Raw genomic sequence first — 115,343 nt, 5'->3', positions numbered from 1 at the left:
ATTTGAATTATAAATTTTAAAACCCCTACAGAATGAAAGCAAAAAATTACTTAATCGCAGTTGCGATTTTCGGAGGAATGTTGTTGACAGCTTATGCAGCTAACACAATTAATCAAGATGAACAACAAACTGCAAAAATTCAAAGAAGTGCAATCAGAGTTCCAACGCACGGATAAACAAAGTTTGATAATAGGAAGTATAGTCGCAACGTTAATTGCAGCTAGCCCCTATTTATTTTACCTATACGAAAGTGTCCCAAATACACCAACTTGGGATACTTTTTTGTTCAGATATGATAGTAGATATTACGGAAGTATGCTTACTGTCGCTTGGACCATAATGGGAAAAGCAATGCCCCTATTTTTACTGTTTATTTGGTTTTTTACTTGTCGCCATTGGTGGTACCACACATTGTTAGTGCCAATTTCGATGTATATTTATCAAATATTCACAACAATAAATGATGATTTAAATTATGTGGATTCAAACCAACTCGTGTATTTGATTCCGATTATGGTTATAATCATTCCCTCCATTTACCTAATAAGAGCACAAATATTTAATAAGGTAAATAACGCAAACAAGTCCCTACAAGATTTAGAGGACGAATTTAAAGTGTCGCCAACAAGTTTTTGGCATAAAGTAAAAGAATATTTCTAATAAGAACTAACTACTCTGTAAACAGTATTTCTTTTATTGAAGCTTTATGAAAGATTTCCTAGTGTTATCAGGAAATAGTATTTAAAAATACATGAAGATCATATAAAAAAGAATCCGCAAAGCCAAATTGGTTTTGCGGATTCTTTTTTTATGAAAGCTTTTAACGTGCTCAAAAATAAATCTCAACATAGGTGAAAGAAGTTGTCTAAATATTTAGGAGGAGCTTTAAAATTGAGTTTATAGTAATAAGTTTTAAGCCAGCTTAAAGAAGTAATACAAAATAGCAATCATCGAATGAAATTTTAGCCTAATTAATTTAGTCTATCACGTTCAATAGACTCTATATCTTTCTTATTTGTTTGTAACCTGAAATTACCAAACTTATAATTAAAACCAAGCGTAAACATTCTGTTTTCAATTCTAGAATTTAATAATATATCCTGATTTAAATACTTTGTGGTTTGTGTGAAATTTTGAGTGTTAAAAATATCTGTAACGCCCATAGTTAAAGACGCTCTATTATTCCAAAACGTTTTACGAAAACTTATATCTAGTCCCGTTCTATTACTAACTTCACTAGGTCCATTCACTAATGGCGAAATATAAGTTAACACTACATCTGCGGTTAATGTTTTATCCTTTAAAAAAGAAAAATAATTTACCATTTGCAAATACACAGACCATTTATCGGTAGTATATAATTGGCTATTGCTTTCTAAAGCAGTAAATCTATTTTCATAATAAAACAATGACGAATATGCATAAACATCCCAGTTAGACATCACGGGGGTAAATGTTGTGAAATCCAATCCATAAGATATACTTCTATCTATATTGGTATCAATATTTTTTAACAATTTAGAATCATTATCTTGAAACGTAATTTGTATTGAAGGATCATTCTCGTTTCTATAATAAAGCTCGAAAGTATATTTTGAATTTAAAGTATAACCTAAAGTAAAACTATCGTCAATTTGCGGTTTTAAATTTGGATCTCCAGTATTATATGAGTTATCACTTAAAAAGAATTTAAAAGGGTTTAACTGGCTATATCTTGGTCTATATATACTTTTATTATAAGTGAAATAAATTTCATTATTTTCGTTTAAAACATTCATAATATGAAACGTCGGGAAGAACTTAATATAATCAGATTTATTAGTTTGATTTTCAGATAGCGAATTCCCTTCAATAGTTGTGTATTCTGTTCTTAATCCTGTTTTTAAACTCCAATTATCCCAATCTTTACTATAACTACCGTAAAGAGCTAGATTAGCTTCATCATATAGAAAAGTGTCAGAATTTGTAAAATCTTGTTCCCTAGTGCCGTTTTCAATCAAAAATCGATCTATAACACTCTCCGAGTTTATAAATGAAGCCTTCCCTCCTGCTTCTAAAAAAGCCGAGTCGCCAATAGGTAACTCATAATCTACCTGCCCAGTGTAAAGCCTAATATCTTGGCTAGATAGCGATTCAAACGCATTGTTTCTAATTAAAGATTTATCAGGAAATAGATATTCTGTATTTACAACTTGGTCACTATCGAAATTAAAATTGGTGTGATGTACGCTAAATGATAATTGTTCTCCATCTTGATTTAATTTATGAACATAATCTAATGTAAATGCGGCATTAGTCGTTTTATCTACAGCAGTATTCATAGTATTAAATGTAGAATCTAATACACCTGTTGCACCATATACTTCCGTTAAAGAATTAATATCAGTCTCAGTTCCCGATTTAGGCAAAAACATTAAATTAGCCGAAAAACTTAAGATGTTATTTTCATTAATAGTATAATCTATGTTACTGTTTATATTTTGGTTTGATGATTTTCGAGTTCTATTATAATCCGTTTCCCAACTAGAAGTAGTTGCATCATTATCGATAAAATTTATAAACTCATCCGTATGTCTAAAATCTCTTCTCGGACTAATATTATAATTAACATAAGCATCTATTTTTTCTCCTTTAAAAAAATGACTTGTTCCAACCGAATATTTTGGAAATTCAAATCCTTGTTTAAAATTACCAAAAACACTTCCGTTATATCCTGAAACCAAATTTTTACTTGTAATAAAATTAAGTACAGCTCCTCCTTCGGCCTCATATTTAGCTGGTGGCGAACTTATTACTTCAATAGATTTAATATTATTAGCAGGCATACTCTCCAAAAGCTGTATAACCTCTGTGGTAGACAAATGCACCTTTCGGTCGTTAATGTAAATAGTTGGGCTTGCATGTTTTACAGAAATACCATCATTATTTACCATAACTCCAGGTGTATGCTTCAAAACATCAAGCATGTTATTATTAGATAATGTAGAATTTTCAACATTAAAAACTAAACGATCCACTAAACGCTTTACTGTTGGCTTTTTGGCAACAATAAGCACACCATCTAGTTCTTGTTCTTCATCTTGTAAAACAACATCGTTAAGAGAAATATTTTTATCAACCTGAACTTCAATAGTTTGGGTTTTATATCCTAAAAAACTAATATTCAAGGTGTACTTTTTACTTTCTAAATTATCTATTTCAAAATCTCCAGTTTCATTAGAAATAGTACCTTTATAATCTGAAATGTTTGTTCCGATAGAAACAACTATGTTAGCAAAAGCAATAGGATTATTTTTTGTATCAACAACTTTTCCCTTTATTTTCAAGCCTTGAGACAGGCCTACGATTGAAAATAAATATATAAATAAAGTAACAATTTTTCGCATCATATATGTAAACTTAATGCAAACTTAAAATAAAAAAACGAATATAATTTGCGGTATGTCCTTACCTCGATTAATTAAAATTCCTACATTTCCACGAAGGTTTATATTTCTTCGTTTTAATTCTATATTTAGATGAATTGAATTACAAATTTTATTTGTAATTTGTTTTTTTTTAATAAAAATATGAATAAAATACTTTCACCTTTTACGAAGCAACAACTTCTACCTCAAGAGGAAACTCTGGAAATATTCAAGAAAAAAGGAGATTTATTTATAGGTATACCAAAAGAGACCGCATACAAAGAAAAACGCGTGTGTTTAACACCAGATGCTGTTTACGCTTTAGTTTGTAACGGTCATCGTGTTTTACTAGAATCTGGTGCCGGAGAAGGCGCCAATTTTAGCGATAAAGATTATAGTGAAGCTGGGGCTGAAATAACAAAAGACACCGAAAAGGTTTTTGCCTGCCCAATGATTTTAAAAGTGGAACCACCAAGTTTAGAACAAATTAAGCTTATAAATCCGCAAACCATAATAATTTCTGCCTTACAGTTAAAAACACAACATAAAAAGTATTTTGAAACTTTAGCAGCTAAACGCATTACAGCATTGGCTTTTGAGTTTATTAGAGATTCTGATAATGCCTATCCTGCGGTAAAATCGTTAAGTGAAATTGCAGGAACAGCTTCTGTACTTATCGCTGCAGAACTATTATCTGACGCCAATACTGGCAACGGACTCATGTTTGGTAATATTAGTGGTGTACCACCCTTAGAAGTTGTTATTTTAGGAGCTGGAACTGTTGGTGAATTTGCAAGTAGAAGCGCCATTGGTTTAGGAGCTAACGTAAAGGTATTTGATAATTCATTAACAAAATTGCGTCGTATTCAAACGCATTTGGGGCGTCCGCTGTATACATCAACTATTCAACCAAAAAACTTAACTAAAGCCTTAAAAAGATGCGATGTGGTTATTGGTGCCGTTCGTGGCACTAATAGAGCTCCTATTGTTGTTACAGAAAACATGGTCCAGCACATGAAAAAAGGTGCTATTATTATTGATGTAAGTATTGATATGGGCGGTTGTTTTGAAACCAGTGAAGTTACATCACACAAACACCCCACTTTTGTAAAACATAACGTTGTTCACTATTGCGTTCCTAATATTCCTGCAAGATATTCTAGAACCGCATCGGTTTCTATTAGTAACATTTTTACGCCATATTTACTAAAAATTGCAGAAGATGGTGGTTTAGAAAATTCGCTGCGTTTTGATCGCGGTTTAAAAAATGGGTTGTATTTTTACCACGGGATTTTAACGAGTAAATCTGTGGGGGAATGGTTTGGATTAGAATACAGCGATATTAATTTGCTTATATTTTAGCCTACTTTCCTTAAATTATTATCAAATTATTTTAAATGAAACTTATTCAGCGTATTGGCTATTATCTTGGCGGATTTTCTATTGGCTTAATTATTTTAGCGTTCTTTTTAAACGGAAAAAAAACATCATGTAGCTATGGCCCAGATGCTCGAGTTTTAAAGAATATCAACTCCAAAACCATTGTATTCAACTCTTTAGTTTTTAGTTATATTGATGATAATGTTATTGATTCTACCGAAATTAGACGTATTCTAAAGAAAGGAGACATCAATTTTTCTGATAGTGACCCTAGAACCAAACCTTGTGGTGTTTATATGGTAGAAGGTGAATTCAACGAAAAAGATGTTATTCTAACCGTTGAAAACTGCGATAGTATTGCAACTATTACCGATTTAAAAATAGAACAGCCTTAATGATAAAACGAACTTTCGATGTTGTTTTTTCTTTGTTTGGCTTAATATTTCTATTGCCTCTTCTACTTCTTTTGGCAATTATTATAAAAATAGATTCAAGAGGACCAGTTTTTTTTGTTCAAGGTCGTGTTGGTAAAAACGATTGTGATTTTAATATTTTCAAGTTTAGAACCATGAAGATACAATCGCAACAAAAAGGCTTGTTAACTTTAGGTAACCATGATTCTCGCGTTACTAAAGTTGGTTATTTTTTAAGGCGTTATAAAATAGACGAATTTCCTCAACTTATTAATATTCTAAAAGGCGACATGAGTTTTGTTGGCCCTAGACCTGAACTTAGATATTATGTTAATTTTTATTCTGAAGATGATATGAAAATTTTTCAGGTACGTCCAGGAATTACCGGTTTAGCCTCTTTAAAATATAGAAATGAAGTAGAGTTATTAAAGGCAGCCGATAATCCTGAAGAATTATTTATAAAAACGATAATTCCTGATAAGCTCAAATTCAATAAAGAATATATCAAAAACCGTAACTTCTTTTTGGATTTAAAATTAATTGGACTCACTATTATAAAAGTAATAGCGAAGTAATTCCTTTTTCAACAAGTTTTGTTCTTCGAAATTATTATCACTAATTTGCATAACAGCAGATAAAATTTAATGGATACAGCAACTCAAAATCAGATTGATCACTTACTAAAAACATCAGGTTTATTTCCTGAAATAGAAAAGCCTTCTAGAACTATTTTAGAGTTTGATTTTAAAAATGAAACTATTCTAATTACTGGTGCTGCTGGTTCTATAGGAAGCGAACTTGCTAGACAAATAAGCCAATATCAATTTAAAAAACTTATTTTAATTGATATTGCTGAATCTCCATTACACGATTTAATTAACGAACCAGAATTTGAAAACAGAACAAACGTTAATTTCTTAATTTTAAATATTACTCAAAAAGAAAGCTTAGAACATCTTTTTTTAACTCTTAAGCCTACTGTTATTTTTCATGCGGCAGCTTATAAACATGTACCGTTAATGGAATTGAATCCTTTTGAATCTATAAAGGTGAACATTTTAGCAACTCAAATACTTGCCGATTTATCTGTTATTAATGGCGTTAAAAAATTCATATACATATCTACAGATAAAGCTGTAAACCCAGTAAGTATAATGGGAATTTCTAAGCGTATTGCTGAAGATTATCTACTTTCATTATCAACTTCTAAATCTACCATATTTATTACCACGCGATTCGGGAATATATTTGGTTCAAACGGATCTGTAGTACCGCTATTTAAAAAACGTATTGAAATAGGAGAGTCTGTTATTATAACGCATAAGGCTATTTCTAGATATTTTATTAATAAAGAAAAAGCTTGTGAACTCATATTGAAAATATCTCAAAATAAGTATCAAGAAAATACTTTGTTAACTTTTAATATGGGTAATTCTATAAAAATTATAGACTTAGTAGAACGTCTTACTTTATTTTGCAATAAAAAACAAGTAGACTTAAAATTCACGACATTACGACCAGGAGAAAAACTTCATGAAGATTTAGTTTCTGAAAATGAAATACTAATGCCTTCAGAACATAAAGATATTTTAATAGTGCAAAAGAAAACACAAAACACATTTCCTGTTAACTACTTAAAGCGTATTTCAGAAATTAAAGCCTTTACCCCTAATAAAGAAGTAAAAGCCATTTTAAATAGTTACTTTAAAAATTAAATCGATTTTCTTCGCTTTTTCTCTTTAGACAATAGCGCTAGTTCACGCCCTGTTTGTCCAGCGACAGAAGTATTTTCCTCTGCACGACGAATTAAATAAGGCATCACATCTTTCACAGGACCAAATGGCATGTATTTAGCTACATTATAACCTTCATTTGCAAGGTTAAAACTAATATGATCACTCATACCATATAACTGGCCGAACCAAACACGAGCATCATTATTGGCAATGCCTTTCTTCCTCATTAAATCCATTAATAAGTAAGAACTGTCTTCATTATGTGTACCAGCAAAAACAGACATGTCGTCTAGGTTTTCTAACATATAATTAAGTGCTGTATTAAAATTTTGATCTGTCGCAGCTTTACTTACGCATATTGGAGACAAATAGCCTTTATCTTCTGCTCTATCATTTTCTTTTTCCATGTAAGCACCGCGAACCAATTTAAAACCTAAATAATAATTTCCAACTTTAGCTTTTGCGTGTTCAGCTTCTAAAAACAACATACGATCATGGCGATACATTTGTAATGTATTGTAAACAATAGGTTTTTCTGTATTGTATTTCGCCATTAATGCTCTTACTAAATCATCGGCGGCATCTTGAATCCAACTTTCTTCTGCATCAATTAACACAGCAACATCATAAGCTTTGGCCTTGGCACAAACACTATCAAACCTTGCTACAACTCTGTCCCACTCTTCTTGCTCCTTTTCTGTTAGAGTATCCCCATTTGATAATTTTTCATATAAATAAAAACGTCCAAATGCAGATGGTTTAAATACAGCAATAGGAATAGCATCAAGGTTTTTAGCGAATTCTATAATTTTTAATAACTTATCCTTAGCGCCATCAAATTCCGTTTCACTTTCTTTTCCTTCAACAGAATAATCTAAAACAGAGCTCACTCCTTTTTCATACATATTATTAATAGAGACAAGGCAGTCATCTTCACTAACCCCACCACAAAAATGATCGAAAACCGTAGAACGAATTAATCCTTCAATAGGCAAATGCGCTTTTAAAGCAAAATTGGTCGCTACAGTTCCAATACGAACCAAAGGTTCTATAGAAATCATCTTAAACAAGAAGTAAGCTCTTTCTAATTCGGAGTCACTTTTCAAGGAAAAAGCGATTTCGGTGTTATTAAATATCAAATTCGTATTCATTTGCCGTTTTTTTTGCAAATATAATTATTGCTAAGTTATCATTTTATATAAAATCTCCTTAATTTCACATTCTTAAAAAGTTTAAATATTTTATGGATTCTATTAGCACAAAAAACTGTACAATACATTTTAATAACACTTGTTATTCTTCACTAAACAAACATCTTAAAGATAATAATTTTTCTAAAATTTTCATACTTGTTGATGAGAATACACATCAATTTTGTTTACCTCTTTTTTTAGAAAAAATGGAAACAACTGCTGTAATTGAAATTATGGAGATAGAATCTGGCGAGATAAACAAAACTATTGACACGTGTGTTGGTGTGTGGAATACCTTATCAGAATTAGACGCCGACCGCAAAAGTTTACTTATAAATATAGGTGGTGGAGTTATTACAGACTTAGGAGGTTTTGTGGCTTGTACCTTTAAACGCGGTATCGCTTACATAAATGTGCCAACAACATTACTTTCTATGGTAGATGCTTCTGTTGGAGGTAAAACCGGTGTAGATTTAGGACATTTAAAAAACCAAGTAGGAGTTATTAGCAATCCTGATTTGGTTTTAATAGATACTAATTATTTAAACACATTGGAAGTAAACCAAATGCGTTCCGGATTAGCAGAAATGTTAAAACATGGTTTAATTACTGGAGATAGTTACTGGAGTAAGTTCGAAGATTTATCTAAACTATCTTTAGATGATTTAGATGGGTTAATTTATGAATCGGTAATTATTAAGAAAAATGTTGTTGAAGAAGATCCTTTTGAAAACGGTTTAAGAAAAACACTAAACTTTGGGCACACACTTGGACATGCTATAGAATCTTATTTTTTAAGTAATCCGAATAAAACAACGTTGCTTCATGGAGAAGCTGTAGTTGTTGGAATGATATTAGCATGCTATATCTCTACAGAACTTACAAATTTCCCTAAAGAGAAAACCTTAAAAATTAAAGAACTCTTCTTAAGTTACTATGGCAAAATCACTATTGAAAAAAGTGAACTTCCAGCCATAATTGAATTACTTAAATACGATAAGAAAAACCATCACGGTAATATTAACTTTGTTTTACTAGAAGATGTTGGCGTTACTAAAATAGACTGCTTAGTTGATGATAGTATAATACTAGATGCTTTTGAATTTTATGCTAATTAATCATTTATAACCAAAGCTTATATCATAAAAAAACGCGTTAAAGTAAATACTTTAACGCGTTTTTTATTTAAATCAATGGATTAATTGATTAGATATTTAAGCTTTTTTTCTGCTAAACCATCCTTTCTTCTCTGGCGCACCGTAGTAACCATATCTTGCTCCGTAACCGAAGTTAGACTGGTCTACATCATTTACTACAAGCATCATACCGTTCAATTTGTTATCAGCATGAATCTCCTTAGTAAAGTTTAAGATCTCTTTTTCAGTATAGCCTGCTCTAGTTACATAGAATGTATGTCCAGCATATTTACTAATTAACAACGTATCGGTTACAAGCATTGATGGAGCTGTATCTACCATAACGTAATCATAATCGGCAGCAACAGTATCAAACAACTCTTCAAGACGATCGCTCATTAATAATTCTGCAGGATTTGGAGGGATAGCACCTGAATACATAACATCTATTTCAATATTATTTATACTGTGACTACTAATTACATCTTTAACTTCAATCGATTTATCCACAATAAACTCAGTAAGACCTTGCCCTTTTAATTCTGAATTATTTTCAATATTTTTTATTTTGGTAAACACTTGTGGATTCCTAATATCCGCACCAATCAATAGCACCTTCTTATTCGTATTAGCCAATGTTAGTGCCATATTCATACTAAAAAAAGACTTACCTTCTCCATTAATAGTTGAAGTTACGAAAATTACATTTTTGTAATTTTTTACTTCTCGACCTCTAATAATGAAATCGAAATTTGTTCTTATAATTCTAAAGGATTCAGACAATACAGAACGATCATTACGTTCTACTAAGTCTTTATCGCTTTTTGACAATCTTGGAACTTCACCTAATATTGAGATGTTTTTAATTTCTCTCTGAAGATCTTCTCTGTTATGAATTTTTGTATCCAATAAATCTTTAGTATAAATCACTCCAAACGGAATTAAAAAGCCTAGAAAAAAAGCACCTATATACAGTATTTTTCCATCCATATTTACATCTCCAAAAGAATAAGCATCATCAATAATCTTTAAATTAGGAGTTGTTGCTGTTAATGTAATAGCTGCCTCTTCGCGCTTCTCTAATAAAAACAAATAAATTTGTTCTTTAATCCCTTGCTTTCTTTCGATTGAGCGTAATTTGCTTTCTTGCCCAGGAACTGCATAGATTTTTGAACTTAAGCGTGTCGATTGATTTTGAAGACTATTGATTTGAATACCTAAAGACTGTTTTGAGTTCTTTATACTACTACTTAAATTTTGTTTGATACCTCTTAATGTTTCATTTAACTCTAAAACAATAGGGTTTCGCTCTCCCGCACTTTTTAATTTATTATCTCGCTCTCTTAATAATTCATTATACTTAGACGACAATGTGCTTATAGAAGCGTCTCCTAATCCTAAATTAGACGGAATCGGAGAAAAAGAACTATTATCACCTAAAGACTCTGTCATATAATTAAGTTTTCGGAGTTCTGTTTTAGCTCCATCTATTTGTTGTTCATTCTGAGTACCAGAAGCCAAGAGCTGTCCTGCCTCAGAAGCTACATCAGTAATTTTGTTAACAGTTTTATATCTTACAATATTATTATCGACATTAACCAAATCATATGTTATAGAATCAATCCTTTTTTCGATAAACTTTACCGTATTTTCTGAGCGAATATTTTTCTTTTCTAGTGTGATTACATTATAAGTTTCTATTACTGTGTTTATAACATCCTTTGCTTTTTGCAGTACATTATCCTCATAATATATCGATAAAACCTTAGAGGATTTAGCTATTGGAGATACAAAAACAGTACTATTTAACAAGGTAGCGATCTCCATTACAGGACTAATCTGAACTCTAATTGTAGTAGTATATACTCCTTGATAGTCTTCTCTAGGTATTAAAACCATACTACCATATTCTGTTGATATATTCTTACCAAAGGTCATTTTTTGAGGAATATCCTCCTCTAACACCCTGAAGTTAAATTCTGTATCCGAGATAATATCTATATAAAAACTATAAGAGATATTATCAGCGATAGAGTCTGATAATATAAAATTCACATTAAAAGGATTTGTTTTATACAGCTCGTATTCGTTAACTCTACCTGAGGCAAAATATTGCGTATTAAGTTTTAACTTTTTCACAATATCCTTCATAAAGGTCCTAGAAGTCATAACCTCTATTTCGTCTTCAATAGCAGCCTCTTCATTTTCCGAAAAAAGCGATAACTCTTTTAAGGCATTAGCTCCTCCCGTGCCGTCATTATCACTTAAAAGCATAATTTTAGCAGTTGCCCCATATTTAGGTATGGTAATCTTAATTTGAAAATAAGCTAATACACAAAAAAATATTATACTTAATAAAAACCATATCCATTTTTTAGTATATAGACCTATAGTTTTTTTAAAGTTAAATCGATCTGAACTTATTTTTTCCAAATCATTTTTTTTTTCAATTGAAGTCATAAAATTAAGGCTAATTTCGAGTTACAAAAATAAGAGCTGTTGTTAGCACAAAGGATGTGATACTAATGATAGTACCAATTCTACTATCACCAGACGCACCACTAACAGCAGAATTATTAGGTTCAACATAAATATAATCATTTTGTGTTAAATAAAACACGGGGGAATTAAACACTTCTTTACTCGTTAAATCGACTCTTGTATAGGTTTTAGAACCATTAAAATCTCTAATAACTAAAATATTATCACGTCTACCTTTTATACTTAAATCTCCTGCCAATCCAAGCGCCTCCAATATTGATATGCGCTCTCCAGATACAGGGTATACTCCAGGATTATTAACAGCTCCCGCAACAGTAACTCTAAAATTTGTAAAAGTTATTATAACTACTGGATCTTTAAGAAGTTGACCTTCTTCAAACTTTTTCTTAAACAACTCTTTTGCTTCTTCAATAGTTAACCCAACTAATTTAACTTTTCCAAGTACTGGATAATCAATATTACCTTCTGTATCTATCAAGTAAGTTATAAACTGCCCTGAACTACCAGATTCCATTAGAATATTGTAAGGTTTAGTTACTGTAAGATCAAAAGTTGATACATAGATACTCAAAATATCACCATACTTAAGCTTGGCCTTGAACGTATCTGTATCGACAATAGTTTCAAAATTCTTAGCATTCTGAAAATAAATAACATCCTTTTTTGTTTGACATGAGGATAAGCAAAATAGAGCGAATAAAATTAATACAAAATAGAACTTATTTTTAAAAAAATATATAGACATGGGTATAATAAAATATTTAGGGGAAACTAATGTAATTTAACTAACTATTTGCAAGGTTTTTATCGGTTGTAGAAGTTACTAAACCTTTGTTTTTCTTGTATGTTTGAACTCGTTTATCAAATCTTTCGTAATCTGAATTATTAGATTTATACTCAGGGATTAAACGTTTCATCTTAAGAACGATGTTGTTATTCTGGAAACGATTTGTAATACACAACTCTTCTATAGAAGTTTTAATTTTTTCGTAGTCCAACTCGCGAGTTTTACTAATTAAAATCTTCTTGTGATACGTAGATAAGGTATTTTCACCGTTAGCCAATAATTCTTCATATAACTTCTCACCTGGTCTTAAACCTGTGATTTTGATATCAATATCTTCTGGGTATCTTAAACCAGATAATTTAATCATGTTCTTAGCTAAATCAAATATTTTAACAGATTCTCCCATATCAAAGATGAAGATTTCTCCACCTTTACCCATAGTTCCAGCTTCTAAAACCAATTGAGAAGCTTCAGGAATAGTCATAAAATATCTTGTAATTTCACTATCAGTAACTGTTAATGGTCCACCTTTATCGATTTGTTTCTTAAATAAAGGAATAACAGAACCGTTAGATCCTAATACATTTCCAAATCGTGTTGTGATAAATTTCGTTTTGCTTTCTTTTTGAAGACAAGTGATGTACATTTCTGCCATACGCTTTGTAGCTCCCATTACACTTGTTGGGTTTACTGCTTTATCAGTCGATACAAAAACAAATTTCTTAACGCTATATCTAGAAGCTGTGTCAGCTAATAATTTTGTACCGTTCACATTAATTTTTATTGCCTCGTATGGCGTTTTCTCCATCAATGGCACGTGTTTATAAGCTGCAGCATGGAAAACCATAGTAGGTTTGTATTCCTGAAAAATACTGTCAATTCTTAATCCATCACGAATATCTGCTACAATAGCTGTATAGCTTCTTTTTCCTGCACGTTTTAAATCTTGCTCAACATCATATAAAGGAGATTCAGCTTGATCAACTAAAATCAAATGCTTCACATTAAACTCAGCTAACTGTCTAACCAACTCGCTACCAATAGAACCAGCAGCACCAGTAACTAAAACAGTTTCACCAGTAAACTCATTCTCTAAATTCGGGTTGTTTATTTCAATTGGTGCACGCCCCAATAAATCTTCAATTTGTACTTGTTTAATTTGAGTTGAACTCAATTCACCATTAATCCAATTCTCAATAGGTGGTACTTTTGTTATTTTAACATCAACATCAGATAAATTATCTACTAAAGCAATTAATCTCGCTGGTCCTATACCTACAGAAGCCACAACAATTTCATCGATGTTATTTGCCGCGGCAAACTCAGATGTAATACGATTAAACGCCATAATAGGCACACCGTCAATATTTTTTCCTTTTTTCTTTACATTATCATCAATAAAACCAACAACAATATAGCTAAATGCCGTATTATTCAATAAAGCATTATAAGTGATAATTCCTTGATCCCCAGCGCCATAAATTAAAATACGTTTCGTAGATAATAATTTACATTTTAAATGCTTAAAAGCCATTTTAAAAACTAAACGACTTGCACTTAAAAACAAGAAACTAATAATGGCGTGTAAAACAATAATCGTTTTAGGTACAGTAAAATTAGAAATCAATTGTAACCTATTATTAAACAATACACAAACGGCTATTATGAAAGCAATTAGTCCTACGGATTTAAACAAATTAATTACATCTGTAAAACCGGTATGACGTATCACACTTTTAAAAGAGCCTACTATCAAGAAGCTTATTAATGCTACTGAAAAAATAAATGGTAACTGTAAAGTAAATTGCTCTACATTAAAATCTAATGAAAAATTAAATCGAATAAAATAGGCCATACAAAACGTTGTCATCACTATCGCTAAATCGATAGCCAAAACAAGCCATTTTGAGGCGTATTTCTGAGAGTATAAGGCAAAGTAATTTTTAATCATAAGTTTGGGGTATTATTGATTATTTCTAAAATTCTATTTAAGTCGTCGTTAGTTAAATTCGAACCACTTGGCAAGCACAATCCTTTTTCAAAGAGATCCTCTGAAGTTCCGTCAGAAAAATGCAAACAATCTTTAAAAATAGGTTGTGTGTGCATAGGTTTCCATAATGGTCTCGATTCAATATCGTCTTCTAACAACGTTAATCTTATTTTTTCGCGAGTTTCAAACGAGTCTGTTTTTATACATGTTATCCATCTATTAGAATAACTTCCAGCAGGTTCGTCTACCAATTCGATGGTATTAAAACCAGATAAATGTTTTTTATAAAATTCATAATTAGCACGTCTGGCAGAAACTCTATCATTCAAAACTTCCATTTGTCCGCGTCCTATTCCAGCTAAAACATTACTCATTCTGTAATTATAACCTACATGAGAGTGTTGGTAGTGTGGCGCATCATCTCTAGCTTGTGTCGATAAAAACACGGCTTTATCTTTTAATACTTTCGTTTTAGTAATTAAAGCACCACCACCAGAAGTTGTAATAATTTTATTTCCGTTAAAAGATAAAATACCAAAATCAGAAAGCGTTCCACATGCTTTATCATGATAAGTACTTCCTAAGGCCTCTGCACTATCTTCAACAACGGCAATATTATATTTTTCGGCAATCGCATTAATTTCATTCGCTTTATATGGCATACCATATAAATGAACTACTACAATTGCTTTCGGTTTTTTATTTTTTTCTATCCTGTCTTTAATAGCTATTTCAAGTAATTCCGGAGACATGTTCCATGTATCTTTTTCACTATCAATAAAAACAGGAGTTGCTCCTAAGTACATAATAGGGTTTGCAGATGCCGAAAAAGTAAAACTTTGACATAATACTTCATCGCCTTTCGATACGCCTATTAATTCTAAAGCTAAGTGAATCGATGCGGTTCCAGAACTTAGAACCGCAACCTCATTTTGAGCACCTAAATATGATTTGATATCATCTTCAAAACCATTAACATTTGGTCCTAAAGGTGCTATCCAATTTGTTTCAAAAGCATCGTTTACGAACTTCTGCTCATTACCACCCATGTGTGGTGAAGACAAATAAATTTTAGTTTTTGTTAGCATTTACATTTTATTTAATAACATTAATTATGCCAGCTGTTATATTTTTTAACAGTATTCTAAATAAACATTTGTTATAATATTTTCCCTCTACAGATATATTAACAAGTGTCTAATCAAATATTGGCCTAATTCTTTTCTAAAACATCCTATAAAATCTACTTTTAAAGTCTAATAATCAAGGCTTTCAAATTGAACGGCCTTGGAGAGTATTAAGCAATTTTACAAAAAATAATAAATCAATTTGCTATTAATCAATTTAAATTATGCATTCTCTGATGGTGTAAATTTACTAATTGTTTTTAAGTAGAAATGCTACTTTGGTTTTAATTCGCTAAAACTATTATAAAAATCGGTTAAATACAGTTAGCTGTTTAGTTCATAGTGAATCTTTTGTAACTCGTCGATGTCGAAAAGAGCTACAAAGCCAATTCCTCTTCCGGAAACCTACGTAGATACACGTATGCAAAGGCGAGTTAAAACAAAATAGTTGATTACTTTTATTAAGGTCTATTTAAAATAGCATTTTACTTACTCTATAACAAAACCACACTTTTCATTAAAGAAAAACACGTCTTAGCTTGTTTCAATTATCAGTTCATTAATTTTTCACATATTTCTATACTATTTATTAGATTAAAACTACAAGAATAAATAACGCTTCCTATAACATAATAACTAATAAGAAATTATACTTAAACTTTATTCATTTCAATAAATCTTAAGTTTATAATAAAAAATAAGGACCTCTCCCCTATTCTTTCCCCTCTCCACATTATTAATTCAATTAAAAAAATAGCATTAACATCAAAGCAAAACAAAAACCTTAAAAAGCGTCATAAACAAATCCTTTAATTCATTATTAATCTTTAATATTTTTTTAGCTAAGAAAAAGCCACATAGCTAAATACATATACAAAAGACTGTGTAAATACACATATAGAATAATCAGTTAATTAAATGCCTCTTTTTATTTCAATTCCACTTTTTAGAGGATACTTCATCGGATATTTTAACATAATAATGACTTTCATCGATAAAAAGACAACCTTAATATAGTTTACTAAACGGGTTAAATATATTTTTCACATATTTGCCTATTAATAAATTAAAATCCCATTTATTTTATGACTGCTGGCTTAATAAAAACTTTAAAAGGAAAACACATTTTAGTTACAGGTGGAGCTGGCTTTATTGGTTCCAATTTAATTGAAGTTTTATTGGACCATAATATAAAGGTTACCTGTTTAGATAATTTTTCTACCGGAAAAAGAAAAAACTTAGCGCCTTTTTTATCAAACACAAACTTTAACCTTATTGAAGGTGATATTAGAAAACTAGTCGATTGCCATAAAGCCTGCAACACAGTCGATTTGGTATTACACGAAGCTGCATTAGGTTCTGTACCACGCTCTATCAAAGATCCTATCACTACAAACGACGTTAATGTTTCTGGGTTCTTAAATATGTTAGTCGCTGCTAGAGACGCAGGGGTTTCTCGTTTTGTATATGCAGCAAGCTCGTCTACTTATGGTGATCATGAAGCTTTACCTAAAGTTGAAGAGACTATTGGTAAACCTTTATCGCCTTATGCTATCACAAAATATGTTAACGAGTTGTATGCCGATATTTTCCATACTACTTATAATTTAGATGTTGTTGGGCTGCGTTATTTCAATGTTTTTGGAAAAAGACAAGATCCTAATGGTGCTTATGCCGCAGTAATCCCGAAATTTGTTCAACAATTCGTGAGTCACGAGTCACCTATTATAAATGGAGACGGAAGTTATTCAAGAGATTTCACATATATCGATAACGTGGTTCAAATGAATTTACGTGCGCTTACCACAACAAATAAAGACGCCTTAAACACCGTTTATAATGTTGCTTACGGCGAACGTACAACATTAAAAGAATTGACTACACTTTTAAAAACATATTTATCAGAATTTGATGATGATATAAAAAATGTAGAGATTAAACATAGAGACAACAGAGCTGGAGATATTCCTCATTCTCTAGCCTCAATCAATAAAGCAAAAACATTATTAGGCTACGCGCCAGAATTCGATATTAATACCGGTCTAAAAGAAGCGGTATCTTGGTATTGGAAAAATTTATAAAACTATGAAAATAAAAAGTATATGCTGCATAGGTGCAGGTTATGTTGGTGGCCCTACTATGGCTGTTATCGCAAAAAATAATCCACATTTAAAAATTACTATTGTAGATATTAACCAAGCCCGTATTGATGCTTGGAACGATGTTGATGTCTCTAAGCTTCCAATTTATGAGCCAGGCTTAGCCGATATTGTAAAAGAAACACGTGGGAAAAATTTATTTTTCTCTACTGATATTGACGCTGCTATAGATGAAGCTGAAATGATTTTTATATCTGTAAACACGCCTACTAAAACCTACGGAAAAGGAAAAGGTATGGCAGCCGATTTAAAATACATCGAATTATGTGCCCGTAATATTGCCAATGTTGCTAAAACTGATAAAATAGTTGTAGAAAAATCGACTTTACCAGTGAGAACAGCCGAGGCTATTAAAAGTATTTTACACAACACAGGTAACAATATCAATTTTCACATTCTATCTAACCCTGAGTTTTTAGCTGAGGGTACGGCTATTGAAGATTTATTAAATCCAGACCGTGTTTTAATTGGAGGAGAATGCGAAGAAGCTATTGAAGCTTTAGCCAATATTTACAGCAGTTGGGTGGCAGACGATAGAATTTTGCGCACCAATTTATGGTCGTCGGAGTTATCTAAACTTACCGCAAACGCTTTTTTAGCACAACGTATATCGTCTATTAATTCTATTTCAGAATTATGCGAACTTACAGGTGCTAATGTTAACGAAGTGGCCAAAGCTATTGGAATGGATTCTAGAATTGGATCAAAATTCCTTAAAGCTTCTGTTGGTTTTGGAGGTTCATGCTTTCAAAAAGACATTTTAAACCTCGTTTATATTGCTCGAAGCTATGGTTTAACTGAGGTTGCCGATTATTGGGAACAAGTGATTATCATGAACGATCACCAAAAAAGACGTTTTTCCGATCGCTTAATAAAAACACTTTACAATACCGTTTCCGGGAAAAAGATTGCACTTCTAGGTTGGGCTTTCAAAAAAGACACCAATGATACACGTGAATCTGCGGCTATTTATGTGGCAGATCATTTATTAAACGAACAAGCTAACATTTCGGTTTTCGACCCCAAAGTACCACATACTAAAGTACAAACCGATTTAAATTATTTAAACACACGTAGCGAAGCAGAAAATGAATCCGGCGCCATAAGCGTAGATTCTGCTTACGAGGCTGCAAACGATGCCCATGCCATAGCGATTATGACAGAATGGGACGAGTTTAAAACTTACGATTGGAAAACAATCTACAGCAAGATGAAAAAACCTGCCTTCATTTTTGATGGTAGAAACATTTTAGATAAATCTGAAATGGAAAATATTGGATTTGACTATTATTCTATAGGTCAATAATTTTTTTATGAACAAAGATAAAATAGCCGTTATAGGTTTGGGGTATGTGGGTTTGCCATTAGCTCGATTGTTTGCTACAAAATTCAATGTGGTTGGTTTTGATATAAACAAAAATAGAATCGAAGCGCTAAGAAAAGGGATAGACTCCACTTTAGAGGTTGATTCTAAAACATTACTGTCTATTTTAAAAACGACACAAAACGAAAATAATGGCTTAATCTGCTCTTCTAATTCGGAAGATATAAGAGACTGTAATTATTATATCGTAACAGTGCCTACGCCTATTGACAAGAATAATAGACCTGATTTATCTCCTCTTTATAAATCAAGTAAAACCGTTGGGAGAGTTCTTAAAAAAGGAGATATTGTTATCTACGAATCAACTGTATACCCTGGGGTTACCGAAGATGAATGTGTACCTATTTTAGAAAAAATTAGTGGATTAAAATTCAATAAAGACTTTTTTGCTGGGTATTCTCCAGAGCGTATTAACCCAGGTGATAAATTACACACCATAGATAAAATCTTAAAAGTCACTGCGGGCTCCACTCCTGAAATAGGTAAAAAGATAAATAGCTTATACGCCAGTGTTATTACAGCAGGCACCCACCTCGCTCCTACTATTAAAGTTGCCGAAGCTGCAAAAGTTATTGAGAATTCTCAACGTGATATAAATATTGCTTTCGTAAATGAATTAGCAAAAATTTTTAACCTTATGAATATCGATACCCATGCTGTTCTAGAAGCTGCAGGAACGAAATGGAATTTCTTACAGTTTAAGCCTGGTTTGGTTGGCGGACACTGTATCGGTGTAGACCCTTATTATTTAGCACAAAAAGCACAAGAGGTAGGCTACCATCCAGAAATAATTTTAGCTGGCCGTCGTGTAAATGATAGTATGGGCCAATATGTAGCCTCTGAAATCATTAAACTTATGGTTAAAAATGACATCCGCATTAAAAACGCTCGTGTTTTAAATTTAGGTATTACTTTTAAAGAAAATTGTCCAGATGTTAGAAACACAAAAGCGGTAGATGTTATTAACCAATTAAAGAGTTATGAAACCAACATGCACATTTACGACCCTTGGGCGGACCAAAATGAAGTAATGCATGAGTATGGGCTGCAAACCGAAAAGCAATTACCGAAAGGGTCATTCGATCTTATTGTACTCACAGTGGCGCATAAAGAATTTTTGGCAATTAACTGGAATAACTACTTAACACCGAATGGGATTTTGTACGATGTTAAGGGAGTCCTAAAAGAACAAGTTAATGGACGATTATAAATTATATAATAAATTATGAAAATATTAGTAACAGGAGCTGCAGGATTTATTGGATACCATGTCTCTAAGAAATTAATTGAAGCAGGAAATCAAGTTGTTGGAATAGATAATGTTAATGATTATTATGATATTAATTTAAAATATGCACGCTTAGAAGAACTAGGCATAACTAGAGGTCTTGCGGAAGTTTTTAATCAAGAAGTTAAAAGCACTGATAGCAATTTCAAGTTTATCCGTACAAATCTAGAAGACAAAATAGAACTTCCAAAAATTTTCAAATCAGAAAATTTCGACATTGTTTGCAATTTGGCTGCTCAAGCAGGTGTTAGATATAGCATAGAAAACCCAATGGCATATGTAGACAGTAATATTGTTGGGTTTGTTAATCTTTTAGAATGCTGCAGAGAAACAAAAATAAAACATCTAGTATATGCTAGTAGCTCTAGTGTTTATGGATTAAACAAAAAAATACCATTTGAGACTACAGACAATGTAGATTTCCCAATTAGTCTTTATGCAGCTTCCAAAAAATCTAACGAACTTATGGCACACACCTATAGCCATTTGTTTAATTTCCCAACGACAGGATTGCGATTTTTTACCGTTTATGGACCATGGGGAAGGCCAGACATGGCTATGTTTTTATTTACAGATGCTATTGTTAACAATAAACCTATAAAGGTTTTTAACAATGGAAACATGGAGAGAGACTTTACCTATATCGATGATATAGTTAATGGTGTAATAAAAATTATTGAAAAACCGGTTTCTAAACGCTTGTATAAAATTTACAACATAGGAAACAACAATTCCGTAAAGCTTTTAGATTTTATAAAAGAAATAGAAATTAACTTAGAAACAACAGCTAAAAAAGATATGCTTCCAATGCAACCTGGCGATGTTGAGCGGACTTGGGCAAATGTTGATGAATTAATTAAGGATTACAACTACAAGCCAAATATATCAATTCAGCATGGAGTAAAATCTTTTATCGACTGGTATAAAAGTTTTTATAATAAACTATAAAATTCTCAAAGAAATATCGGCTATTTTTTTGATATGTCTTTACTTTTGACCACATGACAACTACTTAGTATCTTTTTAAAATATAAAAAGAAAAATGGATGCGATTTGTAATTAAATCAAATCGCGCCACCTAAAAATTAGAATTATTAACTTTATAAGTAAAACTCGAAATCAAGATTAAATTCCTTTCAAAAATCCCAACATATTGCTTCTCTTTTAACTTAAAGAAATATCGTCATACTTTTATTACTTTTTTATAAAACACATTTCTTACAAGAGTTAAGATTTACTTCATCCATATTAACATGGTAACAATTAACATGTTAACAACTTTACAATTAAATTTATTTCTTCTTAAAATCTTACACATAATATAATTAAATTCGCGTATAAAAATCCAAATTTAGATAAACCGCGTATATACAGAGTATTGTGCTTAAAAAACATTTTAACGACAAATAATGTATTTCATCGAAGAAAAACACTAAACACGTTGCGTTTCATCGAATAATAATGCTTTTTATCGGATTAGTAAGAATTTAATTATATTTTTGAAGAAATAAATTTAGTAAATAAAACCTGATTATTATGAAAAGGACAATTAAGACATTGATATTACTGTGTGCTTCACTATTTGTATATAGCTCTTGTAACAATGAAGAATTATACGAAGAACCTTTGGTCGAAAAAATAATTAACGAAGGTCAATTAGAGGATAGTGACGAAAACTCAAATAGTGATCCTACGTCTCTTTGCGACTTTAATATTGATAATATTCAACCCAATTCTACTGTAATTTTAAATTGTATTTTAGATTTACATGGAAATACTGTTAATATACCTGAAAATGTAACTTTTCTTTATGAAGGTGGTGATATAATAAATGGAACGCTCAACATTTCTGACAATACTGTGATTTCTGGAGAACTTTTAAATCCAAGTCTAAGCATAAGCGGCTCTTATCCACAAACAAAAGACACGTCTTTTTATTTTGATCCAAGACGTTGGGGAATTATTGAGGGCAAAGTTTCAAATGAAATCGCTATTTCTAATAGTTCCATTTTCAATAAAGTGATAAATTTAGCGAAAGAATATGGTATTACTAACTTTATTATAGATGAAATGGATGCGTATTTTGGAGTAGGCAATAACCCCTCTCATTATGCTTTAAGATTACCGTCTAATATTAATCTTATGATGTCTGATAATACCAACATTAGGGTTCAACCTAATAGTTATGCATGGAACGATTTAATACTTTGCTGGGAAGCCGATAATATATTAATTTCAGGTGGGAAATTATGGGGAGATCGATATACTCATGACTATGAAAGTGAATCTGGGACACACGAATTCGGGTATCTAATTAATTTCAAAGCCGTACATAATAGTGTAATTGATAATGTTGAATTACATGAAGCAACGGGTGATGGATTCCATATATTAGGTGGATCAGATAGAAACGCTGACGGATCATTAAAACCGAATAGAAGAGAATCTATTAATGTAACAATAAAAAATTGTTTAATCAATGACAATCGTAGAGACAACATAAGTGTTGTAGACGGAAGAAATATTTTTATTGAAAATAATACTTTCAGAAAAGCAGGAAACGATAGCGATAGCCCATCGGCCAATGCAAAAAGTGTCTCTCCTCGTGTAGCTGTAATGATTGAATCCCGTGAAAAAGTAGCGCCAGATGGTAATTCGGTTTATAAATGGGAAATAACAGAAAATGTTCACATAAAAAATAATGTTTTTGAAAACAATCGCGCCGATATCGTATTATTATCTGGTGAAAAAGCATATATTTATCAAAACACATTTAAAAGCCTAAGTGGCGTTACAGTAGGTGCAGCTGTCGATGGCAAAATTTATAACAATAAATTTGAAAGTCAAGAAGGACCAATATCTAACTCATATGGATTACTTTTAGAGTCAAGAACTTTTGCTAACGGAGAAGATCGTGTTAAAAACTACGAAGTAACTAATAATACGTTTATAGGTTATCAATATGGTATTTTAGCAAATGGTACAGATCATACAATTAAAGATAACATTATCACTAACTGCAAAAGAGGTATTACTTTAGGCGCCTCAACTAATCTTCAATTGGACAATAATATAATTTCGAGTAACATCAGTGACTCATATGGGTTTTATACTTTTTCATTTGAGTCGTATTTAAAAAATTGTATAATTAAAAATGGAGAAATTAATGTTCTTGGTACACCTTTATTTTTAATTAACAAAAATAATGATGAAGACGGAGACATTACAATTGATAATGTAAATTTTAAAGGCAGAATAAGATTACAAGCAGTGCAAAATATAACAATTAAGAACAGTATTTTTAGTAGTACTAAGTTTGTCGATTCTGATCCAATATTGATAAATAATAATATTTAGTGATAGTCTCTTAGAGATAAAAAAACTCGGAATAAAAATGTATTCTGAGTTTTTTTATTTAAAATCACTTTTAAAAATTGTGTTTCTAAAAAAGATATTATTCTTATTATTTGTTTTTCATAAAAAAACAAATAAACTTAACCCCTCAAAGCTTTATTTTACTCATCGTATACCTGAACTAATGAACCGTAACTGTGTATATTAAAAAACCATTACAAAGAATACAAGATGAATTACTTTCATATATTCAGAACAAATAAGAATTGTAGAGAAAATGAAAAGAAATTATACCATAGATACATTAAGGACTGTCGCTACTTTTTTAGTTATTTTATTGCATGCATCTACAGATTACGTAACAAGAGGATTAAATAATAAAACTTTTGATTTATCATTTTGGATAGGTAATTTAGTTGACTCGTTTAGTCGGATTTGTGTCCCTCTTTTTGTTCTAATTAGTGGAATGTTTTTAATTGGTAGAAATGAAAGTTTTAAGCAATCATATACAAAAAGAGCATCAAGAATATTAATCCCCCTTATTTCTTGGTCCTTAATTTACTTATTTTATAGAGGAACTTTGAACTATATTGATAATAATACATTTGACTTACTAACTTTAGCTAAAAGCATCATAATAGGAATGCCATTTTACCATTTGTGGTATCTTTATATGCTTATCGGTCTTTATTTATTTGTTCCAATTTTAAATAATAATATTTCTAAAATATCTAGAAAAAATTTATGGCGCCTTTCTTTTTTGCTATTAATATTTGGAATGTTAAATACTGGTTATAATCTAATTCTAGGTAACGCTCTAATATTTTTTTTGTGGTTTCTTAATTACTTAGGGTATTTTATTATTGGTTACTTAATTAAGGGGGCTAAGAAAAGAAAATCATCCTCAAAATTAATTATACTATATATAACTTCATGTATCTTAATTTCAATTCTTTCTTTTTACACTGCTAAATATTTTGGAAGTCTGTATTTTTATGAATACTTATCGCCATTTGTAATTATTGCATCTTTAAGTATCTATACGCTATTTCATCAAGTGAATTTAAAGGAAAACATTTTATCCAAAATCTCACATCTTACATTAGGCATCTATTTAGTACATGCCGGTGTTTTAGATATTTTATGTTTAATTTTCATCAAGTTTAATATTAACTTTTTAGACAACCCAATTATTGGTATTCCTGTTAAATTTGCAATTACATTATTTTTATCATTAATAATGGCATACATATTGAATAAAAACAAATATTTGAAGAAAATAATATAAAAAATAACTTTATCTATTTGACAAAATCTATAATAACAAGACCTGAATCTAATAAGATTTCTCAACTAACAAAAGCATACATTGAAATGCTATAATATAATGTAAATCAATGCAGTCATATTTCTATTCTATTAATTTAACTACAAATCAGTTTAAAACTGCACACCATTTATTAAAAAAAGTATCCTTATTAAACCTTTGAGAATTAGTTCTTGCATTATTTGAAAGCTCAATATACAAGTCCCTTGATTTTATAAGTTTACTCAACGAATTTGCGTATTTATTTATATTATTGAACTCAACAATTAAGCCTGAATTATTTAATAGCTCCAAAGGGCCTTCACAATTATCAAAAACTACAGCAGGCAATCCAATATACTGACTTTCGATTAAAACTAAAGGAGTTGCCTCCATTCTTGAGCATAAGCAATAAATAGAGGCCTCTAAATATTTATTTTTAATATCACTAATTCTCCCTGTAACAATTATCTCATTTTTGATATCTAATTGATTGATAATATCTTTAAGTTTTACTTGTTCAACATCTGATAAACCCACAATTTCTAATTTCCAATCATTTCTATCCAACAAACCCCAGGCTCGAACCAAGTAATCAAAACCTTTTACATGAATATTATTTCCAATAGCTAGAATTTTTTTATTTCCATAAAAGTCAATATCTAAAAAATTTAATTTTTCATCTATCGTAATCGGATTATAAATTAAAGCTATATTTTTTGTTGGGATATTATATATTTTGGACCAGTCTACAACTTCCTGCTGAGATAATAAAACTAATTTATGGGCTCTTTTTGAGGCATAATATCGAGACATCTTAAATATAATATTATTAAAATTTTTAGAGAGTGAAAAATGTTCCCATATAATTAATTTAGTTTTCCTAGGAATGAAAAGACTTTGCATCAACACCGAATTAGAATCTAAGCTAATGTAATAATCACACGAACTGTTTTTTAATTCATTAAATACCTGTTTATTAAAATCAATTAAAGAAAATAACTTAATTGATGATTTTGTGGAGACAACTTTTTTTACTTGAACTTCTGGTTTTATTTTAAAAAATGATTGTTTATCATCAAGTATTAAAATAGTAACATTATATTTTTCAACAAGTAAATTAACTAATGATGTTAATACCCTTTGAGTACCACCAGCAGCAGATAGAGTGTTTATAAAAAACGTTATATTCTTCATAGACATATACTTTTTTATTTTTTATTTTTAAAAACCTTAAAAATCATTGAAATTATTAGCCCTTTTTCATAACTATTCATGGCTACGAAATAAATTGAAACTGATGAAATAATAAGGAAAAGCAGTACTTTTAACCCTAAATTAAGCCAGCCCTCTGCCCCAAATGAAATAAAACTCAGTAAATAAGTAGAGGTTAAAATTAAAGGGATAGAAATTATATTTCCTTTGAACATAGACACAGTATATGTTTTTAAATTTAAACCAATATGCTTTTTAAAATAATAATTATTGTAAATAACTTGTCCTATAAAAACTGATGCTGCACAAGCAATAGCAACCCCAATACTATGATAGTAGTCAACTAAAAAAACAGCAACAATAACACTTACAATTGCTAACCCTGTATTTACTTGTATTTTACGAGCATGAAGATTATAAGCTTCAAGAATTGAATTTCCAACATTTTGTATTGAAGGGATTGTAAGCGTTAACATGATAATAATTGCAATAATCCATGAATCTTCATAACCTGATCCAATCCAGAGTTCAATAAATTTTTGCCCGAAAAAAATAAAACCAAATAACATATTTGAAATTACAAACCATTGAATACGACCAACTTTAACCATCAAATTAGTCAATTCTAAATTAGAAGCTTTATTTATATGCATTTTAGTTGCCATCGGAAGAAATAATCCAGAAATTGCTGAAGACATTGTCATATAATAACTTATAAAAAGCATGCCAATAGCATAAACTGCTATTTCTTCAGTTGTGGATTTAATACCTAAAATGGTTTGTCCCGATCTCCAATAAAGTTGATCCATTAAAACTCCTAAAAAAATCCATATTGAATAAGAAAAGATTTTATTTATATATTTTTTATTAAATTTTGAAAATTTAAACTTTACCGGAAGTTTAAAATAAATAAATCCGATATATATCAATAAAATTAACAAATTAAATATTGTATCAATTAAAACGATACCTAAAGCTTTTCCTCCCGATTTAAGCAAAACTATAATCGTTATCGCTCTTAGTATTATTCTAAAATAATTTAAAATTTTAGGAAAGTTAAACTTCTCATAAGCCATGATAATACCAACCAAAGCTCCTCTTATCATTATCCAAATTAAATTGATAAGCATAAATAGATACATCGCCTTGAATAAATTTAACTCATCGGTAGATAAATTCGTAAAAAAATAGTCTATTGTGAAATAAAAACCAAGACCTATGAAACAAATAAAAACAGCTATACCTCCATAAATACCGATATTTGTCGCTATAAAAGACTCTTCCTTTTCTTTATTATTTTCATGTCTGTATTTCGAGACAAACCTAACAGTTGTTGTATTTAAACCAAAATCTAACAATGCTAAGTACCCTATTAAGGAACCGACCAACATATATAAACCATACTCCGATTTACCTAAACTTGAAAGTATTAATGGAGTTAATCCTATGCCAACAATAATGTTTGTGAAAATTGTTAAATAAGATATAATAGACGCTGTTTTAATTTGACTCATTAGTTGTTTAATGTATTAGAATTAAGCGGTGATCATTTTTAGGGAAAAAGAATAATATTATTAAGAATGTAAAACCCAATTAGAACAAACGTTGAAATAAAAATTTTCCGCTCAGGAAAAGCTTCATTAATAGTATTAAAGAGTAACAACGGTATTATAATCCAGCTATAAAGACCAAAACGGTCAGAAAATGGTATGTAAAAATTAAAAAAGAAAACTACCGATCCTAAAGTATAATATTTAATTAAAAATGTATCCCTAATATTCCAGTTTGTAAATTTTAAAAATAAGGCAAGAAAAAAGGTGTTATATACAACAAAATCATACCTAAAACCTACACCATATGATGTCTCACCAACATAACTTAATCCTTGTAAATCCTCACTCCCTAATCCAGATAAAAATGTAATGGAATGAAAACCAATCCCTACTAAAGAGCCTAATATTGCTAAGACGTAAAAAGCTACAAAATATTTTATATCCACCTTCTCAGATAAGTTAACAACTAAAATAAGTATAAATGGTATTACCGCCGTTCTATGAAACAAATACGCAACAATAAAATATATAATAAACATTTTAATATCTTTTTCTAAAATAGAATAAAGACTTAATAAAATAAAACAAATAGAAAGTCCATTTCTTAAAATATTAATTTCAATAGACATAAAAGAAAAACTACTTGCTAAAGTTAAAAATAGTATTAAACTACTTCCTTTCTTTCCATACTCTGTAAATTTTCTAACAAACATATACAGAGAAACATTCATTAAAGTAGCTGTCATTAGCAAAAATATTTTAAAGTTATTATGCCAATAGGAAAATGACACTAACACTTCAAATAAAAAATCTGAATCTATTCTTGTAAAAACATTAAAATACCCTCTTACCTGAGTGGTTATAGGGATGAAATAAAAATTAAAATAATTAATTGTATCTGTACCTATATTACGCTCACGCGTCCCAACCAATAAGATTAAAATAAACACAAAACTTATTAATAGACCTTTATCATTTTTTATAAAACTAATATTTCTATTCATTAATAATTTTAAAACAAATGTTCCAAATAATATATAAAAAACTAATAAGCACCTAAATACAAATAAAAAATCCTCGTAGTTATAACTCCCAAATACTTGCATAAATAAATAAAATTTAAAACTCTAGGCATCAAGCCCTTTTTTTAAAAGCTCTTGATATTTATCTATTTGACTTACAGATAATTTAACAGACCTTCTTTTTATTAAAACATCTGTTGCTCCAAAAATAAAAAAGCTAAAATATATAAACAATTTAATCAAATTAATACAAATACGTGATATAGAGAAAACAAAACCAGTTTTACCTGAATTTTTCCAATATGTTTTTATGGAATATCGGGAAGCTTTAATATTTTTTACCATTGAAGATGTGCTCGCCTCTCTGTAAAACAATAAAACATCATCTAAAACATCAAAACGACTAGTTTCCACGGCGCGAATCCATAATTCAAAATCCTGAGCACGCTTCAATGTTTCATCATAATGATTCTTTTTAAACCATTCTGATTTACCTGTAATGGAAGGATGTGCTGCCCAAGCCCCCTTCAAGGTTCTTTTAAGAGTAATATTTTTAGAAGCTTTTCCTTTTCTGATCCCTAATATATCATTATTATTATTAATAGCAATTAATCCACTACCTAACAGATCAACTTCATGGTTATTTTGTAAATATTTTATTTGAACAGACAGTCTATTTGAAAACATAATATCATCAGCATCCATTCTTGCATAATATTTTCCTCTTGCCAGTTTAGAAAGTTGATTTAGTCGTTTAGGTAGCCCTAAATTTTTCCCATCGCTAATAACTTTGACTCGTTTGTCCTTTTCTTCAAATTTATAGGCTATTGTTAATGATGAATCTGTACTTCCATCATCCAACAATATAATTTCAAGATTAGTATATGTTTGGTTTAATGTTGATTTAACAGCATCTGACAAATATTTTTCAGAATTATAGAACGGAATCCCTACAGTTACCAAAGGTTCATTCAAATTACCCATATATACACTCAAGCTTTTTAACACTATTATTTATATTAAATCCTTTACTCGATAAAACCTCTAGTCTTTTAACTGCATCTACATGCTTCCGTTGTAGAATATCATATAATTTGGTTTCCCATGTAGAAAATTCATCATTCAAGCCCGAAAAAGCAACCAATTTCAACCCCATATCCACTTCTGATGAAATATTATTTGAAATTAAAGATGGTACACCTGATGCCTGAGACTCCACTAAAACCACAGGAAAACCTTCATGAAATGATGGCATTATCATTAAATCTGTACCTGCCAAAATATTCGGAATATCTGAACGAATCCCTAAAAAATTAACAACATTACAAAGCTCTTTTTCTTCCACTAATTTCATCAACCCCTTCTCTAACGGTCCACTACCTACAATATTAACAACAAATTTATGCCCGTTTTTCACCAAATATTCTGCAAAACTAATTGTGAATTCATGATTTTTCACTGGTGCAATTCGACCAATTTGAGTAATTACTGTAGTGCTATCGTCAAGATTTAATTCTTTTTTTAAAAAGTTACGATTTACCACTCGATTATTACAAAACTCCTCTACATCTATTGCATTCAGTAAATATTGAACTTGATCATTATTTGGAAACAAAAACTCTCCAGCGGCTTCTCCACATGCTATAAAATGTGTCGAAAACATTACAATCAAGCGTCTTGAAACATTTTGATACAACCTTCCTGAAATTGTTTTACTATTTAAATCACTAGTATTATGAGAGTGAGAAATTCGCATATCTACTTTAGCCAAATATGCAGCTAAAACATGAACACCATTACTGAACAACATGTGAGCATGCACAGCATGAAATGGCTTTTCTTTTTTAATTAATTTTATTAAATTCAAAGTACGCAATATAGCATTCGTGCTGTTAATTCGAAAGATTCTCCCTCCTAACTCAATTATTTCCTCATCATAATCACATTTAGAATCTTTAAAATACACAAAATCAAACTGATATTTAGACTTGTCTATTTTTCTATATAAATTCATCAACATCGTTTCAGCCCCAGCCCTATTCATTCCTCCAACAATATGTAAAACTCTTTTCATTATATTATTTTAACTTAAACAAAAAAATCTAATGTTTTCCAAAATCCAATTGAACCACTGCTTAATCTCACCACGATATGTTTTTAGAATAAAATAGGCTATTTTATTCTAACTTATCTAACTATTAAGAACATGTACACACTTTAATAAAAGACATCTATTTTAAAATTTTTAATGTTGAATAAAAAATATTAAAAGGTAATACTCTAAACAAATATGCTACAACTTTTATTTTCATTTTTCTCTTATCCTTCATTAATTTAAAGTCTTTCCAAGGCGTTTTTTCTAAATACATCAAATATTTATTAGTTAATGGATGCTTAGAGCCTTTTACCCAAGGACGAGTAATAAAGGAAGGTGTTAAATGTACAAATATTGGATTTTCAATCGCTTCTTGCAACTCTTCATTGCTATAATATTCCTTTAACCCATATAATTTAACTAATTCTTCACTTTTCATTAAATAAAAAGGTGTTATACAATTATATTTAGGATGCAAAGGATAAAAATCCTTGTAAAATAATGCATTAATTACAGCTTGATCATTACCATATTTAACCTCTCGTTTTATATAAGTCTTTACAAAGTTCTCAACCTTAATAATACTATTTTCATCTCTGAATTTCCTTAAATTCATTAATAACATTCCTGAGTTAAAATATTGACAATCCAAAGGAATATCGATTGAGGTTTTATGATTAACAGTTATAATATCAACAACACCCGCAAAAAAGTAATCATCTAATTTAACTTCCCATAATTCTTTGAAAGAACCTAAAACTAAAGCATCACAATCTAAATATATAACTTTCTCTACAGCTTCAGGTAATAACTTAGAAAGATAAAGTCTCGCATATTTGTTGATTTCAGGTATTTCAAAAAGAAATTCTGCAACAAATTCCTTTGATTTATTAAAATCATAAATAACACACTTAGCATTATGTGAATTTATCATTTCTTGAATTTTAATCTGACTACTGTGAGTAATACCTACTGAAATGATATGAAATGTAAGATTCACTAAATCAGAATTATTTTCTATTACAGAAATAACTGCTGTAGCCAAAAAAGGAACATAATTTTCATCACTTGATAATGCAACATGTATTTCCATATTTTTTTACTCTATATTATTAAAAAAAACAAAAATAGTCTTTAACAAACAAGTTTATTATCTTTGTTAATAAAAAATAATAACATTTTTAATCCAGTAATAAGAAAGAATTTAATGAAAAAAAAACTAATTAGAATTTCCACCGTTCCAATGTCTTTAAGCGGACTTCTTACAGGACAACTAAAATACATGAGCACTTATTTTGAAGTCGTTGGGATTTCTTCTAAAGATGGAAATAAACTACAGAATGTCACTGATCAAGAAAAAATCAGAACCATTCCTGTTGAAATTAGAAGACAAATATCTCCTTTACATGATTTAATTACTGTTTGGCATTTATACAAAGTTTTAAAAAAAGAAAAACCTCACATCGTACATTCTTTAACCCCAAAAGCAGGATTACTAGGCATGATTGCTTCTAAATTAGCAGGTGTTCCTAATAGGTTGCATACATTTACAGGTTTAATCTTCCCCACTAAAAAAGGACTAATAAAAAGAGTTTTAATTTGTACTGACAAAATTTTATGTTATTGCGCTACACAAATACATCCCGAGGGTCAAGGAGTTAAAAACGATTTAATTAATTATAAAATCACCTCAAAACCTTTAAAGGTTGTTGGAAATGGTAACATTAATGGCATAAACATTAATCACTTTAATATTGATAATTTCAAAATAGATTTTATATCTAATCTAAAAAAAGAATTTAACATTTCTAAAAATGATTATGTCTTTGTTTTTATAGGTAGATTAGTAAAAGATAAGGGTATAAATGAATTAATAACTGCTTTTAATGAACTAAATATAGAGCAGGCTAAACTTCTTTTAGTGGGGGATTATGAACATCATTTAGATCCCTTAGAAAAAGAAACTATAGACATCATTAGCAAAAATAAAAACATCATTTCTACGGGATGGGTAGATGACGTAAGGCCTTATTTTGCAATTTCTGACATTTTAGTATTCCCTAGTTACAGAGAAGGTTTTCCTAATGTTGTAATACAAGCTGGAGCTATGGGGCTCCCCAGTATTGTAACGGACATAAATGGAGCTAACGAGATTATTATACCTAACGAAAATGGAATAATAATCCCCTCTATGGACAAAGATGAATTAAAAGATGCAATGTTAAAATTTTATAACAAAGATATTGTTATAGACTCTAACACATGCAGAGCATTAATAGTCAATAGATATGAGCAAAGTATATTATGGAAAGCTCAATTACATGAATATCAGACCTTAAAATAACCCGCACATGCTTTCGAGACTGAAACACCTAAATGTATACTTAAAGGATTCGAACAAAAAACCTTTACCCCAAGTATTAAAGGAATGTGTTTTGTATGGCATGGATAAAAAAATGCTGCCTACAGATTATTTTAGAAAATATCTCTACCGAAAAGATGTTGTAAACTATAAGAACTATTTAAGTTTAAAAGAATTTTATCAAATTGTTGGATCTCGAAAAATGGTATTCCCAGAGATTACAGCGATTTTAGCAAATAAATTAAGTTTTTATAATCATTGTGTTAATTTAAACATACCAACCCCTACGCTATTAAGCTACAACTTTAATAGTCGTTGGTTTTACAATAATATTGGTTACACATTAAACAATAAAGAATCTGTTATACAATTCTTTGACCGCGTATTTAAAGATTCACAAAACCACTTTATATTTTTAAAACCCACACTTGGGCAAGGTGGCCAAGGTTGTTTTTTACTTAAAAAAGAAAAATTAGAATCTCAGATTGAAAGCATATACCCTATTTTAATTGCGAACAGCTATGTACATCAAGATTATATTGAACAGCATGACAGCATTAACGGTATATTCAGAAATTCGGTAAATACAATTAGAATAGATACCTATATAGATGCTAATAACGAAGCACACGTACTCTCTGCCCTTATGCGTTTTGGCATGGGAAACACCTTTACCGACAACACACATACTGGAGGTTTTTATATATCTCTAAATTTAGAATCAGGTAAACTACAAGGTGTGGGCCGACAAGATGTTGTGGAAGGAGGAAAAGAAGTTACACACCACCCTGATAGCCAAGTGGCTTTAGATGGATTTCAAATTCCATTTCATAAAGAAGCCTTTGAACTAGCATTACAAGCCGTAAATGCGATGCCAAACCGTATTGTAGGTTGGGATGTTGCCATTACAAACCAAGGCCCATTACTTATTGAAGGTAATGAAGTGCCATCTTTACATGTTACCGATGTGGCTTGCGGTGGCTACCTCAATAATAAGCACATTAAAGACGTGCTTTTTGAGCTTAAAAATTAAAATTAATGAGTAACGTTGTTTTAGAAAGATTCCGCAACACTTTATTTTGGTGGTTAGATACTTTAAAAGGTAGTCCGATAAAAAAACACTTAAACGACATCAGTGATACGCTCAATAATTTTGAAATTACAAAAATTAAACGGGAGCAAAACTTAGCCAAACTTTTAAAACACAGCATACAAACCACGCCTTTTTACAAAAGCCTTAATCTTTCTGAAAAGGATTTTGAACAGTTTCCGGTTATAAATAAAATTGAGATCACAGAAAATCAAGAGCTTTTTAAATCGAGTGTTTTTCTGAATAAAAAAAACATAACACGCTCTACTAGTGGTTCTACAGGCACGCCATTTAAAGTGCTTCATAATACAAATAAAATTTATAGAAATAGTGCTGACACTATTTATTTCTCTGAATTAGCAGGTTTTAAAATTGGCTATCAATTGTGGTATTTAAGGTACTGGGGATTAAATTTTAAAAATTCAAACTTTAAAAACTGGGCGCAAAACTTAAAACCGATTGAAGTTATTAACCTAAATAACGAGCGTATTGAAAACTTGATTAAACAGATTAAAAATTCATCGGGACACAAAGGCTGGTTGGGCTTCCCTTCTGCTTTCGAACAAGTTTGCAAATTCCTTGACGATAAAGATGAAAAACCAATAGACGCTAATTTTAAATCTATTATCGGAATGGCAGAAGGTATCAGCGCATATACCAAACAGCGCATGGCCTATTATTTTAACTGCCCTATGCTCTCGCGCTACTCCAATATGGAAAATGGTATTCTTGCACAGCAAACACCAAATAGCGAGGCATTCCAAATTAATTGGGCATCTTACCATATTGAAATATTAAATCTCCACAACAACGAAAAAGCTCCAAAAGGCGAATTAGGGCGTATTGTGGTTACCGATTTATATAGCTACGCTATGCCTTTAATCCGTTATGATACTGGAGATCTTGGTGCCATGGATTTTACAGTTAGTCCGCCAACTTTAAAAAGAATTGAAGGACGAAAAACAGACACTATTTACAATACCAAAGGTGTGATAGTATCGTCGTTTATTATGATTAATAGTGTTCATTTTGATGGTATTAAGCAAATTCAACTTATTCAAGAAAGTAAAACCAACTACACTATTAAATTGAATTGCTCTAGAGATTTTAAGTTTAAAAACCAACTAATAGGAAAATTTAAAAGTTTCCTAGGTGAGGATGCTGTGATAAATATTATAACGGTTGATGAAATACCTTTGTTATCTTCAGGAAAACGAAAAATGACATTGAACAAGATGAATACTCAGAGAAAATAACGATATTTGAAGCTAATTTTTATTAAGAACAACATTTATAAAATCATGTTAAAATACTCTATTTTAAAATCTTTTTTTGATTTTCTCATTGCACTAATAATGATTATAATGTTATTTCCAATCATTATAATCGTTACCATATTTTTATTCATTGTTAATCAAGGAAAACCCTTCTTCACCCAAATAAGACCCGGTAAAAATGAAACGTTGTTTAAAATAATAAAATTCAAAACCATGAACGACAAAAAAGATGCTAATGGAAACCTATTACCAGATTACGAGCGCTTAACTTCGGTAGGGAATTTTATCAGAAAAACCTCAATGGATGAAATCCCTCAGTTATTCAATGTATTAAAAGGAGACATGTCTTTTGTTGGCCCAAGACCTCTTTTACCAAGATATCTACCTTATTATTCAACGATAGAAAAAATGAGACATAATGTTAAACCAGGTATTACAGGGTATGCACAAGTAAATGGTAGAAGTTTATTAGATTGGGACACTAAATTAAAATATGATGTCTTTTACGTAAATAATATTTCTTTATCATTAGACATAAAAATACTTGCAAAAACAGCGTACAAAGTAGTAGCCTCTAAAGATATTTCTCTAGACCCAACGATTGTTCAAGCTCCTTTAGATGAAATACGTTCACAAAACGAGTAATTTTCTGAAAAGACTATAAACGAAGGACAGAAAAATTAAAACATAAACTTATATTTATGTAAATCCTAAAAAAATACAATACTTTTGAAATCGATTAGAGTTTTCCTTACTCCATTAACTTAAATTTGATTTCATGTACTTTATTATAAAAAGGATTTTAGACCTTATAATTGCGCTTACCGCTTTACTTCTACTCGCTCCTATTTTTTTCGTAGTTTTTGTATGCTTATTAATCGCTAACCAAGGGAAAGCTTTTTTCTACCAGCAGCGTCCTGGTAAAAACGAAAAGGTTTTCAAAATTATCAAGTTTAAAACCATGAATGATAAAAAGGATGCAAATGGAGAATTTCTACCTTTCGATCAGCGTGTCACCAAAATTGGAAATTTTATAAGAAAATATTCTTTAGATGAAATCCCTCAGCTTATTAATGTGCTTAAAGGCGACATGAGTTTAGTTGGTCCACGTCCACTTTTAACCGATTATTTACCTTTATACAATGAAGAACAAAAAAAACGTCACAATGTAAAACCAGGTATTACAGGTTGGGCTCAAGTAAAAGGACGTAATTCTATTTCTTGGAATCAAAAATTCACTTATGATGTTTGGTATGTTGAAAATATTTCATTTTTACTAGATTTACAAATCATGCTTTTAACGGCTAAACGATTGGTTGTGCCACAAGGCATAAACAGTAGTGACGGTCTAAACATGACCACATTTACAGGTGGTGCAGATGAATAACCTAACGTTGATTCATTTTTAAATTGGAACGTTAAATTTATCTTTATTCTAGCTTTAAGAATATTATTTCATGTATTTTAGAGTCGTAAAAATTTTACAAACCCCAAAGCTAGTTTCAAATTAAATGCAATTACATTCTACAGAAAAACCAAACATCGTTGTTATAGGTGCATCTGGCCATGCCAGCGTAATTATCGATATTATCGAAAGGCAAAATGAATATAATATTTTTGGTTTAATAGACTCTTTTAAACCTATAGGATCCAAACTTTTTAATTATGAAGTTTTAGGAACTGAAGATAACTTACCCGATTTAATACAGACAAACCATATTATTGGAGGCATTATTGCTATTGGTGATAATTTTGATCGCCGTCAAATGCATTTAAAAATTGAAGCCTTACAACTAAGTTTCAAATATGTTTCGGCTATTCACCCCAATGCTATTATCGGAAAAAATGTTTCTATTGCTGAAGGAGTTTCCATAATGCCTGGTACCGTAGCCAATGCCAACGCTTCTATTGGTGCATTTTGTATTTTGAACACATCCTCTTCTTTAGGCCATGACTGTGTTATGAAACCTTTTTCTAGTTTAGCACCTGGCGTTAATGTAGCAGGCCACGTAACCATACAAACCTGCAGCTCTATCGGGATTGGTTCTTGCGTTATTGGAGGTGTAAGTATTGGCGCACATACACATGTTGGTGCGGGATCTACTGTTATCAAAGACATTAACAGCTTTAAAATTGCTTACGGCAACCCTGCTCAAGAAATAAGAGACCGACAAGAAAACGAAGGCTATCTTAACAAAAAGAAAGATCTTTCGTCGTAGAGCACTATCTGTTTTCAATGTGATTTCTTCATCACAACTTTTAAGGTTGTCTATAAAGAGGAAAGTACGTTTTACTTGAAATTTTTGATTTTGGTGTACCCGCTTCTTTTGATCCGTTTACCATTTTGTCTAAAGCCTTATAAACTTTAGTATTTACAACCTTTCTTCCTGTATAAAATAAAACATCACCATCATTAGGGAAAAACGTCTTTTTATAATGATACAAGTTATCATCATCTTTTCTTCCACCACCCAAAACATAATACTCATGCCCAACTTTACGCGCCCAATTCATCACTTCTATTTTCAAGAAATCGTTTGGTCGGAAATTAAAATAGTCTGCTAATGTACCTCCGAGATATGAATACATGGTAGTTCTTAAAATCAAGATAAGCTCAACAGAAATAGCAATATCATCTTTATAAACAAAAGCTAAGGCAAAATTATCTTTATTTCGTTGAACGATATTTTTAAAATATTCTAAAGAATAAAAGTACTCTGAAGCAGCACCAATACGCGTCATGGTTTCAATATAAACATTATGAAAGCATTCCACGGCTTCTAAATTCGTACTATCTTGGGTAATTTCAAAACGCAAACCATTGGAAACCGCCTTTCTATAATTATTTCTTACTTTTGGTTTAAACGCATCCCATTGTGCTTTTTCATCAGCCATAATATAGCCTTTCACATTAGATAGTGTTGGCACTAATTTACCAGAATAGAATTGGTAATTATTATTTAAACTAAAGCGTATAAATTCACAAACCACATTATGTTCCTTGTACCACAAATCAACTTGGGTCCAAAAATCTAATAAATAAGCTCGCGATGTATTTGTATTATATAAAGGACCACTATAGCCGTAAGGTGATATCACATCATAATATGTTTCTCCTTCAACCTTATGCTCTATTTCTCGTAACCTAAAAGGCATTAGAATTAAAATGTTACCATTTTCTTCTAATGTAAAATACCCCAGTTGGTTGTCATTTAACTCATCTATGTTTCCAACTATAATTTTATAAAACGGATATATTTCTTTAAATAAATTTACCTTGGAAAGGTATTCGCTTAAATCTTCCTTGTTTTTTATTTTCCTATAAACTAAGTTCATTAAAATTATTCAATTTTTTTAAAATTTCTGGAATTTGCTTTAAGCTATTAATAACAAATAAGGGTTTTAATTTTTTTTCTAAATCGAATGTTTGTTTATGTATATTTTCGCCACTATCTCTTAAACAGATACTTATCCAATTTAAAGCGTTGGGCGCAATGAAATCTTTTTTAGTATTATCACCAATATAAATGTACTTATAATTTTCGCCGTATTTATCTAAATAAAAGTTAAAATTTTTAACATTAGGTTTTTCTGATCCAAACTCTTCAGAAATAATAATATCATCAAAATACTCAGTTAAACCTAAGGCTTTCAATTTACTTCTTTGCTGAATACTTCTGCCGTCTGTAATTAAACCTATTTTATAAACATTCGTTTTTAAATAAGTTAAAATTTCTTGATGAGAGGCATTTAGAGAGATGTTTGGTTCGTGGTTTCTATAAATATCAAGCAATACAGATATTGTAATTTCTTCAGAATGAACAAAGTCTAAAACCGTTTGAAAAGGATTATCACCATTATAATAAGATGTAATCATTTTATCATAAATAGCTTCCGCTCCAAAATCACTTTTTTCAGAAATATATTGAGATATTTCTCTATAGGCAGATTTTAAAAAATCTATTTCTTTGTACAGTGTATCATCTAAATCAAATACAAATACTATATTATTCTTTGTAGTCATGCACCAAAACTTCTTTATCGTAACGTAGCATTAATAAATTTTCTTCCCAATCGGCAAAATACTCTATAGTGATATCTTCCTCTTGTAAATACTCTTGTATTAACCATTTTGGATAGTTAGCACCAACAAAATAAGATAAAGGATATCCGCCTCCAAAACGTGCGTTTATTTCGATACCAAAGATTTCATTAGTTTCTTTATGCTTGAAGAACTGAGCTGTTAAACACCCAATAGCGCCATCAATAAAACTTAATCTTTCTTTTAGATAATCTACTAGAGCGCCTTTTTCGGCAACACATTTATTAACTTCACCATCTCTTACCTCAATACGTTTTCTAGGAACAATACATTTTAAGTTATGTGTTTTATCGTAGTACAAATCACAAGTATATTCATCAAATTCATTATGATCTAAATATTTTAAAAACATTAAATCATCATTTTTAAAATGATACTTTGTTAATTGTTCATGCTTGGTAATCGTATATGTATCTATACTCCTACTTCCATTTTTAGGCTTAATAAAAATAGGTAACTTATAATCGTATTTAGAATACTCTTTCGCTATTTGTACATTGTGATTTTCAAAAAACACGTGAATTTCGCGTTTATCTCGACACATTTGAACAAACTCTTCAGAAGCAACAATCACTTTAATTCCGTGATCTGAAAATTGTTTTTTCTTTTTAGCTAATAAAAGTAATTCGGTGTCTATAGTAGGAATGACTAATTTTATATCGTTATCTAAACAAACCTTAAGTAGGCGATCGAAATAACCTGCATCACTGACTAATGGCATTTGAAAAGATTGATCTGATACTTGACATGCCGCAGATAGTTTAATGTTAAAATCGGTTGTCATCACTTTTCCTTGCGGAAATACAGCGGTTAATTCTTTTTGAAACGCTTCAACTAATGAAACGCGTCTTCCTGCTGATGTAATTAATATATTCATAATAAAATATACCTGTATATGATTTGTTTGTAATAAATTAAATTTGCTACTTATCTCGGTAAGATAAATAAGCGACGTGCCTCCACACAAGACCTCAAGTATATACGAGAGAAATCAGAGTTTAGACTTTTTAATTTAACGCTTTTATTAATTTATTAATCCCAATTTAAAACCGTTTTAAGTACAGATATCTACCTTAAAACGCCGTCTATTTTTTTTAATATGTGGTAAATATAAGGCAATAATAAAAAACGAATCAAAATTATTCTTTAAAATACTTTTAACAGGGTCAACTTGTTTGTTATGAAATTTTTTACTACAATTAATTAACAGAAAATCTTTTAAACGCATTAACAATACACTCAGCAATTAGATTTCGACCATGATTATTCCAGTGTTGATCAAAAACTAAAGTTGGTGGTGTTTTTGAGCTATTTAATGCCTCTCCAAAATCAATATATTTAAAACCATGATTCCTTAAGTAAGTTAAGAAAACCTGCGGCGTTTCACTCTTATCCAACAATAGAACGTATTTAGATTTATCATAACCATATTTTTCAACCAACGACTCGAAATTCTTAATATACTTAGCCTGCTTCTCCTCTATCTCTTGAGCTGTTTCCTGCTTAGGCTTCACAACCACTTTAGAACTATTTTTGAAAAAAGAAATAAGTTTCCCTGGAAATTTTTTAACTGGGTCTAAAATCCCAATGCCTTGTGCATATACTAAAAGCTTTATTTTTCTAGCATTTTTATACATAGAAGATTCTAAACGCATACGGTCGTAAATAACTTTATATTCATCACGAAACAAATCGTCACGAAAACGAATACCCAAAACCACATAATCAATTTTATCAAAGGCATCTTTATATTGATGCATTAAATGAAGTTGATCTGCAAAGTCGTAACCGGCATAACCATACTCGTAAACTTCAACATCATCCAATTGGTTTTCAATTTTCTTACCAACAGAATCGTAATAATCTTGATGAAAGCCTTGAATGAAAGAATCGCCAACTAAAGCAATTTCTGTTTTATCTAATGTGGGATTAAATTCACGATACGAATTATAACCCGAGTTATTAATATGGTACTCTGCAAAATTCATCCTTCTATTTCCTGTTACCGAATAACCACCTTGATTAGGCACCCATTTTTCAACATTAAACTCATCGATATAACGTGCAGGACTATCTTTTCCTAAGTGCAACACACGAACAAAAAGTTCTAACGCTACTAGAATAAGCACGAAATAGAGTCCAGATTTAAATATTAGTTTTCTCATAAGGATTAAAATTGGAAATATATAAATGAACGATCTATACCACTATCATAAAACAACATCATCGCGAAAACCATAATGGTGTAAACCAAAAACCGAACATACCTGTTTTTAAAGTTGAACGGTGCGCGCTCATCTCTTCTAATAATAAATTCATAACACAAAAACAGTACAACCAGAATATAATAATCTGCCATTCTGTAACCATTTGGATGAAAATATGGTGCTGTAGAAAACTCTGTTAATCCACTAATAAAACTAAAAGCATCTCCAATAGATGCCGACCTAAAAAATATCCAAGCAATGGTTACAATAAAAAAGACACCAAAAATACTCAAGAGTTCTTTTGCAGAGGGCAACATACTATCTTGCGCTATCACTGTGTTTTTATACTTGGTGTTATTCCCTAAAAGCAAAACAGGAATAAATATTAAAGCATGCACTAATCCCCATAAAACAAAGGTCCAATTCGCACCATGCCAAATTCCACTGACTAGAAAAATAATAAATACATTTCTAATGGTTTTTAATTTCCCTTCTCGAGACCCTCCAAGTGGCACGTAAATATAAGCCTGAAACCAAGATGATAATGAAATATGCCAACGACGCCAAAATTCAGCAATATTTCTTGAGAAATATGGAAATTTAAAGTTAGACATAAGCTCTATACCAAACAGTTTAGCTGTACCGATAGCAATATCAGAATATCCACTAAAATCACCATAAATCTGGAACCCGAAGAATATCGCACCTATTAATAAGGTTGAACTTGGGTAAGAGCCATAGTTAGAGAAAATATCGTCGACAATTGGTCCTAGAGCATCTGCTATTACTACTTTTTTAACCAATCCCCAAAGAATTAATTTTAAACCAGAAACAGATTGCGCATAACTAAAATGACGCTTATTTGAAATTTGAGATAATAAGTTTGAAGCACGCTCTATAGGCCCTGCAACCAACTGCGGAAAAAAACTTACAAAAGCCGCAAAAGATAGAAAGCTTTTGGTTGGCTTAAGTTTTCTATAATAAATATCAAAAGAATACGACATGGTTTGAAACGTATAAAACGAAATCCCTACCGGAAGAATCACTTTTAACGTCCAAGTACTTTTCATGGTGTAACCTAGCGTAGAAGCTAAATCTACCCAAGAATCGATAAAAAAGTTATAATATTTAAAGAAACCTAATAAGCCAATATTAAACACAACACTACACCAAAGCCATCGTTTTCTGCGCGTATCATCATCGGTATCATGTATTTTATGACCAATAATATAATCGACAATAGTGCTTAACAGAATTAATGAGAGAAAACGCCAATCCCAGATTCCGTAGAAAAAATAACTAGCAACAAGCAAGAGTATATTTTGCCCTTTTAGGCTTTTCTTAAGGACAAACCAGTATAGAAAATAGACAACAATAAGGAATACAAAAAATTCAAATGAATTAAATAACATGGGTTGGTTTTGGTTAGCTTACTCTGTATTACCAGTAGTAAAGTAAATATCCTACATAAAAATTATAAACAAAAAATATTTCTACAAAATACCTATTATCAGCTACAAGAAACCGTTTCCATAAAAAAAGCCCTTTCTATTTAAATAGAAAGGGCTAACATTTATCTTTTTTAATGCGTTACCTACATATCACTGAAAATAGAATGCATCAGTCGTTTTTTATCATTAATACTTTCTTCTAATGATATCATTGTTTCTGTTCTATAAACACCTTCAATATCATCTAGCATAAAAATAACTTCTTTCGCATGCTCTGTACTTCTAGCTCTAATTTTACAGAAAATATTGAATTTTCCTGTAGTAATGTGTGCTACAGTAACATAAGCAATCTCGTTTATACGTTCTAAAACGAATTTAGTCTGCGAGGTGTTGTTTAAATAAACGCCAACATAAGCAATAAACGAATAACCAAGTTTTTTATAATCTAATGTTAAAGACGAACCACGAATAATTCCTGCTTCCTCCATTTTTTTAACACGCACATGCACAGTACCTGCAGATATTAATAATTTTTTTGCAATGTCTGTAAACGGAATTCTTGTGTTATCGATTAACATATCAAGAATTTGGTGATCAATTTCGTCTAACTTTATTTTCCCCATAATTAACTATTCTTAAATAAAAAGCGAAAATAATACATTTTTGTTAATAATTACACACTTTAACTGCGCTTTATTTCATTAATAATGATATTTTTTGGTTATTAATTATTACGAAAACGTTTTCGTAACCAACTTGTATATCAATTCCTTCCCCATCTAACACAGCTAAACCTTTAGCATCAAATTCTTTATGTCCATAAAAGTTGTTTAAGTTTTCAATTTTATCAACTTTTGGTAAAAATTCAATTCGGTTATCAACTAATTTCTCTTGATATAGAATACCAATATCTATACTTTTTTCTTCGGAAGTATTTTCAGCTTTTACGTTTCTTATAATAATATCATAAAAACACTTACCGTTCTCCGGAATATTAAAATAAGCCTCGTACTTATCGCCAGTAACGTCGTTTTTAGCAATGTAATCTAAAGACGCTAAGTAAGAAGCGTAAATCAACTCACGAGTCACCTCACGACCGTAATCATCCTTACAATGTCCCGCTTCAAACAAAATAGTTGGCACATTTTCACATTGAAACGTATCACCAACACAGTTTAAGTTAAAAGCATCATCATAAACACCTACTCCATTTGGTATTATAGCTTGTAAAGCTTTGTCCATTACAGCAATCACCTCCATAGCGCGTTTTCTATTAGGTGTTACCGTACAAGCCTGATCTTGTGCAGGCGCTAAAAACGATACGCTAGCTAACTTATTTGTGTTTCCGGCACTAAAAATAGTACGCTGCCCGTGCAAATTATAGCAAAAATGTGGTTTAAACTTAGTAAATACGTCGCGTAACACCTTACTTTCTGGTTGCGTAAGGTTTTGTGCATCTCTATTTAAATCGACCTGATTGGCATTTATACGAGTATAAGCGTTAGCGCCATCAGGATTTAAAATAGGTATTATATATAAGGTACAGTTTTCTAAAATGTGGTTTAAGTTAGAATCCTTATCCAATAAGCTGTTTAATAAATCAAAAATAGCTTTGGTTGTTGTCGATTCGTTTCCGTGCATTTGCGACCACATTAAGATGCGTTTTTCACCTTGCCCAATTTTTAGTCCATAAATAGATTCATCCAAAACAGAGGCTCCAATCACTTCAATAGCGATCTCTTTTTCTAGGTTTTCTAAAAGTGGTTTAATATGATTGTTGGTGATATAACGATGTGATAAACGCAATTCTTTGTGTTTTAAAAACAAGGATTTTATAACTTCTAATTTCATGTGTTTTATTTATGATACAAATGTAAACAATTACTAATTTACAATTGTAAACACTAAAAATCAATACATTTGTTTACATTCGTATACAATTCCAGTTTGCGATTACATATAAAAAACAACGTATTCATAAGAAACTAACTAAATGGCTTATTTTCAGGTAAATACACCTAAGCATTTAAAGTTTAACTTATACGTTATCAGCAGTTTTAACACATTTAATGTTACCAATTAACATATAATTATTACATTTGTAACATCAAACATTAGAAACCCGAATTTACAATGATAAACAGCGAAGCTTTCATTAAAAGACTCCAAAAAGTGATGGAATACTACGGAGAATCTGCCTCTTCTTTCGCTGAAAAAATTAGTGTGCAACGCTCTAGCATTTCACATATATTGTCTGGCAGAAATAAGCCGAGTTTAGAATTTGTTCTAAAAACCCTTACCGCTTTTCCGGAAGTAGAATTGTATTGGTTAATGAATGGCAAGGGTGAATTTCCTGCTCAACAAAAAACAGCTCAAGAAATTAATACACCAACTCCACCTCAAAATACCGCCATTCCAAACCCTCCTAAAACCGAAAGCATCCAGAATAGTTTAAACCTTCAAGTAGATAGCAATAAAGCAATTGAGCGTATTGTTATTTTTTATTCCGATGGAAGTTTTAAAAACTATCAGAATTAAAGTAATTTTGCATTTCAAGATATACCTATGAGATTTCTATACCTTTTACCTGTGCTTTTTCTTTTTAACTGTTACGAGTCTGCTCGCGAATGCAAAGATTTTAAAACAGGCGCATTCTATAGTGAAGTCACTATTAATGATGTAATCTACAAATCGAGGTTTAAACGCAGTGAAACACTACAAGTGGAAGTCTATGACGGTAAAACAGATTCGTCGCAACTAAGATGGATTAACGACTGCGAGGTGATCTTTAAAACCATAAACCCAAAGAATATGGCAGAACAAAAAGATATTCACTTAAAGATACTAACAACTACCGATTCATCTTACACTTATGAATACTCGTACGTTGGAGAAACTAAAAAACAAAAAGGAATTGCTTATAGAGAAGAATAATCTATGGCAATGGATATAAAAACGACTCTACTAAATTAAACTTGAGTTCTTTTTCTTCAGTAACGCGATACGTTATAAAAAGCTCACCCCAGAATTCACCATCCGAGAAATCGGCAATAATCCACTTATGGTTTAGCATTTTCACTTTATTAATTAACATACGTCGTCCTTCGCTAGATGCATAAGGAATTAACGGATGCTCACCCTTCACTTCATTCAAAGCATAAAGTTCATCTTTTATAAACGGAATTAATTCTTCAACATTAAATCCATCACGCTCAAAATAACTCAAAGCATCTTCATTACGTTCTAAATTGAAATACGACAAATTTGAAATTTCAGTATTCAACACCAAAACAGAATCTTTATACTTTTCAACTTGCGCTTTTTGCTTGCCGAGTTTATTATTCATATCCTCAAAAACACGTTTCGCGTTAACATATTGAAACAATACAAGTAACATCGCAAACACAAACAAATACATGAAAATCTTTTTCGTCATGGGGTAATTTTATAAATTTAATTCTAATTCATCATAAGCCAAAAACACATTTTCGGGAAGCGTTTTTTCAACCTCGTCATGAAAACCTAATAAATGACTAATATGCGTTAAATATGCTTTTTCAGGATTTACTTTTTCTATAAAAGCTAAAGCTTCCTCTAAGTTAAAATGCGAGTGATGCGGTTCAATACGTAACGTATTCACCACTAAAATCTTTACATTTTTAATTTTTTCAATTTCAACAGCTTCTACACGCTTCATATCGGTGAGGTAAGCAAAGTCTTTAAACCTAAATCCAAAAACTTGCAAACCGCCATGCGTTCCATTTACGGGCACAACCTCTAAACCTCCAAGACTAAAAGGCTTATTTTTAATTTCGTTTACCGTAACAGCCGCCGCGCCAGGATATCGATTTTCTGTTTTAAACACATAATCGAAACGTTGCTTTAGAGAATCTAAAACCCGCTGATGCGCATAAATAGGAATATCGCCTTGTCTAAAATAAAAAGGACGAATATCATCAAACCCCATCACATGGTCAGAATGTTCGTGCGTAAACACAATAGCGTCAATTTTTTCACAACCCGACCGCAGCATTTGATATCTAAAATCTGGCCCGCAATCTACAACACACGTAAACCCATTCCATTCTACTAAAACAGAAACACGTAAACGCTTGTCTTTTTTATTGTTACTTAAACAAACCGGGTGCTTACTCCCTATTATTGGAATACCTTGCGATGTGCCTGTACCGAGAAAAGTGATTTTCAAAAGTGTGAATTTTGAAACAAAAATAAACTTATTTTTTTGTTTAGCATACTTATTTAATACCTTTGTCAGTACGGACCTAACCTATATAATATATGGATATTACCATTAAAGGCGATAAAGAGTTTAATGATATTCCCTCGTTAAAATCTAAAGCTCTTCGGATTAACTTAAACGAAAACATTTACGGAACATTTGCAGAAATTGGCGCAGGACAAGAAACTTGTCGTCATTTTTTTAGAGCTGGTGGTGCCTCAGGTACTATAGCTAAAGCAATGTCCGCTTACGATAAGGATTTTAGTGATGCCATTTACGGTGTTGAAGACGATGGGCGTTACGTAACAGAAGCACGTTTACGCAAAATGCTTACCCATGAAATGGACCTCATGGAAAATCGTTTAACTCGTGAAAAAAATCCGAATAAAATATTTTTTACATACGCTAACACCGTAGCAACCATTGATTTTGCTAAGCAATTCAAAGGTCATGGTTGGGTAGGTATTAAATACCAAGTTGAAGCCACTGGCGAATACAACGAAATTATTTTACACCTCCGTTTTAAAGAAACCGATGCACGTTTACAACAAGAAACACTTGGTGTTCTAGGAACCAACTTAATTTACGGCGCGTTTTACAAATACAACGAACCTAAAAAATTACTACGTTATCTATACGATCACCTAGATAAAGATCAAATAGAAATAGACACCATAAACTTTTCGGGACCTGTATTTAAAAATATAGACAACCGTTTAATGAGTTTACAACTTGTAAAGAACGGCATGACCGATGCAGTAATGTTCGGACCAGATGGTACAAACGTACTTCCTGCTCGTGTATTCTACAAGAAAAACATTTTAGCGCTACGCGGAAGCTTTAGACCGGTAACTAAAGTGAACATGGCCATGTATGAGAAATCATACGAAATGTTCATTAAAGAAAACAAGGTAGATGAAGATAAAACGGTTGTAGTTTTCGAAATTACTCTATCTAATTTAAGAGCAGAAGGTGAAATTGATGAACAAGACTTTATAGATCGTGCAGATTTACTATGTTCTCTTGGACAATCAGTTATGATATCCAACTTCCAGGAATACTTTAAAGTTGTAGAATACTTCTCTAACTACACCAAAGCAAGAATGGGTCTCGCTATGGGTGTTAGTAATTTGGTTGATATTTTCGACGAGAAATATTACAGACATATTAGTGGTGGTATTTTAGAAGCCTTCGGAAAGTTATTCTTTAAAGATTTAAAAGTTTACTTATACCCAATGAAAGATCCTGCAACGGGAGAACTTATTACAAGTGAAAACTTAAAAGTTTATCCACGAATGAAGGAGCTTTACAAATTCTTTAAATACAACGGAAAAGTTATTGATATTGAAGATTACGATGAATCTATCATGAATATTTTCTCGAGAGAAATCTTAAATAAAATAGCAAACGGAGAGCCAGGCTGGGAATCTATGGTTCCAGAAGGCACCGAAGATTTAATTAAAGAATACCGTTTATTTGGTTACACCAGACGCCCTTTAACGCTAAGCAGAAAAAGAAAGTAACACTTTACATAAAACACAAAAACGGCTATATTTCAATAATATAGCCGTTTTTTTTATTTCTAATTTTAGCGTTTACTCTAAAATTTGAGCTGCATGATCTTTAGTTTTTACTTTTTCAATTACGCGCTCTACAACACCATTTTCATCAATTAAAAAAGTCATTCTATGGATACCGTCGTAAACGCGACCCATAAACTTTTTTGGCCCCCAAACGCCAAAAGCATTAATTACCGTTTTATCCTCATCAGCTAATAACGGAAATGGAAATTCGTGTTTATTTTTAAAATTAGATTGGCGTTTAGCAGAATCTGCACTTACACCCAATAAAGCATAACCTTTTTCTTTTAAAACCTCATAATTATCTCTCAAATTACAAGCTTCTACCGTACAACCTGGCGTGCTTGCCTTTGGGTAAAAAAACACGACCAGCTTCTGCCCTTTATAATCGCTTAACGAAATGGTATTTCCTTGTTCATCTAATGCCGAAAAATTAGGAACGGCATCACCTTGTTTTAGTGTGTTCATAGTATTAACTTTGGTTTCTAAAACAAAAGTACAATTTATGACTAAACAAGAAAAGGTAAACTTTGTTATTAATACACTTTATAAACTTTACCCAGAAATACCAATTCCTTTAGACCATAAAGATCCTTACACACTACTTATTGCCGTGTTAATGTCTGCACAAAGTACCGATGTGCGTGTCAATAAAATTACACCTCTATTATTTGAGCAAGCCGACAACCCTTATGATATGGTTAAACTTACCGTAGAAGATATCCGCGAGATTATAAAACCCGTTGGTCTATCACCTATGAAAAGCAAAGGTATTCACGGTTTATCGCAAATATTAATCGATAAATACAATGGCGAAGTCCCAAAAACGTACGAAGCCTTAGAAGAACTACCAGCCGTAGGCCACAAAACCGCTGCTGTAGTATTATCTCAAGCCTTTGGAATTCCAGCATTCCCTGTAGATACACACATCCATAGATTGATGTATCGTTGGAGTTTAACCAACGGAAAAAACGTAGTACAAACCGAAAAAGACGCCAAACGTCTATTTCCAGAAGAACTTTGGAACGACCTCCATTTACAAATTATTTGGTACGGACGCCAATATTCTCCAGCACGAGGTTGGGATTTAGAAAAAGATATTATCACCAAAACCATAGGCCGACAGTCGGTTCTTAACGAATATTACAGTAAAAAGAAAGCCTAGCGCTACGCCTTCAAAGAACTTAAGTAAACATTAAGTTTGATAAAACTTATTTAGTATTTTTACAAACCAACACTAAACTAAACAGCATTCACTAAAGCGAAGCGTTTCCTATATATTATTTCTGTTGAAAATTTAAAAGCATACGCCTTCGCAAAACATCCTATTAATAAAATAAAACATAAAATATAATGTCTACAGCAAAAAAAGAATACAAAAGAATTACGGTAAAAACATTGATTGACATGAAAGCCAATGGCGAAAAAATATCAATGCTAACCGCTTACGATTATACTATGGCCAAAATTGTAGATGGCGCTGGTGTAGACGTAATTTTAGTAGGTGATTCTGCAAGTAATGTTATGGCAGGTCACGAAACCACGCTACCAATTACTTTAGACCAAATGATTTACCATGCATCATCTGTAATTCGCGCCGTACATCGCGCACTTGTTGTAGTAGATTTACCTTTCGGAAGCTACCAAAGTGACCCAAAAGAGGCGTTGCGTTCTGCAATTAGAATCATGAAAGAAAGTGGTGCACATTCAGTAAAACTAGAAGGTGGTCGTGAAATTAAAGAGTCTATTAAGCGCATTTTAAATGCAGGAATCCCAGTAATGGGCCACCTAGGTTTAACACCGCAATCTATCTATAAATTCGGAACTTACACTGTTAGAGCTAAAGAAGAAAAAGAAGCAGAAGATTTAATCGAAGATGCAAAAATGCTAGAAAAAGTAGGCTGTTTTGCTATTGTATTAGAAAAAATACCTGCAGCTTTAGCTAAAAAAGTAGCCGAAAGCGTAAACATTCCTATTATAGGTATTGGCGCAGGAAACGGTGTTGATGGTCAGGTTTTAGTTTTACATGATATGATTGGTATGACGCACGAATTCCACCCAAGATTTTTACGTCGTTATTTAAATTTATATGAAGACATGACGGGCGCACTATCTCAATACGTAGAAGATGTAAAATCGAGTGATTTCCCAAATGAAAGCGAACAATACTAATTGTTTGTTTCATTTAAATTTCATCTAAAACATTAAGCATAAACCCGTGCATTTTATAAATGTCTAGCAAAATACTATCAAATAAAGACAACCTTCAGGTCATTTTTGAAGATAATCACATTATTATCGTCAATAAACGCGCCGGAGATATTGTACAAGGCGATAAAACCGGCGACAAACCATTAAGCGAAGTTGTTAAGGAATATATTGCTCAAAAATATAACAAACCAGGCAACGTCTATTTAGGCGTTGTCCATAGGTTAGACAGGCCAACTACGGGAATTATTGTGTTTTCTAAAACCAGCAAAGCCCTACCGCGGTTAAACAAGCTTTTTGCCGACAAGGAAGCTAAAAAAACCTATTGGGCTGTAGTGAAAAATGCACCACCAAAAAACGCAGACACGCTTACGCATTGGCTAAAAAAGAACCCTAAAAATAACAAATCTTACGCGCATAATAAAGAAGTGAATGAGAGCAAAAAAGCCATTCTTCATTACAAAACGCTAAAGAAATTAGACCGTTATATCCTGTTAGAAATCAATTTAGAAACAGGCAGACATCATCAAATACGCTCGCAATTATCAACCATTGGTTGCCAAATAAAAGGCGACTTAAAATACGGTTTTGATAGAAGTAATAAAGACGCAAGCATCCATTTACATGCGCGACATTTAAGCTTTATTCACCCTGTAAAAAAAGAACCTATTCAAGTTACAGCACCTTTACCTAAAGATCCAATTTGGGACGCATGCACTGCTTAAAATCAAAATGTTACCATTTTTAAAAACACCTTTTAACTTCAACTAAAAACCTCTCGCCATTTGAAAGCTATTCCTGAAATTATCGTCAAGCAAAAAGAGTATTTTAAATCTGGAAAAACAAAATCTGTTGCGTTTCGAATTTCAATATTAAAAGCTTTAAAAGAAGAATTAGAAGCTAACGAGCAAGCGGTTTTTAACGCCCTAAAATTAGACTTTAAAAAATCGGAATTTGAAACTTACCTAAGTGAATACAGCATGGTGATGTCTCAATTAAATCTGGTGATTAAAAATCTAAAAAAATGGGCAAAACCACAACGCGTATCTAGCAGTTTGCTCCTATTTCCAGCACATAGCTTTATCTACAAAGAACCTTACGGTAGCGTTTTAATTATTTCACCCTGGAATTACCCGTTTATTTTAGCTTTAGAACCTCTAATACTAGCCATTGCAGCAGGAAATACTGTAGTTTTAAAACCAAGTGAACTTACCGAAAATACTTCGAGACTTATTTCTAACCTAGTAAAAAATGTGTTTCCTGAGGGATTAGCAACTAGCATAGTAGGCGGCGTAGATGTTGCCACAGCCTTACTAAACCAACGTTGGGATTACATTTTCTTTACAGGAAGTGTTTCCGTTGGAAAAATTATAGCTCAGGCCGCCGCAAAACACCTTACACCAGTTACTTTAGAATTAGGCGGAAAATCACCATGTATTATAGATGATACTGTAGATTTGAAACTTACCGCCAAACGCGTCGTTTGGGGCAAATTTTTAAATGCTGGACAAACCTGTATTGCACCAGATTATATTTTAGTTAAAAAACAGATAAAGGCAGATTTTACAAAGGCTTTAATTGAAGAAATAAAACAAGCTTACGGCAACGATATTAAAGCTTCGGAAGATTTTCCTAGAATTATAAACGAGAAAAACACCCAGCGTTTGGCAAATATGCTAAACCAAGAAACCATTAGTTTTGGTGGAGAAATAGATAAAACCACGTGCTACATAGCACCTACACTACTCGACAACCCCGATTTGGATAGCCCTGTAATGCAAGAAGAAATTTTTGGACCTATTTTACCGATACTTACTTTTGAAACCGAACAAGATATTGAATCTGTAATTTCTCAATATGAAAAACCACTTGCCTTTTATGTATTCTCGAACAACAAAGCCTTTTCTAAAGGATTAATTGAAAGATTTAGTTTTGGTGGCGGCGTAATAAACGATACGCTTATGCATTTCGGAAACGATAAACTCCCCTTTGGAGGCGTTGGTTTTAGCGGCATGGGAAATTACCATGGTAAGTTTGGTTTCGATACATTTTCACACCATAAAGCCATTGTAAATCGTAAAAATTGGATAGATCCGCCGGTGCGCTATGCGCCATACCAAGGCAAACTTAAATGGCTGAAGTTATTTTTTAAATACTTCACATAAAATTAAAAGAAAATAAAACGAGAAATATTACAGCAACGGGTAATCTAAAATTAAGGTTACACCATGCTCAGGTTGCGATTCTAAACTAAAAGCGGCGCCAATTAAATTAGCACGACTACGCATATTAATTAAGCCAGAACCTTTCTCTGCGGTATCCATATTAAAGCCTACACCATCATCTTTAGCTGTGATTTTTAATTTTTTATCGGTGTATTCTAAAATAACATTTAAGTTCTCGGCTTGAGAATATTTCACGGTATTAGATAAAAACTCCTGAAGAATTCTAAATATAATAATTTCGTGCTTTCTATCTTCAAACTCAATCTTGTCTCCAATAACTTTTAATTCCGCGGAAGCGAACTTTAGTTTATTAAGTCGGTTTAACTCATTAGAAATCGATTTCTCGAAACCAATATTTAAAACCACCTCATTATTTAGAGTTTTAGAAAGCGCTCGCACCTCTGATAAACTCTCACTTATTGCAGCAGTAGTATCTTTAAATTTATCACGCACATCGGCATCGACCTGCATTTTTAAAATACTTAATTGCATACTTGCAAAAGATAACAACTGCCCAACATTATCGTGCAGCTCCCAACCTATATTCTTTAAGGTTTGCTCTTGTGTTTCTGTTTGCGCACGTGCAATTTCCGACTCAAAAGCCTGTTGCTGCTTTATACGATCTTCGAGCAATTTGTTTTTTCGTTTTAAAAACACCACAAAAAACACCACTACTAAAGCCGTGATAATTACCAAAACGGCAACCATATAAATTAATAAATATCTCTCGGAAGCAGTACTTGCTAATCGTTCTCCGGTTTGCACCATATTAAAGCAAAGGTAAAAGTTAAATACATAGTAATATTGGCAATTAAATAAATTTGCCATCTTAAAAATATAAAATTCCAATCTAAACGACTCATATACACATCGTAAAACACTATAGGTGTAATAATGAGCCACCAAATAAAAATAGCAAAGCTAATATAGAAATTTAGCGATTTATAAAAGGTGAGTATTTTATCACTCTTCAATACTTCGATAAAATAGCAAACCGTACATAAAAAAATAATAAAAGCCCCAAAAACACTAATAGAAGGAAATGACATTATAAAATAATCGTCCCAATTTAAAAGAATACACCCAATTGAAAACAATAAAAAACTAAAAGCACTTACTTTAAGTATCTTTTTAAAACTAGTTGTTTTTAGAATTCTATTATAATAAAATGCAAAAAACATAATAGCCCCTATCTTCCAAAACAAAGTACCCCACCAATAATTTTTAACAAACACCGTACCTTGCAAAAAACTAAATAGTCCGCCATCTTTTACATAACGCGGATAATTCGCAAGAAAATCACACAAAGTTAAATACACTAAAAAATATATAAAAAATTTAGCAGCTGTAGATTTATATTTTTTAAATAAAAACAAACCTGTAACAGCTGCTAAAGATTCAACTCCAGTTGTTATTAGGAATTTATAGGTTAATAAAAATTCTTCCATACAAAGTACTTATCAAGGATACCCCGTTTCTCCTGTCCCACCATCATTTAATGGGTCTACCGGAATATCTTCATCCTTATCACCTCTAAGCGAAATATTTAAACTACTTGCTTTATCTGTTTTTTTGTGCCCAGTTGGTACAATAAACATGGTGTTTCTGTTTTTCTTACTAGGTTTTCCGTTTTTTCCGTAATTACCCAAGTATACGCGTAAACCCGTCATGGTGTAGCCTACACTGTCCGATTCTTTTTCAGCGAAAGCGATATAATCTTCAATGTTTTTTAAGCTCCACATTACAGAACGCATCGGCTTTCTTTTAGAATTATCGTCTAACTCTATTGTAGAGTCTATTTCTTTTGGGTTGTTTTTCTCCCAATTCGCACTTAATTCTGTAGCTTCTAGAATTGTAATGGTTCCGGTTGGGTTATCAATTTCTACCACAGCACCTTCTAATGGCCTTGGACAAAAATAATAAGTTAATGCAGCTCCTATAACAAAGCCTAAAATAATGTACACTAAATTCTTCATAAATATTTGATTAAAATGGTTAGGTTTTCGCTAATGTAGTAAAAAGATTTATCCATCTTAAATTAGTTGAACACAATTAGAAAATAAAGTAGTTTTCCGTATGAAAAACCTTAAATATTAGCTTAAATAATAAAATTTTCGGCTAAAAATTAATCGTTGTAGTATATTTCACTTCATTTATAACAAACATACTATGTGTACTTCCTATATGATTTATGGAAGTTAACTTCTCTACCATAAAGCCTCTAAAGGCCACCATATCTTTAACGATAACCTTAAGTAAATAGTCGTACTCACCACTTAAATGGTAGCACTCTAGCACTTCGTGCAGCTTCGCCACTTCTTTTTCAAACTTTACCACATAATCTTGACTGTGCTGCACGAGTTTTACGTGGCAAAACACTACAAAATCGCGTTCAATTTTACTTTTATTTACTAAAGCAATATAACCCGATATAAAACCCGCTTTTTCTAGTTTTTTAATACGCTCGTAAACCGCTGTTACCGATAGGTTTAATTTATTAGCAAGCGCCTTATTGGTTTGTTTACTGTCTGTTTGCAGGTACTCTAGCAGTTTTTTATCGGTAGCATCAAAAATCATAATCGAAAATATTTCTTAAAAACAAGGTTTAAACAACAATGTACTGAAATATATTCCGAATAATTAAATTAAAATAGATTTATTTTCCTATAAAATAGAATACACTTGTTTTACAATCTAATATAAACCTACTTTGTGTAAAACATAAAACAACCACCTATGGCTTTTAAACCCGCAAACAACATACAAGATTTACAATACTTTGGAGAATTTGGAGGTGTTAACCCTTCCATTTCCGACTCGTCTACATACACCTTTCTATCAGCAAAAACCATGTTTGACACCTTTGAAGGTAATGCCGATGGTTGCTACCTCTATTCGCGCCACTCCTCGCCTTCTAATTTATATTTAGGTGAAGCTTTAGCTGCTATGGAAGGCACAGAAACCGCAAATGTTTCGGCTTCTGGCATGGGCGCTATTACTCCGGTTTTACTACAATTATGCGGTAGCGGCGACCATATAGTATCGAGCAGAACCATTTACGGCGGCACGTATGCGTTTCTTAAAAATTTTACACCGCGTTTTAACATCGCTACTAGTTTTGTAGATATTACTAAGCTAGACGCTGTAGAAGCTGCTATTACCGAAAAAACTAAAGTATTGTATTGCGAGTCTGTTAGCAACCCGCTGCTAGAAGTTGCCGATATTAAAGATTTAGCGGCTCTTGCTAAAAAGCATAATTTAAAATTAGTGGTAGATAACACGTTTTCACCACTATCTATATCACCTGCCATTTTAGGTGCCGATGTTGTAATACACAGTTTAACCAAGTTTATTAACGGATCTAGCGATACGGTTGGTGGCGTGGTTTGTGGTACACAAGAGTTTATTAACGATTTAAGAAACGTAAACAGCGGAGCTTCTATGCTTTTAGGCGCTACTATGGATAGTTTGCGCGCATCGTCGGTATTAAAAAACCTAAGAACTTTACATATTAGAATACAGCAACACAGTAAAAACGCGCTGTATTTAGCTGAAAGATTTGAGCAATTGGGTTTAAAAACCGTTTATCCTGGTTTAGCCTCACACCCATCGCACACGCTATTTAAAAGCATGATGAACGCGGCTTATGGTTTTGGCGGTATACTAACACTAGATGTTGGTTCTGCTGAAAAAGCAAATGCGCTTATGGAACTTATGCAGAATAAAAACTTAGGTTATTTAGCGGTAAGTCTTGGGTTTTATAAAACGCTTTTTAGCGCTCCAGGAAGCTCAACATCGTCCGAAATTCCAGAAGAGGAACAAAAAGAAATGGGCCTATCGGAAGGTTTAATCCGTTTTTCTATTGGCTTAGATGATGATATTGAACGTAGTTTCCAAACCATGAAATCCTGCATGATTTCCTTAGATATTTTAAAGTAATTTTCAATAAAAAAGAGTAAACCTTAGCGTTAAACTAATAGTTTACTCTTTTGTATTAAAATAAAGTATATCAATATTTTGGAGTTAATAAAAACAGATTTAGTTTTTATCTTCTAATAAGGGTACAAATCTAAACTCACCAAACTCTTCTTGCTCAAATTCCTTAGGCCCTTTTCTAATAAAAAGTGTCATAATTTGAACATCATCGCCCACAGGAATAATTAAGCGTCCGCCAATTTTTAACTGACTCAACAATGGTCTTGGCACAAAAGGCGCACCAGCAGTTACAATAATACTATCGAAAGGCGCTTCGGTTTTTAAACCAATATAACCATCGCCAAAAATGAGTTTTTTAGGTCGGTAACCCAATTTAGGTAAAAACTTGCTCGTTTTTTTAAACAGCTCGTTTTGGCGCTCTATACTATACACTTTAGCTCCTAGTTCGCACAAAACTGCGGTTTGATATCCGCTACCTGTACCAATTTCTAAAACTTTATGCCCAGGCTTTATTTGCATTAACTCGCTTTGGAATGCTACCGTATAAGGTTGTGATATGGTTTGGTCTGCAGCAATCGGGAAGGCTTTATCTTGATACGCATGATCTAAAAAACTAGAATCCATAAACAAATGCCTTGGTATTTTAGCTACAGCAGCCAAAACCGCATTGTTGGTTATGCCTTTGTTTTTTAATACATTAACGAGTTGTTGTCTTAATCCTTGGTGTCTAAAAGTGTCTTTCAATGGTTGGGAGGTTTTACAGGGTTAAAATTAGTCAAAGATTTCTAAGGGTAAAACAATTTTATAAGAATTTATTTTTAACAAGAATCCGAAGAAAATTTTAAGCCCAATTAAGCAAAAGGACGTTTTAAATATGTTATTTTTGTTGAAAACCTATTATTATGCTAAACGCTGGAGTACTTGGTGCTGGTCATCTTGGAAAAATTCATTTAAGACTACTTAAACAATCAGAAAAATATAATCTTGTCGGGTTTTATGATGCCGATGAAGCCAACGGAAAACTTGTAGAAGCCGAGTTTGGATACAAATTTTTTAGCTCTATAGACGCCTTAATCGACGCTGTAGACATGGTAGATATTGTAACCCCAACCCTATCGCATTACGATTGCGCAAAGCGAGCTATAGCAAAGGGTAAGCATGTTTTTATTGAAAAACCAATTACTAATACCGTTGAAGAGGCTGAACATATTAGAGAACTTTTAGCCGAAAATAATTTACGTGGCCAAGTTGGGCACGTAGAGCGTTTTAACCCAGCTTATTTAGCCATAAAAGACGATATAAAATCACCGATGTTTATTGAAACGCATCGTTTAGCAGAATTTAATCCGCGTGGTACCGATGTACCTGTGGTTTTAGATTTAATGATACACGATATCGATATTATTTTAAGCGTTGTAAAATCTAAAGTAAAACATATTTCTGCCAGTGGTGTTTCTGTTATTAGCGACACACCAGATATTGCCAATGCACGTTTAGAGTTCGAAAACGGCTGTGTTGCCAACCTTACAGCGAGCAGAATTTCACTTAAAAAAATGCGTAAAGCACGTTTTTTCCAAAAGGACGCTTATATTTCTGTAGATTTTCTTGAAAAGAAATGTGAAGTAGTTAAAATGAAAGATGCTCCAGAAGTACCAGGAGATTTCGATATGGTGTTACAAAATGCTGAAGGCGTTAAAAAACAAATTTATTTTGACAACCCAAAAGTAGCCGATAATAACTCTATTTTAGATGAATTGGAAACTTTTGCACACGCCATAAACACCAACACCACACCAGTTGTAACCCTGCACGACGGCACAGAAGCTTTGCGCGTTGCAACACAAATTATTAATTGCTTTTAATACAACTGTAGCTTAAGCAATAGAAATTCTAAATAGTTTAAAGTTTTCGCTTACGCGGAAATAAAAAAAATTACCAGAATGAAAAACATAGCAGTTATTGGCGCAGGCACCATGGGAAATGGCATTGCGCATACTTTTGCGCAAAGTGGTTTTAGCGTAAACCTTATCGACATTAACGAAGCAGCCCTTAAAAAAGGCATGGATACTATTGCGAAAAATTTAGATCGCATGGTGACTAAAGAAAAAATTACCGAAACCGATAAAAACAATACGCTTGCCAATATTACCACACATACAGCAATACCTGATGGTGTAAAAAACACCGATTTAATTGTAGAAGCAGCAACCGAAAACCTCGATTTAAAACTGAAAATTTTTAAACAACTGAGTGATGTTTGCGAGCCTAACTGCATTTTAGCAACCAACACCTCCTCTATTTCTATTACGCAAATTGCCGCCGTAACACAGAAACCAGAAAACGTAATTGGTATGCATTTTATGAATCCGGTGCCTATTATGACTTTAGTTGAAATTATTCGTGGTTACAACACCAGTGATGCGGTTACTAAAACCATTATGGATCTTTCTGCTAAACTTGGCAAGACACCTGTAGAAGTTAACGATTACCCTGGGTTTGTAGCAAACCGTATTTTAATGCCTATGCTAAACGAATCTATAGAAACCTTATACAATGGGGTTGCTGGTGTAAATGAAATAGACACCGTAATGAAACTTGGTATGGCGCACCCTATGGGACCGCTACAATTAGCCGATTTTATTGGCCTAGATGTTTGTCTTTCTATTTTAAACGTGATGTATAACGGTTTTAAAAACCCAAAATACGCACCTTGCCCACTATTAGTCAATATGGTTAATGCAGGAAAACTGGGTGTGAAATCGGGTGAAGGTTTTTACGATTACTCGGAAAACAGAAAAGCCGAAAAGGTTTCAAAACAATTTTTGTAGGCGTTATTTACAAAATAGACTACAAACAAAATATACAATAAAATGAGTGTTAGCGACAATCTCCTTCATATAAAATCAACTTTACCAGAACACGTAACGCTTGTTGCTGTTTCTAAAACCAAACCAGTGTCTGATATTATGGAAGCTTACAATGCGGGACAACGCATTTTTGGTGAAAATAAAATTCAGGATATGGCAGACAAATATGAAGCCATGCCAAAAGACATCCAATGGCACATGATTGGGCATGTACAGCGTAATAAAGTGAAATACATGGCGCCTTTTGTTGCTTTAATTCATGGTGTTGATAATTTTAAATTACTTGAAGAAATAAACAAACAAGCGTTAAAACACGATAGAGTTATTAATTGCTTGTTGCAAATAAAAATAGCTTCGGAAGATTCTAAATTTGGCTTAGCGCCTCAAGATGCTATCGATATTATACAATCGGAAGCTTTTTTAGCTTTAAAAAACGTGAATATTACAGGCGTTATGGGCATGGCGACCTTTACAGATGATGAAACTCAAATTGAAAGCGAATTCAAATTACTGAAATCTACTTTTGATGATTTAAAAACAATAAACCCCAATAATAGCGCCTTTACAACCATTTCCATGGGAATGAGTGGCGATTATAAATTGGCAATTCAATGCGGAAGTACCATGGTTCGTGTTGGAAGTAGTATATTTGGTTTAAGGAATTACTAATACACATGATGGCCCGCAGTATACAGACGGCAATTTAAGCACCGCCAATTACACACGGACTATTACATACTAAAAGAAAAGCATTTGTACGCAATAGTAGATATTGAAACCACAGGTGGTAAATTTAACGAAGAAGGCATCACCGAAATTGCCATTTACAAGTTTGACGGCCACGAGGTTGTCGATCAATTTATAAGTCTTGTAAATCCGGAACGTGAAATCCAGCCCTTTGTTGTTAATTTAACTGGTATAAACAGTAAAATGCTACGAGATGCGCCTAAGTTTTACGAAGTCGCTAAACGTATTATCGAAATTACTGAAGATTGTATTTTGGTGGCGCATAATGCGCAATTCGATTATCGTATTCTAGGCACGGAATTCAGACGTTTAGGTTATGATTATAAACGTAAAACACTCTGCACTGTAGAACTTTCTAAAGATTTAATACCAGACCAAGCTTCTTACAGCTTAGGCAAGCTTGTGCGCTCTCTTGGCATTCCGGTAACCGATAGACACCGTGCTTCCGGCGATGCACTGGCTACGGTAAAATTATTTAAACTTCTACTTGCTAAAGACACCTCAAAAAATATTATTCAGCAATCTGTAAAGCTTCATAAAAAAAACAAGCTAGATTCTAAGTTTTTAAACATTTTAGACACCCTTCCATCGGTTACTGGCGTATATTACATACATAATGCCGAAGGCGATATCATCTATATTGGTAAAAGCAATAACATTAAAAAACGCCTAAACCAACACTTCACAGGTACCAACTCGAAGTCTAAAAAACTACAACGTTTAGTAAGTACTGTCACCTTTGAATCTACCGGAAGTGAACTTGTAGCACTTCTAAAAGAAAACGAAGAAATAAAACAAAACAAACCGCTATTTAACAGAGCATTACGTCGTTCTATTTTTACACATGCTTTATATAGTTTTGTCGACGAAAACGGTTATATAAATTTGAAAATTGATGTGGCCGATGGTCGTAAAAAAAACATAACCACGTTCACCAATAGACAAAGCGCAAAGAGTTTTTTAACAAACGTTGTTGAAGAATATAAACTGTGCCAAAAGCTAGCCGGACTCTACAAAACCAAAACCAGTTGCTTTAGTTACGATATTAAAGAATGTGCAGGTGCTTGTATTCAAAAAGAAACTCCTGAAGCATACAACAAACGTGTAAATGCTTTAATTGAAAAGCATAGCTACGTTAAAAAAAACATGGTAATTATTGATAGAGGTCGCGATGTCGATGAGCGCAGTGCAATTTTAATTGAAAACGGTGTTTTTAAAGGACTTGGTTTTGTTAATTTAAACTATCAAATTAACAACATCGAGGTATTAGAATCCATTATTACTCCTATGGAAAACAACCGCGATGCACAGCATATTATCAAGAATTATGTTCGTAAAAACAAACGTTTAAAAATTATAAACTTCAACTAACACATGAAGCAAATTACGCTAATCCTCTCCCTGTTAAGCACTCTATTTATTTCCGCACAAGAAGAGCCTTACAGCTCCGACACTTTTACAGTAAGTCTCGAAGACGTACAAACAAGAACCTTTGCAAAAGATTCTTCCGCAAACGCCTTAGTGATTTACGAGCAAGGCGAGAGTTATGTAGATAAAGAAGAATACGATTTACACACCAAAATAAAACACAAAGTAAAACTACTTAATACAGAAGGTTTCGAGCACGCCAATGTTGCTATTTACTTATACAAAAGCAAGAACAGTAAAGAGAAAATTGAAAATATTAAAGCCATTACCTATAATAACGTTGGTGGTAATTTAATTAAATCTCACCTTTTAGAAAAAGATATTTATACGGAAGATTATAACGAGAACACAACTTTGGTTAAATTCACTTTACCAAATATTAAAGAGGGCTCAGTAATTACTTATAGTTACGAGGTTATTTCACCGTTTATGTTTAAATATCACGGTTGGGATTTCCAGAGTGATATTCCTAAACTCTATAGTGAATACAAAGCGAGCATTCCAGCAAACTGGTTGTATCACACAAAATTAGTCGGTCAAGAAAAACTAGATGTTGCAGAATCTGAAATAAAAAAAGAATGCTTAGTGATGCGTAATGGCGCAACCGCAGATTGTGGAAACAGTACCTTTGCCATGAAAGACATTCCGGCTTTTATTGAAGAAGATTACATGACGACTAAAAGCAACTATTTAGCACGTATAGAGTACGAATTAGAGACTTTTAGAGGTATGGATGGCTCTATTAAGCACTACACGAAAACATGGAAAAGCGTTGATAAAGAACTAAAATCGGAAAAAGAAATTGGTAAACAAATTAGAAGGTCTGTTGATTTAGAAGATCTTTTAACAGCTGATATTATCAACGAAACCGATGCTTTAAAAAAAACTGAAGCTATTTATCAATACGTGCAAGAGCAATATACATGGAATGGCGATTATAAAATTTTTAAAGATGTATCCATAAAAGATTTAATAGAAACACGTTCTGGCAACGTTTCATCTATAAACATCCTACTTCATAATATATTAAGAGAAGCCGATATCGATGTAAAACCAGTACTACTTTCTACTCGAAATAACGGATTCCCTACCGTTATTTACCCTGTAATATCTGATTTTAATTATTTAATAGTACAAGTCACTATTGGTGATGACACGTATTTTTTAGACGCTACAGATAAGTTTTTAACCTTTGGAGAAATTCCTTTTAGATGTCTAAATGAAAGAGGACGTGTTATAGATTTTAAGGCTGGCAGCGAATGGGTTGATATTACGCCAAAATACCCAACCACAACCATGTACATCACAGAGTTAACTCTAAATAATGATGCAACCGTTAGCGGAACTGTAAAGGGTAAAAAAACTGGCTACCACGCCTTAAATGCTAAAAAAGCTTATTTCCCGAATAACGACAACTACATCAATAAACTAGAAGATAAACACCCGAATTTAGAGATTACAAACCACGAGGTATTAAGTGAAAGCCAAACCAGTAATGGATTTAGCGAATCTTACAACGTCGATTTAGAGTTTGATAATCCTGACGTTAATTTACTTTACTTAAATCCGTTTATAGCAAAGTTTTTTACAACCAATCCGTTTAAACTACAAGAGCGCTCCTACCCTATAGACTTTGGGTATGCCGACACCTATTTCTATACCTTAAAATTGAAGTTTGATCCCGAAGTATACGAAGTTTCTGAAGCTCCAAAAGGCGTAAATCTTGCCATACCAAATAGCAAAGGCAGTATATCTTATTCATCGGCTGTAAAAGAAAACCAAGTGCAACTTATGTTTAAAATACGCTTTAACGATGCTCTATATCCGCCGGAATATTACCCGTATTTAAAGGAAATGATGAATAAAGTTGTCGATATTCAAACAAATTCATTAATATTATTCAAGAAAAAATAGAAAATCATTTCTTACTTTTGAAATACTATGAGTCAAACATCAAAAAAACATTGGAAAATCCGTCTTCACGAAATCATTTACGAGGCCGACACCCCAAAGGGTAAACTTTTCGATGTTATCCTACTCATTGCTATCATTGCGAGTATTGTGCTCGTTATGCTCGAAAGTATTAAGAGTTTCGATGCTAAATACCACAATTTACTAAACATTTCAGAGTGGATTATTACCATTCTATTCAGTATAGAATATATCGCCCGTATTGTTACGGTAAAAAAGCCCTTAAAATACGTTACGAGTTTTTACGGCATCATAGATTTATTATCCACAACTCCAAAATACATATCGCTTTTATTCGGTGGTATTCACGCACTTGCCGCATTACGCGCTTTACGCTTATTGCGTGTATTCCGGATCTTAAAACTAGCACGTTTTCTTGGCGCATCACAAGTTCTTACTAATTCGTTAAAAGCCAGTCGCGCAAAAATATCGGTATTCCTGTTTGCTGTACTTATTTTATCTATTATTTTCGGGACACTTATGTACCTTATAGAAGGCGAAGTTAGTGGATTTACAAGCATACCCGTAAGCGTATATTGGTGCATTGTAACCCTGACTACGGTTGGGTTTGGCGATATCGCACCTATAACACCAATTGGTCAATTAATAGCTGCCATTATCATGATTTTAGGTTATGGTATTATAGCGGTTCCAACCGGTATTGTTTCAGCCGAATACGTTAACCAGAGTAAAGACAAAAATGCAACACCACAAAAACCTAAAGTAAATTTAAACTCACAATCGTGCCAAAATTGCCTAGCCAGTAACCATAAAGACGAAGCTGAATTTTGCTACAACTGTGGCAATAAGTTACATTAATTTTTGGGCGTTACCCTATCGGGTCAGGCTTTCACTGCGCGCTCCCTCCTAAGGTCGGGGAGCTTAAACAAACCGTTCAATCCTTAACGCACTTATCCGCCAACTTTTATTCTTCAATTAAGTCCTGTTTTTCTTAAAAGTGTATCTTCAAAACCATTTTAAAGAAGCTAACACCACAATACTTTCTTATTTCATTAAAAAAACTCCTTGCTTTTCTCTATTTTTGAAAACTCTAAAAAAAGAAATCTCATCAGCACAACACCAAAATATCTCATTTCTATTGTTGGCCCAACAGCCATTGGAAAAACAGCACTCAGTATAAAACTAGCGCAGTATTTTAAAACTGAGATTATTTCGGCCGATTCTCGTCAGTTTTTTAAAGAAATGCAAATAGGTACAGCGGCCCCAAATGTAGAAGAACTTGCTGGCGCAAAACACCACTTTATTCATCATAAATCAGTGCAAGATAATTACAATGTTGGCGCCTTCGAAAAAGATGCTACAAGTTGTTTAGAGCAAATTTTCAAATCTAATGATGTCGCTATTATGGTTGGCGGCTCTGGCTTATATAACGATGCCGTAACCAAAGGTTTAGACTACTTCCCTGAAGTTAAACCATCTATTCGAGAAGAACTTAATAAGCAATTAGAAATTAACGGATTAGAACATCTAACAACACAACTAAAAACATTAGACCCAACGGCATACAAAACCATTTCTATAGACAATCCTCACCGTGTAATTCGTGCGCTAGAAATATGTATTGGAAGCGGAAAACCGTATTCTTCATTCTTAAATAAAGAAAAAAACAAGCGTCCGTTTACAACAATTACCGTCGGCTTAACAGCCGATCGTGAACTGATTTACAATCGTATAAATCAACGTGTCGATATCATGATAAATAATGGTTTATTAGACGAAGTTAAAACACTACTTCCCTACGAAGATTTGAATGCTTTAAACACCGTAGGCTATAAAGAATTGTTTAGATATTTAAGCGGAGAATGGACTTTAGAGTTTGCTATTTTAGAAATTAAAAAAAATACGCGCCGTTTCGCTAAACGTCAGCTTACCTGGTTTAAAAGAAATGAAAGCACACTTTGGTTTGATTACGAAAGTGATTTAGAAAAAATAGCAACTTCAGTACAAGCACAAATGGTTTAATAAAAAAAAAAAAAACGTAATCTTATATTTACTTCCTGATGCCTCTGGTACTTTCTTAATCATTAGGCAAATCAATATTTACCAAACTAGATTGTCTTTTGAGCTTTTAGAGCACGCTGTGCTATGCGTATTTACAAAAAGTATAATGAATTCTTTTTTTAAAGCAATTACATCACCAACATTTTTACTTTAGCCATCACTTTTTTTTGAGTTTTAAAAAATAAAACATCAGATTTATCGCTTTCATTTTGTGTCATTTAACCGATTATTTTACTTTTTAATTGAAAAAAATGATCTAAATGCGTATTTTTAACGTAAATCCTTACGGAAACCTACTTGTATAATTTAACGTAACCCCAAAAAAAATGAAAAATTTAAATCTATTTATTTTACTACTATTTAATTCCGTTTTATTTGCTCAAACTCCTTTTATTAAAGATGATATTGAGTATACAAACGCAGGACAACCTGCTCTTGCAGTCGAAATCAAATCTTATAAAGGTACAGCGACATCATTGGCATTACCGAGCTCTGTAACCAATGATGCTAATTCAACAACCTATACGGTAGCATCCATAGGCTTTGGAGCTTTTTTTGGTTCTTCTTTAACAAGTGTTACTATACCCAATAGCATTACATCTATTGGCAACAATGCTTTTACTAATAGTAAATTAGAAAACATTGACATCCCTGACACCGTAACATCTGTTGGCGCTTATGCTTTTAGTGATAATTCATTAAAAACCGCAACAATCTCTAATACCATAACTTCTCTTGAAGATCATGTGTTTTCTAATAATGATTTAACAACTATTACAATACCAAATAGTATAATTTCTGTTGGAAGCAATGCTTTTAGTTTTAATGCTTTAACAAGTGTAATTATTGGTGATAATGTAGAACTTATTGATAACAATGCTTTTTATAACAATAAAATAGCAGATATTACAATTCCTTCTAACGTTACTTCTATTGGAGATAACGCATTTATGGGTAACGAATTAAAAGAAATCACCATTCCGAATAGCGTAACTAGTATTGGAGAAAGCTCTTTTTCAGAAAATTATTTAACACATGTTGTTTTAGGGAGCAACCTTACATTTATTGGTAATGAGGCATTTGCAGATAATCTTATCACAAATGTAGAATCTTACAGTGCTAATCCTCCTATTTTACCCTCTGATGCCTTTAATGTTAACGCTGCAATAGATTTATTCATTCCTGAAGGAACGACACAAAAATACGAAGATGCTGGTTGGACAGGATTTAAATCCGTTACCGAAGATCCTGCACTAACTTTAAGTACAGATAGCGCATCTTTAAAAAATGAATTTACAATAATTAATACGGAAAATGACATTCGTGTTAGTGGCCCAAAAGGAATTAATGTCGAAGAATTATTAGTTTTTAATATTTCTGGAGTTAATGTATCAACAAGTAAGCAAACTTTTATAGAAACTACCACATTACCTCATGGCGTTTACCTCTTACAAATAGTAACTAATAAAGGTAGCGCAATTAAAAAGTTTTTGAAATAATAAATCTTAAAAGCAAAAAAAAAAAAAAAACCAATCTCGACAATAGTTTAGATTGGTTTTTTTATTTTTATTCAATTGGCGTTAAAAACGCATTTTTGTTTTAAGTAAATTAATAAAATGAAACATCTACAAATTAAAACAAAGTTGTTTGTGATTCATCATCTGAAGCCTCTTCAGAACCATCAACAGTTTCCTCACCATTAACCTCAATATCCTCTGCATTCACCTCTTCTGGAGATTCCACAGGAATTGGATCTAACAAATTAATTTGATTTACCTTGTCTTTGGTTAATTGATTTCCAAGAGCACTAATACCTTTTATAGCTATAAATTCTTCTAAATTAACTTCTAAGTTGTCTTTTCTGTCTTTACCACGTTCTTTAGCAAACACAATCTCTGCCATAGGTTTCCAATCTGTAGAAACAATTTCTAATAAAGAATTTGGATGATCGGAAATAAAATGCTCCTCTTTACCCTCTTGCTCTATTAAAAAACGTTTGACATAATACATTTCTTTTTCACCATTAAAATATACAGCTGAAATAGGTTTATTTGGCACCCATTTTTCCATGACAATCATATCATCATCAAAATGCATAGTAACTTCTGGAGTTACTGTTTTAATTACTCCAGATTGATTAATGATTAGAAGTTTATCTTCACCTCTAAATTCACCAATAAGTTCACCACGACCATCAACATTTAAACGTTGCACGGTATCATCGAACCAAATTTTACGAGGTTTTAACGTAGAAACCCCTTTTTCCTTTAATTCTATGCGTTTTATAGGGTATTTAGTTACTAAATTTCCTTTAGAAGCACGTCCTTTTATTAAGATATCACTAAAATCGATATCCCATTTTAATTTTTTAATACTTCCAGCCTGACGTAACAAAACAGATATCACTTCTGCTTCTCCATTAGGATTGGCAGAAAAATATAATGATGCCGAACCTTTATTCCCGTTGGTTAAATCATACTCTCTATCTCGCGTTACCGCTGTAACAGCAAAACGTTTAATATACGACGGGCCGCTTTTCCCATCACGATAAATCATGTTGTAAATAGTACGTTTATCTTTCTTTTTAAAGATAGCAACGTGTATAATACCTTTACCTATAAAGGTTTTGGTATCTACTTTTGTTACCATCATGATACCAGCTTTGGTAAACACGATAATATCGTCAATATCAGAGCAATCGCCCACATATTCATCCCGACGCAGCGAGGTTCCTATAAACCCTTCTTCTCTATTTACATAGAGTTTTGTGTTTCTAATAACAACTTTGGTAGCATCAACATCATCAAAAACTCTAATTTCTGTTTTACGCTCGCGACCTTCACCATATTCTTTTTTAAGACGAGTGAAATACGCGACAGCATAATCTATTAAATTAGCTAAATGATGTTTAATTTCAGCAATTTGATCTTCTAAAGCATCAATTTTTTGTTGTGCTTTATCAATATCAAATTTTGAAATACGTTTAATTCGAATTTCTGTTAAACGGGTTATATCCTCTTCGGTTACCGCACGTTTTAAATGCTTTATATGTGGCTGAAGCCCCTTGTCTATGGCATTAATTACACCAGGCCAAGTTTCCTCTTCCTCAATATCGCGATAAATTCTATTTTCAATAAAAATACGCTCTAGAGACGCAAAATGCCATTGTTCTTCAAATTCACCTAAACGAATTTCTAATTCCTGCTTTAAAAGGTCTACCGTGTTATCCGTACTTCTTCTAAGCATTTCTGTAACCCCTACAAATAGAGGTTTATTATCTTCAATTACACAACCTAATGGAGAAATTGACGACTCACAGCTTGTAAAGGCATAAAGGGCATCAATGGTTTTATCTGGTGATAATCCAGACGGTAAGTGCACCAAAATTTCAACTTCGGCAGCCGTGTTATCTTCAATTTTTTTAACCTTAATTTTACCTTTATCGTTAGCCTTTAAGATAGAATCTATTAAAGAACTGGTTGTCGTTCCAAAAGGCAACTCGGTAATTACTAAAGTATTTTTATCTAACTGTGATATTTTTGAGCGTACTCTTACCTTTCCGCCACGAAGACCGTCGTTATAGTTCGAAAAATCGGCTATACCGGCAGTTGGGAAATCGGGTAAAATTGTAAAACGCTTGCCTTGTAAATGCTTAATAGATGCATCTATAAGTTCTATAAAATTGTGTGGTAATATTTTTGTAGACAGACCTACCGCAATACCTTCGCCACCTTGGGCTAATAATAACGGGAACATTACCGGTAAATTAACCGGTTCCTTTCGTCGACCATCGTAACTCGCTTGCCACTCGGTAATTTTAGGATTAAAAACAACATCTAAGCCAAACTTAGATATACGTGCCTCAATATAACGTGAAGCTGCCGCACGATCGCCTGTTAAAATATTCCCCCAGTTTCCCTGAGTATCAATCAACAAATCTTTTTGACCAATTTGAACCATAGCGTCGGCAATACTAGCATCTCCGTGAGGGTGATACTGCATAGTATGCCCAACAATGTTTGCTACTTTATTGTACCGACCATCATCTAAATCCTTCATGGAATGCATGATCCTGCGCTGTACGGGTTTAAAACCGTCTTCGATTGCAGGTACAGCACGCTCCAGAATTACATAAGATGCATAATCTAAAAACCAATCTTTGTACATACCCGTTACTCGGGTGATGGTTTCTTGGGGTTCTTCTTCTTGGTTGTTAATTAAATCGTCGTTTTCGTCTTCTGCCATTAAAAATGATTACTCTTTTGGTTTACCGCTAAGGGTAACACGTCCAGTTTTTCTACGTTTCTTTGCTTTACTTGTCACATCGTGATTGTGTAAATAGTCATAGGAACGTCTTTTTTCTTTACTCTTTTCTTTAATATATAACATCTTTATAAAATTTTTAATACTTACTTTCAAACTCAATTCAAAACAGCTTGATTGTAAGTGGTTTATGATTATTTTCAATATTTGTAGTGCAAAATTACTAAATATTTAAATTTAAACATATAAAATTCTCAATTTGATAATGATAAGATGTTATTCGTCTATTAAATCGACCTCTACTTTAAGGTTATCTATTATAAATTCTTGTCGTGTTGGTGTGTTTTTGCCCATATAGAAGGATAATAAATCTTCTATAGACATATTATCATCTAGCATAATAGGATCTAAACGAATGTCTTGACCTATAAAATGCTTAAACTCATCTGGAGAAATCTCACCTAAACCTTTAAATCGGGTGATTTCTGGCTTTGGTTTTAACTTCTCTATAGCACTACGGCGTTCATCTTCAGAATAACAATAGATTGTTTCTTTTTTATTTCGCACACGAAATAATGGTGTTTGTAATATATAAAGGTGACCTTCTTTTATAACTTCTGGAAAAAACTGAAGAAAAAATGTAATTAACAACAATCGAATATGCATACCATCGACATCTGCATCTGTAGCTATTACTACATTGTTGTAACGTAAATCTTCTAAGCTTTCTTCTATATTTAATGCGGCTTGCAGTAAATTAAACTCTTCGTTTTCGTAAACTATTTTTTTTGTTAATCCGTAGCAATTTAAAGGCTTTCCTTTTAAACTAAAAACGGCTTGTGTATTTACATCTCGAGATTTGGTGATACTACCCGATGCAGAATCCCCCTCGGTAATAAACAGCGTGCTCTCTAAGTTTCTTACGTTTTTAGTATCGCCAAAATGTACACGACAATCGCGTAATTTTTTATTATGAAGACTGGCTTTTTTAGCACGATCTTTAGCCAGTTTACGAATACCCGATAATTCTTTACGTTCACGCTCTGCTTGCAGAATTTTGCGTTGAATTTTATCGGCTGTATCTGGGTTTTTATGTAAATAGTTATCTAAATATTTTTTAAGGAAGTCGTTAATATAAGTTCTAACGGTTGGCAACTCGCCTCCCATATCTGTAGAACCTAATTTAGTTTTTGTCTGACTCTCGAATACCGGCTCCATAACCTTAATAGCAATGGCAGAAACTACAGATTTTCTAACATCTGAAGCATCGTAATTTTTACCATAAAACTCACGAATGGTTTTTACCAAGGCTTCACGAAAGGCTGTTAAGTGCGTTCCACCTTGCGTGGTATTTTGTCCGTTAACAAAACTATTATACTCTTCACTATACTGCGTTTTACTGTGTGTAAGCGCCACTTCAATATCATCACCACGAAGATGAATAATAGGATATAGTAAATCTGATTCGTTTATTTTTTCGGCTAATAAATCTTTTAATCCGTTTTCACTGAAATATTTTTCGCCGTTAAAAACTATAGTTAAACCTGGATTTAGGTATACATAGTTTTTAAGCATTTTAACGATATACTCGTTACGATACTTATAATTTTTAAAGATAATTTCATCTGGAACGAAAGATACTTTAGTTCCTTTACGACGCGATGTTTCTTCTAAAAACTCTTCATTGGTTAAGTTTCCCTGAGAAAATTCCGCGGAAGCGCTTTTACTATCACGTGTAGATTCTACTCTAAAGAAAGACGATAAAGCATTAACAGCCTTGGTACCTACTCCATTTAAACCTACCGATTTTTTGAAGGCTTTAGAATCGTATTTACCACCGGTGTTCATTTTAGACACTACATCGACTACTTTTCCTAGTGGAATTCCACGACCGTAATCACGAACCGTAATTTTTACACCTTGTATAGAAATTTCAATGGTTTTTCCCGCTCCCATCACAAACTCATCGATAGAGTTATCCAAAACTTCTTTTAGAAGAATATAAACACCATCATCTGGCGAACTACCATCACCGAGTTTACCAATATACATACCCGGACGCATTCTAATATGTTCCTTCCAGTCGAGTGAGCGTATATTATCTTCGGTATAGTTAGATTCTTCTGCCATTAATATTTCGTAATTTTGGGATTTAAAAAGCTAAGATAGCACAAGTAAATAAAAAATAAAATAGCAAGCAAACAAAGTAATGAACAATAGAGTGTTTTTATTATTTAAACCCCATTTTCAGTCTTTTTTCCTGCTTTTTATCGACATAAACACAATACCACCAATTACTATTAACGCTCCAAAAAACTGAAGCAAAGTGAGCGACTCATTTAAAAAGATAGATGCTAATATTATTGTTGAAATAGGACCAATACCAGCAACAATGGCAAAGTTGGACGAACTTATCATCTTTATAGATAATGACACTAAAAATGAAGGAATTACCGTTGCAAAAACGGCAATTAAAAACCCTAGCAGATAAACCTCCCAAGCAAAGCCAAATAAGTCCATTTTACCTATAAATCCGTAATGGATAAATACACAGAAACAAGACACCAGCATAGCATAAGCTGTAAATTTTATAACACCAAATTTAGGTATTAACCAACCGCTACCTACCAAATATGAAGCATAAGTTATGGCGCTTAACAAAATAAAGAAACCTCCCAAATAAGCATCGGTTCCTGAGACGTTCACTTCATCGGAAAAAGCAATAATAATCCCAACGTACGTCAAACCTATAGCAATGGCTTGTATTTTTGAGATCGCCTGCTTTAAAAATATGCGATTTAACAAAATAACGATGGTTGGGTATAAAAATAAAATAATACGCTCTAAGCTCGCCTTTATATACGTTAAACCAACAAAATCAAAATAACTTGCTAAATAATAGCCCACAAAACCAAAGAAAACCACCCAAGCGTAATCTTTATGCCTAAGGATTGCACCTTCCACCTTATTTCTATAAACAATAGCAATTACAACATAAAAAGGAAAAGAAAACAGCATACGCAATAGTAAAATACTTATAGCATCGACTTGATACTTATAAGCTAATTTTACCATGACGGCTTTAGAGGAAAATAAAACAATTCCTAAAACACCAATAGCGATACCCGACCAAAACTTTTTTGTTGCTTGCATACCGCGAATTTAGAATTCTAATATTGATAATAATTCAGAAAAAGACATAATTACAACGTTCAAATTAGATTTTCCGCAACATATCTAGGTGAAAGCATTTCTATAAACATTATTTTATTCAATTTTACTTCGAAATTCGTACCAGAGCTTAAAGCTAATTTTCTTATTAAAACCTACATATTTAACACCTTATTTTTCAAGTAACAACCTCATGTTTAGACATAAAAAAACTTCATTCCTAAGATGTAGAAATGAAGTTTTTAAAATGCAATATATTATATTGTTATACGTTGAATAAGAAATGCATAACATCACCATCTTTAACAATGTAGTTTTTACCTTCAACACGCATTTTACCTGCTTCTTTTACTTTAGCTTCACTACCGTAACTTGCAAAATCCTCATAACCGATAACTTCGGCGCGAATAAATCCTTTTTCAAAATCGGTATGAATTACACCTGCCGCTTGCGGAGCCGTAGCACCAATATCAATAGTCCAAGCACGAACTTCTTTCACACCTGCGGTAAAATAAGTTTGTTGGTTTAATAACTTATAAGCCGAACGAATTAATTTAGCCGCTCCTGCTTCTTCTAAGCCAATATCAGCTAAAAACATTTGGCGTTCTTCATAATCATCTAACTCATTAATATCTGCTTCCGTACCAACAGCTAAAACTAAAACTTCTGCGTTTTCATCTTTAACTGTCTCACGCACTAACTCTACATAAGCATTACCAGAAACAGCAGAACCTTCATCTACGTTACAAACGTACATTACTGGCTTATCTGTAATAAACTGAGATGGTTTTACGAATTCAATATCATCTTCTTCAGAAAATTCTAAAGCACGAACAGATACTCCTGCTTCTAAACCTGCTTTAATTTTTAATAAAACAGCTTCTTCTTTTTGAGCGTCTTTATTTCCTGTTTTAGCAGCACGTTTTACTTTATCAAGTTTTTTATCAACTGTTTCTAAATCTTTAAGTTGAAGCTCCATATCGATAGTTTCCTTATCACGAATAGGATTTACATTACCATCAACATGAACAATATTATCGTTATCAAAACAACGTAAAACATGAAGAATAGCATCGGTTTCACGAATATTCGCTAAAAACTGATTTCCTAAACCTTCACCCTTACTAGCTCCTTTTACTAAACCTGCAATATCAACTATTTCTACAGTTGCGGGTTGTACACGCTCTGGATTTACTAATTCTTCTAACTTTTCTAAACGTGGATCTGGCACATTTACCACACCAATATTAGGTTCGATTGTACAAAACGGGAAGTTTGCACTTTGCGCTTTTGCATTAGATAAACAATTAAATAAAGTCGATTTCCCTACGTTTGGTAATCCTACGATGCCTGCTTTCATTGAAATATGTATTTTATTATTCCCGTAACGTGGGAACCTATATTTTTCGAGTGCAAATATAGGGTATATTGAGAGTATTTCTATTATTTATTTTTAAAGAGAATAGATTACACATAATTCAACAAAAACAAACTTTAACAGCGTATTAAGCACGTTTTTATGCGAGAATCAAATGATTTTAATATAATTTTAACATATATTAGCTTTAAATAACTCAAAAACAAAATTAATTAAATTATGAAAAAACTTTACACGTTAATACTGTGCTTAGGGAGCTTTATGTTTTCGTATGCACAACAGGTCGTCAAAGGTAATATTTCCGATGCATCGGGAATGCCAATTGCTGGAGTAAACGTTGTGGAAAAAGGAACAACAAATGGCGCTATTTCAGATTTTGATGGAAACTTTAGTATTTCAGCAAATGGTAACTCAATACTCGTTTTTAGCTATGTTGGTTACGATTCTAAAGAAATAGCCGTAAACAACCGTTCAACATTTAATGTAACCCTAGATGATGGGGTTAGCTTAGATGAAGTGATGCTTGTAGGCTCTCGTAGCCCGAAACGAACTGCTATAGATACTGCTGTTCCCGTTGATGTTATTAATGTTGCTGATATTGCTTCTAACACCGGAAAAGTTGAAGTTAATGAAATTTTACAATATGCCGCACCTTCTTTCAACGCCAGTAAACAATCAGGCTCTGATGGTGCCGACCATATTGTTCCGGCATCTTTACGTGGTTTAGGTCCAGATCAAACTTTGGTTTTAATTAACGGTAAACGAAGACACCAATCGAGTTTAGTAAATATTTTTGGAACTCGTGGTAGAGGAAATTCTGGAACAGATTTAAACGCTATTCCTGCAAATGCTATTAAACGTATTGAGGTTTTAAGAGATGGTGCTTCGGCACAATACGGATCGGATGCCATTGCTGGTGTAATCAATATTGTTTTAAAAGATAATACCGATGGTTTTACTGGTGGTATTACTTACGGCGCGTATAGCACAGCTATTGGTGACGGTTGGGAAGAAGCTACAGGCGAAACTTTAAGTAATGTTGAAGGTGAGAATCGTTTAGATGGAAAAAGTAAAAGCTGGGACGGAGAAACTGTAAAAATTGATGCTAATTATGGTGTATCTTTAAACGACGCTGGTGGTTACATGAATTTCACAACAGAGTTTTTATCGAGACAAAACACACTTAGACCAGGGTTTTCTTGGCGTCAAGGATACGGTAGCGCAGGTGTTGATGGTTTTAATTTTATGATTAACTCGGCTTTACCAATTAACGATAATACCGAAATTTATGCTTTTGGTGGTAGAAATTACAGAGATACCGATGCTTACGCTTTTTCTAGAGATAGTTTTGCAAATGGAGATAACAGATCGGTACCTAGCTTATACCCTAACGGATTTACACCTAGAATTACCTCTAACATTACCGATGTTTCGGTTTCGGTTGGTGTGAGACATGAAATGGAAAATGGATGGAATGTAGATTTTAATAATACCTTTGGAAGAAACTTTTTTCACTATTATATAAAGGACAGTAACAATGCTTCTATGCAAGATTTATCGCCTACAGATTTTGATGCAGGTGGACATTACTTATCTCAAAACACTACAGGTTTAGATTTTAATAAATATTTAGATGATGTCGCTTCTGGATTAAGTTTAGCTTTTGGTTTTGAATATAGAACGGAGAACTTTGGCATTTTTTCAGGTGAAGAAGCTTCTTACGGGCTTTATGATGAAAATGGCGTGATAATTACAAACCCTGCGGTACAAACCGTTGCAACAGACTCTAACGGTGATGTTTTATCAGGAAGTTCACAAGGTTTCCCTGGTTATAGTCCAGATAACGAAGTAGACAGAAGCAGAACAAATTATGGCATTTACTTTGATACAGAACTTAATGTTTCCGAAGCATTTATGCTTGCAGGAGCTTTACGTTTCGAACAATACAGTGACTTTGGAAGTACCTTTAACGGAAAATTAGCAAGTAGATTAAAAGTTACTGATAACTTCACTTTAAGAGGCTCTATTTCTACAGGCTTTAGAGCGCCATCTTTAGCTCAATTGTATTACAACCTAAAGTTTACCAATATTGTTGCCGGAACTTCAGTGCCGTCTTTACTATCAGCTAATAACAGTACAGTAACCAAAGCTTTTGGTATAGGACAGTTAAACGAGGAAAAAGCCTTTAACGCTAGTATTGGATTTACTTATAAAAAAGGAGGTTTTACAGCAACTATTGATGCATACTCTATTTCGGTTGATGATCGTATTATTTTAACCGACAACTTTACAGATCAAACTGTTTTAGGACCATTGAATGTAGATGCTGCGCAATTTTTTGCAAATGGTGTAGATACCAGAACCAATGGTTTAGATATTGTTTTAGGTTATGGAACTAGCGTAGGTGATGAAGGTAAAATTCAAGTAGATTTAATTGGTAATTTAAATGACCTAACCATTAAAGAAATCCATAATGGTGCTCTAAATGAGTTTACATTTTTCGGACCATTTTCTCAAGCATACCTAGAAGCTGCAGCTCCAGATTATAAATTTGGGTTAAACCTTGGATACACTAACAAGAAATTCAATGCTTCCGTAGCTTTAACTCAATTTAGCGAAGTAACACTTCAAGATTTTCAATGGGTAGATTCTCCTCCAACAACGCAAGCTGAAGCAGATGCCCTTTACCCTGTAGCTACCGATATTTATAAAGCTGCTTTAATTGTAGATTTAAGCTTAGGTTACCAAATTTCGGAAAAACTAAAGTTGAGTATTGGTGCAAATAACTTATTTAACACCTACCCGACGCCACAATTTGATGGATGGACAGATCAAGGTGGTTTAGCCGATTCTGTACAAATGGGATCTGATGGTACATATGCCTTTGCTAGATTAAACTTTAAATTATAAAAAGTATTTTAAATATCTTACACAAAAAAGCCGAGCAATATTGCTCGGCTTTTTTTATATTTTAGAATCTATTAATCATTAATAAATAAAAATAAATTTCCCGTTTTAAAAGTAATCAAAATATTATCTATTACAGCCTTATTACGAGTACCTATGCGGTCTCCAAAAGCCAAAGTTTCATTGTTTAAAGCATATTTCAAACCTACAGTTACAATACCAGTAGCTTCCGGCAACGGAATTAACGACACCGTTTTATCTAAGCAATTTTTAATTTCCGAAGATTTATCAGCTAAAAAATAATAGCCATGATTATCGAAAAAAGTTAAATCGAGCTTTGTTTCCCATTGTAGTGCGGTATGTAAATTTCCTAAAAAATGGTCTTGCTCCTTCCCGCTTGCTCCAAAAACATGAACCGTTTTAAATCCTTTATCAGAAAGAATTTGTAACACTTTATCAAAATCTGTAAAATCTTGATTTGGCGTATGGATTACTTCTACAGCATCTGGTATAGTTTCAATTGAATCAAAATCGCCACTAATAAAATTAGGAACAATATTATTTGCCTCTAAAAACTTGTAAGCACCATCTGTGGCACAAACTATTTTATAACTTTCTAAATCTGGAATAGATTTAGGTTGCTCACCATTTAAAAACAAACATACTTTTTCTGTATTCATCTAAGCAAAAATAAGAAAGTTATAGCACATAAATTTCTATACTTTTTTAAATAAATAGCATAATTAGAGTCAATACAACACCAAAAGCAGTGAAATACATTCCTTTTTTAAAGATTTTAGTTTTAGGCATAAACATCCAAAAAGATGAAATTGCAAAAAAGAAAAGCGAAACACCAGAAAATACATTTAACCAAAATAAAGGCTCTGCCGATGTGGCTTTATGCAAATGCGTCATTCTATTTAGCACATAAGGCAATTCCTTATTTGTGTATTGAGCTAAACCTGTAGCTTTATTGTATTGTCCATTTTTAAACAAAACTAAATCGCCTTTTGTTTTTTCAACTCTAAATCTTTTAATTTTTAAAGCACGACCAAGAGCTTCTCCTCTTAAATTTGGCTTTATTGTTTTTTCTACTTTGGTCTCACTTTTTAAAAAGTCGGTATTTCTAAAAATTAAAATAACTCCACTTAATGAGTATACAATCATTACTCCGATTAAAAAAAATCCTAAATAACGATGTATAATACGCATCCACTTTTTGGTCATAACTATATTTTTTTTGGGGTTTGACTAAACTATCTTTAAAAGGTTTAATACTGAGCAAAAAAAACCGTCTAAAAAACTTTAGACGTGTTTCAATTTAATTTCACATAAAAAAACCTAAGCGCAAACTTAGGGATTTTATTATTTTTATGAAATACGTTTCTATTGAAAAGAAATAGCTTTTTGATTTCCTCCATAAATAAAGGGCTGAAAGTTATCATCCATAACTTGGCAATCTACAGTAATTGAAGTACCAACTGCATTTCCAAAAATACTAGCAACAGCAGAATCTGCGGCATCTCTACCATTTGCTATTTTTACTAGTCCGTTTACAGCAACTAATTTGGTCGAATCAAATATAATCCAATCGCCATCGATATAAGCTTCAAAACACGCATGAAAATCAGGCGGATTTAATTGATACGCGTAACCAGTAAAATATCTTGCCGGAATAGATAAAGCTCTACAAAGTGCAATCCCTAAATGTGCAAAATCTCGACAAACACCAACACGCTCCGTAATAGTATCTATGGCCGAAGTTTGAGAATCTGTACTACCACTAGTATATTCAATATTATTGTAAATCCATTCGGTTATTGCTAAAACTCTATCGTACACAGTTGCATAGTGACCGAATTCCTTAAAAGAAAACTTCATTAACTTATCAGATTGACAATAACGACTTGGATATAAAAAGGAAGCGATGTAACTATCAAGTTCTACAACAGATACCAAATTCTCAGAATTGTTTTCATCAATAATTTTATAACTCATGTCCACAATTGCGGAATATGACATCGAAAAATTACAAGGCTCCTGTATTTTTAATCTCATAAATTTAGAACGACCATCATGAGCTGTGAAAACATCATGATTTATAGCAGGATCTATCGTTAAGTTTTCTTCTAAAACCGTTTGACTAGATGTATTCAAAGCATGAATATTAAAAATAAATGTGGTGGGACCATTTACATTGTAAGACAAAGCGCTTTTTACATTAAATTTCATACTAAAAGGAGTTTACGTCAAATCTTGAGACTATTCAATTCAAAAATACACCCATTCCGTGCTTAATATGGTCTTTATTAGATTAATAAATATCATAATTGAAGTAAAATTTAACTCAATCGAATTTCTTACGAATTAACAACAAAACGCGGCCAAGATTTTCCAAATACCTAAAACAACTCCTTATTAAGGTCTGTTATTTTACTTAAGTTTAGTACAAAAAAAAAAAATCCTAAGCGCTAAGCCCAGGATTCTTTTGTATTTAAAACGTTTTTATTTTCTATCCTTCAGGATGCATAAAACGTTGTTTAGCCAAAAGTTCTTCTTCTGTTTCTACAACATCCTCATCTGGCACACAACAATCTACAGGGCAAACTGCAGCACATTGCGGCTCATCATGGAAACCTTTACACTCTGTACATTTATCTGGTACAATATAATAAAGCTCGTCGCTAATTGGCTCTTGCGCCTCATCAGCGTCAACCTCTTGCCCGTTTGTTAAAACAACCGTACCATCTAAACTTGTTCCATCTTTATAGCGCCAGTCGTCGGCACCTTCATATATTGCTGTATTTGGGCACTCAGGTTCACAAGCCCCACAATTTATACACTCGTCTGTTATTATAATTGCCATAGTAATTTTTATTTTTAAAATTTAAGAACTCTATTACAGTTTCCTTAAATTTGCAGTTGCAAAAATAAAGCCAAAACTATTCATAACCAAATTAAGAATGAATTTACAAGAAAGAATTAACGCTTTTGTAAAATTAGGAGAATTTTTAAGTCAATTTTCTAACGAAGTGATACAAAAGAAAGATAATATTGAACATAACGATATGTTTTTCGATGGTTTTAAACATCAACTAAAACTTGCCGAAGAACATAACGGTTGGTTTACTAAAGAAAACATGGCTTTCGCATTGCAAGGTTGGGCAGATAGTTTAACACCCGAAAAGCTAAACACATGGCTTAATGCTTATCAGTTTAATAGCGTAACACCTAAAAAGGTCGCTATTATTATGGCCGGAAACATTCCTTTAGTTGGGTTTCACGATTTTCTTGCTGTATTAATTTCAGGACACCAAGTTATTGTAAAACAATCTAGTAACGATAAGCACCTACTACCCTATTTAGCTAAATATTTAGAATTTGTAGAACCTCAGTTTAAAGGTAAAATGACCTTTACGGAAGAAAAACTTACCGATTTTGATGCCGTTATTGCTACCGGAAGCGACAATACAGCCCGCTATTTTGAATATTACTTTAAAGGAAAACCTTCTATAATAAGAAATAATAGAAATTCGGTTGCGGTTTTAACCGGAAATGAAACTGAAGAAGATTTAAAAAACCTATCGGAAGATATTTTTAGATATTATGGTCTTGGTTGCAGAAACGTATCTAAACTCTATGTACCAAAAGGATATAAATTTGACGGCTTTTTTCAAGGTATTTACCATTGGCATGATATTGTAAACAAAGCAAAATACGCCAATAATTACGATTATAACAAAGCCGTATATTTAATGAGTGAGTTCGATATGCTAGAAAACGGATTCTTCATGATAAAAGAAGATGAAAGTTACGCTTCACCTATTGCAACCCTATTTTATGAGTACTACGATTCTGAAGCGGCTTTAAATGAAAAATTAGAAGCAGATTCGGAGAAAATACAATGTATAGTCGCCAAAGGATTCGCAAAAAACGAAATCGCATTTGGTGCCACTCAAAAACCAGAACTTTGGGATTATGCGGATAGTGTCGATTCTGTTGAATTTTTGTTAGCGATTTGACGAAAAAATTATCGAATTTTTAACACCAATTCAGCAATTAATTAGCAACTTTGTATCTTACATTTTTTGAAAATTTAAATGAAACATCCACATTTTTAAACTATAACAAAATGTATAATTTGGATGATATTTAAAACCATAAAAAAACCATATAACTTTACAAATGAAAAAACATAACTTTAGTGCAGGACCAAGTATTTTACCTCAAAGTGTATTATTAAAAGCTTCCGAGGCTATAGTTGACTACAATAATACAGGTTTATCTTTAATCGAAATATCACACAGAAGTAAAGAGTTTGTTGATATTATGGAAAATGCTAGAGCTTTAGCTTTAGAATTATTAGGTTTAGAAGGTAAAGGTTATAAAGCATTATTTTTACAAGGTGGCGCAAGTACACAGTTTTTAATGGTAGCTATGAATCTTTTAGAAAAAAGAGCAGGTTATTTAAATACTGGAGCTTGGAGTGCCAAAGCTATTAAAGAGGCAAAAAAATTAGACGACATTTACGAAGTAGCGTCTTCTGCCGATGCTAATTACAACTATATCCCTAAAGGTTACGATGTTCCTTCGGACTATGATTACTTCCACTGCACATCAAACAATACTATTTTTGGAACACAAATGAAATCGTTTCCAAAAACAAGTGTACCTATGGTTTGCGACATGAGTAGTGATATCTTTTCTCGTGTTATAGATTATTCTCAATTCGATCTTATTTATGCTGGAGCTCAAAAAAATATGGGACCTGCAGGAACAACTTTAGTTGTTATTAAAGAAGATATTTTAGGAAAAGTATCTCGCGATATTCCTTCTATCATGGATTACAAATTACACATCAAAGCAGGTAGTATGTTTAACACGCCTCCTGTATTCCCTGTTTACACAACTATGTTAACCTTAGAATGGCTAAAAGGTTTAGGCGGTGTTGCAGCTATTGCAGAAGAAAACGAAAAGAAATCTCGTTTAATGTATTCTGAAATTGATTTGAACCCATTATTTAAAGGTTTCGCAGCTAAAGACGATCGTTCTATGATGAATGCAACCTTCAACCTAACAAACGATAACTTAAAAGAAACGTTTGAAACTATGCTGAAAGAAGCAGGAATTAGCGCTGTTAACGGTCATCGTAGTGTTGGTGGTTACCGTGCTTCTATGTACAATGCTTTACCTTTAGATAGTGTAAAAGCACTTGTAGAAGTTATGAGTGAATTAGAAGCGAAAGCTTAAAACTCAGCTTTTTGATTTCTGCGTTAGCAGAAATATAATAAAGACAACAACTATAATTAAATATAAAAAATTTCCACTTATGTGGGAATAAAAAACAATTACAATGAAAGTATTAGCAAACGATGGCGTTTCTCAAAGTGGAATTGATGCCTTAGAAAAAGCAGGTTACGAAGTAATTACAACAACTGTAGCTCAAGAACAATTAATAAACTATATCAACGAAAAAGACATCGCTGTTTTATTAGTACGTAGTGCAACTACAGTACGTAAAGATTTAATAGATGCTTGCCCAGGATTAAAAATTATTGGTCGTGGTGGTGTTGGTATGGACAACATTGATGTAGAGTATGCTCGCGAAAAAGGACTTTCTGTAATTAATACACCAGCTGCTTCTTCTCATTCTGTGGCAGAATTAGTATTTGGTCACTTTTACGGTTTAGCTCGTTTTTTACATAACTCAAACCGCGATATGCCTCTAGAAGGTGATAGCAACTTTAAAGGTTTAAAGAAAGCTTATGCTAAAGGAACTGAGCTTAAAGGAAAAACTTTAGGTGTTTTAGGTTTTGGTCGTATTGGTCAAGCCACTGCAAAAGTAGCTTTAGGAGCTGGTATGAAAGTGGTTGCTTTCGATCCATTTTTAGAAAATGCGAACTTAGAGTTAGAATTTTTTGATGGTCAAAAAGTAAACTTTGATATTAAAACTATTTCTAAGGACGACGTTTTAAAGCAATCGGACTTTATCACGCTTCACGTTCCTGCTCAAGACGATTATGTTATCGACGAGGCAGAATTCAAAATAATGAAAGATGGTGTTATTATTGCTAATGCAGCACGTGGTGGTGTAGTTAACGAAGTAGCACTTGTTAAAGCTATTGAAAGTGGAAAAGTAGCAGGAGCTGCTTTAGATGTTTTTGAAAAAGAACCTAAACCAGAAATGCAATTACTAATGAATTCTGCGTTATCGCTTACACCACATATTGGTGCAGCAACTAATCAAGCGCAAGATAGAATTGGAACAGAATTAGCAACTCAAATTATTTCTATTCTTGGATAAGAATTAGTAATAATTTAAATTTATAAAAACCCTCTTAACATTTGTTTTGAGGGTTTCTTCATTTTAAATGTGACCTATCGGGAAATTATGTGTCCTAATATTAGAAGTAAGGACTTTTTTTGTACCTTGAAATCCAATTTATAAACCCTAAATACCTTTTTCTTCTAAATAGGTATTACTTAAAAACAAAACAAATGTCAGGAATTTTAGACTTATTAAGCAGTGACTTAGGAAAATCAATCATTAGCGGTGTTGCCGGATCAACAGGAAACGACGCAGACAAAACAGGAAGCGTATTAACAATGGCTTTACCTGTTTTAATGAAAGCTATGCAACGTAATGCAGCAACACCAGAAGGTGCAGCAGGACTTATGGGTGCTATTCAAAGTAAACAAGACGGTAACATTTTAGATAATCTTGGCGGATTATTTAGTGGTGGTGTTGATGATGCTGTAAAGAACGATGGTGAAAAAATATTAGGTCACGTTTTAGGTGCTAAACAAAGTGGTGTAGAACAAGTTATTGGTCAGAAATCTGGTTTAGATGCTGGTTCTGTTGCTAATATATTAAAAGTTGCTGCTCCTATTTTAATGGGGGTTTTAGGCAACCAAGCTAAACAACAAAACGTGAGCGATTCTAATGGAATTGGTAATTTATTAGGTGGTCTACTTGGTGGAAGTTCTGCAGATAAAGAACAAAGTTTCTTAGAGTCTATTTTAGATGCAGATGGTGACGGTAGTGTTGTTGATGATGTAGCTGGAATGGTACTTGGAAGTGCTAACAAATCTGGTGGTATTGGAGGTCTTTTAGGAGGTCTTTTCGGTAAATAAATTCCTGAATTACATAAATATATAAAAAGAGTCAAGTTAATAGCTTGACTCTTTTTTTGTTAAAACCATTTAGTTTATCTGTATTAAGGAATGGTTTTTGTAAATTTAAAATGAACTTAAAGCCGTTCGCTCAGTCAAAAACACGGTTTACTCATTCATCTTTTTTAAACAGAGTAATGAAGCCTAAATTTGACTAAACAATATTTATTATGAAAAACTTTATATACCTTTTATTAGTTTGTGCCTTTGTTGCTAGTTGTAATACCAGAAGAACCGCTGTTCCAAACAAAACAAAAAACGAACAAGTAGCCAACGAAAAACTTAGTGATACTGTAACTATTTCAAACGACGATTTAGAATACGAAATTATCATCATAGAACCAGGTTTTAACTTTTGGTTAGCTAGCCAAGCACGACCAGAAGGCTTTTATTCACAGCAATATTTAGAAACTAGAAATTATCAATATGTTATTGAGTGGAATCAACGCGTCAATCAACCATCTCGATTTAATAGTAATTTATACGAGTTACAAATTGATTATCAAAGCCATATAGATTATGGTTACGAAGTAAACTACAAACTTTATAACTACTTCATTTACTTTCAACGAACTTATAAACAAAGATTAGGGCCTTACAATCCTCGTATTTAAAACACTTTACCTATTTTTGCATTTCTAAACGTAACATGTGCAAAAATTTAAGGCTAACTGGCAAATAACTAAAAATTGGCAACTTATCTTTCCTTTTATAGGTTTGGTTGCATTAGGCTACTCATCTTTTAAATTGGCAGGCTTATTTATTTCTAAAGAAAACCTAGCTATTTTAATAGGTTTAGGAGCCGTAATATTCTTTGTTCTTCTAAAATTCATTCTTAAAATTTTCGAGAAACTAGAAAAAAAATGGGAAGTCAATTACCGATGGGAATTAATTAGTATTTTCTTGGTTTTTGCTTCTACAGGATCTTCTTCTGTTTTTGTAAGTCGTCCGTTAATAAAACTTATGGGTATTAACCGAGACAATTTGCCAACATTTGCATACTGGTTTTTATATATTGTTATTGGTTTTATTTTTTACCAAATCCTTCTTGTTTTAATAGGTTGGATCTTTGGGCAATATAAATTCTTTTGGAATTTCGAAAAGAAAATGCTCCGTAGAATTGGTTTAAAACGTTTGGTAGATTAATTGAACGCTATAAAAAAACATATCATTTTTAAGTCACTAACAGTTTTGTTAGCACTCATGCTGTTTGTTCCAGCAGGTGTAAAAATGGCTCATGTTTTTGCACATCATCATCACAAAGTATGTACTAATGGTGATAATTTGCATATTCACCAAGTAGATTTAGATTGTGAATTTCATAAGTTTCAAATCAATAACAACTTCTCTTTTTCAGATTACACTTTTACATTCTTTATTGAAAAAGAAACACCAATAGAACTTGTTTCTCAATACAGTTTTATTAGTGAATTTCAACGCTTACAGGCCTCTCTTCGCGGCCCTCCAGTATTAATTTAATTATATCTCATCCCGGATTTCTTCGGTTATATTATTCATTAAATTAATACGTTTTCTTTTAATTCATTTTAACAAGAAAGCGCAAACTCTCTCATTATGCGAATATTTTTAAGCGCGTTGCTATTTTTAGCAATCTCGAGTGTATATGCTCAAAATACAATAAGTGGTGTCGTTTTAGATGCTTCAAACCAAGATCAGTTAGCCTTTGTAAATATCTATTTCCCAGATTTAGAAAAAGGTGCTGCTACCGATGAAAACGGACGCTTTTCTATCGAAAACTTACCTTCTGGTAGTTATAATATTTTATTTTCTATGATTGGTTATGAAACTCAATCTCTAAAATTAATTATACCATCTACAGAAGACATTGAAATAAAGTTAACTCCATCTGCCATAGAAATGCAGAGTATCATTATATCAACGCCTTTCCATAAATTACAGCGCGATAATGTTATGAAGGTTGAACAAAAATCTATTAAAGATTTAAAAACCAAGGGCGCTGTAACTTTAGCCGATGGAATAACAAATATTGCAGGTGTAGAAAGTGTAACAACCGGTATGGGTATTGGTAAACCTGTAATTAGAGGTTTAAGCTCTAACCGTGTTGTAGTATACACACAAGGTGTTCGTTTGGAAAATCAACAATTTGGAGGCGAACACGGCCTTGGATTAAGCGATGCTGGAGTTGAAAGTGTAGAAGTTATCAAAGGCCCTGCTTCCCTACTCTATGGTAGTGATGCTCTTGGTGGAGTTTTGTATTTAAATCCAGAACGTTTTGCTGAAGAAGGAACATCTAGTGGTGATTTAGGAGCAAATTACTTTAGCAATACACAAGGCTTTAACACTAGTGCTAGTTTTAAAACTTCAGAAAATAATTGGAAATTTTTATTTAGAGGAAGTTTAGCTGAACATTCAGATTACGATACCGAAGATTATCGCGTAACAAACACACGTTTTAGAGAACAAGATTTTAAAGCAGGTGTTGGCTATCAAGTTTCTAAATTTAAAACTGAATTTCGTTACAATGTCAACCATTCTAAACTTGGAATTCCTGAAGAAATTGGCGAACAATCTACAAACAAAACGCCTCTATTACCTTATCAAGATATTACAAACCACGTGATGAGCTCTAAATCAACCGTGTTTTTTAACGATTCTAGATTAGATATTAATATAGGCTATATCTATAATGATAGAAAAGAGTTTGAAGAAGAACATGACCACGATGAAGATGAGGAACATGAAGAAGAAGATCATGACGAGGAAGAGCACCATGATGAAGAAGATCACGATGATGATATTCTAGAAGCAGCCTTGCACATGAAGCTTAAAACGGCTAACTATGATGTTAAATATAGCTTACCACAATTAGGGAAGTTTGAGACTATATTTGGTGTACAAGGTATGCACCAAACCAATTCTAATTACGGTGAAGAAGAACTTATACCAGACGCAACAACTAATGATTTTGGTATTTTAGGAACATCGCATATTCATTTTGAAAAAGCCGATATACAAATTGGAGCGCGTTTTGACACCAGAACTATAGATGTGCTAAACGGGTTAAATAAAAGCTTTGAAAGTTTTAATGGTGCTTTTGGAGTTAAAACAGATATTGCTAAAAACTTAACAACCCGTGTAAATTTAGCAACCGGGTTTAGAGCTCCAAACTTATCAGAATTAACTTCGGAAGGCAGTCATGAAGGTACAAACCGTTATGAAATTGGAAATGAAAACTTGAAAAGTGAACAAAACTTTCAAGCAGATTTGTCTTTAGAATTTCAGAATGAACATTTAGAGCTTTTTGCTAATGGATTTTATAACAAAATAAATAATTACATTTTCTTATCTCCAGATGGCAGCTTTGTGAATGATGATCCGGTTTTTCTTTATTTACAAGACGATGCTTACCTATATGGTGGAGAATTTGGTTTTCACTTACACCCACACCCTATAGATTGGTTACACTTTGAATCTAGCTTTGAAATGGTTACAGGAAAACTTGATAATGACAGCTATCTACCTCTAATTCCTGCAAATACTTTAACCAATATGGTGAGAATAGAATTTGAGAAAAACTGGATTCAAGATGGTTATGCCTTTGTAAAACTCCTAACCGCTTTTGACCAAAACAACGTTGGTGATTTTGAAACAGCAACTGATGGTTACAGCTTATTAAGTGCAGGACTAGGCGGTAGTTTTGAGGTTTTCAACAATGACGTTCAGGTTACAATCTCTGGTACCAATTTAACAAACAAAACATACATTAGCCATCTATCTAGATTAAAAACCGATGGTATTTACAATATAGGCCGTAGCATTAATCTAGGGTTTATTTTTAAGCTTTAGTATATAAAGCATCTCTCTTTAAAGGTCTGTAAGTGTAAAAACTTGCAGATTTTTTTTATGTTTTAATAAATCTTGAGACAAGATTTTAAAATTTACATACTTATATGTAAAAATACATTTATCTCCCTTAGAAAGGCCTAGATTTTGCGTTAAGGATTGAGCGGCTTGTTTGAAATCCTTTTTTTAGGCTATACTCTAATAAATATATTAACATTATTATCACGGCATGGCATAACCTTTTATCAATGTGTCTTAACTAAAAAAAGATTGAGTAGCGAAAGCCTGACCCTTTTGGGTAACGCCCAAGATTTAAGAAAAGAAAAAGCCCATAAACTAATTAGTTCATGGGCTTTAAAATTATATAAAAAGTTTACTTTATTTCTTTTTACTCTGAGCTTGCTTTTGTTGTTCTGCTTGCTCCATCATTTCAGCCATTTTTTTCTGAAATTTGTTTTGCTTTTTAGGCTGTTTTTTCTTCTCTTGAATTTGTGCATGAATCTTATCTTCATCTAAAATAAAATTCTTAATCACTAATATAATTCCGATACTAATTAAGTTCGAGATAAAGTAATATAAACTTAATCCTGAAGCGTAATTATTAAAGAAGAATAACATCATAATTGGTGAGAAATACATCATGTACTTCATCATTTTTGCCATATCCGGCATACCTTCTTGCTGTGGTTGCGATTGCATGTTTTGCCCTGTTGTTAATTGCATATAAAAGAAAATTGCAATCGATGCTAATAACGGAAATAAACTTACGTGGTTTCCATAAAACGGAATGTTAAACGGTAAATCTGCAATAACATCATAAGATGATAAATCGTCTGCCCAAAGGAAAGATTTTTGTCTTAAATCGAATGCAGAAGGGAAAAATTGAAATAAAGCATAGAATACAGGAAGCTGTATTAAAGCTGGCAAACAACCTGCCATAGGGCTTGCTCCTGCTTTAGTTTGCAACGCCATAGTTTCTTGTTGCGCTTTCATTTTATTGTCTTTATGCTTTTCGCGAATAGCATCTAATTCTGGTTTAAGAATTTTCATTTTCGCTTGCGATAAAAACTGCTTGTACTGTACAAATGATAGCATTAATTTAATTAAAACCGTCATAGCAATAATAGCGATACCGTAAGGTAAAAAGCCTCCTAAAAAGCCGAATAATGGCGTAAAGATATAACGGTTAATCCAACCGAAAAGTCCCCAACCAAATGGCACTAACTCGTCTAAATTACGATCATAAGAGTTTACAACGTCAAAATCATTAGGACCAAAATAGAAATCCATAGACTGGTTCAGCTCTCCTGCTTGTAATGCCAATGGCATTTTAGAATCGAAATATTTTGTATAGACCGTATCTACAACTTCATCATCAACTAAGTTTTCAGATTTAATCTGTGCTGTTTTAAATGCTGTATCTGTTAATAATACAGATGAAAAGAAGTGTTGCTTATAGCCTATCCAAGTTACATCTTCTAACTCCTCATCAGCATCACGAGCACCTGTGTAGTTCGCTTTGCCATCTTCATACTCATAATGAATATCCGTATACCTGTTTTCATAAGAAATACTTTTAGCGTGTCTATATCCTTTTAAAGCCCAGTCTAAATTAATAACTTGAGAGCTATTAATAACATCGCTTAACCCTTGAGAACGTACCGTAAAGTCGATCATGTAATCGTTAGGTTTAAGCTCGTAACGGTATTCTAAAAATTTAGATTCTGATACTTTAAGTTTCATTGAAACTACAGTATTCTCTCCACTTTTAGTTACAGATGGCGTAAAGTATAAATCTTTAGTATTTAAAGTTCTACTATCTGTTGTTCCAAAATTAATATTGAACACTGAATTACGATCCTTTATGATGTAAATAGGAAGTGAATCGTAATTAACAAACTTTTTAAGTTGTAATTCTGAAAGGTAACCACCTTTGTTGCTAAATTTTAAAGCGAAAACATCACTTTCAACAAGGGTTTCTTTATCTGAAGCCGTTGATGCTGCATAAGCAAAAGCACCAAATTTATTTTTTAAGCCAATCAATTGTAATGAATCTGAAACACCAGCAGCTTTAAAATCGTCTGCCGTAATTACTTTGGTGTCATTTTGCTTGGCACTATTTTCTGCTGCAATTTGTTCTTGCTTTGCTTTTTCTTGTGCTTCAAGCTCTTCTGGCGTTGGTTTATTCTGCCAAAGCATGTACGCTAATATTCCGAAAATAAGTACAAAACCAATAATCGAATTAACGTCTAATTTCTTTTCTTCCATGTATTCAAATTTTAGACCTGACAAATTAAAACATCCATCAGGCCTTTTTCTATTATTTTTCTTAAATCAAAAAACTATCCACTATTCGTTTTGTGCCATCTTGGCACTTTTACGCTTTTTACTAAAGTTTAATCCTGCTTTTACAAAAGCTACAAATAAAGGGTGCGGATTGGCCACTGTACTTTTGTATTCTGGATGATACTGCACACCAATAAACCAAGGATGCGTAGGGATTTCAACGATTTCAACTAAACCTGTATTTGGGTTTAATCCTGTTGCTTTCATTCCGGCAGCTTCAATTTGCTCTCTGTAATCACTATTAAACTCATAACGATGTCTATGACGTTCGCTAATACTTTCCGATTTATAAATATCACGAATGGCCGAACCGATTTTTAAATCGCAATCCCAAGCTCCTAAACGCATGGTACCTCCCATATCGGTAACACTTTTTTGCTCTTCCATTAAACTGATAACCGGATTTTTGGTATCCGGACTCATTTCAGTAGAATCAGCATCTTTTAAATTCAGTACGTTTCTAGCAAATTCAATAACTGCCATTTGCATACCTAAACAAATTCCGAAAAACGGCACATTGTTTTCACGTACATAACGTACAGCATCAATTTTACCTTCAATACCACGCTCACCAAATCCTGGTGCTACTAAAACACCATCTAAATGGCCCAGTTTTAGTTTAGCATTATCTTCATTTATATATTCTGAATGTACAGATTCAATATTAACTTTTACTTCATTTTCCGCTCCAGCGTGAATAAAAGCTTCTAAAATTGATTTATAAGAATCTTGTAATTCTACATATTTACCAATTAAACCAATAGTAATTTCATACTTTGGATTTTTATGACGATGTACAAATTTATTCCAGTTCGAAATATCTGGTACAATGCTTTCTAAATTTAACTTTTTAAGCACAACTTTATCCAGACCTTCTTCTAGCATTAAATTAGGTACATCGTAAATAGTTGACGCATCTATAGATTGAATTACAGCCTCTTGCTTAACATTGCAAAACAATGCAAGTTTACGACGTAATTCCATAGGTAATTGGTGCTCGGTTCTACAAACCAAAATATCGGCTTGTACTCCACTTTCCATTAATGTTTTTACACTATGTTGGGTTGGTTTTGTTTTTAATTCGCCAGCCGCAGATAAGAATGGTACTAAAGTTAAATGAATAACAATACCGTTATTTTCACCTAAATCCCAACGTAATTGGCGTACAGCTTCTATGTATGGTAATGATTCAATATCTCCAACAGTACCACCAATTTCTGTAATTACAATATCGTAATCGCCAGATTTACCAAGCATTTGAATACGCTCTTTAATCTCATCGGTAATATGAGGAACCACCTGAACCGTTTTTCCTAAAAATTCACCACGGCGTTCTTTTTGAATTACACTTTGGTAAATACGCCCTGTAGTAACGTTATTTGCCTGACTAGTTGGCACGTTTAAAAAACGTTCGTAATGTCCTAAATCTAAATCGGTTTCGGCACCATCCTCGGTAACATAGCATTCACCATGTTCGTAAGGGTTTAAAGTCCCTGGATCGACATTGATATACGGATCTAGTTTTTGAATAGTTACTCTATAGCCTTGTGCTTGTAGAAGTTTTGCGAGCGATGCCGCGATAATCCCTTTTCCTAGGGATGATGTAACCCCACCGGTTACGAAAATGTATTTTGCTGTAGTTGTCATGTTGCGCTTATAAACGCAGGCAAATTTACAAAATTTAAATAGTTATTTAGGAATTGTTTTAGGCTAATTTGAAAGTGATTGATTAATAATGATTTTGAAGTAATTTTGAGCTCAAATTTATTACTAAAATCACTAAATTTTAAAAGGAATTATTGTCTAGAAATAAATAACCTATAGCACTTGAAACTATTTTCCAAATCTATAAATTAATACAGTAAAGCTTCTCTTAAAACACTAATAGGATGTTTTGCAACACGGCCTGTACCATCTTTAATTTGATGGCGACAACTTGTACCATTTGCGGAAATAACAGTCTCTACAGCTGCTTTTTTAATGGCAGGAAACAACGTTTGTTCGCCTATTTGCATACTTACTCTATAATGTTCTTTCTCGTAACCAAAACTACCTGCCATACCGCAACAACCACTCGGAATTATGGTTACTTTATAATTTTTTGGCAAATTAAGAACGGTAAAACTAGACAACTGATTGCTATCAGATTTTTGATGACAATGTCCATGGAATTTAATGGTTTTAGCTTCCGAAGTAAATTGTTCTGCTTTTATATTCCCTAATTCAATTTCTTTTTGAATAAACGCTTCAATTAAAAATGTGCTTTTTGCTATAGATTCTGCTGAAATTTTATCGTCTGCTAATTTTAAATATTCATCTTTAAAAGTTAGAATAGCCGAAGGTTCAATACCAATTAGAGGTGTGTTTTCTGAAATTATATTTTTAAAAATATTAATATTTTTATTAGCTGCTTTTTTGGCTTGCTCTAATAATCCTTTAGATAAATAGGTTCGTCCAGACTCCTCATTTGCAACCATTTCAACCTTGTAATTTAAAGCATTTAAAAGCTCTAAAGCGTCTACTCCTACTTCAGTATCTAAATAATTTGTAAACTCATCATTATATAAATAAACAGTTTTAATATATCTTTTAGAAGTTCTAGTTTTAGAATGAATTTTATATTCTTTTTCTAAATTTTTACTTGAAATTAATGGCAATGTACGTTCGGGAGCAATACCAAATACTTTTTTTAATGTTGAAGATGTAAACCTGTTTGAAAACATGAAATTAGTTAAACTTGGCGCTACACTTCCTAATTTATTTAATTGATTATTATAAGCGAAAAGTTTTGTTCTAAACGGAATACCATGTTCTTTTTGATATTGATATTGAAACTCTGCTTTTAAACTCGCCACATCAACACTACTTGGGCATTCCGATGCACAAGCTTTACAACTTAAACATAGATCGAACACAGATTTTAACTCTTCATGATCAAATTTATTTTCTTTATCAGAATTCGTTAAAAACTCTCGTAGAGCATTAGCACGTGCTCTAGTAGTATCTTTTTCGTTTCGAGTTGCACGATAACTTGGGCACATGGTTCCGCCAAACTCTGGTAATTTTCTACAATCTCCAGAACCATTACATTTTTCAGTTTCTCTTAAAATGCCCTGGGATTTCGAAAAATCGAGCATTGTTTTTATTTCAGGTTCTTTACGGCCTACTTCGTAACGCAGTGCTTGATCCATAGGAAAAGCATCTACAATTTTACCTTGATTGAAAATATTATTAGGATCGAAAACCGATTTTATACGCTTTATTAATTGGTAATTTTCTTCACCAATCATTAAAGGAATAAATTCAGCACGTACAATACCATCGCCATGTTCGCCACTCATGGATCCATTATATTTTTTAACTAAATGAGCTACATCAGTGGTTATTTTTCGAAATAAAACAACATCTTCAGCTTTTTTCAAATTTAAAATAGGGCGTAAATGCAGTTCTCCTGCACCAGCATGTGCGTAATAAATGGCGTCTTGATTGTAGCCTTTCATTAAAGCAGTAAACTCAGCTATATAGTTTGCCAAGTCTGGTAAAGCAACTGCAGTATCTTCTATACACGCTGCCGATTTTTTATCACCAATCATATTTCCCAACAAGCCTAAACCTGCACTACGTAAATTATTTGCTTTTTGAATATCATCTCCAATCAGCAATGGGTAAGCATAACTAAGATTTGATGTTTTTATAGCTTCAACTAAAGCTAAACCTAAAGCTTCCACTTCGGCAACAGAATTGCCTCTTACCTCGCACATTAAAATAGCTTTGGGATCGCCTTCTATAAATGCTCTATTTTCTTCTTGGGTTTTATTTTGTTTAGTACAATCTAAAATGGTTTTATCCATCATTTCGCAATTGAACAAATTATATTTCATAGTTAATTCTACAGCACTTAAACAGTTTTCTATACTATCAAAATGTGCCGCAACCATAATGGCTTCGCTAGGTGGAAGTTTATCTAATTTTAAAGTAATTTCCGTTGAAAAAGCCAATGTTCCTTCACTACCAGAAAGCAGTTTACACATATTGAATTTCTCAGGAGTTTCCGAAAAAACATTCGATTTTATTAACTCATCAATAGCATAACCTGTGTTTCGTCTATGAATTTCTGGTTTAGGGAAGTTTTCAATAATTCGGTTTTTGACTTTATCCTGTTTTAATTCTTCGTAAATCGATTTATAAATCTTTCCCTCTAAAGTATTTTCTATTATTTTCTTTTTAAAATTATCAGAAGTTAATTCGCCAAAAACAGCTTCACTTCCATCACTTAAAATAGTTTCTAATTGTAATACTTTATCTCTGGTAACACCGTATTGAATAGATGTTGTTCCAGATGAATTGTTACCAACCATCCCACCTATCATACATCGGTTTGAAGTCGACGTATTTGGGCCGAAAAACAAGCCGTGAGGTTTTAAAAAATTATTAAGCGCATCGCGCACAACACCCGGTTGTACCGTAACGGTTTGCTCCTCTTTATTAAACGCTATAATTTTGGTGAAATATTTTGAAACATCTACCACAATACCTTTACCAACACATTGCCCTGCTAAAGATGTTCCTGCTGTACGCGGAATTAAAGTTGTATTATTAGATTTTGCGAAACTAATTAGCTTTTTTATATCTTCTTTATCCTTTGGATATGCAACCGCCATGGGCAACATTCTATAAACCGAAGCATCTGTGGCATAAATAGATTTTGATAAATTATCGAATAATAATTCTCCAGATAACTCCGATTTTAAATCAGCTAAAGTCATTTTATGTATAAATATAGTTTCGTTAAATACAACGGGCTTTTAAGAAAAGCGCCGCGCCATTAGAATAACTAAATTCTAATAATATCAAAGTTATTAGTTTTAATTAAAAAGCGGCTAGTAATCTTAATTAATTTATGCAGATTTTGAAAATGAAGACGCGCATAAACTATAACTATTTATTTAGGATACTTACGCTGTATATTTCTAATTAAATCTTCCAAACCATTTAATTTAAGTTCATAAACTTGTTTAAGCATATCGCCTAACTTTCCTTTTGGAAACCCTTTATTATGATACCAAACCACATAATATTCGGGTAAGTCTATTAAGTAACGATCTTTATATTTACCAAAAGGCATTTTGGTATGGGCTAATGTTATCAGGAAATGTTTATCTGGAACCACAGGGTTATTCTATAAGTTTAAATTTAGACAGCTTATCAAGTTCTTTCTTAATAAAAAGTTGCCATCGTTGTTGAGCATCGATTTTTTTAGAGTGATCTGTTTCCGCATCATAGCGTTTTTGCATCATTCCTAAATCGGTAACATGTTTTTTGTAAATTACTTTTAATTTAGCCTTAATATCGTTTGAAACTTTTTGTTGAGCAATTTCTTTTCTAAATTTTCTTGCAAACAATTCTGTTATATCAAAATGCAATTGCTCATGCTCTAAAATATAATCACTGGCTTTATCTTTATGAAACCAAGATTTTTCGACACTAAAATAAGCATGTACTTCAGTTGTATAACTTACAATATTAGAGTTTAATTCTTTAACAGAAAAACCAAAGCTAATTCCTGATGCAGTTTCTGCAACTGCTCCTGAATTCTGCTTTGGTTTTCCTTTAAAATCTGACCAAGACAATTTATAATCATCTTCCCAAGAAATAACAGCTTCTCCTGTTTGGAAGCTTATAGTACAAAATAAAAATGCTAATATTTTAATCACAATAAAAAATTGAATTTATTAATATGATATAAAACAATTAGATTATATCTTGGTTTACTTTTAATTACTTCACTTCTACAATACGTAAATTTTGATGTTTTACTAAATAGATACTGTCGTTATAATACCCCCCAGAAATATCTTTTTTATAAGCAAATTTACTTTCAATATATTCTGTTAATGGCGCGTCGTTAACCGACTCATACAAGCTATTTGAAGATACCAAACGTAAAACCACATCCATCGTTAAATCGAAACCACGAACAGCTCTTTTGTTTGGAGTTGTGTTATACATACTTTCATATTTTTTAACAAAGCTATTCTCCGTTTCATCAAACCATTTTGAAGTTGCTGCAAAATGAAAATTTAATTTAGATAAATGCTCGTTAGAAACCTGATCACCTTCAAAAGCATCATTCATATCGGTTGTAACCAAAGTGATTTTCTTTTTGTCGTTATTTTTTTGTCCAGGCTCTATAGTATTATTAACCGAAGCTAATAAACTTGTTACATTCGATACAAAACCAGCATTAGTGGTTTCTAAAAACACATAGTTATTACCTGCTTTTAATGAACCTACAATATCATTAACAAGTACATAATTTTCATCTTGCCCTTTTTTATTCTTTCTTGAATAAACAATAGAAGCTTGATTAAACGTACGCTTTAATTCGTTTGCTATAGATACGTGTTTAGAATCTGCCACAATAATAACATTATTACTTAAGGTGTCTTTTTTAACGAATTGTACAATTCTACTTTTTAATAATTCTGTTTTAGGTCTAGATTGAAAAACGTTAGAACGTAATTGTAAATCTAACCCAATTGGAGAAACTACTGGTACATTGTTTACTTGTAATTCTGATGCTACTTTAGCAAATGTGCTTGGCGTTAATGGGCCAATAACAGCATCTACATCACTAAAATCGTTAGCTGCCAAAATTCTGGACACTTCACTTACTTCATATTTGGTATCATAAACATCAACTTTAAGAGAAAGACCTAAAGCTTTTAAAGAATCGATAGCCATTAAAACTCCAGATTGAAAATCTAAAGATGCATTTAAATACGGATCACTTTTAATACTTTTTTTAGTGTCTTCAGTGGTATCAAACTCCACACGATTTAATCTAAAAGGTAACATAACAGCGATATGCTTAGTACCGTAATCTTTTATCTTCATTTTTAAATCAGAAGACGTACCATCATAACTTGCGTTTACAACACCCGCTAAATTAGTATTGCCTTGTGGTGTTTTTAAAATCATACCAACTTTTAATCCCGTTTCTTTTAATTCAGGATTTAAAGCTTCTAGCTCTTCTTGAGTTAAACCTAATTTTAGTTTTAGACGATAAAATCCTTCTTTAGGTAATACTTTATAATAACCGTAAGTTTCATCAACCTTCTTAATTTCTTCTTTCTCTAAATTAGGAACATTAATTTGTTGCCCTTCTTGAAGTACAGCTCCCATTTTAGGGTTAAGCGCTTCCAATTCTTCTAAAGTAATTCCAAATTTATAAGCAATACGCCACTTACCTTCTTTGGCTTGTACCAAATATGGTTTTGTATTCTTTACTTCATCAACAACTTTAGTTTCTTTTAAAATAGGGATTTGAAGCTTATCACCTTTACGAAGTGTATTTGCATATAAAAACTTGTTGTACTTTTTAATATCATCTTCCGATACATCGTACTTTTTAGCTAAACTGTATAACGTTTCTTTGCGTTTAGTTTTATGTGTTCTAAAACCTTTTAATTCCTTTACCGTAGTAACTGTTGGCTTATTAGCTTTAGAAATAGGAATAATTAAAATAGTGTTTGCCTTTAATTCCTTTTTAGCATCTGGGTTTAAAGTATAAATATCGTTCGCGGTTATATAATAACGCTTAGCAATACTCTCTATGGTTTCCCCGGCTTTTACTTGGTGTGTACTAAAATTTTGTGCTTGTAATGTGCCAAAACTACACATTATAGCAATTAAAATAATGGAAAAGAATTTACTCATTTATGTTTTTTTAAAATTACCTAATTGATGCTTGTTTTTATAGATATAGCACATAACATGCCAAAAAACTTAAACATCAATTAGGTATTATCATTATTTGGATATACGTTCGTTTTTAACAAAACAGCCAACTAATTACTAAAAATTATAGGCATTAGTGTTCTGCTTGCCAAAACAAAATTCCATAGGATTAAAATTGGTTACAAACCCCTATTCCCATTCAATGGTTGCTGGTGGCTTAGAACTAATATCGTAAACAACACGGTTTACACCTTTTACTTTATTAATAATATCGTTTGATGTTTTTTGTAAAAACTCATAAGGTAGGTTTACCCAATCAGCCGTCATACCATCGGTACTTTCTACAGCTCTAAGTGCAACACATTTCTCGTAAGTACGCTCATCTCCCATTACACCTACACTGTTAACTGGTAACAACATAGCACCTGCTTGCCAAACCTTATCATATAATCCCCATTCTTTTAAACCATTTATAAAAATAGCATCTACTTCCTGAAGCATTTGTACTTTTTCGGCTGTAATATCACCTAAAATACGAATTCCTAAACCAGGGCCAGGAAAAGGGTGACGACCTAATAATTCTGGATCGATACCTAAAGTAGCACCAACACGGCGTACTTCATCTTTAAAAATAGCACGAAGTGGCTCCACAATTTTAAGTTTCATAAAATCTGGTAATCCACCTACGTTATGGTGACTTTTTATGGTTGCCGATGGTCCGCCTGTAGCAGATACACTCTCGATAACATCTGGATAGATAGTACCTTGAGCTAACCATTTTACATCAGTTAATTTGTGAGCTTCATCATCAAAAACTTCAATAAAAGAATTACCAATGGCTTTACGTTTTTTCTCAGGATCCTCTAGACCTTTTAAAGCTTCTAAAAAACGCTCAGACGCATCAACGCCTTTTACGTTAAGGCCCATACCTTCGTATTGTTTTAAAACTGATGTAAATTCATTTTTACGTAACAATCCATTATTAACAAAAATGCAATATAAGTTTTCACCAATCGCTTTATTAAGTAAAACCGCTGCTACGGTAGAATCTACACCACCAGAAAGCCCTAAAACTACTTTATCATTTCCTACTTTCTCGCGAATAGCAGCTACAGTTTCTTCAACAAAAGAATCTGGAGTCCAGTCTTGTTTTAAACCAGCGATACCCACTAAAAAGTTTTCTAAAAGTTGTTTGCCATCTGTAGAATGATAAACTTCTGGGTGAAATTGAATGGCATAAGTTGTTTCTCCTTCAATTTTGTAAGCGGCATTTTCTACGTCGTTTGTACTAGCTACTAAAACACCATTTGTTGGTAATTTTTTAATAGTATCAGAGTGGCTCATCCAAACTTGACTGCCTTTGCTAATGTTTTTCACAAAAGGCTCATCAGTTTTTATAAACGATAAGTTCGCTCTACCATATTCTCTGGTATTCGATGGTGCTACTTCACCTCCAGAAAAATGCGCTAAATATTGCGCGCCATAGCATACGGCTAGCATTGGTTTTTTCCCTCTAATTTCTGATAAATCAGGATGCAAAGCATCTTCACCTCTTACAGAGTTTGGACTTCCCGAAAGAATAACCGCCTTGTAGGTGTCTAAATTGGTTGGAATTTTGTTAAATGGATGTATTTCGGAGTAAATGTTGAGTTCCCTAACTCGACGGGCAATAAGTTGTGTGTATTGCGATCCGAAGTCTAAAATAAGTACCTTGTCATGTTGCATGCGCAAAAATAACGATTGATTTTAAAATGACGAATTAGCACCGCAACTTTTTTAACTAAATTGTTAACAGTAAAAAATCGCCTTTTAAAGGTTGTAAGTTTTTTATTAAGTTTGGTAACAATTGCTCGCCATATTCTAAATAAAATTCCGAAAAATTAGTGTTTCGTTCCTGTAAACTACCACCCGGAAAAAGTTCGGTTTGTAAGTCCGTCATTCTCGAAACGGCATCTTTCAATTTACGTTTTTGAGCTTTAAGTAAACGATTCTCTAAATGCTCTAAACCTTGTAATTGCTTTACTTCTTGAGCTTTTACAGCACCTAAAAACGATTTATCGGTGTCTTCGGCAATTTTATACATACTTTCAAATTGCTTTATCAAATGTTTCTTTTGTTCAGAAAAATCGATATCAATATTTGATATTTCTCTAACTTTTTTATTAATGAAAGCACTTCGCTTTAAGAAAACATCTTCCTTAGAAATATTTAAATTTTCAAGCTTTTTACTCTGACTTTCCGTTTGAATTAAAACTGAATTTCTTAATAACAATACCGGAAAAGGTACATTTACTGTATTAAAATATTTTTTTAATTGAAACCAATACGCCAATTCTCCTCCTCCACCTATGTAACACAGGTTTGGTAAAATCACTTCTTGGTATAGAGGTCGCATAATCACATTTGGTGAAAAATGCTCCGGATGTTTTTTTACTTCATCCAGAATAGCCGCTTTTGTCCAAATTATATCGGTATTTATCGCTTTATAAACACCTTTCTCAAAAACAATACGTTCTCTTAAATTTTCATTTAAATAAAATAAGTTTATTTCTCTTGGGTTTACTTGCGCTTTATAGCCTTCAGAATAATTATTTAAATCTTCTATAGTTTCCGTAACCGCCTTAAACGATGTTTGGTTCAACAATTCGGTTTCTATAAAAGGGATAAACTCTTTTTTTAATGCGGCATTATTGGCTTCGACAATAACTAAACCATATTCGTGAAACACAGCGTTTGCCAAATATCTGGTAGCATCGGCTAAATTATCATGTTCTAAATAAGCGTCTTGGAAAAGGCTTTTTAAATGCTCTGCGTTTTTGGTATGCCCTATTTCATTAGAAAACACTTCAAAAACTTCCGCTAAACCTTCGGTAGATAATTCTCCTACAGCTCCGCTAGCGTCCTTATTCCATTGCACTTTTTTTCCTCTGAAATTAAAATAATTTATTTCATCAAAATCATGATCTTCTGTTGCCATCCAATAAATAGGAACAAAATTTTGATTGGGATATTTTTCTTTTAATTCTTTTGAAAGATTAATAGCCGATACTATTTTATACAGAAAATACAGTGGTCCCGTAAACAAGTTTAGCTGGTGTCCAGTTGTAACCGTAAAGGTATTTTCCTGTTTTAATAAATCTATGTTTTGAAGTGTTAATACCGAAGCTTCAACCTTTTTATACTGTTCAGTTAGTACCCCATGCAATACTTTTCGAGATTCTGGAGTAAAACTCGCTCCCTTTTCTTCAATTTGATTTTTAAAATTATCAAGGTTTGGAAAACGATTGTAAAATGGTTTTAACTCTTGATTTTCATCGAGATAATCACAAATTAAACTTGAAAAATATCCTGTGTTTTTAAACGAAATACAGTCTGCTGGCATATTAAAATAGATAGAAAATGTAAATATAAGCTTATTCAATTTTGAAATTCTAAAAATTTCGTTAAGAATTAACAGGAAATTGAACCACCAATTTTGTCGTATTAAATTTAAGAAACATTCATTTTATATTCACTTAACATTTCAGTACTTAATTCTACATGTTGTTAATATTTAAGTAATCTTTTTAACACTAAGGTTACTTAAAATTAAATTAAGCACAGCAGTTAGTTAACACGGTTGTTTGATTCAAATTCTAATTTTGAACCGAATTAATTAACCAATATTTATATATTAAATGATGAACAAGTACATTAAATTATTTTTATTCCTTTTTATTGTAACATCTACAAGTACAGTAATAGTTAGCTGTGATATCGAAGATGGAAAAGATGGTATTAACGGTGTTGACGGAAAAGATGGCGAAAACGGAAAAGATGGTGAGGATGGTGAAGATTTTACACCACCAGAAGCTATGTTTAGTAATAAATCGTCTTTAGCTCCTTTAGTAAAATTACACAGTGAATTTAGTACAGTAGAAGCTTTTTCTTTATTAAGTTCTACCGATGTGCTTTCTAACGGTTTTCGTTTAGTTGGTGCTCAAGATGGTGCAGGATTTTTAAAAGATGGTGATGAGTACATCTATGTTGTAAATGCAGAAGATGATTATGCTGTTTCTAGAATTCGTTTTGATAAAGACCTTAATCCTATTTCTGGCGATTGGTTATTAAATAGTGGTGTTGCAGATTATGCAAGACAATGTTCTGGTACTATGTGGGAAGCTGCTGAACATGGTGGTGATAAAGATATCTTTTTATCTGCTTCAGAAAGTTACGCTTACGATGTTAAAGGAATTGATCCTTGGATTGAAACACCTACTCCAACTGCAGATTTTGGTTTAGATGCTTTAGGTGAATTCTCTTGGGAAAACGCTGTACCATTACCAAAAGGTGCTTATACTGGTAAAACGGTAATTATTGGTGGAGATGATGATTCTAGCGGGTCTGAAGGCCAAGTAACTATGTATTTATCTGAAAACGGTGATGCAGATTTAGCAAACGGAAAAATTTATGTTTTAAGATTTAAGCAAGTTTCTGATGGTGCTGGCGGAACTATGGATGTTGCTGCAGATCAAGTTTACAACGAAGGTAGTTTAGATTTTCAAAAAACTTACGACATCGAATTTGTAGAAATCGTAGATGGTGCGGCTTTAACTAAAAGTGAAATGGAAACCGCTTGTACTAATGTATTTGCTTCTCAGTTTATGCGTGTTGAAGATGTTGATTACAAAAAAGGTAGCGATGCAGATGCAAGAGACGTATTTTTTGCGGTAACAGGAAGAGGTCCAGGAAGAGGAACTTATAACGATTGGGGAACTGTTTACAAAATTGAACTTGATGAAACTAATCCATTAGAAGGTAAATTAACTCAAATTATTAGCGGAAACACTGATACTAACAATCAAGATGGTAACCTTGCAGAATTACAAAGTCCAGATAATATTTGCGTTACAGAAAACTTTATCTACGTGCAAGAAGATCCAAATTCTTTCTCTAGAAACCATGCTGCACAAATTTACCAAGCAGATTTAGATGGTAACAATAATAAAGTTGTTTTAGAATTAAAAGTTGAAAATAACTTAGACCCAACAGGATCTACAGGATTTTCTGGTGAGTTTGGTGCTTTAACTGATATCTCTGATAAAGTAGGTGTGCCAGATACATTTATTTTAAACTTACAACCACATTACTGGGAAAGCGATGATTTTGTTTCTAGCAGTTTACCACATAACCAAGGTGGACAAATTGTATTATTAAAAGGCTTAGCTAGATAGTAAACACAATATTTTTTTAATATTAAGAATCTTCATTTTCACAATGAAGATTCTTTCATTTTTATAACTTTCACACATGTTTCGATATTTAAAATCGCTATTCTTCTTAATTATTTGCATTTCAATAACTGGATGCAAACAGGATAAAAAAGAAACCATTTCTGTAATAAATTGGTCGGCTGCACAAAACTATTACTCCCAAAACATAGATTTAGCTTTAAGTTATATCGATAGTTTAGAAACGGAAGGTATGCACGGTAAAAAAGCCAAAACCTATTTCGCTTTATCTCGTGTTGCTTTCAAAAAAGCCGAACCTTACGCATCGTATTTAAATCCGGAGGTTGGCCACAGAGCAAACGGCCCTGCCCTACCTATTTATAAAGAAGACACCGGTAAGATTATCAAACCAGTTGGTTATCAAAAAATAGAAGAAAGTGTTTTTGATAATGAAACTTCCGAAGCCGATTTTAAACAAGAACTATACGTGCAAAAAGGCATGCTTTCTAACCTTAAAAAAGCTATTGACAAAAGAGACCTTAATCCTCAACGCTTTTTTATAGCCACACACCAGCAACTATTACGTATAGTAAGCTTAGCCATATCTGGTTTTGATACGCCAGTAAGTCATTTAGGCATTGATGAAACTATTGTTTCACTAGAAAGTTTACAAACCGTCTATAAGGCTACCATACAAAATAGTATTAAACTTAAGAATGAAAAATTAGACTCCGATTTTAATGCTAATATTGAAAAAGCTATTGCTTTTATTAAAAAAAATCAAGATTTTGATACTTTCGATCGCTTTACATTTACACGCGATTATATGAATCCGATTACTCGAAATTGGGTCGATATTAGAAAATCTAGTGCACTTTGGGAACCAATAGACACTACTCCTTTTAATTTTGATGCCCCTACTTTTTTTGAAGACGATAGTTTTAATTTAAATTATTTTACAGCTGCTATCAACCAAAACCCAACTGAGAAACAGATTACTTTAGGTAAAAAATTATTCTCAGACCCTAAACTTTCCGAAAACGGAAAAATGGCTTGTATTACCTGTCATTTACCTAATAAAGGCTATGCCGATAATGTTGCACTAAATTTAGATAATCAAGGTAAACCATTGCTACGAAATACACCCACACTTATAAATACGGCATTTCAACAAAGTTTCTTTTTAGACGGACGCTCAAACACCTTGTTAGATCAAATTTCATCTGTATTTACAAATGATAAAGAGTTTAACTCCGATGTGCATAAGTTCTCAAACGCCATTCTAAAAGACTCAACTTATACCACTCTTTTTAAAGATGCCTTCGGAAAAATTTCATCAAATAATACGGATGTTATAAAAGCCATTTCATCATATATTTCAACCTTAAATGGTTTCAATTCTAAATTTGATAAAAACATAAGAGGCGAGGAAAATAACTTTTCAGATGAAGAAAAACTGGGATATAATTTATTTATGGGAAAAGCCTTGTGCGCTACTTGTCACTTTATGCCTTTAACCAACGGAACCGTTCCTCCTTTTTATACTGAAACAGAAAAAGAAGTTATTGGAGTTCCGGAAACAGCAGAAAACAAACAACTTGATGATGATTTAGGTTTTTATTGGAGCTTTAAAGAACCACTACATAAAGGCATGTTTAAAACACCAAGTATTAGAAACATTGCTCTAACAGCGCCTTACATGCATAATGGTGTTTATAAATCTTTAGAGGAAGTTGTAGAATTTTACAACCTTGGAGGTGGTGGCGGTCTAGGTTTCGATTTAGAACACCAAACTTTGCCATTCGATGAACTTAATTTAACAACTGAAGAACAAAACGCCTTAGTCGCTTTTATGAAAACGCTAACGGAAACAGTTAGTGATGTGTATTAAACATTAGCTCTAAAACTTTTAGAACACAATAATGAAACTCTTAAAAATCCGTCAATTTATGGCGGATTTTTATTTTATAAAAAACCAACCATGACTACCAGCAACTGCTCCTGCCGTAGTTATTAAACTCAATATTAGTAAAAACCAATGCGCCTTATGAAGTATTGAAAATGTTTTTGAAGGATTTTCTTCTACATATTTTTTGAATAATTTATGCAATATAAGCGGCTCTAAAATATATAAAATAAGAGTAAAAAGTACCCAAACTAAAGTCATAGCATGAATCCACCAAAACCGATAATCAAAATATCGATCCCAAGCATCGAGCACATATAACATATAGAAACCAGAAAGTCCGGTTAGTAAAGTTGTTACTTTAGCTTGTATAGCAAACTTACCTTCTAACGCTTCAAAAGTTTTAATTTGATCTTCTTTAGATTTTAGCTTTTTTACAGCCGGAATAATAACGGTAGTTACCATAGAGACTCCACCAATCCATAAAATAACAGCTATAACATGAATAACGCGTGCTAAGGTGAATGTTTCCATTTTCTTTTAATATGAGTGGATTTAAAGCTGAGTTATTTTTATAATTTTAAAGCACCAAACACTTGGCTAGTGTTTTTTCATAAATTTTCTCGTACTGCGGTACAATTTCGTGTAAGTCGAATTTCAAGGCTTCTTTTCGAGCATTTTCTTTGAAAGCTTTTAATCGATTTTCATCACTTAAAATATGTATAGCATTTTTGCTCATATCTTCAATATCGCCTACTTCACTTAAATACCCCGAAACACCGTGCACATTAACTTCTGGAATACCACCCGTGTTACTCGAAATTACAGGAACACCAGACGCCATAGCTTCTAGAGCCGCTAAACCAAAACTTTCCGTTTGAGAAGGCAATAAAAATAAATCACTAAAGCAAAGTATCTTATCAATTTCATTACTTCTTCCAAAGAAAATTACTTTATCTGTAATACCAAGTTCAGCGCATTGTATTTCCATCTTTTCCTTTTCAGGTCCTTCACCAATAAACATCAGTTTGGCTGGCATTGCTTTTTGAATGTTATAAAACACACTAATAACATCTTCTATTCGTTTTACGGGACGTAAATTACTAATATGTGTTATTATTTTTTCGTTGTCTTTAGCCATCATCCCACGTTGACATTCTGTAACGCCATGATGCTTATATTTTTCTAAATCTATAAAATTGGGCACTACATCAATGTCGTTTTTTATATCAAACAAACGTAGTGTATCTTCTTTTAAACTCGCTGAAACCGCAGTAACAGCATCAGATTTATTAATACTAAAGGTTACAGCTGGTTTATAAAACGGATGACTACCAACAAGTGTAATATCGGTACCATGAAGTGTAGTTACAATTGGCACATAAATATCTTCTTCAATAAGCATTTTTTTAGCCATATAAGCCGCGTATGCGTGCGGAATAGCATAATGTACATGAAGAATTTCTATTTTATGAAGCTTCACCATATCAACCAATTTACTCGATAAAGCTAACTCGTAGGGTTGGTAATGAAACAATGGATATTCTGGTACATTTACTTCGTGATAATGAACGTTATTGCCTAATAATTCCAATCGCACAGGTTGGTTATATGTAATAAAATGGATTTCATGGCCACGCTTAGAAAGCTCTAAACCTAATTCTGTTGCTACAACGCCACTACCTCCAAATGTTGGATAACACACTATACCTATTTTCATGCTCTTCAATTTAAAATTTTAATCTTCAATCGCTTCGTAAATTAAACGCTGAATTTCTGTTCTAATATTTTCTTTTAACAACAAGTTTTTACCTGCATTTGGGTAGGTTCTATTTGCTAAAAATACATATACAATTTCTTCATCTGGGTCGGCCCAAGCATAAGTTCCTGTAAAACCAGAATGCCCAAAACTCTTCATAGATAAACAACCACATGTTGGTCCTACTGTTCCCAATTGAGGTTTATCAAAACCAATTCCTCTTCTGTTATTTTGAGCTTCAAAATAACGCGTATTAAACTTATCTACGGTTTCTTCTTTTAAATAACGCTTTCCGCCGTAATACCCTTTCTGCAAATACATTTGCATAATTTTCGCAACATCGTTGGCATTACTAAAAACCCCCGCGTGGCCACCAATACCATCTTGCATGGCGGCTCCCATATCATGTACGTAACCGTGTACTTTTTGAAAACGATAATAATTATCCTCTTCCGTAGGTACTATTTTTTTACTACTTATTTTATGGTACGGATTATACATGGTGTTATTCGCACCTAACGACTCATAAAAATGCGCTTGCGTTAATTGCTCTAACGTTCTGTCGTAATACTCTTCAATAAATTTCTTTAGAATATAATATGGAAAGTCACTATAGCGGTATCTCAAGCGATCTAGTAATTCTGAATCTTTAATTATCTTCGGAATAGAATCCTGATAATCAGTTCTTAAAAACAAGTTTTTGGCCACTTCAACATTAAATTCTGGACTTCTAATTTTTCTATAATATTTTGCACTAGGGCGTTTAGTTACTGTATCTAAAGTATGATAATAGAAGGGTTCCCATGGACGTAATTGAGCATAATGCGAAAGCATCTTCTTAAAAGTCACATTTTCTTTGTTAGACCCTTTGTATTCAGGTAAAACATCTACTAATTTAGTATCTAGTGAAATAACATTTTGTTCTTCCAGCTCCATTACCAACGGCAAGGTTGCTAATATTTTTGTTAGAGATGCTACATCATAAATATCATCAAAACCCACTTTTTCTTTTCCGCTATAGGTGTGTTTCCCAAAATTTTTATTGTAAACCACTTTCCCTTTTCTAGCAACCAAAAGTTGAATTCCGGGTGTCATTTTATTGTTTACAGCATAATTAGCGATAGAATCTATTCTGTTTAATTTTTCAGAATTCATTCCCACACGCTCTGGAACAGTGTATCCTAAACGTTTTATAGCTTCACTATCTATACCTTCGCCAGCATTATAAAACTGTCCAATAGAAACAGGAAGTGTTCCTTTTGCTGGAATAGCTCCAAAAATAAGTTGTGCAGATTTTTGTTGTGCAATAGCACTGTTTTGGTAACTTACAATAACACTCTCAATATTTGCCATAGTTCTTAAATCGGCAAGTGCGTAAGGCTTAACAAACACATCTAAAATTACGTTGTGCGATCTAGAAATTTCGTGCAACCAACTAATCTCTTTCTCTGTAAACTTATAGCTTTTCCATGGGTTAGCATTAGAGCGATGTAAACCAACAATAACGGTATTATAAGGTTCTAACCTTCCCATTAATTCTTCTAAATTATTTCCTTTTACGGCATGTACTTTACCATACTTTTTAAGTTCATTAAAAAATACATCACCAGAATCGTCACCTAAATTAACATAAGCTATCGATTTAATTTCCAATTTTTTTAAAGGGACTAAGTTATTCTCGTTTTTAACAACAGTAATGGCATTTTCTAGTAGTTCTTCATATAAAATATCATCTTCTGGTCTGTTTAAATCTTTTCCAAGATTCTTTAAACTAATTGGCTTATAATTCTGTAAACCAACTTTGTACTTAGCCATTAAAATCTTTTTAACCGAAAGTTCTAATCGTGCTTCTGTAATTTCACCTCTATTATAAGCTTCTTTAATTTTAGAAATACCAATACTTACATTTTCAGACATTAGCATCACATCGTTACCAGCTTTAAAAGCTGCTAAATCAATATCGCCCGTTTCATCAAAATCGGCAGCCCCTTTCATAGTTAATGCATCAGTAAAAATAAGACCTTTAAAGCCTAATTTCTCCTTTAAAATATCGGTAACAATATGTTTTGATAAAGATGAAGGCACACCAGAATTATCTAAACCAGGAACATTTAAATGCGCCACCATAACACTAGAAAGTCCTTCGGTAATTAATTTTCTATATGGATATAACTCTATAGAATCTATGCGTTTTTCATTAAAACTAATAGTTGGTAATGTTAAATGTGAATCTTGATCGGTATCGCCATGACCAGGAAAATGTTTTGCATTAGCCAAAACTCCAGCGCCTTGCATTCCTTTCATGAAAGCAGAAGCTTTGCGCGTAACATTATCTCGGTCTTCACCAAAAGAGCGGTTACCAATAATTGGATTTTTAGGGTTAGTATTAATATCTACAACAGGTGCAAAATTAAAATGCACACCTAAACGTTTGCAATGTTCGCCAATATATCGACCAGCTTCTTCAACTAATTTATCATCTTTAATGGCTCCAAGCGTCATGTTCCAAGGAAAAGCATAAGTAGAATCTAAACGCATACTTAAACCCCATTCGGCATCCATACCAACTAAAAGCGGGATTTTTGATATCGCTTGCAGTTGATTATTAAGTTTAGCCTGACGGTATGGTCCGCCATTAGAATATATTACACCACCAATATGGTTGTTTCTTACTAAATTTTCGACCTTAACTTTTGTTGCAGCACTTTGGCTAGACATGACCTGAACCATGTACAATTGCCCTATTTTTTCGGATAAGGATAGTGAAGCATACACACTATCTACCCATTTGTGTTGAGCTTGAGGGTTGGTTGTTTCTAAGGGGTTTTTAGAATTTTGACCATAAATAGAAAGTACTGAAAACAGACAAACTACGGTAAATTTTATATGACGCATAAAAAGAATTAATTAAGAAATTACTAGTCGTTTAATACAATACTAATAATCATGCCAAAATAATACTTTTAAAAAGAAGATGAAAAGACTTTAAGATAGATTTATACAGAAGTTTGTAACAGATTTTAAATTTAAGTTGAAGTAAACCTCTTTAATCTATTTTAAAGTCTAATTAAAACATTGAATTAATCACCATCATTATCTGTTGTTGTGATAATAATAGATAAAATACTACGTACATCTACACTAAATAAAACACCTAACTCACCAAGTTTCTCGTGTAAATTCTCAACCTCTTCTGGGTTACTTGTAATAGCCGTATAAAAATTAGTTGGTATGGCATCAATAGCTGCATAAACTTCTGCTATTTTAGCTTCTACAGCATTGTTTAATTCATCATTATCAATTGTAGCGTATACATAATCTGAAATACCCAAACCATTTGGATTAAAATATACCGCCTCTAAACTTTTAATGTTATTTTCGATAATAGCTAATGAAGTATGACTAAAGTAAGCTTGTGAAATTTCTGGATTTACATTATCGGAATTCTCTAAACCTGCAGGCTTACCTATTTTGGTGATCTTGGCATTATCAATCAAATTAAATAAACCGTTGTATAGTAAATTGAACGATCCTTTTATTCCTGTTTCTTGATTGGCTATAAAGGTTGAAGCATAAGCACCAGAGTTTACAGTACCCCAAATACCCTGAAGTCTTTCCGATTGCGTCTTTAATTCCAAAGCCGTATATTTTAAATAATTTCTTCTTTTTTCAGATGAAACAAAAGCAGCATTAACCGTTGCTAAATCGTCACCAAAAAGCAAATATTCTAAGCCTGAAAGTGTTTTTATTTGTGGACTTAATCTTAGTACAAGCGCTTCATCCACAACTTCGTTATTAATCAAAATGTTTTCTATCGCCGTTGGTAATGTTGGCCAATTGAATAAAGCCTGATGCATAAACTGACCACGAACATCTCCAATATTAAAAGCATAAATATTCCCATACGCTTTCGCGGAAACTTGCCACTGCACACGTAAAGCTTCTAAATTAAATTCTGTAGAAGCTGCTAAATAGGTTTCTACAGCTGTATTTAAATTAACACTTTCTGAAACAAAATAATCTACAGCAGGTAGAATATTCTGGTTAACAACATCGGTTAAAAGTAAATCGACTTTAAATGATGCTTTTGTATTATCGTCCGACGAGTTACAAGTAAAAAGTAAAAAAGACAGAAATAATATTGATAAATTTCTCATGTTTTTAATAGTATTTTAGTTTTAATATGAAACTAATAAATAAATCATTTTTTTAAAGTGAATTCACAAAACTGATAAGGTTTTCACGATCATCAACCGAAAGGTTTTTAAAATCTTCTTTTATATTTTCTGCTTCACCACCATGCCATAGTATAGCTTCTTCAATATTTGCGGCTCTACCATCATGCATTAAATTAGTATGGCCATTTACTGTAGAAATAAGGCCAATACCCCAAAGCGGTTGTGTTCGCCATTCATTTCCAGTTGCTAAATAATCGGGTCTATTATCTGCCAAATCATCTCCCATATCATGTAATAAAAAGTCAGAATATGGTTTTATAGTTATATTTTTAAGATAATCACTTGCCGCTTCCGTACCCGTTTTTTGATTAATAGCGTGGCAACCAATACAATTTAATGAAGAGAAAAGTGCTTTACCTTTCAGTACGTTTTCATCCTTATAATTTCGTCTATTAGGTACTGCTAAATGCGCCTGATAAAATAACATTTTATCTAATTGTACATCGGTAACTTCTGGAGTACCACCATTAATAGCATCGGCACAATCTTGCTGTGGTGACGGACAATTAGAATCTGAAAATAATGATGTGGTTAACCCCATATCTCCATGTAAGGCCGCAGCAACTTGCTGTTTTAATGTAGGCGCATTGGCTTTCCATCCGTATTTACCTAAATCTCTCTCGTTTATTTCATAATTATAAACATAATTTGCTCGACCCGAGATACCATCGTTATCACTATCGGTTTCATCTTCAAACTTTGTAATTTCTTCATCTGGCAAAGCACTAATTAAACCTAAACCAATAGTTTGTTGTGCTACTCGAGGAGACATTAGCACACCAGAAAGAGAACCAAAGGCTTCTTGAGAAAAACTATAAATTGGTTTTTGTAATTGATAAGACGTTCCGTCGGCATATTCTCCATTAATAACTTCGTAAGTTACATTAACCTTTGCTTCAAACGGAATACCATTATTTGCTCGGTCTTGAAGTTGAGTTCCATAGCCCAAAACAGGCAAAGCATCTCCATTACTATCTTGTCCTGGCATACTTATACGCATTAAAAAGCCACTAGAATCTTCACCATTAACAAAAGCTTTACCACGACCATCTTTAAAGTGACAGGTTGCGCAAGCTCTTGCATTAAATGTTGGACCTAAACCATCTCGACCTGTTGTAGAGGCCGGCGAGGAAACCCAAGTTTGATTAAACAAAGAGTTACCTGTAGCAAATTCGGCTTGCTCAACAAATGATAATCCACTGATTTCAAAACCAAAAGCATTGTTACTTGTTGAATTAACTCCTAAATCACTAGTAAGAAACTCTTCGCCTTCTTCATATTCAATTTTAGATGTAGCCGTATAATCATCATCGGAACAACTGTATAAGCAAGTTATAATTATGGAAATAAATACGATTTTCAGTTTCATTTTAATCATGATTTTAAATAGCAAAATCCCGAATGTATAATTCGGGATTTCACTTTAAAAATGGAGGTGTTATTCTATAAATTAATTCCTATTACAGTTGCCGATGCACTAATCTCATCTGCCCAATCTTGTAAAGCAACAACACTTTGCATCACTACACCAAAGTTAGCATCTGTAGAGTTTTCTAATGTTATTAGATAATCGAAAGGTTCGCTATTATTAGCTATTGCATTTACTTTTTCCATAGCCTCGTCTGCCGCATCTTTTAACTTTTCAGCTTGAGCTGCATCTTTTTCTTTTACTAAATCGTAAAAAGAATCTCCAGAGACATTACCATAAGCTCCAAAAACTACGTTATAAACACCTTGCGCATTTGCCCAAATATCTTTGTGCGTATTATCACTAAAGCATGAATGCTCATCTTCTTGTCCTAATCCATCAATACCATCTGTAGAATCTACAGGGGCGATTATACGTTCCGAGCTTAATTCGTCACCAGCAATAAAGAAAGCACCGTTAATAAATTGCTTTAACGCAACATCTTCATCTAAAGCTTCAAAAACAGTTCTATAAGTACCATTTGGAGCCCAAGTTGTAGTTAATGCATTTAAATCGCTTACTAATAAATCGGTTGCTGCTTGTAAATAATCAGCTCTACGATCTGCATCATCTGCGGTAGTATAATCGGTATACTCACGTTGCCCAGGTAAATCTTCACTTGGTAAAGTATTGTCTTGTCCCCAAAGTAAAAACTCTATAGCATGCCATCCTGTACTGATAGATTTATCGGTGGTTTCTTCATTTAAAGAAGCTAAAGTCGCTTCATCTATAGTTACACTAGTATTAGAAATAATACTTGTAAAACTACCTGCGTAAGCTTCTGTTCCAGATGCTACATAATCAATATAACTTTCGTCTATTGGCCAAGCATTAAGTTGTCCTTCATTACCAACACTCCAAGCTTCATTTTCTGTATCTATAGGACCGTTGCATTCTCTATAAGCTTCGGTTTGCCCATAAATATCTCTAGCACTCAACCATGCCGTTTTTACTGCTGTAAAATTAGCATCAGTTGGTGTTTCTATAAAAACATCTACCGCAGTTTGTAACGACACGGCTCCTGTATAACTATCTAAATAAGATTGATAAACAAGATTGGCGTAGTTTTCAATAACAGCAGACTTTTCGATGCTTTCACTTGTGTCTCCTCCATCATCATCACTAGAACAAGATGCTACAAAAAGTGTTAACGTAAAAAGATAAAGCGGGTTAAATAATTTGAATTTCATAATTTATTT

General features: G+C 32.5%; 95 protein-coding genes. 46 read left to right on the top strand and 49 right to left on the bottom strand.

Annotated features, from left to right (window positions below):
• The first annotated feature begins 32 nt into the window (after positions 1 to 32).
• Together DFQ06_RS19340 and DFQ06_RS02700 are read left to right on the top strand one after the other, a co-directional pair.
• A complete protein-coding gene (locus DFQ06_RS19340; RefSeq protein ID WP_162857623.1) occupies positions 33 to 176 on the top strand; it encodes a hypothetical protein in 144 nt (47 codons plus the stop codon).
• Between the two features lie 7 nt (positions 177 to 183).
• On the top strand, positions 184 to 660 hold the full coding sequence (locus tag DFQ06_RS02700; protein WP_235833468.1) for a hypothetical protein: 477 nt from the start codon (positions 184 to 186) through the stop codon (positions 658 to 660).
• 311 nt (positions 661 to 971) lie between these two features.
• Here the strand turns inward: DFQ06_RS02700 and DFQ06_RS02695 are convergent, their stop codons facing one another.
• Positions 972 to 3,389, bottom strand: coding sequence for an outer membrane beta-barrel family protein (locus DFQ06_RS02695; protein WP_133965875.1), 2,418 nt, complete (start codon positions 3,387 to 3,389; stop codon positions 972 to 974).
• Between the two features lie 180 nt (positions 3,390 to 3,569).
• On the opposite strand from DFQ06_RS02695, the gene DFQ06_RS02690 reads away from it, so the two are divergent.
• The 4 genes from DFQ06_RS02690 to DFQ06_RS02675 all read left to right on the top strand — a co-directional run bounded on the left by DFQ06_RS02690 (position 3,570) and on the right by DFQ06_RS02675 (position 6,915).
• Positions 3,570 to 4,769, top strand: coding sequence for an alanine dehydrogenase (locus DFQ06_RS02690; protein ID WP_042506886.1), 1,200 nt, complete (start codon positions 3,570 to 3,572; stop codon positions 4,767 to 4,769).
• A 35-nt stretch (positions 4,770 to 4,804) separates the two neighbouring features.
• Positions 4,805 to 5,182, top strand: a complete 378-nt coding sequence (locus DFQ06_RS02685) for a DUF4258 domain-containing protein (protein ID WP_133965874.1) — start codon at positions 4,805 to 4,807, stop codon at positions 5,180 to 5,182.
• Positions 5,182 to 5,775 (top strand): sugar transferase, encoded by a 594-nt coding sequence (locus DFQ06_RS02680; protein ID WP_133965873.1) that lies wholly within the window; start codon positions 5,182 to 5,184, stop codon positions 5,773 to 5,775. The genes DFQ06_RS02685 and DFQ06_RS02680 overlap by 1 nt, the downstream gene beginning before the upstream one ends.
• Before the next feature lie 69 nt (positions 5,776 to 5,844).
• Complete coding sequence (locus tag DFQ06_RS02675) at positions 5,845 to 6,915, top strand: polysaccharide biosynthesis protein (protein ID WP_133965871.1); 1,071 nt, start codon at positions 5,845 to 5,847, stop codon at positions 6,913 to 6,915.
• Here the strand turns inward: DFQ06_RS02675 and DFQ06_RS02670 are convergent.
• Positions 6,912 to 8,087 carry a proline dehydrogenase family protein gene (locus DFQ06_RS02670; protein ID WP_074935984.1) on the bottom strand — a complete coding sequence of 392 codons (1,176 nt, stop codon included), beginning with the start codon at positions 8,085 to 8,087 and terminating at the stop codon, positions 6,912 to 6,914. The two genes, DFQ06_RS02675 and DFQ06_RS02670, sit on opposite strands and share 4 nt — an antisense overlap.
• Before the next feature lie 92 nt (positions 8,088 to 8,179).
• Here DFQ06_RS02670 and aroB point away from each other — a divergent pair, with 92 nt between their 5' ends.
• Positions 8,180 to 9,247: a 3-dehydroquinate synthase gene (aroB, locus tag DFQ06_RS02665; RefSeq protein ID WP_074935986.1), complete on the top strand. Its 1,068-nt coding sequence runs from the start codon at positions 8,180 to 8,182 to the stop codon at positions 9,245 to 9,247.
• A 96-nt stretch (positions 9,248 to 9,343) separates the two neighbouring features.
• Here aroB and DFQ06_RS02660 read toward each other — a convergent pair whose 3' ends face one another.
• The 4 genes from DFQ06_RS02660 to DFQ06_RS02645 form a co-directional block, all read right to left on the bottom strand.
• Complete coding sequence (locus tag DFQ06_RS02660) at positions 9,344 to 11,539, bottom strand: GumC family protein (protein WP_159140042.1); 2,196 nt, start codon at positions 11,537 to 11,539, stop codon at positions 9,344 to 9,346.
• Positions 11,540 to 11,735: 196 nt separating this feature from the next.
• The gene (locus DFQ06_RS02655; RefSeq protein WP_133965868.1) at positions 11,736 to 12,512 is read right to left on the bottom strand and encodes a polysaccharide biosynthesis/export family protein; all 777 of its coding nucleotides are present in this window, start codon (positions 12,510 to 12,512) and stop codon (positions 11,736 to 11,738) included.
• Positions 12,513 to 12,552: 40 nt separating this feature from the next.
• Entirely contained in the window at positions 12,553 to 14,505 is a 1,953-nt protein-coding gene (locus tag DFQ06_RS02650; RefSeq protein WP_133965867.1) for a polysaccharide biosynthesis protein, read from the bottom strand.
• Positions 14,502 to 15,632 (bottom strand): aminotransferase class I/II-fold pyridoxal phosphate-dependent enzyme, encoded by a 1,131-nt coding sequence (locus tag DFQ06_RS02645; protein ID WP_133965866.1) that lies wholly within the window; start codon positions 15,630 to 15,632, stop codon positions 14,502 to 14,504. The genes DFQ06_RS02650 and DFQ06_RS02645 overlap by 4 nt, the downstream gene beginning before the upstream one ends.
• 1,124 nt (positions 15,633 to 16,756) lie before the next feature.
• Here DFQ06_RS02645 and DFQ06_RS02640 point away from each other — a divergent pair.
• The 6 genes from DFQ06_RS02640 to DFQ06_RS02615 all read left to right on the top strand — a co-directional run bounded on the left by DFQ06_RS02640 (position 16,757) and on the right by DFQ06_RS02615 (position 25,144).
• Positions 16,757 to 17,752, top strand: coding sequence for an SDR family oxidoreductase (locus DFQ06_RS02640; protein ID WP_133965864.1), 996 nt, complete (start codon positions 16,757 to 16,759; stop codon positions 17,750 to 17,752).
• Positions 17,753 to 17,756: 4 nt separating this feature from the next.
• Positions 17,757 to 19,136, top strand: a complete 1,380-nt coding sequence (locus DFQ06_RS02635; RefSeq protein WP_133965863.1) for a nucleotide sugar dehydrogenase — start codon at positions 17,757 to 17,759, stop codon at positions 19,134 to 19,136.
• 7 nt (positions 19,137 to 19,143) lie between these two features.
• The gene (locus DFQ06_RS02630) at positions 19,144 to 20,424 is read left to right on the top strand and encodes a nucleotide sugar dehydrogenase (RefSeq protein ID WP_133965862.1); all 1,281 of its coding nucleotides are present in this window, start codon (positions 19,144 to 19,146) and stop codon (positions 20,422 to 20,424) included.
• A 15-nt stretch (positions 20,425 to 20,439) separates the two neighbouring features.
• Positions 20,440 to 21,450: an NAD-dependent epimerase gene (locus tag DFQ06_RS02625; protein ID WP_133965860.1), complete on the top strand. Its 1,011-nt coding sequence runs from the start codon at positions 20,440 to 20,442 to the stop codon at positions 21,448 to 21,450.
• 609 nt (positions 21,451 to 22,059) lie between these two features.
• Positions 22,060 to 23,859: a NosD domain-containing protein gene (locus tag DFQ06_RS02620; RefSeq protein ID WP_208326563.1), complete on the top strand. Its 1,800-nt coding sequence runs from the start codon at positions 22,060 to 22,062 to the stop codon at positions 23,857 to 23,859.
• Positions 23,860 to 24,133: 274 nt separating this feature from the next.
• A complete protein-coding gene (locus tag DFQ06_RS02615; protein WP_133965856.1) occupies positions 24,134 to 25,144 on the top strand; it encodes an acyltransferase in 1,011 nt (336 codons plus the stop codon).
• Positions 25,145 to 25,291: 147 nt separating this feature from the next.
• Here the strand turns inward: DFQ06_RS02615 and DFQ06_RS02610 are convergent, their stop codons facing one another.
• From DFQ06_RS02610 to DFQ06_RS02585, 6 genes are all read right to left on the bottom strand, one after another.
• On the bottom strand, positions 25,292 to 26,359 hold the full coding sequence (locus DFQ06_RS02610) for a glycosyltransferase (protein ID WP_159140044.1): 1,068 nt from the start codon (positions 26,357 to 26,359) through the stop codon (positions 25,292 to 25,294).
• Positions 26,360 to 26,373: 14 nt separating this feature from the next.
• On the bottom strand, positions 26,374 to 27,891 hold the full coding sequence (locus DFQ06_RS02605) for an oligosaccharide flippase family protein (protein WP_133965852.1): 1,518 nt from the start codon (positions 27,889 to 27,891) through the stop codon (positions 26,374 to 26,376).
• A 38-nt stretch (positions 27,892 to 27,929) separates the two neighbouring features.
• Positions 27,930 to 28,934 carry an EpsG family protein gene (locus DFQ06_RS02600; RefSeq protein WP_159140045.1) on the bottom strand — a complete coding sequence of 335 codons (1,005 nt, stop codon included), beginning with the start codon at positions 28,932 to 28,934 and terminating at the stop codon, positions 27,930 to 27,932.
• A 123-nt stretch (positions 28,935 to 29,057) separates the two neighbouring features.
• Positions 29,058 to 29,936: a glycosyltransferase family 2 protein gene (locus DFQ06_RS02595; RefSeq protein ID WP_133965848.1), complete on the bottom strand. Its 879-nt coding sequence runs from the start codon at positions 29,934 to 29,936 to the stop codon at positions 29,058 to 29,060.
• Positions 29,929 to 31,026 (bottom strand): glycosyltransferase, encoded by a 1,098-nt coding sequence (locus tag DFQ06_RS02590; RefSeq protein WP_133965846.1) that lies wholly within the window; start codon positions 31,024 to 31,026, stop codon positions 29,929 to 29,931. The genes DFQ06_RS02595 and DFQ06_RS02590 overlap by 8 nt, the downstream gene beginning before the upstream one ends.
• 157 nt (positions 31,027 to 31,183) lie before the next feature.
• Positions 31,184 to 32,140 carry a glycosyltransferase family 8 protein gene (locus DFQ06_RS02585; protein ID WP_133965844.1) on the bottom strand — a complete coding sequence of 319 codons (957 nt, stop codon included), beginning with the start codon at positions 32,138 to 32,140 and terminating at the stop codon, positions 31,184 to 31,186.
• A gap of 114 nt (positions 32,141 to 32,254) precedes the next feature.
• On the opposite strand from DFQ06_RS02585, the gene DFQ06_RS02580 reads away from it, so the two are divergent.
• The 6 genes from DFQ06_RS02580 (at position 32,255) to DFQ06_RS02555 (ending at position 37,995) form a co-directional block, all read left to right on the top strand.
• Entirely contained in the window at positions 32,255 to 33,391 is a 1,137-nt protein-coding gene (locus DFQ06_RS02580) for a glycosyltransferase family 4 protein (RefSeq protein ID WP_133965842.1), read from the top strand.
• Between the two features lie 7 nt (positions 33,392 to 33,398).
• Positions 33,399 to 34,442 carry a sugar-transfer associated ATP-grasp domain-containing protein gene (locus tag DFQ06_RS02575; protein ID WP_133965840.1) on the top strand — a complete coding sequence of 348 codons (1,044 nt, stop codon included), beginning with the start codon at positions 33,399 to 33,401 and terminating at the stop codon, positions 34,440 to 34,442.
• A gap of 5 nt (positions 34,443 to 34,447) precedes the next feature.
• Positions 34,448 to 35,755 carry a phenylacetate--CoA ligase family protein gene (locus tag DFQ06_RS02570; RefSeq protein WP_133965838.1) on the top strand — a complete coding sequence of 436 codons (1,308 nt, stop codon included), beginning with the start codon at positions 34,448 to 34,450 and terminating at the stop codon, positions 35,753 to 35,755.
• A gap of 45 nt (positions 35,756 to 35,800) precedes the next feature.
• Positions 35,801 to 36,421, top strand: a complete 621-nt coding sequence (locus DFQ06_RS02565; RefSeq protein WP_133965836.1) for a sugar transferase — start codon at positions 35,801 to 35,803, stop codon at positions 36,419 to 36,421.
• A 133-nt stretch (positions 36,422 to 36,554) separates the two neighbouring features.
• Complete coding sequence (locus tag DFQ06_RS02560) at positions 36,555 to 37,163, top strand: sugar transferase (RefSeq protein ID WP_133965834.1); 609 nt, start codon at positions 36,555 to 36,557, stop codon at positions 37,161 to 37,163.
• Between the two features lie 124 nt (positions 37,164 to 37,287).
• Complete coding sequence (locus DFQ06_RS02555) at positions 37,288 to 37,995, top strand: acetyltransferase (protein ID WP_133965832.1); 708 nt, start codon at positions 37,288 to 37,290, stop codon at positions 37,993 to 37,995.
• Between the two features lie 40 nt (positions 37,996 to 38,035).
• Here DFQ06_RS02555 and DFQ06_RS02550 read toward each other — a convergent pair whose 3' ends face one another.
• The 7 genes from DFQ06_RS02550 to DFQ06_RS02520 all read right to left on the bottom strand — a co-directional run bounded on the left by DFQ06_RS02550 (position 38,036) and on the right by DFQ06_RS02520 (position 45,387).
• Positions 38,036 to 39,112 carry a GNAT family N-acetyltransferase gene (locus tag DFQ06_RS02550; RefSeq protein ID WP_133965830.1) on the bottom strand — a complete coding sequence of 359 codons (1,077 nt, stop codon included), beginning with the start codon at positions 39,110 to 39,112 and terminating at the stop codon, positions 38,036 to 38,038.
• Positions 39,096 to 39,800: an HAD family hydrolase gene (locus DFQ06_RS02545; protein ID WP_133965828.1), complete on the bottom strand. Its 705-nt coding sequence runs from the start codon at positions 39,798 to 39,800 to the stop codon at positions 39,096 to 39,098. The genes DFQ06_RS02550 and DFQ06_RS02545 overlap by 17 nt, the downstream gene beginning before the upstream one ends.
• Positions 39,784 to 40,755: an ATP-grasp domain-containing protein gene (locus DFQ06_RS02540; RefSeq protein ID WP_042494953.1), complete on the bottom strand. Its 972-nt coding sequence runs from the start codon at positions 40,753 to 40,755 to the stop codon at positions 39,784 to 39,786. Before DFQ06_RS02540 ends, DFQ06_RS02545 begins: the two co-directional genes overlap by 17 nt.
• Before the next feature lie 322 nt (positions 40,756 to 41,077).
• Positions 41,078 to 42,043, bottom strand: a complete 966-nt coding sequence (locus DFQ06_RS02535) for a hypothetical protein (RefSeq protein WP_133965826.1) — start codon at positions 42,041 to 42,043, stop codon at positions 41,078 to 41,080.
• Between the two features lie 5 nt (positions 42,044 to 42,048).
• Complete coding sequence (locus DFQ06_RS02530) at positions 42,049 to 43,497, bottom strand: MBOAT family O-acyltransferase (RefSeq protein ID WP_133965824.1); 1,449 nt, start codon at positions 43,495 to 43,497, stop codon at positions 42,049 to 42,051.
• A 182-nt stretch (positions 43,498 to 43,679) separates the two neighbouring features.
• Positions 43,680 to 44,159: an Lrp/AsnC family transcriptional regulator gene (locus tag DFQ06_RS02525; protein ID WP_042494949.1), complete on the bottom strand. Its 480-nt coding sequence runs from the start codon at positions 44,157 to 44,159 to the stop codon at positions 43,680 to 43,682.
• Between the two features lie 70 nt (positions 44,160 to 44,229).
• Positions 44,230 to 45,387, bottom strand: a complete 1,158-nt coding sequence (locus tag DFQ06_RS02520; RefSeq protein ID WP_133965822.1) for a M14 family zinc carboxypeptidase — start codon at positions 45,385 to 45,387, stop codon at positions 44,230 to 44,232.
• A gap of 282 nt (positions 45,388 to 45,669) precedes the next feature.
• Between DFQ06_RS02520 and DFQ06_RS02515 the strand changes: the two genes are divergently transcribed.
• Both DFQ06_RS02515 and DFQ06_RS02510 read left to right on the top strand, forming a co-directional pair.
• Entirely contained in the window at positions 45,670 to 46,074 is a 405-nt protein-coding gene (locus DFQ06_RS02515; RefSeq protein WP_133965821.1) for a helix-turn-helix domain-containing protein, read from the top strand.
• A 27-nt stretch (positions 46,075 to 46,101) separates the two neighbouring features.
• The gene (locus DFQ06_RS02510; RefSeq protein WP_133965820.1) at positions 46,102 to 46,470 is read left to right on the top strand and encodes a DNA topoisomerase IV; all 369 of its coding nucleotides are present in this window, start codon (positions 46,102 to 46,104) and stop codon (positions 46,468 to 46,470) included.
• 1 nt (position 46,471) lies between these two features.
• Here the strand turns inward: DFQ06_RS02510 and DFQ06_RS02505 are convergent, their stop codons facing one another.
• Together DFQ06_RS02505 and DFQ06_RS02500 are read right to left on the bottom strand one after the other, a co-directional pair.
• Complete coding sequence (locus DFQ06_RS02505; RefSeq protein ID WP_074936051.1) at positions 46,472 to 46,972, bottom strand: hydrolase; 501 nt, start codon at positions 46,970 to 46,972, stop codon at positions 46,472 to 46,474.
• Positions 46,973 to 46,981: 9 nt separating this feature from the next.
• Positions 46,982 to 47,743, bottom strand: coding sequence for an MBL fold metallo-hydrolase (locus DFQ06_RS02500; RefSeq protein ID WP_133965818.1), 762 nt, complete (start codon positions 47,741 to 47,743; stop codon positions 46,982 to 46,984).
• Between the two features lie 92 nt (positions 47,744 to 47,835).
• Here DFQ06_RS02500 and DFQ06_RS02495 point away from each other — a divergent pair, with 92 nt between their 5' ends.
• Positions 47,836 to 49,299 (top strand): nicotinate-nucleotide adenylyltransferase, encoded by a 1,464-nt coding sequence (locus DFQ06_RS02495; RefSeq protein WP_042494944.1) that lies wholly within the window; start codon positions 47,836 to 47,838, stop codon positions 49,297 to 49,299.
• Between the two features lie 72 nt (positions 49,300 to 49,371).
• Here the strand turns inward: DFQ06_RS02495 and bcp are convergent, their stop codons facing one another.
• A complete protein-coding gene (gene bcp, locus DFQ06_RS02490; RefSeq protein ID WP_074936055.1) occupies positions 49,372 to 49,824 on the bottom strand; it encodes a thioredoxin-dependent thiol peroxidase in 453 nt (150 codons plus the stop codon).
• A gap of 37 nt (positions 49,825 to 49,861) precedes the next feature.
• On the opposite strand from bcp, the gene DFQ06_RS02485 reads away from it, so the two are divergent.
• The 4 genes from DFQ06_RS02485 (at position 49,862) to DFQ06_RS02470 (ending at position 53,729) form a co-directional block, all read left to right on the top strand.
• On the top strand, positions 49,862 to 50,521 hold the full coding sequence (locus DFQ06_RS02485; protein ID WP_133965816.1) for an endonuclease III domain-containing protein: 660 nt from the start codon (positions 49,862 to 49,864) through the stop codon (positions 50,519 to 50,521).
• Positions 50,522 to 50,709: 188 nt separating this feature from the next.
• Entirely contained in the window at positions 50,710 to 51,528 is an 819-nt protein-coding gene (panB, locus tag DFQ06_RS02480) for a 3-methyl-2-oxobutanoate hydroxymethyltransferase (RefSeq protein WP_042494940.1), read from the top strand.
• A gap of 59 nt (positions 51,529 to 51,587) precedes the next feature.
• Entirely contained in the window at positions 51,588 to 52,289 is a 702-nt protein-coding gene (locus DFQ06_RS02475; protein WP_042506962.1) for an RluA family pseudouridine synthase, read from the top strand.
• 69 nt (positions 52,290 to 52,358) lie between these two features.
• Positions 52,359 to 53,729 carry an aldehyde dehydrogenase gene (locus tag DFQ06_RS02470; protein ID WP_394345337.1) on the top strand — a complete coding sequence of 457 codons (1,371 nt, stop codon included), beginning with the start codon at positions 52,359 to 52,361 and terminating at the stop codon, positions 53,727 to 53,729.
• A 27-nt stretch (positions 53,730 to 53,756) separates the two neighbouring features.
• Here DFQ06_RS02470 and DFQ06_RS02465 read toward each other — a convergent pair whose 3' ends face one another.
• The 4 genes from DFQ06_RS02465 to DFQ06_RS02450 form a co-directional block, all read right to left on the bottom strand.
• Positions 53,757 to 54,557, bottom strand: coding sequence for a sensor histidine kinase (locus tag DFQ06_RS02465; RefSeq protein ID WP_133965813.1), 801 nt, complete (start codon positions 54,555 to 54,557; stop codon positions 53,757 to 53,759).
• Positions 54,533 to 55,237 (bottom strand): hypothetical protein, encoded by a 705-nt coding sequence (locus DFQ06_RS02460; RefSeq protein ID WP_133965811.1) that lies wholly within the window; start codon positions 55,235 to 55,237, stop codon positions 54,533 to 54,535. The genes DFQ06_RS02465 and DFQ06_RS02460 overlap by 25 nt, the downstream gene beginning before the upstream one ends.
• 12 nt (positions 55,238 to 55,249) lie before the next feature.
• A complete protein-coding gene (locus DFQ06_RS02455) occupies positions 55,250 to 55,765 on the bottom strand; it encodes a hypothetical protein (protein WP_133965810.1) in 516 nt (171 codons plus the stop codon).
• Between the two features lie 142 nt (positions 55,766 to 55,907).
• Positions 55,908 to 56,366: an Lrp/AsnC family transcriptional regulator gene (locus tag DFQ06_RS02450; RefSeq protein WP_133965809.1), complete on the bottom strand. Its 459-nt coding sequence runs from the start codon at positions 56,364 to 56,366 to the stop codon at positions 55,908 to 55,910.
• Positions 56,367 to 56,525: 159 nt separating this feature from the next.
• Between DFQ06_RS02450 and DFQ06_RS02445 the strand changes: the two genes are divergently transcribed.
• Positions 56,526 to 57,728 carry an aminotransferase class I/II-fold pyridoxal phosphate-dependent enzyme gene (locus DFQ06_RS02445; protein WP_133965807.1) on the top strand — a complete coding sequence of 401 codons (1,203 nt, stop codon included), beginning with the start codon at positions 56,526 to 56,528 and terminating at the stop codon, positions 57,726 to 57,728.
• Positions 57,729 to 57,827: 99 nt separating this feature from the next.
• Here the strand turns inward: DFQ06_RS02445 and DFQ06_RS02440 are convergent, their stop codons facing one another.
• A complete protein-coding gene (locus DFQ06_RS02440; protein ID WP_042494933.1) occupies positions 57,828 to 58,469 on the bottom strand; it encodes a protein-L-isoaspartate(D-aspartate) O-methyltransferase in 642 nt (213 codons plus the stop codon).
• A 158-nt stretch (positions 58,470 to 58,627) separates the two neighbouring features.
• Here DFQ06_RS02440 and DFQ06_RS02435 point away from each other — a divergent pair, with 158 nt between their 5' ends.
• The 8 genes from DFQ06_RS02435 to DFQ06_RS02400 all read left to right on the top strand — a co-directional run bounded on the left by DFQ06_RS02435 (position 58,628) and on the right by DFQ06_RS02400 (position 68,259).
• The gene (locus DFQ06_RS02435; RefSeq protein WP_042506507.1) at positions 58,628 to 59,587 is read left to right on the top strand and encodes a Gfo/Idh/MocA family oxidoreductase; all 960 of its coding nucleotides are present in this window, start codon (positions 58,628 to 58,630) and stop codon (positions 59,585 to 59,587) included.
• 78 nt (positions 59,588 to 59,665) lie between these two features.
• Entirely contained in the window at positions 59,666 to 60,553 is an 888-nt protein-coding gene (locus DFQ06_RS02430; protein WP_042494929.1) for a 3-hydroxyacyl-CoA dehydrogenase family protein, read from the top strand.
• A 42-nt stretch (positions 60,554 to 60,595) separates the two neighbouring features.
• Positions 60,596 to 61,261, top strand: coding sequence for a YggS family pyridoxal phosphate-dependent enzyme (locus DFQ06_RS02425; RefSeq protein WP_133965806.1), 666 nt, complete (start codon positions 60,596 to 60,598; stop codon positions 61,259 to 61,261).
• 84 nt (positions 61,262 to 61,345) lie between these two features.
• A complete protein-coding gene (locus DFQ06_RS02420) occupies positions 61,346 to 62,710 on the top strand; it encodes an exonuclease domain-containing protein (protein ID WP_042506506.1) in 1,365 nt (454 codons plus the stop codon).
• 3 nt (positions 62,711 to 62,713) lie between these two features.
• Entirely contained in the window at positions 62,714 to 64,681 is a 1,968-nt protein-coding gene (locus tag DFQ06_RS02415) for a transglutaminase domain-containing protein (RefSeq protein WP_042506505.1), read from the top strand.
• Positions 64,682 to 64,708: 27 nt separating this feature from the next.
• A complete protein-coding gene (locus DFQ06_RS02410; protein ID WP_074936078.1) occupies positions 64,709 to 65,557 on the top strand; it encodes an ion transporter in 849 nt (282 codons plus the stop codon).
• A gap of 207 nt (positions 65,558 to 65,764) precedes the next feature.
• Positions 65,765 to 66,721, top strand: coding sequence for a tRNA (adenosine(37)-N6)-dimethylallyltransferase MiaA (gene miaA / locus DFQ06_RS02405; protein ID WP_162857624.1), 957 nt, complete (start codon positions 65,765 to 65,767; stop codon positions 66,719 to 66,721).
• A gap of 365 nt (positions 66,722 to 67,086) precedes the next feature.
• On the top strand, positions 67,087 to 68,259 hold the full coding sequence (locus DFQ06_RS02400) for a leucine-rich repeat domain-containing protein (RefSeq protein WP_133965804.1): 1,173 nt from the start codon (positions 67,087 to 67,089) through the stop codon (positions 68,257 to 68,259).
• 133 nt (positions 68,260 to 68,392) lie between these two features.
• Here the strand turns inward: DFQ06_RS02400 and DFQ06_RS02395 are convergent, their stop codons facing one another.
• The 4 genes from DFQ06_RS02395 to ychF all read right to left on the bottom strand — a co-directional run bounded on the left by DFQ06_RS02395 (position 68,393) and on the right by ychF (position 75,554).
• The gene (locus tag DFQ06_RS02395; protein WP_042506503.1) at positions 68,393 to 71,005 is read right to left on the bottom strand and encodes a DNA gyrase/topoisomerase IV subunit A; all 2,613 of its coding nucleotides are present in this window, start codon (positions 71,003 to 71,005) and stop codon (positions 68,393 to 68,395) included.
• A 294-nt stretch (positions 71,006 to 71,299) separates the two neighbouring features.
• Positions 71,300 to 73,153 carry a DNA topoisomerase IV subunit B gene (locus DFQ06_RS02390; RefSeq protein ID WP_074936082.1) on the bottom strand — a complete coding sequence of 618 codons (1,854 nt, stop codon included), beginning with the start codon at positions 73,151 to 73,153 and terminating at the stop codon, positions 71,300 to 71,302.
• A gap of 117 nt (positions 73,154 to 73,270) precedes the next feature.
• Entirely contained in the window at positions 73,271 to 74,176 is a 906-nt protein-coding gene (locus tag DFQ06_RS02385; RefSeq protein ID WP_042506502.1) for a DMT family transporter, read from the bottom strand.
• Between the two features lie 283 nt (positions 74,177 to 74,459).
• On the bottom strand, positions 74,460 to 75,554 hold the full coding sequence (ychF, locus tag DFQ06_RS02380; RefSeq protein ID WP_042494922.1) for a redox-regulated ATPase YchF: 1,095 nt from the start codon (positions 75,552 to 75,554) through the stop codon (positions 74,460 to 74,462).
• 237 nt (positions 75,555 to 75,791) lie between these two features.
• Between ychF and DFQ06_RS02375 the strand changes: the two genes are divergently transcribed.
• Complete coding sequence (locus DFQ06_RS02375) at positions 75,792 to 78,482, top strand: TonB-dependent receptor (RefSeq protein ID WP_133965803.1); 2,691 nt, start codon at positions 75,792 to 75,794, stop codon at positions 78,480 to 78,482.
• A 71-nt stretch (positions 78,483 to 78,553) separates the two neighbouring features.
• Here DFQ06_RS02375 and DFQ06_RS02370 read toward each other — a convergent pair whose 3' ends face one another.
• From DFQ06_RS02370 to DFQ06_RS02355, 4 genes are all read right to left on the bottom strand, one after another.
• The gene (locus DFQ06_RS02370; protein WP_133965802.1) at positions 78,554 to 79,159 is read right to left on the bottom strand and encodes a thiamine diphosphokinase; all 606 of its coding nucleotides are present in this window, start codon (positions 79,157 to 79,159) and stop codon (positions 78,554 to 78,556) included.
• Between the two features lie 46 nt (positions 79,160 to 79,205).
• A complete protein-coding gene (locus tag DFQ06_RS02365) occupies positions 79,206 to 79,706 on the bottom strand; it encodes a hypothetical protein (RefSeq protein ID WP_074936087.1) in 501 nt (166 codons plus the stop codon).
• Between the two features lie 159 nt (positions 79,707 to 79,865).
• Complete coding sequence (locus tag DFQ06_RS02360) at positions 79,866 to 80,711, bottom strand: transglutaminase-like domain-containing protein (protein ID WP_074936089.1); 846 nt, start codon at positions 80,709 to 80,711, stop codon at positions 79,866 to 79,868.
• Positions 80,712 to 80,991: 280 nt separating this feature from the next.
• Positions 80,992 to 81,345, bottom strand: a complete 354-nt coding sequence (locus DFQ06_RS02355) for a 4Fe-4S dicluster domain-containing protein (RefSeq protein WP_074936091.1) — start codon at positions 81,343 to 81,345, stop codon at positions 80,992 to 80,994.
• A gap of 97 nt (positions 81,346 to 81,442) precedes the next feature.
• Between DFQ06_RS02355 and DFQ06_RS02350 the strand changes: the two genes are divergently transcribed.
• The 8 genes from DFQ06_RS02350 (at position 81,443) to DFQ06_RS02315 (ending at position 89,480) form a co-directional block, all read left to right on the top strand.
• Complete coding sequence (locus DFQ06_RS02350) at positions 81,443 to 82,501, top strand: acyl-CoA reductase (RefSeq protein ID WP_042494918.1); 1,059 nt, start codon at positions 81,443 to 81,445, stop codon at positions 82,499 to 82,501.
• 163 nt (positions 82,502 to 82,664) lie between these two features.
• Positions 82,665 to 83,729: a 3-phosphoserine/phosphohydroxythreonine transaminase gene (serC, locus tag DFQ06_RS02345; RefSeq protein ID WP_042494916.1), complete on the top strand. Its 1,065-nt coding sequence runs from the start codon at positions 82,665 to 82,667 to the stop codon at positions 83,727 to 83,729.
• Between the two features lie 103 nt (positions 83,730 to 83,832).
• Entirely contained in the window at positions 83,833 to 84,783 is a 951-nt protein-coding gene (locus tag DFQ06_RS02340; RefSeq protein WP_042494914.1) for a D-2-hydroxyacid dehydrogenase, read from the top strand.
• 194 nt (positions 84,784 to 84,977) lie between these two features.
• Positions 84,978 to 85,613 carry a DUF937 domain-containing protein gene (locus DFQ06_RS02335; protein ID WP_042506497.1) on the top strand — a complete coding sequence of 212 codons (636 nt, stop codon included), beginning with the start codon at positions 84,978 to 84,980 and terminating at the stop codon, positions 85,611 to 85,613.
• 209 nt (positions 85,614 to 85,822) lie between these two features.
• The gene (locus DFQ06_RS02330; protein ID WP_042506496.1) at positions 85,823 to 86,266 is read left to right on the top strand and encodes a DUF6146 family protein; all 444 of its coding nucleotides are present in this window, start codon (positions 85,823 to 85,825) and stop codon (positions 86,264 to 86,266) included.
• Positions 86,267 to 86,303: 37 nt separating this feature from the next.
• Positions 86,304 to 86,798 (top strand): DUF6787 family protein, encoded by a 495-nt coding sequence (locus tag DFQ06_RS02325; RefSeq protein WP_074936095.1) that lies wholly within the window; start codon positions 86,304 to 86,306, stop codon positions 86,796 to 86,798.
• Between the two features lie 57 nt (positions 86,799 to 86,855).
• Positions 86,856 to 87,131, top strand: coding sequence for a hypothetical protein (locus tag DFQ06_RS02320; RefSeq protein ID WP_052415525.1), 276 nt, complete (start codon positions 86,856 to 86,858; stop codon positions 87,129 to 87,131).
• Between the two features lie 96 nt (positions 87,132 to 87,227).
• On the top strand, positions 87,228 to 89,480 hold the full coding sequence (locus DFQ06_RS02315) for a TonB-dependent receptor (protein WP_133965800.1): 2,253 nt from the start codon (positions 87,228 to 87,230) through the stop codon (positions 89,478 to 89,480).
• 375 nt (positions 89,481 to 89,855) lie between these two features.
• Here DFQ06_RS02315 and yidC read toward each other — a convergent pair whose 3' ends face one another.
• The 8 genes from yidC to bshC form a co-directional block, all read right to left on the bottom strand.
• Positions 89,856 to 91,745, bottom strand: a complete 1,890-nt coding sequence (gene yidC / locus DFQ06_RS02310; protein ID WP_133965799.1) for a membrane protein insertase YidC — start codon at positions 91,743 to 91,745, stop codon at positions 89,856 to 89,858.
• Positions 91,746 to 91,826: 81 nt separating this feature from the next.
• Positions 91,827 to 93,470: a CTP synthase gene (locus tag DFQ06_RS02305; protein WP_042506491.1), complete on the bottom strand. Its 1,644-nt coding sequence runs from the start codon at positions 93,468 to 93,470 to the stop codon at positions 91,827 to 91,829.
• Positions 93,471 to 93,676: 206 nt separating this feature from the next.
• A complete protein-coding gene (locus tag DFQ06_RS02300; protein WP_133965797.1) occupies positions 93,677 to 96,589 on the bottom strand; it encodes an FAD-binding and (Fe-S)-binding domain-containing protein in 2,913 nt (970 codons plus the stop codon).
• A 176-nt stretch (positions 96,590 to 96,765) separates the two neighbouring features.
• On the bottom strand, positions 96,766 to 96,993 hold the full coding sequence (locus DFQ06_RS02295) for a DUF3820 family protein (RefSeq protein ID WP_074936106.1): 228 nt from the start codon (positions 96,991 to 96,993) through the stop codon (positions 96,766 to 96,768).
• A gap of 4 nt (positions 96,994 to 96,997) precedes the next feature.
• Positions 96,998 to 97,537 (bottom strand): DUF922 domain-containing protein, encoded by a 540-nt coding sequence (locus DFQ06_RS02290; RefSeq protein WP_083415716.1) that lies wholly within the window; start codon positions 97,535 to 97,537, stop codon positions 96,998 to 97,000.
• Between the two features lie 64 nt (positions 97,538 to 97,601).
• Positions 97,602 to 99,542, bottom strand: a complete 1,941-nt coding sequence (locus tag DFQ06_RS02285) for a LysM peptidoglycan-binding domain-containing protein (RefSeq protein WP_133965796.1) — start codon at positions 99,540 to 99,542, stop codon at positions 97,602 to 97,604.
• Positions 99,543 to 99,752: 210 nt separating this feature from the next.
• Positions 99,753 to 101,288 carry a glutamine-hydrolyzing GMP synthase gene (gene guaA, locus DFQ06_RS02280; RefSeq protein ID WP_042506487.1) on the bottom strand — a complete coding sequence of 512 codons (1,536 nt, stop codon included), beginning with the start codon at positions 101,286 to 101,288 and terminating at the stop codon, positions 99,753 to 99,755.
• Between the two features lie 55 nt (positions 101,289 to 101,343).
• A complete protein-coding gene (bshC, locus tag DFQ06_RS02275) occupies positions 101,344 to 102,945 on the bottom strand; it encodes a bacillithiol biosynthesis cysteine-adding enzyme BshC (protein WP_133967158.1) in 1,602 nt (533 codons plus the stop codon).
• Positions 102,946 to 103,240: 295 nt separating this feature from the next.
• Here bshC and DFQ06_RS02270 point away from each other — a divergent pair, with 295 nt between their 5' ends.
• Both DFQ06_RS02270 and DFQ06_RS02265 read left to right on the top strand, forming a co-directional pair.
• A complete protein-coding gene (locus tag DFQ06_RS02270) occupies positions 103,241 to 104,776 on the top strand; it encodes a PhoX family protein (RefSeq protein WP_133965795.1) in 1,536 nt (511 codons plus the stop codon).
• A 76-nt stretch (positions 104,777 to 104,852) separates the two neighbouring features.
• Positions 104,853 to 106,664 (top strand): cytochrome-c peroxidase, encoded by a 1,812-nt coding sequence (locus tag DFQ06_RS02265; protein WP_133965793.1) that lies wholly within the window; start codon positions 104,853 to 104,855, stop codon positions 106,662 to 106,664.
• 69 nt (positions 106,665 to 106,733) lie between these two features.
• On the opposite strand, the gene DFQ06_RS02260 is transcribed toward DFQ06_RS02265, so the two are convergent.
• From DFQ06_RS02260 to DFQ06_RS02235, 6 genes are all read right to left on the bottom strand, one after another.
• Positions 106,734 to 107,213 carry a hypothetical protein gene (locus tag DFQ06_RS02260; protein WP_133965792.1) on the bottom strand — a complete coding sequence of 160 codons (480 nt, stop codon included), beginning with the start codon at positions 107,211 to 107,213 and terminating at the stop codon, positions 106,734 to 106,736.
• 46 nt (positions 107,214 to 107,259) lie between these two features.
• Positions 107,260 to 108,399 carry an N-acetyl-alpha-D-glucosaminyl L-malate synthase BshA gene (bshA, locus tag DFQ06_RS02255; protein ID WP_133965791.1) on the bottom strand — a complete coding sequence of 380 codons (1,140 nt, stop codon included), beginning with the start codon at positions 108,397 to 108,399 and terminating at the stop codon, positions 107,260 to 107,262.
• A gap of 18 nt (positions 108,400 to 108,417) precedes the next feature.
• Complete coding sequence (locus DFQ06_RS02250; RefSeq protein ID WP_133965789.1) at positions 108,418 to 111,333, bottom strand: serine hydrolase domain-containing protein; 2,916 nt, start codon at positions 111,331 to 111,333, stop codon at positions 108,418 to 108,420.
• A gap of 185 nt (positions 111,334 to 111,518) precedes the next feature.
• A complete protein-coding gene (locus DFQ06_RS02245; RefSeq protein ID WP_133965787.1) occupies positions 111,519 to 112,595 on the bottom strand; it encodes an imelysin family protein in 1,077 nt (358 codons plus the stop codon).
• Positions 112,596 to 112,647: 52 nt separating this feature from the next.
• The gene (locus DFQ06_RS02240) at positions 112,648 to 114,045 is read right to left on the bottom strand and encodes a di-heme oxidoreductase family protein (protein ID WP_133965785.1); all 1,398 of its coding nucleotides are present in this window, start codon (positions 114,043 to 114,045) and stop codon (positions 112,648 to 112,650) included.
• 74 nt (positions 114,046 to 114,119) lie between these two features.
• Entirely contained in the window at positions 114,120 to 115,334 is a 1,215-nt protein-coding gene (locus tag DFQ06_RS02235) for an imelysin family protein (protein ID WP_133965783.1), read from the bottom strand.
• Positions 115,335 to 115,343: the final 9 nt, after the last annotated feature.

The organism is Algibacter lectus (genome assembly GCF_004368925.1).
Taxonomy (GTDB): domain Bacteria; phylum Bacteroidota; class Bacteroidia; order Flavobacteriales; family Flavobacteriaceae; genus Algibacter; species Algibacter lectus.
The sequence above is the reverse complement of the archived record's forward strand: the minus strand, read 5'-3'. Positions and strand labels throughout refer to the sequence as shown.

What these genes read in the sequence shown, in the direction of transcription:
- DFQ06_RS02285 (WP_133965796.1), bottom strand. Translation starts at nt 99,542, where the DNA reads ATGAGTAAATTCTTTTCCATTATTTTAATTGCTATAATGTGTAGTTTT.
- DFQ06_RS02340 (WP_042494914.1), top strand. Translation starts at nt 83,833, where the DNA reads ATGAAAGTATTAGCAAACGATGGCGTTTCTCAAAGTGGAATTGATGCC.
- DFQ06_RS02375 (WP_133965803.1), top strand. Translation starts at nt 75,792, where the DNA reads ATGAAAAAACTTTACACGTTAATACTGTGCTTAGGGAGCTTTATGTTT.
- DFQ06_RS02685 (WP_133965874.1), top strand. Translation starts at nt 4,805, where the DNA reads ATGAAACTTATTCAGCGTATTGGCTATTATCTTGGCGGATTTTCTATT.
- DFQ06_RS02595 (WP_133965848.1), bottom strand. Translation starts at nt 29,936, where the DNA reads ATGGGTAATTTGAATGAACCTTTGGTAACTGTAGGGATTCCGTTCTAT.
- DFQ06_RS02400 (WP_133965804.1), top strand. Translation starts at nt 67,087, where the DNA reads ATGAAAAATTTAAATCTATTTATTTTACTACTATTTAATTCCGTTTTA.
- DFQ06_RS02625 (WP_133965860.1), top strand. Translation starts at nt 20,440, where the DNA reads ATGAAAATATTAGTAACAGGAGCTGCAGGATTTATTGGATACCATGTC.
- DFQ06_RS02245 (WP_133965787.1), bottom strand. Translation starts at nt 112,595, where the DNA reads ATGAGAAATTTATCAATATTATTTCTGTCTTTTTTACTTTTTACTTGT.
- DFQ06_RS02450 (WP_133965809.1), bottom strand. Translation starts at nt 56,366, where the DNA reads ATGATTTTTGATGCTACCGATAAAAAACTGCTAGAGTACCTGCAAACA.
- DFQ06_RS02395 (WP_042506503.1), bottom strand. Translation starts at nt 71,005, where the DNA reads ATGGCAGAAGACGAAAACGACGATTTAATTAACAACCAAGAAGAAGAA.
- DFQ06_RS02385 (WP_042506502.1), bottom strand. Translation starts at nt 74,176, where the DNA reads ATGCAAGCAACAAAAAAGTTTTGGTCGGGTATCGCTATTGGTGTTTTA.
- DFQ06_RS02305 (WP_042506491.1), bottom strand. Translation starts at nt 93,470, where the DNA reads ATGACAACTACAGCAAAATACATTTTCGTAACCGGTGGGGTTACATCA.
- yidC (WP_133965799.1), bottom strand. Translation starts at nt 91,745, where the DNA reads ATGGAAGAAAAGAAATTAGACGTTAATTCGATTATTGGTTTTGTACTT.
- DFQ06_RS02545 (WP_133965828.1), bottom strand. Translation starts at nt 39,800, where the DNA reads ATGACTACAAAGAATAATATAGTATTTGTATTTGATTTAGATGATACA.
- DFQ06_RS02650 (WP_133965867.1), bottom strand. Translation starts at nt 14,505, where the DNA reads ATGATTAAAAATTACTTTGCCTTATACTCTCAGAAATACGCCTCAAAA.
- DFQ06_RS02460 (WP_133965811.1), bottom strand. Translation starts at nt 55,237, where the DNA reads ATGGAAGAATTTTTATTAACCTATAAATTCCTAATAACAACTGGAGTT.
- DFQ06_RS02260 (WP_133965792.1), bottom strand. Translation starts at nt 107,213, where the DNA reads ATGGAAACATTCACCTTAGCACGCGTTATTCATGTTATAGCTGTTATT.
- DFQ06_RS02570 (WP_133965838.1), top strand. Translation starts at nt 34,448, where the DNA reads ATGAGTAACGTTGTTTTAGAAAGATTCCGCAACACTTTATTTTGGTGG.
- DFQ06_RS02590 (WP_133965846.1), bottom strand. Translation starts at nt 31,026, where the DNA reads ATGAAAAGAGTTTTACATATTGTTGGAGGAATGAATAGGGCTGGGGCT.
- DFQ06_RS02270 (WP_133965795.1), top strand. Translation starts at nt 103,241, where the DNA reads ATGATGAACAAGTACATTAAATTATTTTTATTCCTTTTTATTGTAACA.
- DFQ06_RS02640 (WP_133965864.1), top strand. Translation starts at nt 16,757, where the DNA reads ATGACTGCTGGCTTAATAAAAACTTTAAAAGGAAAACACATTTTAGTT.
- DFQ06_RS02240 (WP_133965785.1), bottom strand. Translation starts at nt 114,045, where the DNA reads ATGAAACTGAAAATCGTATTTATTTCCATAATTATAACTTGCTTATAC.
- DFQ06_RS02600 (WP_159140045.1), bottom strand. Translation starts at nt 28,934, where the DNA reads ATGAATAGAAATATTAGTTTTATAAAAAATGATAAAGGTCTATTAATA.
- DFQ06_RS02335 (WP_042506497.1), top strand. Translation starts at nt 84,978, where the DNA reads ATGTCAGGAATTTTAGACTTATTAAGCAGTGACTTAGGAAAATCAATC.
- DFQ06_RS02565 (WP_133965836.1), top strand. Translation starts at nt 35,801, where the DNA reads ATGTTAAAATACTCTATTTTAAAATCTTTTTTTGATTTTCTCATTGCA.
- DFQ06_RS02390 (WP_074936082.1), bottom strand. Translation starts at nt 73,153, where the DNA reads ATGGCAGAAGAATCTAACTATACCGAAGATAATATACGCTCACTCGAC.
- DFQ06_RS02520 (WP_133965822.1), bottom strand. Translation starts at nt 45,387, where the DNA reads ATGAAATTAGAAGTTATAAAATCCTTGTTTTTAAAACACAAAGAATTG.
- bcp (WP_074936055.1), bottom strand. Translation starts at nt 49,824, where the DNA reads ATGAACACACTAAAACAAGGTGATGCCGTTCCTAATTTTTCGGCATTA.
- DFQ06_RS02410 (WP_074936078.1), top strand. Translation starts at nt 64,709, where the DNA reads ATGAGTCAAACATCAAAAAAACATTGGAAAATCCGTCTTCACGAAATC.
- DFQ06_RS02695 (WP_133965875.1), bottom strand. Translation starts at nt 3,389, where the DNA reads ATGATGCGAAAAATTGTTACTTTATTTATATATTTATTTTCAATCGTA.
- DFQ06_RS02235 (WP_133965783.1), bottom strand. Translation starts at nt 115,334, where the DNA reads ATGAAATTCAAATTATTTAACCCGCTTTATCTTTTTACGTTAACACTT.
- ychF (WP_042494922.1), bottom strand. Translation starts at nt 75,554, where the DNA reads ATGAAAGCAGGCATCGTAGGATTACCAAACGTAGGGAAATCGACTTTA.
- DFQ06_RS02635 (WP_133965863.1), top strand. Translation starts at nt 17,757, where the DNA reads ATGAAAATAAAAAGTATATGCTGCATAGGTGCAGGTTATGTTGGTGGC.
- DFQ06_RS02365 (WP_074936087.1), bottom strand. Translation starts at nt 79,706, where the DNA reads ATGACCAAAAAGTGGATGCGTATTATACATCGTTATTTAGGATTTTTT.
- DFQ06_RS02475 (WP_042506962.1), top strand. Translation starts at nt 51,588, where the DNA reads ATGTCTAGCAAAATACTATCAAATAAAGACAACCTTCAGGTCATTTTT.
- DFQ06_RS02535 (WP_133965826.1), bottom strand. Translation starts at nt 42,043, where the DNA reads ATGAGAAAACTAATATTTAAATCTGGACTCTATTTCGTGCTTATTCTA.
- DFQ06_RS02530 (WP_133965824.1), bottom strand. Translation starts at nt 43,497, where the DNA reads ATGTTATTTAATTCATTTGAATTTTTTGTATTCCTTATTGTTGTCTAT.
- DFQ06_RS02580 (WP_133965842.1), top strand. Translation starts at nt 32,255, where the DNA reads ATGAAAAAAAAACTAATTAGAATTTCCACCGTTCCAATGTCTTTAAGC.
- DFQ06_RS02645 (WP_133965866.1), bottom strand. Translation starts at nt 15,632, where the DNA reads ATGCTAACAAAAACTAAAATTTATTTGTCTTCACCACACATGGGTGGT.
- DFQ06_RS19340 (WP_162857623.1), top strand. Translation starts at nt 33, where the DNA reads ATGAAAGCAAAAAATTACTTAATCGCAGTTGCGATTTTCGGAGGAATG.
- DFQ06_RS02265 (WP_133965793.1), top strand. Translation starts at nt 104,853, where the DNA reads ATGTTTCGATATTTAAAATCGCTATTCTTCTTAATTATTTGCATTTCA.
- DFQ06_RS02515 (WP_133965821.1), top strand. Translation starts at nt 45,670, where the DNA reads ATGATAAACAGCGAAGCTTTCATTAAAAGACTCCAAAAAGTGATGGAA.
- DFQ06_RS02315 (WP_133965800.1), top strand. Translation starts at nt 87,228, where the DNA reads ATGCGAATATTTTTAAGCGCGTTGCTATTTTTAGCAATCTCGAGTGTA.
- DFQ06_RS02370 (WP_133965802.1), bottom strand. Translation starts at nt 79,159, where the DNA reads ATGAATACAGAAAAAGTATGTTTGTTTTTAAATGGTGAGCAACCTAAA.
- DFQ06_RS02540 (WP_042494953.1), bottom strand. Translation starts at nt 40,755, where the DNA reads ATGAATATATTAATTACATCAGCAGGAAGACGCGTTTCATTAGTTGAA.
- DFQ06_RS02505 (WP_074936051.1), bottom strand. Translation starts at nt 46,972, where the DNA reads ATGACGAAAAAGATTTTCATGTATTTGTTTGTGTTTGCGATGTTACTT.
- DFQ06_RS02415 (WP_042506505.1), top strand. Translation starts at nt 62,714, where the DNA reads ATGAAGCAAATTACGCTAATCCTCTCCCTGTTAAGCACTCTATTTATT.
- DFQ06_RS02455 (WP_133965810.1), bottom strand. Translation starts at nt 55,765, where the DNA reads ATGAAGAATTTAGTGTACATTATTTTAGGCTTTGTTATAGGAGCTGCA.
- DFQ06_RS02550 (WP_133965830.1), bottom strand. Translation starts at nt 39,112, where the DNA reads ATGAACTTAGTTTATAGGAAAATAAAAAACAAGGAAGATTTAAGCGAA.
- DFQ06_RS02320 (WP_052415525.1), top strand. Translation starts at nt 86,856, where the DNA reads ATGCTGTTTGTTCCAGCAGGTGTAAAAATGGCTCATGTTTTTGCACAT.
- DFQ06_RS02630 (WP_133965862.1), top strand. Translation starts at nt 19,144, where the DNA reads ATGAACAAAGATAAAATAGCCGTTATAGGTTTGGGGTATGTGGGTTTG.
- DFQ06_RS02575 (WP_133965840.1), top strand. Translation starts at nt 33,399, where the DNA reads ATGCTTTCGAGACTGAAACACCTAAATGTATACTTAAAGGATTCGAAC.
- DFQ06_RS02430 (WP_042494929.1), top strand. Translation starts at nt 59,666, where the DNA reads ATGAAAAACATAGCAGTTATTGGCGCAGGCACCATGGGAAATGGCATT.
- DFQ06_RS02360 (WP_074936089.1), bottom strand. Translation starts at nt 80,711, where the DNA reads ATGAAATTTAATGTAAAAAGCGCTTTGTCTTACAATGTAAATGGTCCC.
- DFQ06_RS02675 (WP_133965871.1), top strand. Translation starts at nt 5,845, where the DNA reads ATGGATACAGCAACTCAAAATCAGATTGATCACTTACTAAAAACATCA.
- DFQ06_RS02615 (WP_133965856.1), top strand. Translation starts at nt 24,134, where the DNA reads ATGAAAAGAAATTATACCATAGATACATTAAGGACTGTCGCTACTTTT.
- DFQ06_RS02655 (WP_133965868.1), bottom strand. Translation starts at nt 12,512, where the DNA reads ATGTCTATATATTTTTTTAAAAATAAGTTCTATTTTGTATTAATTTTA.
- DFQ06_RS02445 (WP_133965807.1), top strand. Translation starts at nt 56,526, where the DNA reads ATGGCTTTTAAACCCGCAAACAACATACAAGATTTACAATACTTTGGA.
- DFQ06_RS02510 (WP_133965820.1), top strand. Translation starts at nt 46,102, where the DNA reads ATGAGATTTCTATACCTTTTACCTGTGCTTTTTCTTTTTAACTGTTAC.
- DFQ06_RS02485 (WP_133965816.1), top strand. Translation starts at nt 49,862, where the DNA reads ATGACTAAACAAGAAAAGGTAAACTTTGTTATTAATACACTTTATAAA.
- panB (WP_042494940.1), top strand. Translation starts at nt 50,710, where the DNA reads ATGTCTACAGCAAAAAAAGAATACAAAAGAATTACGGTAAAAACATTG.
- bshA (WP_133965791.1), bottom strand. Translation starts at nt 108,399, where the DNA reads ATGAAAATAGGTATAGTGTGTTATCCAACATTTGGAGGTAGTGGCGTT.
- DFQ06_RS02250 (WP_133965789.1), bottom strand. Translation starts at nt 111,333, where the DNA reads ATGCGTCATATAAAATTTACCGTAGTTTGTCTGTTTTCAGTACTTTCT.
- DFQ06_RS02670 (WP_074935984.1), bottom strand. Translation starts at nt 8,087, where the DNA reads ATGAATACGAATTTGATATTTAATAACACCGAAATCGCTTTTTCCTTG.
- bshC (WP_133967158.1), bottom strand. Translation starts at nt 102,945, where the DNA reads ATGCCAGCAGACTGTATTTCGTTTAAAAACACAGGATATTTTTCAAGT.
- DFQ06_RS02300 (WP_133965797.1), bottom strand. Translation starts at nt 96,589, where the DNA reads ATGACTTTAGCTGATTTAAAATCGGAGTTATCTGGAGAATTATTATTC.
- DFQ06_RS02585 (WP_133965844.1), bottom strand. Translation starts at nt 32,140, where the DNA reads ATGGAAATACATGTTGCATTATCAAGTGATGAAAATTATGTTCCTTTT.
- DFQ06_RS02525 (WP_042494949.1), bottom strand. Translation starts at nt 44,159, where the DNA reads ATGGGGAAAATAAAGTTAGACGAAATTGATCACCAAATTCTTGATATG.
- DFQ06_RS02435 (WP_042506507.1), top strand. Translation starts at nt 58,628, where the DNA reads ATGCTAAACGCTGGAGTACTTGGTGCTGGTCATCTTGGAAAAATTCAT.
- aroB (WP_074935986.1), top strand. Translation starts at nt 8,180, where the DNA reads ATGGATTCTATTAGCACAAAAAACTGTACAATACATTTTAATAACACT.
- guaA (WP_042506487.1), bottom strand. Translation starts at nt 101,288, where the DNA reads ATGCAACATGACAAGGTACTTATTTTAGACTTCGGATCGCAATACACA.
- DFQ06_RS02425 (WP_133965806.1), top strand. Translation starts at nt 60,596, where the DNA reads ATGAGTGTTAGCGACAATCTCCTTCATATAAAATCAACTTTACCAGAA.
- DFQ06_RS02690 (WP_042506886.1), top strand. Translation starts at nt 3,570, where the DNA reads ATGAATAAAATACTTTCACCTTTTACGAAGCAACAACTTCTACCTCAA.
- DFQ06_RS02330 (WP_042506496.1), top strand. Translation starts at nt 85,823, where the DNA reads ATGAAAAACTTTATATACCTTTTATTAGTTTGTGCCTTTGTTGCTAGT.
- DFQ06_RS02355 (WP_074936091.1), bottom strand. Translation starts at nt 81,345, where the DNA reads ATGGCAATTATAATAACAGACGAGTGTATAAATTGTGGGGCTTGTGAA.
- DFQ06_RS02495 (WP_042494944.1), top strand. Translation starts at nt 47,836, where the DNA reads ATGGATATTACCATTAAAGGCGATAAAGAGTTTAATGATATTCCCTCG.
- DFQ06_RS02610 (WP_159140044.1), bottom strand. Translation starts at nt 26,359, where the DNA reads ATGAAGAATATAACGTTTTTTATAAACACTCTATCTGCTGCTGGTGGT.
- DFQ06_RS02560 (WP_133965834.1), top strand. Translation starts at nt 36,555, where the DNA reads ATGTACTTTATTATAAAAAGGATTTTAGACCTTATAATTGCGCTTACC.
- serC (WP_042494916.1), top strand. Translation starts at nt 82,665, where the DNA reads ATGAAAAAACATAACTTTAGTGCAGGACCAAGTATTTTACCTCAAAGT.
- DFQ06_RS02465 (WP_133965813.1), bottom strand. Translation starts at nt 54,557, where the DNA reads ATGGTGCAAACCGGAGAACGATTAGCAAGTACTGCTTCCGAGAGATAT.
- DFQ06_RS02660 (WP_159140042.1), bottom strand. Translation starts at nt 11,539, where the DNA reads ATGCTTTTAAGTGATAATGACGGCACGGGAGGAGCTAATGCCTTAAAA.
- DFQ06_RS02680 (WP_133965873.1), top strand. Translation starts at nt 5,182, where the DNA reads ATGATAAAACGAACTTTCGATGTTGTTTTTTCTTTGTTTGGCTTAATA.
- DFQ06_RS02555 (WP_133965832.1), top strand. Translation starts at nt 37,288, where the DNA reads ATGCAATTACATTCTACAGAAAAACCAAACATCGTTGTTATAGGTGCA.
- DFQ06_RS02350 (WP_042494918.1), top strand. Translation starts at nt 81,443, where the DNA reads ATGAATTTACAAGAAAGAATTAACGCTTTTGTAAAATTAGGAGAATTT.
- DFQ06_RS02605 (WP_133965852.1), bottom strand. Translation starts at nt 27,891, where the DNA reads ATGAGTCAAATTAAAACAGCGTCTATTATATCTTATTTAACAATTTTC.